Annotated in this window: 105 protein-coding genes and 6 pseudogenes (2 of these 111 running past the window's edge); 44 read left to right on the top strand and 67 right to left on the bottom strand. The window is 58.1% G+C overall.

Annotation, left to right across the window (positions count from 1 at the left end; translation table 11 throughout):
* Positions 1-811: the 3' portion of an IS110 family RNA-guided transposase gene (locus U5A08_RS19870; protein ID WP_321848246.1), read on the top strand. It extends 215 nt beyond the left edge of the window; 811 of the gene's 1,026 nt are visible here — the last part of the coding sequence; the start codon falls outside the window, past its left edge; the stop codon is at positions 809-811.
* A 434-nt stretch (positions 812-1,245) separates the two neighbouring features.
* Positions 1,246-2,772, top strand: coding sequence for an IS66 family transposase (gene tnpC, locus U5A08_RS19865; protein ID WP_321848244.1), 1,527 nt, complete (start codon positions 1,246-1,248; stop codon positions 2,770-2,772).
* A 279-nt stretch (positions 2,773-3,051) separates the two neighbouring features.
* On the opposite strand, the gene U5A08_RS19860 is transcribed toward tnpC, so the two are convergent.
* From U5A08_RS19860 to U5A08_RS19850, 3 genes are read right to left on the bottom strand one after another with little or no spacing between them, the layout of a single operon-like run.
* A complete protein-coding gene (locus U5A08_RS19860) occupies positions 3,052-3,501 on the bottom strand; it encodes a MaoC family dehydratase (protein WP_321848242.1) in 450 nt (149 codons plus the stop codon).
* A 17-nt stretch (positions 3,502-3,518) separates the two neighbouring features.
* Positions 3,519-4,352 carry a 3-methyl-2-oxobutanoate hydroxymethyltransferase gene (gene panB, locus U5A08_RS19855; RefSeq protein WP_040266819.1) on the bottom strand — a complete coding sequence of 278 codons (834 nt, stop codon included), beginning with the start codon at positions 4,350-4,352 and terminating at the stop codon, positions 3,519-3,521.
* A 22-nt stretch (positions 4,353-4,374) separates the two neighbouring features.
* Positions 4,375-4,998, bottom strand: a complete 624-nt coding sequence (locus tag U5A08_RS19850; protein ID WP_425262810.1) for a LysE family translocator — start codon at positions 4,996-4,998, stop codon at positions 4,375-4,377.
* A 133-nt stretch (positions 4,999-5,131) separates the two neighbouring features.
* Between U5A08_RS19850 and U5A08_RS19845 the strand changes: the two genes are divergently transcribed.
* From U5A08_RS19845 to U5A08_RS19835, 3 genes are all read left to right on the top strand, one after another.
* Complete coding sequence (locus tag U5A08_RS19845) at positions 5,132-5,587, top strand: Lrp/AsnC family transcriptional regulator (protein WP_040266815.1); 456 nt, start codon at positions 5,132-5,134, stop codon at positions 5,585-5,587.
* A gap of 198 nt (positions 5,588-5,785) precedes the next feature.
* Entirely contained in the window at positions 5,786-6,910 is a 1,125-nt protein-coding gene (locus tag U5A08_RS19840; protein WP_321848238.1) for a DUF4062 domain-containing protein, read from the top strand.
* A gap of 5 nt (positions 6,911-6,915) precedes the next feature.
* Positions 6,916-8,685, top strand: coding sequence for an alkaline phosphatase D family protein (locus U5A08_RS19835; protein ID WP_321848237.1), 1,770 nt, complete (start codon positions 6,916-6,918; stop codon positions 8,683-8,685).
* A gap of 18 nt (positions 8,686-8,703) precedes the next feature.
* Here the strand turns inward: U5A08_RS19835 and U5A08_RS19830 are convergent.
* A pseudogene (locus tag U5A08_RS19830) lies at positions 8,704-8,880 on the bottom strand (transposase); the annotation flags it as partial.
* A gap of 267 nt (positions 8,881-9,147) precedes the next feature.
* Here U5A08_RS19830 and U5A08_RS19825 point away from each other — a divergent pair.
* Both U5A08_RS19825 and U5A08_RS19820 read left to right on the top strand, forming a co-directional pair.
* On the top strand, positions 9,148-10,404 hold the full coding sequence (locus U5A08_RS19825; protein WP_261753993.1) for an AAA family ATPase: 1,257 nt from the start codon (positions 9,148-9,150) through the stop codon (positions 10,402-10,404).
* Positions 10,401-11,288 (top strand): hypothetical protein, encoded by an 888-nt coding sequence (locus U5A08_RS19820; protein WP_282391318.1) that lies wholly within the window; start codon positions 10,401-10,403, stop codon positions 11,286-11,288. Before U5A08_RS19825 ends, U5A08_RS19820 begins: the two co-directional genes overlap by 4 nt.
* A 587-nt stretch (positions 11,289-11,875) precedes the next feature.
* Here U5A08_RS19820 and U5A08_RS19815 read toward each other — a convergent pair.
* From U5A08_RS19815 to mobH, 4 genes are all read right to left on the bottom strand, one after another.
* On the bottom strand, positions 11,876-13,666 hold the full coding sequence (locus tag U5A08_RS19815; protein ID WP_321848235.1) for a hypothetical protein: 1,791 nt from the start codon (positions 13,664-13,666) through the stop codon (positions 11,876-11,878).
* Positions 13,656-14,141, bottom strand: a complete 486-nt coding sequence (locus tag U5A08_RS19810) for a hypothetical protein (protein WP_261753990.1) — start codon at positions 14,139-14,141, stop codon at positions 13,656-13,658. The genes U5A08_RS19815 and U5A08_RS19810 overlap by 11 nt, the downstream gene beginning before the upstream one ends.
* Entirely contained in the window at positions 14,138-15,298 is a 1,161-nt protein-coding gene (locus U5A08_RS19805) for a dsDNA nuclease domain-containing protein (RefSeq protein WP_261753989.1), read from the bottom strand. Before U5A08_RS19805 ends, U5A08_RS19810 begins: the two co-directional genes overlap by 4 nt.
* A gap of 890 nt (positions 15,299-16,188) precedes the next feature.
* Positions 16,189-17,913: a MobH family relaxase gene (mobH, locus tag U5A08_RS19795; RefSeq protein WP_321848234.1), complete on the bottom strand. Its 1,725-nt coding sequence runs from the start codon at positions 17,911-17,913 to the stop codon at positions 16,189-16,191.
* 222 nt (positions 17,914-18,135) lie between these two features.
* Here mobH and U5A08_RS19790 point away from each other — a divergent pair, with 222 nt between their 5' ends.
* A complete protein-coding gene (locus tag U5A08_RS19790) occupies positions 18,136-18,333 on the top strand; it encodes a DUF7740 domain-containing protein (protein WP_007901093.1) in 198 nt (65 codons plus the stop codon).
* Between the two features lie 133 nt (positions 18,334-18,466).
* Here the strand turns inward: U5A08_RS19790 and U5A08_RS19785 are convergent, their stop codons facing one another.
* Together U5A08_RS19785 and U5A08_RS19780 are read right to left on the bottom strand one after the other, a co-directional pair.
* Positions 18,467-19,426, bottom strand: coding sequence for an ArdC family protein (locus tag U5A08_RS19785; protein ID WP_321848229.1), 960 nt, complete (start codon positions 19,424-19,426; stop codon positions 18,467-18,469).
* A gap of 131 nt (positions 19,427-19,557) precedes the next feature.
* Positions 19,558-19,887, bottom strand: a complete 330-nt coding sequence (locus tag U5A08_RS19780; RefSeq protein WP_321848228.1) for a hypothetical protein — start codon at positions 19,885-19,887, stop codon at positions 19,558-19,560.
* Between the two features lie 453 nt (positions 19,888-20,340).
* On the opposite strand from U5A08_RS19780, the gene U5A08_RS19775 reads away from it, so the two are divergent.
* On the top strand, positions 20,341-20,706 hold the full coding sequence (locus tag U5A08_RS19775; protein ID WP_321848226.1) for a DUF3742 family protein: 366 nt from the start codon (positions 20,341-20,343) through the stop codon (positions 20,704-20,706).
* Positions 20,707-20,714: 8 nt separating this feature from the next.
* Here U5A08_RS19775 and U5A08_RS19770 read toward each other — a convergent pair whose 3' ends face one another.
* The 5 genes from U5A08_RS19770 to U5A08_RS19750 form a co-directional block, all read right to left on the bottom strand.
* A complete protein-coding gene (locus tag U5A08_RS19770) occupies positions 20,715-22,271 on the bottom strand; it encodes a conjugal transfer protein TraG N-terminal domain-containing protein (RefSeq protein ID WP_321848224.1) in 1,557 nt (518 codons plus the stop codon).
* Between the two features lie 10 nt (positions 22,272-22,281).
* Entirely contained in the window at positions 22,282-22,590 is a 309-nt protein-coding gene (locus tag U5A08_RS19765; RefSeq protein WP_321848222.1) for a hypothetical protein, read from the bottom strand.
* Positions 22,591-22,593: 3 nt separating this feature from the next.
* Complete coding sequence (locus U5A08_RS19760; RefSeq protein ID WP_321848221.1) at positions 22,594-23,976, bottom strand: integrating conjugative element protein; 1,383 nt, start codon at positions 23,974-23,976, stop codon at positions 22,594-22,596.
* Positions 23,973-24,929 (bottom strand): TIGR03756 family integrating conjugative element protein, encoded by a 957-nt coding sequence (locus U5A08_RS19755; protein ID WP_321848219.1) that lies wholly within the window; start codon positions 24,927-24,929, stop codon positions 23,973-23,975. The genes U5A08_RS19760 and U5A08_RS19755 overlap by 4 nt, the downstream gene beginning before the upstream one ends.
* A 105-nt stretch (positions 24,930-25,034) precedes the next feature.
* Positions 25,035-25,289, bottom strand: coding sequence for a helix-turn-helix domain-containing protein (locus U5A08_RS19750; protein ID WP_321848217.1), 255 nt, complete (start codon positions 25,287-25,289; stop codon positions 25,035-25,037).
* 169 nt (positions 25,290-25,458) lie between these two features.
* Between U5A08_RS19750 and U5A08_RS19745 the strand changes: the two genes are divergently transcribed.
* Entirely contained in the window at positions 25,459-25,716 is a 258-nt protein-coding gene (locus tag U5A08_RS19745) for a LasR-specific antiactivator QslA (protein WP_321848215.1), read from the top strand.
* Between the two features lie 39 nt (positions 25,717-25,755).
* Here the strand turns inward: U5A08_RS19745 and U5A08_RS19740 are convergent, their stop codons facing one another.
* From U5A08_RS19740 to U5A08_RS19700, 9 genes are read right to left on the bottom strand one after another with little or no spacing between them, the layout of a single operon-like run.
* Positions 25,756-28,509: a conjugative transfer ATPase gene (locus U5A08_RS19740; protein WP_321848213.1), complete on the bottom strand. Its 2,754-nt coding sequence runs from the start codon at positions 28,507-28,509 to the stop codon at positions 25,756-25,758.
* Entirely contained in the window at positions 28,509-28,913 is a 405-nt protein-coding gene (locus U5A08_RS19735) for a TIGR03751 family conjugal transfer lipoprotein (RefSeq protein WP_482221466.1), read from the bottom strand. Before U5A08_RS19735 ends, U5A08_RS19740 begins: the two co-directional genes overlap by 1 nt.
* Entirely contained in the window at positions 28,888-30,405 is a 1,518-nt protein-coding gene (locus U5A08_RS19730; protein ID WP_321848209.1) for a TIGR03752 family integrating conjugative element protein, read from the bottom strand. Before U5A08_RS19730 ends, U5A08_RS19735 begins: the two co-directional genes overlap by 26 nt.
* Complete coding sequence (locus U5A08_RS19725; protein ID WP_321848207.1) at positions 30,395-31,207, bottom strand: TIGR03749 family integrating conjugative element protein; 813 nt, start codon at positions 31,205-31,207, stop codon at positions 30,395-30,397. Before U5A08_RS19725 ends, U5A08_RS19730 begins: the two co-directional genes overlap by 11 nt.
* Positions 31,204-31,845 (bottom strand): PFL_4703 family integrating conjugative element protein, encoded by a 642-nt coding sequence (locus U5A08_RS19720; RefSeq protein WP_321848206.1) that lies wholly within the window; start codon positions 31,843-31,845, stop codon positions 31,204-31,206. Before U5A08_RS19720 ends, U5A08_RS19725 begins: the two co-directional genes overlap by 4 nt.
* Positions 31,842-32,255, bottom strand: coding sequence for a TIGR03750 family conjugal transfer protein (locus U5A08_RS19715; protein WP_321848205.1), 414 nt, complete (start codon positions 32,253-32,255; stop codon positions 31,842-31,844). Before U5A08_RS19715 ends, U5A08_RS19720 begins: the two co-directional genes overlap by 4 nt.
* Before the next feature lie 7 nt (positions 32,256-32,262).
* On the bottom strand, positions 32,263-32,634 hold the full coding sequence (locus tag U5A08_RS19710; RefSeq protein ID WP_060738069.1) for a TIGR03745 family integrating conjugative element membrane protein: 372 nt from the start codon (positions 32,632-32,634) through the stop codon (positions 32,263-32,265).
* 14 nt (positions 32,635-32,648) lie between these two features.
* Positions 32,649-32,888 (bottom strand): TIGR03758 family integrating conjugative element protein, encoded by a 240-nt coding sequence (locus U5A08_RS19705; protein WP_321848202.1) that lies wholly within the window; start codon positions 32,886-32,888, stop codon positions 32,649-32,651.
* Positions 32,885-33,217 carry an integrative conjugative element protein, RAQPRD family gene (locus U5A08_RS19700; protein ID WP_321848201.1) on the bottom strand — a complete coding sequence of 111 codons (333 nt, stop codon included), beginning with the start codon at positions 33,215-33,217 and terminating at the stop codon, positions 32,885-32,887. The genes U5A08_RS19705 and U5A08_RS19700 overlap by 4 nt, the downstream gene beginning before the upstream one ends.
* A 185-nt stretch (positions 33,218-33,402) precedes the next feature.
* Here U5A08_RS19700 and U5A08_RS29960 point away from each other — a divergent pair.
* A pseudogene (locus tag U5A08_RS29960) lies at positions 33,403-33,634 on the top strand (ISL3 family transposase); the annotation flags it as partial.
* Positions 33,623-33,895: pseudogene (locus U5A08_RS19695) on the top strand (tyrosine-type recombinase/integrase); the annotation flags it as partial. The pseudogenes U5A08_RS29960 and U5A08_RS19695, both read left to right, overlap by 12 nt.
* A 92-nt stretch (positions 33,896-33,987) precedes the next feature.
* Here the strand turns inward: U5A08_RS19695 and U5A08_RS19690 are convergent.
* The 3 genes from U5A08_RS19690 to U5A08_RS19680 all read right to left on the bottom strand — a co-directional run bounded on the left by U5A08_RS19690 (position 33,988) and on the right by U5A08_RS19680 (position 37,333).
* Entirely contained in the window at positions 33,988-35,025 is a 1,038-nt protein-coding gene (locus U5A08_RS19690) for an ABC transporter substrate-binding protein (RefSeq protein ID WP_321848199.1), read from the bottom strand.
* A gap of 163 nt (positions 35,026-35,188) precedes the next feature.
* Positions 35,189-36,112 carry a 2-hydroxyacid dehydrogenase gene (locus tag U5A08_RS19685; RefSeq protein WP_321848198.1) on the bottom strand — a complete coding sequence of 308 codons (924 nt, stop codon included), beginning with the start codon at positions 36,110-36,112 and terminating at the stop codon, positions 35,189-35,191.
* A gap of 141 nt (positions 36,113-36,253) precedes the next feature.
* Positions 36,254-37,333 carry a tartrate dehydrogenase gene (locus tag U5A08_RS19680; protein WP_321848196.1) on the bottom strand — a complete coding sequence of 360 codons (1,080 nt, stop codon included), beginning with the start codon at positions 37,331-37,333 and terminating at the stop codon, positions 36,254-36,256.
* A 107-nt stretch (positions 37,334-37,440) separates the two neighbouring features.
* Here U5A08_RS19680 and U5A08_RS19675 point away from each other — a divergent pair, with 107 nt between their 5' ends.
* From U5A08_RS19675 to U5A08_RS19665, 3 genes are all read left to right on the top strand, one after another.
* Positions 37,441-38,352 (top strand): LysR substrate-binding domain-containing protein, encoded by a 912-nt coding sequence (locus tag U5A08_RS19675; protein WP_321848194.1) that lies wholly within the window; start codon positions 37,441-37,443, stop codon positions 38,350-38,352.
* A gap of 206 nt (positions 38,353-38,558) precedes the next feature.
* A complete protein-coding gene (locus tag U5A08_RS19670; RefSeq protein ID WP_268263929.1) occupies positions 38,559-39,596 on the top strand; it encodes an ABC transporter substrate-binding protein in 1,038 nt (345 codons plus the stop codon).
* An 84-nt stretch (positions 39,597-39,680) separates the two neighbouring features.
* Positions 39,681-41,402: a GMC family oxidoreductase gene (locus U5A08_RS19665; protein ID WP_321848187.1), complete on the top strand. Its 1,722-nt coding sequence runs from the start codon at positions 39,681-39,683 to the stop codon at positions 41,400-41,402.
* Positions 41,403-41,431: 29 nt separating this feature from the next.
* On the opposite strand, the gene U5A08_RS19660 is transcribed toward U5A08_RS19665, so the two are convergent.
* Positions 41,432-42,859: an aldehyde dehydrogenase family protein gene (locus U5A08_RS19660; RefSeq protein WP_321848186.1), complete on the bottom strand. Its 1,428-nt coding sequence runs from the start codon at positions 42,857-42,859 to the stop codon at positions 41,432-41,434.
* Positions 42,860-43,008: 149 nt separating this feature from the next.
* Between U5A08_RS19660 and U5A08_RS19655 the strand changes: the two genes are divergently transcribed.
* The 4 genes from U5A08_RS19655 (at position 43,009) to U5A08_RS19640 (ending at position 46,884) form a co-directional block, all read left to right on the top strand.
* Complete coding sequence (locus U5A08_RS19655; RefSeq protein WP_321355965.1) at positions 43,009-43,968, top strand: LysR family transcriptional regulator; 960 nt, start codon at positions 43,009-43,011, stop codon at positions 43,966-43,968.
* A gap of 143 nt (positions 43,969-44,111) precedes the next feature.
* Positions 44,112-44,816 (top strand): HAD-IA family hydrolase, encoded by a 705-nt coding sequence (locus U5A08_RS19650; protein ID WP_321848184.1) that lies wholly within the window; start codon positions 44,112-44,114, stop codon positions 44,814-44,816.
* Between the two features lie 56 nt (positions 44,817-44,872).
* On the top strand, positions 44,873-46,156 hold the full coding sequence (locus U5A08_RS19645; RefSeq protein WP_321848182.1) for an NAD(P)/FAD-dependent oxidoreductase: 1,284 nt from the start codon (positions 44,873-44,875) through the stop codon (positions 46,154-46,156).
* A 17-nt stretch (positions 46,157-46,173) separates the two neighbouring features.
* A complete protein-coding gene (locus U5A08_RS19640; protein WP_321355958.1) occupies positions 46,174-46,884 on the top strand; it encodes a cupin domain-containing protein in 711 nt (236 codons plus the stop codon).
* Between the two features lie 36 nt (positions 46,885-46,920).
* Here the strand turns inward: U5A08_RS19640 and U5A08_RS19635 are convergent, their stop codons facing one another.
* The 7 genes from U5A08_RS19635 to U5A08_RS19605 all read right to left on the bottom strand — a co-directional run bounded on the left by U5A08_RS19635 (position 46,921) and on the right by U5A08_RS19605 (position 54,306).
* Positions 46,921-47,412 (bottom strand): Lrp/AsnC family transcriptional regulator, encoded by a 492-nt coding sequence (locus U5A08_RS19635; RefSeq protein ID WP_093432276.1) that lies wholly within the window; start codon positions 47,410-47,412, stop codon positions 46,921-46,923.
* Between the two features lie 37 nt (positions 47,413-47,449).
* The gene (locus U5A08_RS19630; protein WP_321848178.1) at positions 47,450-48,136 is read right to left on the bottom strand and encodes an HAD family hydrolase; all 687 of its coding nucleotides are present in this window, start codon (positions 48,134-48,136) and stop codon (positions 47,450-47,452) included.
* A gap of 107 nt (positions 48,137-48,243) precedes the next feature.
* Positions 48,244-49,536, bottom strand: coding sequence for a 4-aminobutyrate--2-oxoglutarate transaminase (gene gabT / locus U5A08_RS19625; RefSeq protein ID WP_321355954.1), 1,293 nt, complete (start codon positions 49,534-49,536; stop codon positions 48,244-48,246).
* Between the two features lie 202 nt (positions 49,537-49,738).
* The gene (locus U5A08_RS19620; RefSeq protein WP_321848174.1) at positions 49,739-50,827 is read right to left on the bottom strand and encodes an ABC transporter ATP-binding protein; all 1,089 of its coding nucleotides are present in this window, start codon (positions 50,825-50,827) and stop codon (positions 49,739-49,741) included.
* 128 nt (positions 50,828-50,955) lie between these two features.
* Entirely contained in the window at positions 50,956-52,416 is a 1,461-nt protein-coding gene (locus U5A08_RS19615) for an NAD-dependent succinate-semialdehyde dehydrogenase (protein ID WP_321355950.1), read from the bottom strand.
* 165 nt (positions 52,417-52,581) lie between these two features.
* Complete coding sequence (locus U5A08_RS19610) at positions 52,582-53,379, bottom strand: ABC transporter permease (RefSeq protein WP_321848173.1); 798 nt, start codon at positions 53,377-53,379, stop codon at positions 52,582-52,584.
* On the bottom strand, positions 53,380-54,306 hold the full coding sequence (locus U5A08_RS19605) for an ABC transporter permease (protein ID WP_321355946.1): 927 nt from the start codon (positions 54,304-54,306) through the stop codon (positions 53,380-53,382).
* Between U5A08_RS19605 and U5A08_RS19600 the strand changes: the two genes are divergently transcribed.
* The gene (locus U5A08_RS19600) at positions 54,305-54,517 is read left to right on the top strand and encodes a hypothetical protein (protein WP_321848169.1); all 213 of its coding nucleotides are present in this window, start codon (positions 54,305-54,307) and stop codon (positions 54,515-54,517) included. The two genes, U5A08_RS19605 and U5A08_RS19600, sit on opposite strands and share 2 nt — an antisense overlap.
* 102 nt (positions 54,518-54,619) lie before the next feature.
* Here the strand turns inward: U5A08_RS19600 and U5A08_RS19595 are convergent, their stop codons facing one another.
* The 25 genes and pseudogenes from U5A08_RS19595 to U5A08_RS19475 form a co-directional block, all read right to left on the bottom strand.
* Positions 54,620-55,672: an ABC transporter substrate-binding protein gene (locus U5A08_RS19595; RefSeq protein ID WP_321848167.1), complete on the bottom strand. Its 1,053-nt coding sequence runs from the start codon at positions 55,670-55,672 to the stop codon at positions 54,620-54,622.
* Positions 55,673-56,002: 330 nt separating this feature from the next.
* Positions 56,003-56,761, bottom strand: a pseudogene (locus tag U5A08_RS29955) (alpha/beta hydrolase); the annotation flags it as partial.
* Between the two features lie 226 nt (positions 56,762-56,987).
* Positions 56,988-57,719 carry a TIGR03747 family integrating conjugative element membrane protein gene (locus U5A08_RS19585; RefSeq protein ID WP_321848163.1) on the bottom strand — a complete coding sequence of 244 codons (732 nt, stop codon included), beginning with the start codon at positions 57,717-57,719 and terminating at the stop codon, positions 56,988-56,990.
* 90 nt (positions 57,720-57,809) lie between these two features.
* A complete protein-coding gene (gene traD, locus U5A08_RS19580) occupies positions 57,810-59,915 on the bottom strand; it encodes a type IV conjugative transfer system coupling protein TraD (RefSeq protein WP_321848161.1) in 2,106 nt (701 codons plus the stop codon).
* Positions 59,916-59,924: 9 nt separating this feature from the next.
* On the bottom strand, positions 59,925-60,440 hold the full coding sequence (locus tag U5A08_RS19575) for an integrating conjugative element protein (RefSeq protein ID WP_321848159.1): 516 nt from the start codon (positions 60,438-60,440) through the stop codon (positions 59,925-59,927).
* Positions 60,437-60,985, bottom strand: a complete 549-nt coding sequence (locus U5A08_RS19570; protein WP_321848157.1) for a lysozyme family protein — start codon at positions 60,983-60,985, stop codon at positions 60,437-60,439. Before U5A08_RS19570 ends, U5A08_RS19575 begins: the two co-directional genes overlap by 4 nt.
* Positions 60,967-61,686, bottom strand: a complete 720-nt coding sequence (locus tag U5A08_RS19565; RefSeq protein WP_321848155.1) for a TIGR03759 family integrating conjugative element protein — start codon at positions 61,684-61,686, stop codon at positions 60,967-60,969. The genes U5A08_RS19570 and U5A08_RS19565 overlap by 19 nt, the downstream gene beginning before the upstream one ends.
* 9 nt (positions 61,687-61,695) lie before the next feature.
* Positions 61,696-62,367, bottom strand: a complete 672-nt coding sequence (locus U5A08_RS19560) for a chemotaxis protein (RefSeq protein WP_321848154.1) — start codon at positions 62,365-62,367, stop codon at positions 61,696-61,698.
* Positions 62,364-62,906, bottom strand: a complete 543-nt coding sequence (gene pilL2, locus U5A08_RS19555) for a PFGI-1 class ICE element type IV pilus protein PilL2 (RefSeq protein WP_321848153.1) — start codon at positions 62,904-62,906, stop codon at positions 62,364-62,366. The genes U5A08_RS19560 and pilL2 overlap by 4 nt, the downstream gene beginning before the upstream one ends.
* Before the next feature lie 106 nt (positions 62,907-63,012).
* Positions 63,013-63,750 (bottom strand): DUF5983 family protein, encoded by a 738-nt coding sequence (locus U5A08_RS19550; protein ID WP_275969327.1) that lies wholly within the window; start codon positions 63,748-63,750, stop codon positions 63,013-63,015.
* 52 nt (positions 63,751-63,802) lie between these two features.
* Positions 63,803-64,297: a RadC family protein gene (radC, locus tag U5A08_RS19545; RefSeq protein ID WP_321848150.1), complete on the bottom strand. Its 495-nt coding sequence runs from the start codon at positions 64,295-64,297 to the stop codon at positions 63,803-63,805.
* A 101-nt stretch (positions 64,298-64,398) separates the two neighbouring features.
* Positions 64,399-64,656 (bottom strand): hypothetical protein, encoded by a 258-nt coding sequence (locus U5A08_RS19540; protein WP_275969325.1) that lies wholly within the window; start codon positions 64,654-64,656, stop codon positions 64,399-64,401.
* 71 nt (positions 64,657-64,727) lie between these two features.
* Positions 64,728-65,309 carry an STY4534 family ICE replication protein gene (locus tag U5A08_RS19535; RefSeq protein WP_321848146.1) on the bottom strand — a complete coding sequence of 194 codons (582 nt, stop codon included), beginning with the start codon at positions 65,307-65,309 and terminating at the stop codon, positions 64,728-64,730.
* Positions 65,310-66,204: 895 nt separating this feature from the next.
* Entirely contained in the window at positions 66,205-68,172 is a 1,968-nt protein-coding gene (locus U5A08_RS19530; RefSeq protein ID WP_321848145.1) for a DNA topoisomerase III, read from the bottom strand.
* A gap of 241 nt (positions 68,173-68,413) precedes the next feature.
* The gene (locus U5A08_RS19525) at positions 68,414-68,854 is read right to left on the bottom strand and encodes a single-stranded DNA-binding protein (RefSeq protein ID WP_321848143.1); all 441 of its coding nucleotides are present in this window, start codon (positions 68,852-68,854) and stop codon (positions 68,414-68,416) included.
* A complete protein-coding gene (locus U5A08_RS19520; RefSeq protein WP_321848140.1) occupies positions 68,851-69,369 on the bottom strand; it encodes a DUF3158 family protein in 519 nt (172 codons plus the stop codon). The genes U5A08_RS19525 and U5A08_RS19520 overlap by 4 nt, the downstream gene beginning before the upstream one ends.
* Complete coding sequence (locus tag U5A08_RS19515) at positions 69,366-70,121, bottom strand: PFL_4669 family integrating conjugative element protein (RefSeq protein WP_321848138.1); 756 nt, start codon at positions 70,119-70,121, stop codon at positions 69,366-69,368. Before U5A08_RS19515 ends, U5A08_RS19520 begins: the two co-directional genes overlap by 4 nt.
* A gap of 264 nt (positions 70,122-70,385) precedes the next feature.
* Positions 70,386-71,576, bottom strand: coding sequence for an STY4528 family pathogenicity island replication protein (locus U5A08_RS19510; RefSeq protein WP_321848136.1), 1,191 nt, complete (start codon positions 71,574-71,576; stop codon positions 70,386-70,388).
* Positions 71,573-72,121 (bottom strand): DUF2857 domain-containing protein, encoded by a 549-nt coding sequence (locus U5A08_RS19505; protein ID WP_321848134.1) that lies wholly within the window; start codon positions 72,119-72,121, stop codon positions 71,573-71,575. The genes U5A08_RS19510 and U5A08_RS19505 overlap by 4 nt, the downstream gene beginning before the upstream one ends.
* Positions 72,118-73,704 carry a ParB family protein gene (locus tag U5A08_RS19500; RefSeq protein ID WP_321848132.1) on the bottom strand — a complete coding sequence of 529 codons (1,587 nt, stop codon included), beginning with the start codon at positions 73,702-73,704 and terminating at the stop codon, positions 72,118-72,120. Before U5A08_RS19500 ends, U5A08_RS19505 begins: the two co-directional genes overlap by 4 nt.
* Before the next feature lie 14 nt (positions 73,705-73,718).
* Positions 73,719-73,928 carry a hypothetical protein gene (locus U5A08_RS19495; RefSeq protein ID WP_321848131.1) on the bottom strand — a complete coding sequence of 70 codons (210 nt, stop codon included), beginning with the start codon at positions 73,926-73,928 and terminating at the stop codon, positions 73,719-73,721.
* Positions 73,929-74,016: 88 nt separating this feature from the next.
* Positions 74,017-74,856: a ParA family protein gene (locus tag U5A08_RS19490; protein ID WP_321848129.1), complete on the bottom strand. Its 840-nt coding sequence runs from the start codon at positions 74,854-74,856 to the stop codon at positions 74,017-74,019.
* A 4-nt stretch (positions 74,857-74,860) separates the two neighbouring features.
* Complete coding sequence (locus U5A08_RS19485) at positions 74,861-75,091, bottom strand: AlpA family phage regulatory protein (protein ID WP_275969314.1); 231 nt, start codon at positions 75,089-75,091, stop codon at positions 74,861-74,863.
* A gap of 115 nt (positions 75,092-75,206) precedes the next feature.
* Positions 75,207-75,956 (bottom strand): hypothetical protein, encoded by a 750-nt coding sequence (locus tag U5A08_RS19480; protein WP_275969313.1) that lies wholly within the window; start codon positions 75,954-75,956, stop codon positions 75,207-75,209.
* Between the two features lie 776 nt (positions 75,957-76,732).
* Positions 76,733-78,196 carry an aminotransferase-like domain-containing protein gene (locus U5A08_RS19475; protein ID WP_321848127.1) on the bottom strand — a complete coding sequence of 488 codons (1,464 nt, stop codon included), beginning with the start codon at positions 78,194-78,196 and terminating at the stop codon, positions 76,733-76,735.
* Positions 78,197-78,372: 176 nt separating this feature from the next.
* Here U5A08_RS19475 and U5A08_RS19470 point away from each other — a divergent pair, with 176 nt between their 5' ends.
* Entirely contained in the window at positions 78,373-79,146 is a 774-nt protein-coding gene (locus U5A08_RS19470; RefSeq protein ID WP_321848125.1) for a class II aldolase/adducin family protein, read from the top strand.
* A gap of 151 nt (positions 79,147-79,297) precedes the next feature.
* On the top strand, positions 79,298-80,332 hold the full coding sequence (locus U5A08_RS19465; protein WP_321848123.1) for an ABC transporter substrate-binding protein: 1,035 nt from the start codon (positions 79,298-79,300) through the stop codon (positions 80,330-80,332).
* Between the two features lie 384 nt (positions 80,333-80,716).
* Here U5A08_RS19465 and U5A08_RS19460 read toward each other — a convergent pair whose 3' ends face one another.
* Together U5A08_RS19460 and U5A08_RS19455 are read right to left on the bottom strand one after the other, a co-directional pair.
* On the bottom strand, positions 80,717-81,814 hold the full coding sequence (locus tag U5A08_RS19460) for an IS630 family transposase (RefSeq protein ID WP_321848122.1): 1,098 nt from the start codon (positions 81,812-81,814) through the stop codon (positions 80,717-80,719).
* Positions 81,815-82,043: 229 nt separating this feature from the next.
* Positions 82,044-83,021 carry a LysR family transcriptional regulator gene (locus U5A08_RS19455; protein ID WP_321848120.1) on the bottom strand — a complete coding sequence of 326 codons (978 nt, stop codon included), beginning with the start codon at positions 83,019-83,021 and terminating at the stop codon, positions 82,044-82,046.
* 158 nt (positions 83,022-83,179) lie between these two features.
* Here U5A08_RS19455 and U5A08_RS19450 point away from each other — a divergent pair, with 158 nt between their 5' ends.
* The 6 genes and pseudogenes from U5A08_RS19450 to U5A08_RS19425 form a co-directional block, all read left to right on the top strand.
* Positions 83,180-84,490 (top strand): MFS transporter, encoded by a 1,311-nt coding sequence (locus U5A08_RS19450; protein ID WP_321848119.1) that lies wholly within the window; start codon positions 83,180-83,182, stop codon positions 84,488-84,490.
* On the top strand, positions 84,490-85,245 hold the full coding sequence (locus tag U5A08_RS19445; protein ID WP_321848117.1) for a class II aldolase/adducin family protein: 756 nt from the start codon (positions 84,490-84,492) through the stop codon (positions 85,243-85,245). The genes U5A08_RS19450 and U5A08_RS19445 overlap by 1 nt, the downstream gene beginning before the upstream one ends.
* A gap of 2 nt (positions 85,246-85,247) precedes the next feature.
* Complete coding sequence (locus tag U5A08_RS19440) at positions 85,248-86,180, top strand: 2-hydroxyacid dehydrogenase (RefSeq protein ID WP_321848115.1); 933 nt, start codon at positions 85,248-85,250, stop codon at positions 86,178-86,180.
* An 88-nt stretch (positions 86,181-86,268) separates the two neighbouring features.
* Positions 86,269-87,291, top strand: coding sequence for a histone deacetylase family protein (locus tag U5A08_RS19435; RefSeq protein ID WP_321848114.1), 1,023 nt, complete (start codon positions 86,269-86,271; stop codon positions 87,289-87,291).
* 196 nt (positions 87,292-87,487) lie between these two features.
* Entirely contained in the window at positions 87,488-88,834 is a 1,347-nt protein-coding gene (locus U5A08_RS19430; protein ID WP_321848112.1) for an OprD family porin, read from the top strand.
* A 325-nt stretch (positions 88,835-89,159) separates the two neighbouring features.
* Positions 89,160-89,291, top strand: a pseudogene (locus U5A08_RS19425) (IS5/IS1182 family transposase); the annotation flags it as partial.
* Positions 89,292-89,563: 272 nt separating this feature from the next.
* Here the strand turns inward: U5A08_RS19425 and U5A08_RS19420 are convergent.
* The gene (locus U5A08_RS19420; protein ID WP_321848110.1) at positions 89,564-90,028 is read right to left on the bottom strand and encodes an Lrp/AsnC family transcriptional regulator; all 465 of its coding nucleotides are present in this window, start codon (positions 90,026-90,028) and stop codon (positions 89,564-89,566) included.
* 303 nt (positions 90,029-90,331) lie between these two features.
* Here U5A08_RS19420 and U5A08_RS19415 point away from each other — a divergent pair, with 303 nt between their 5' ends.
* From U5A08_RS19415 to U5A08_RS19400, 4 genes and pseudogenes are all read left to right on the top strand, one after another.
* The gene (locus U5A08_RS19415; RefSeq protein WP_321848108.1) at positions 90,332-91,339 is read left to right on the top strand and encodes a branched-chain amino acid aminotransferase; all 1,008 of its coding nucleotides are present in this window, start codon (positions 90,332-90,334) and stop codon (positions 91,337-91,339) included.
* Positions 91,340-91,353: 14 nt separating this feature from the next.
* A complete protein-coding gene (locus U5A08_RS19410; protein ID WP_321848105.1) occupies positions 91,354-92,289 on the top strand; it encodes an NAD(P)-dependent oxidoreductase in 936 nt (311 codons plus the stop codon).
* Between the two features lie 233 nt (positions 92,290-92,522).
* Positions 92,523-93,326, top strand: a complete 804-nt coding sequence (locus tag U5A08_RS19405; protein ID WP_321848104.1) for an alpha/beta fold hydrolase — start codon at positions 92,523-92,525, stop codon at positions 93,324-93,326.
* Positions 93,327-93,469: 143 nt separating this feature from the next.
* A pseudogene (locus tag U5A08_RS19400) lies at positions 93,470-93,754 on the top strand (transposase); the annotation flags it as partial.
* Between the two features lie 433 nt (positions 93,755-94,187).
* On the opposite strand, the gene U5A08_RS19395 reads toward U5A08_RS19400, so the two are convergent.
* Genes U5A08_RS19395 through U5A08_RS19385 form a run of 3 tightly spaced genes read right to left on the bottom strand, consistent with a single transcriptional unit; the run spans position 94,188 to position 97,601 of the window.
* Positions 94,188-95,462, bottom strand: a complete 1,275-nt coding sequence (locus U5A08_RS19395; protein WP_321848102.1) for an MFS transporter — start codon at positions 95,460-95,462, stop codon at positions 94,188-94,190.
* 57 nt (positions 95,463-95,519) lie between these two features.
* Positions 95,520-96,674, bottom strand: a complete 1,155-nt coding sequence (locus U5A08_RS19390) for an acyl-CoA dehydrogenase family protein (protein ID WP_321848101.1) — start codon at positions 96,672-96,674, stop codon at positions 95,520-95,522.
* Positions 96,675-96,734: 60 nt separating this feature from the next.
* Positions 96,735-97,601: an IclR family transcriptional regulator gene (locus tag U5A08_RS19385; RefSeq protein ID WP_247403980.1), complete on the bottom strand. Its 867-nt coding sequence runs from the start codon at positions 97,599-97,601 to the stop codon at positions 96,735-96,737.
* A 237-nt stretch (positions 97,602-97,838) separates the two neighbouring features.
* Here U5A08_RS19385 and U5A08_RS19380 point away from each other — a divergent pair, with 237 nt between their 5' ends.
* Genes U5A08_RS19380 through U5A08_RS19355 form a run of 6 tightly spaced genes read left to right on the top strand, consistent with a single transcriptional unit; the run spans position 97,839 to position 104,386 of the window.
* A complete protein-coding gene (locus U5A08_RS19380) occupies positions 97,839-98,624 on the top strand; it encodes an enoyl-CoA hydratase (RefSeq protein ID WP_058822689.1) in 786 nt (261 codons plus the stop codon).
* A 3-nt stretch (positions 98,625-98,627) separates the two neighbouring features.
* Entirely contained in the window at positions 98,628-100,160 is a 1,533-nt protein-coding gene (locus U5A08_RS19375; protein ID WP_321848099.1) for a 3-hydroxyacyl-CoA dehydrogenase, read from the top strand.
* Between the two features lie 16 nt (positions 100,161-100,176).
* Positions 100,177-101,379 carry a 3-oxoadipyl-CoA thiolase gene (locus U5A08_RS19370; protein ID WP_321848097.1) on the top strand — a complete coding sequence of 401 codons (1,203 nt, stop codon included), beginning with the start codon at positions 100,177-100,179 and terminating at the stop codon, positions 101,377-101,379.
* A 26-nt stretch (positions 101,380-101,405) separates the two neighbouring features.
* Positions 101,406-102,644 (top strand): CaiB/BaiF CoA transferase family protein, encoded by a 1,239-nt coding sequence (locus U5A08_RS19365; RefSeq protein WP_321848096.1) that lies wholly within the window; start codon positions 101,406-101,408, stop codon positions 102,642-102,644.
* A gap of 60 nt (positions 102,645-102,704) precedes the next feature.
* Positions 102,705-103,454, top strand: coding sequence for an electron transfer flavoprotein subunit beta/FixA family protein (locus U5A08_RS19360; protein WP_321848095.1), 750 nt, complete (start codon positions 102,705-102,707; stop codon positions 103,452-103,454).
* 2 nt (positions 103,455-103,456) lie between these two features.
* A complete protein-coding gene (locus tag U5A08_RS19355) occupies positions 103,457-104,386 on the top strand; it encodes an electron transfer flavoprotein subunit alpha/FixB family protein (RefSeq protein WP_058822694.1) in 930 nt (309 codons plus the stop codon).
* 42 nt (positions 104,387-104,428) lie between these two features.
* Here U5A08_RS19355 and U5A08_RS19350 read toward each other — a convergent pair whose 3' ends face one another.
* Entirely contained in the window at positions 104,429-106,297 is a 1,869-nt protein-coding gene (locus tag U5A08_RS19350; protein WP_321848092.1) for a sigma-54-dependent Fis family transcriptional regulator, read from the bottom strand.
* A 313-nt stretch (positions 106,298-106,610) separates the two neighbouring features.
* On the opposite strand from U5A08_RS19350, the gene U5A08_RS19345 reads away from it, so the two are divergent.
* From U5A08_RS19345 to U5A08_RS19320, 6 genes are all read left to right on the top strand, one after another.
* Positions 106,611-107,411 (top strand): SDR family NAD(P)-dependent oxidoreductase, encoded by an 801-nt coding sequence (locus U5A08_RS19345; RefSeq protein WP_058822696.1) that lies wholly within the window; start codon positions 106,611-106,613, stop codon positions 107,409-107,411.
* Between the two features lie 119 nt (positions 107,412-107,530).
* A complete protein-coding gene (locus tag U5A08_RS19340; protein WP_321848090.1) occupies positions 107,531-109,210 on the top strand; it encodes a flavin-containing monooxygenase in 1,680 nt (559 codons plus the stop codon).
* On the top strand, positions 109,207-110,655 hold the full coding sequence (gene gabD / locus U5A08_RS19335; RefSeq protein ID WP_321848088.1) for an NADP-dependent succinate-semialdehyde dehydrogenase: 1,449 nt from the start codon (positions 109,207-109,209) through the stop codon (positions 110,653-110,655). Before U5A08_RS19340 ends, gabD begins: the two co-directional genes overlap by 4 nt.
* A 105-nt stretch (positions 110,656-110,760) precedes the next feature.
* Entirely contained in the window at positions 110,761-112,092 is a 1,332-nt protein-coding gene (locus U5A08_RS19330) for a carbohydrate porin (RefSeq protein WP_321848086.1), read from the top strand.
* 72 nt (positions 112,093-112,164) lie between these two features.
* The gene (locus U5A08_RS19325; RefSeq protein ID WP_058822700.1) at positions 112,165-112,947 is read left to right on the top strand and encodes a (S)-acetoin forming diacetyl reductase; all 783 of its coding nucleotides are present in this window, start codon (positions 112,165-112,167) and stop codon (positions 112,945-112,947) included.
* Between the two features lie 38 nt (positions 112,948-112,985).
* Positions 112,986-113,965: the 5' portion of a glycerol dehydrogenase gene (locus U5A08_RS19320; RefSeq protein WP_321848084.1), read on the top strand. It continues 145 nt past the right edge of the window; only the first 980 of its 1,125 coding nucleotides appear in the window; the start codon lies at positions 112,986-112,988; the stop codon falls past the right edge of the window.

Below are 113,965 nucleotides of genomic sequence, written 5' to 3'. Positions count from 1 at the left end.
CAAGCTGATTTCCCCCCAGTTTGTTAAACCTTTCGTGAAGGGCAACAAAAACGATTTCGTCGATGCCGAAGCGATCTGTGAAGCCGCGTCGCGACCATCGATGCGCTTTGTTTCGCCTAAGACCGAGGCCCAGCAGACGCTTTCTGTTTTGCACCGTCTGCGTGAATCGCTGGTGGGTGAGCGCACCAAGGCAGTCAACCAGATGCATGGTTTTCTGCTGGAGTTCGGCGTCAGCCTTCCGCAAGGGTTGGCAATGATGAAGCGCTTGGCCTGCGTTCTGGCGGAGCACGAACTGCCCGTGCGGCTGACGGTGCTGTTACAGCGTCTGCACGATCACTTTGTCTACTTGAATGAACAGATCAAGGCGCTGGATAAAGAGCTGGTTTGCCAGCTTGCCGACGATGATCTGGGCAGGCGTTTGCTGGGCATGCCGTGTGTTGGGCCGATCACCGCCAGCCTGCTGGCTGTGGAAATGGGCGATGGCCAGCAGTACGGATGCAGCCGTGACTTTGCGGCGTCTGTCGGCTTGGTACCCAGGCAGTACAGCACCGGCGGCAAAGCCAATTTGATGGGGATCAGCAAGCGTGGTGACAAGAATCTCAGACGGTTGTTGGTTCAGTGTTCCAGGGTTTACATGCAGCGACTGGAACACCAGAAGGGCCCCTTGGCTGACTGGGTGCGCTCGTTGCTGACGCGACGTCACTCCAATGTGGTGGCCTGCGCGCTTGCCAACAAACTGGCGCGCATCGCCTGGGCAATAGCGGCCAACCATACCGAATATGAAGCAGGAGCAAGCACCATGGCTGCCTGACCCTGCGGTTGTTGCAGTACCACGATTCACCTTTCAGGTTTTGCGATAACTGAACAACAGATGAAATGAACGGCCTACCGGCCAGGCGAAGATCCTGACAGTGAAACCGGCTAGCTAGAAAAGCCGAGCAAGTTTTTAAGGTTCGTCGGGCGCGACTCTCATCGTGGCGCGGGGGCATACCCCAATTAGACGCCGGATAGATTTAAGCAAGCCAACCACTTCACCCGTTAATCAGTATTGCAAAAATGGGGGTGACCATAGATTTCACTGGCCTGGTACTCATCGCGGCCTGGAAGTTGAACTCGATGCTGAACAACTGCAAGCGCTGGTGCTCGGTTTACCCTGGCAGCGTGTCGGTGTGAACGGCGTCATTACAGTGATTTAGTCCTGCCTTTGAGCTGTGGCGGATCAGTTGCTTTGGTAAAATCCACGGCATGACTTCCTCGCCCAATCTCGACCAAATGACACCCGACCAACTGCGCGCACTCGCTGTGCAGTTGCTATCGAAGGTCGACACCATGGGCCGAAAGATCCATCGTGACGAGACGATCATCGAACAGCTCTCTCACGAAATCGCCATCCTCAAACGCCACAAGTTCGCCAAGTGCAGCGAGCAGATCAGCCCGGCTCAAGGCAGCTTGCTGGATGACATGCTCAACACCGACATTGAGGCCATCGAGGCAGAACTGGACGCGCTTCGTCCTGCCACAGCGTCGGACGAAACCCGCCAAAAGCCGAAGCGTGCGCCGCTGCCGCCGCAGTTCCCACGCACCGTCATTCGTCACGAGCCAGAGAACACCCAGTGTGCTTGCGGCTGCCAGCTTCAGCGCATCGGCGAAGACGTCAGCGAGAAGCTGGATTACACACCGGGCGTGTTCACCGTTGAGCAGCATGTACGTGGGAAGTGGGCCTGCCGCCAGTGCGAAACGCTGATCCAGGCACCGGTGCCCGCCCAAGTCGTCGACAAGGGCATCCCTACTGCTGGACTGCTTGCTCATGTAATGGTGGCCAAGTTCTCCGATCATCTGCCGCTGTACCGGCAGGAAAAGATCTTTGGTCGAGCAGGCCTGGCGATCCCGCGTTCAACGCTGGCTCAGTGGGTGGGCCAAACCGGCGTACAACTCCAGCCGTTGGCGGATGCCCTTCGCGAGGCGGTGTTGGCTCAGCGAGTCGTGCATGCCGATGAAACTCCCGTACAGATGTTGGCGCCGGGAGAGAAGAAAACGCACCGCGCCTATGTCTGGGCTTACTGCACAACGCCGTTCTCGGCACTGAAAGCCGTGGTCTACGACTTCAGCCCCAGCCGTGCTGGCGAACATGCACGTAACTTCCTTGGCACGTGGAAAGGCAAGCTGGTCTGCGATGACTTCGCGGGCTACAAGGCCAGCTTCGAGCTGGGCATCACCGAAATTGGCTGCATGGCCCACGCACGCCGTAAGTTCTTCGAACTGCATGTGGTAAACAAAAGCCAACTGGCCGAACAGGCACTGCACTCAATCGGCGGTCTGTACGAGATCGAGCGGCAAGCCAAAGGCATGAACGATGAAGACCGCAGGCAATTACGTCAGAAGATAGCGGAGCCCATCGCAAAGAAACTGCATGAGTGGATGTTGGCTCAGCGCGAACTTGTGCCAGAAGGCTCGGCGACGGCCAAGGCTTTGGACTACAGCCTGAAACGCTGGGTAGCGATGATGCGCTACCTGGATGATGGTGCTGTGCCCATCGACAATAACCCGGTCGAAAACACGATCAGGCCATGGGCGCTTGGGCGCTCCAATTGGTTGTTCGCCGGATCTCTGCGCAGTGGCAAACGAGCGGCAGCGATCATGAGCTTGATCCAGTCGGCACGCATGAACGGGCATGATCCGTATGCCTATCTCAAAGATGTGCTGATGCGGCTACCGACGCAGCGAGCCAATGAGATCGGACAATTGCTGCCGCATCAGTGGGTACCGGTCTGACCTATGTTACGTAAGTCAGGCTACAGCTTACAATTTGGTGTCCGCCACGTCAGATGAAGTACTAGAGTGGCGAACAACGCGAAAGGCAGTCCGATTCCCAGGGATATTTTGTGAGCCAACAGTGCTCCTGCACCACCACCCACAATAAAAGCCAGGATCAGGAAGCAGCTGTCAGCCAGTTCAGTTCCAGGCCGGATAATGAGTTTCAATAGATAATGCATGCTGAACTGTCTATTCCAGAGTTCGGTGGGATACGTTGATCACAGCATCGGGCCAAACCTAATCGCCTGGGGTTGCCGCGAGAACCGCCCTTTCAGCCTCGCTAGGAATCACCCCTGTAGTTTCAGCCAGCAGCACAGCTTGGCCGGTGCTGTTCTTCACGATGACTTCGGCTTCCGCTCGATGTCGGTCATCAATCCGGACAATTGTCCATACGCAGGTCAACTCCTCCCCAACATAGACAGGCCGCTTGAACTTGAAGCTCATTGATGTAGCCAGCCAACCCAAGTGCCCGCCAATCTCGGTGATCAAAGTCGCAGTAAGGAGTCCTTGAGCGATGGTGCCGTCAAAACCTTTAGCAACAGCGTATCCGGCATTGGAGTGGACTGGGTTGTGATCATGCGATAGTGCTTCGAACTGAACGATGTCCGCCTCCGAGAAGGTGCGCTTGATCTCGAATGTGTCGCCCTGTTCAAGCCCTTCAATCGCCCTCTGGCGTATCGCGTTCATTGGACTCTCCTGCCGCATCAAAAAGTGTGCTCAGATCCTGGGAATGATCCTGACTCCACATCCTTAGCAAAGGCTTGAGCAGCGTCATTCAACACCTTTCGCACATCAGCGTATTGCTTGACGAATCGAGGCAACTGACCTTGCCGCAGACCTGCCATGTCCTGCCATACCAGTACTTGAGCGTCACAGCCGTTCCCCGCCCCGATTCCAACGGTGGGAATGCCAACTGCCTCGGTGATTCGGCTTGCAACCTCGCCTGGCACCATCTCAATGAGCAGGCCAAACGCTCCTGCGCGCTCAAAAGCCATCCCTAAATCAATCAACCTTTGCGCGTCTGAGCCCTTGCCCTGGATACGGTAACCGCCCAGTTGATGCTCTGCCTGCGGAGTGAATCCAATATGGGCCATCACTGGAATCCCTGCGGCCACCAGCTTCTCGACCTGGGGGAGCATCTCAATTCCACCTTCGAGCTTAACGGCGTGCGCGCCACCTTCTTTCATAAAGCGCACGGCTGTATGGAAGCATTGCTCAGGTGACCCCTGGTACGAACCAAAAGGCAGATCGGCAATGATCAATGCGCGCTTGGTAGCCCGCGAGACCGCGCTGACCAAGGGCAACATTTCGTCAGCGGTTACTGCCAAGGTCGAGTCATAGCCGAAGACGTTGTTACCGGCTGAATCGCCGACCAGAAGCACAGGAATTCCTGCCTCCTCAAATATGGCTGCGGTGTACATGTCATAAGCGGTCAACATGGCCCATTTTTGGCCCCGCGCTTTCATCTGGTGTAGATGAGGAATTCTTACCCGCCCACGATTTTGGCTAGCGTAGGGGGCGGTGGTCTGTTCAGACATTGGTTTACCTTCCATTAAACGGTCAGCCGGTCAGCCGGTCAGCCGCGAGGACGACAGCGATGAGAATCATTGCGGCCCCTGAGATGCGGCTTACATTGAGCGCGGCCCCAGGTCGAGAAGTCAGTACTGCGCGGGCGCCATATCCCACGGCCAGATAAACGACTCCGCAACTGAAAGCATGGATGAGCCCTAGCGCAATGATCTGGACTGCAACCGGCCAAGCGGCAGACGAATCAGTAAACTGAGGCAGCAAAGCCAGGAACAGCAGCAGCACTTTTGGGTTCAGGCCGCTCACACAAAGTCCCTTGAATGCCCAGGTGATCCAGCCTCCATCATCTGCGGCGTACCCTTGAGCGGGAACTGAGGGTTTGAGCAGCATGTTAAAGCCTAACCACAAGAGATAAGCAGCCCCCATCAGCGTAAGCGTCAACAACGCATAAGGGATTTTCACCAGCAGGCCACCCACACCCGCCGCTACGATCAATGTCGCGAGAACATGGCCTGAGAGCATGCCCAATACCGCAGGCACCACGGTATGGCCTCGCAAACCCGCTGAAATGGCGTAAGCCCAATCAGCCCCTGGGGTGATAACAAACAGAAACGAAACGGCCCAGAAGGCCATCATCAAAGAAGCGCTCACGATCAATTTTCCTCTCGCTCATCACCAGTACGGCACCTTCGGCCCTGGTAGAAACTGAGAGAGAAGGATAAAGAAAGTCTGGTGTTATTATCTTGCGTAGTTACTCGCAGAGCCCTGAGGCCGTGGAAGGTTTTACGAAATGGATCGAATTGATAGGAAGATTCTTGCGGAGCTGCAAGGAGATGGTCGCCAGTCACTCACGGACTTGGCCGAGCGCGTGGGGCTGAGCTTGTCCCCTTGCCATCGACGAGTTCGCGCTTTAGAAGAGGCTGGAGTGATCAAGGGATACCGCGCCCACCTCTCTGCCCCCGAGCTAGGGCTCAATTTCTCTTCACTGGTGTTCGTGACGTTACAAGAAGGGCATCAGCAGGCCGTAGCAGACTTCGAAAAAGCCTTACCAAGCATTCCCTACATCGTCCAAGCTCAACGACTGTTTGGTGATCCGGACTATCTGCTAATGGTCGTAACCGCAGACCTTCCGGCGTTTCAGAAGCTCTATGATGAGGAGCTATCGAGGCTGCCAAATGTACAGCGGCTAACCTCGACCTTGGTAATGAAACACGTCATCACAGATCGCCCACTGCCGTTGGAATGAGCGCCACGAATCCGGTTGTGTCAACCTGACTTCACCGGACGCTTACAATTACGTCACCAAATCGGCGCCCAATAACCGGGCAGGTGTTTAGGCGCCGCCAATCGGACGTGTCTGTAGCAGGTAATCGACCACTGGCAACGCCGCGTCTAATCATTGATCAAAGAATTTTGAAGCCTCGGAATTGGGGCAGGAGCAGGGATGGCCCAGTCAAAGAGAATCAAAGTAATGCTGTCCAGTCGTTGTAACGATCGCTTTCCCACGGACAGCGCTCAAACGCTCAGCAATATCCGAGAGCAACTCAAACGTGAGATAGAGGGCACGAAGCTATTTGGCAAACAGGTATTTGAAGTTTGGATTAACGAAGATGCACCTCCTGCGGACGGAATGCAGGACAGCTGGGACGCCTGTTTGCAAGCCGTGAGGGATTGCGATGTGCTACTGGTGCTGTCCAACGGCAATGCCGGCTGGGCTAGTGGTGACGGCGACATTGGTATTTGCCATGCGGAGTACATGGAGGGACTAGCCACTACTCGGGGGAAGGTGCGCTTCATCGCTATGCCAAATATCCCTGCGGGCGATGGCCAGGTAGCTGAGACAGCACGTAATCAGCGCTTCCAGGCCTTTATTGCACAACAGACACCCTTCAGGGGGGGAATGGTTTCAACTGTTGAGCAATTGCGTAGCCGCGTCCAGGAAGCGCTTCTCGATGCGTTGGTCGTTCTGACCCAGCGTGGTGTAACCGCTGCGGCTTCGAGCCGTTTCGATATGGGCCAGGCGCTGGATTGGACACGGATGGACTTCCGTCAGCGCAAACGAGCGATGGAAGCGGTGTTACTGCAGGCGCTCAATGGTGGCAAAGTCCCTGCTAGCGAAGCGTTCGCCATTGTTCCAATTGCTGGAGCGAATGTCGTTGTGTTTGTCCATGCAATCCCGGCTGCGTTCACGGTTGCTGCTGCGCGTGAGCTGGTGGGTAAGCCTTTTCTGCGTGACCATGAGCATGCTGGTCTGTTGAAAGGTGCAGAAGGACCGTTGCATTTAATCGCCTGTCACCGTGGAGCGACAGAGACTCAGGCCACTGCGTTGTTAGGCTTTCCTGATGCTACGGTTGTCAGCGGTTCCTTCGGTATTTTTGTCGCTGATGATGTGCAGAAAGTACAGTTTGCTTTCCTGGGCAACTGTCGCGATGCGTCGCAAACGCGCCACGCGCTCCAGCGTTTTAGGGAATGGTTGGATCAAACAGGCGAAGCGCAAATTCTGGCCAAGAGAGCCGCTTCACGCGCCAAGATTGTCAAAGTTATTGCCGCCGAACTTGAAGGGAGATAACAGGGATGTCAAAAGCACTTTTTACTGTGGGGCCAGTATTGTCCTTCCGAGGCGTCAGCAAAACCGGGCAGTGGCAGGTGACCGCGTTGGTCGGAGTTGTAGCTGGCGCCGCATTTCCTGTTCTTTCTGTTGACGGCCACGTTTGTCCGGCGCCGAAGGTTTTGCTGGAGCGCCCGAAAGAAACCATCCTTCGTTACGACCTGAGCTGTGATCAGCAGGCGCAGGAGCGAACAATAAAGTTTGGTGTAGGGCAGGAAGGGCCGCAATGGCAGTTCTCCATTCCCGGTCGAGACTATGCCCCAAGAATGGCCTACGTCTCTTGCAATGGTTTTTCGGACCCTAGTGGGATGCGCAAGTTGGTGCGCCCTGAAAACGCCGTCTGGACTGATCTGATCAGCAATCATGACAGTGACTTGCGTGCTGCAGGTTACGTGCTGGACAAGGAACAGCTTTGGCATGAAGGACGAATTCATGACAAGGGCTTGAAGCGGTTCCAATTGATGCTGATGGGGGGAGACCAAATTTACTTTGACTCGATTTGGGAGGATGTGAAGTCCCTCAAGAAATGGGTCGGACTGTCGCGCAAGGAGCAATTGGCGTTCAAGGTAAGTGCGGCGCTGGAGAAAGAGATCGAGTCCTACTATTTCGGGCTCTATGCCAATCGTTGGCTGCCAGATACGCGGCGTGACTGGGGGCACCCCAAGCTGAACCTTGATGCCGCTGATGCGATGGCGAGAATTCCTACGGTGATGATGTGGGACGACCATGACATCTTCGACGGTTGGGGGTCCTACAGTCCGGCTATGCAGCACTGCGAGTTGTTCCAGGTGCTGATGCGTCATGCGCGCAAGGCGTTCTGGGTGTTTCAGTTGCAGCATGCCCTTGATGATCTGCCGCCATTGCAATTACTCCAACGTGCAAACGTTTCCCAGCAGGACCCACAGTATGAGCCGGTGCAATGGAGTGCCCGATTAAAGGGAGATCGATTGGCCTTGCCACTCTTGGATGGTCAACCGGGCTTTAGTTTCGGCTATCACTTGGGGCCGGTATCGTTGTTTGTTGCTGATCTGCGCACTGAGCGTTCACGTACCCAGGTACTGGGGGCCGATACCTGGGCTGCTATGCAGACTTGGCTCAACACGCTCCGTGACGGTGAGCCTGCTCATCCGGGAAGCAAATGTCAGCACTTGATCTTCATGTCCTCGGTTCCGGTCGCGCACCCCAAATTGTCGCTGGCTGAAGGGTTGCTCGATACGTTTGGGCAGGATCATGTGCTCGACAGCAATGCTGATGACCTTAAGGATCATTGGTCGCACGGGGATCACGAGGGGGAGCGTAAGCGACTCCTAGAGTCGCTGACTCGTATTGCTGAGAAGAGAATGCTGCGTGTATCCATTGCTTCTGGGGACGTGCATGTCGCGGCGTGGGGCAGTTGCTATCGTCGGGATATTCCACCGACGTCGAACTGGGCGCAGATTCAGCAATTTACTTCGTCAGGTGTGGTGCATCCGTCGCTGATTGGAGTGGCCGAACGGCTGTTTCTTCAGTTGCTGAACCATACAGCCAGCAAGGTCCAATCCATTGATGTGCAGCACTGTGTCGAGATGATGTTGTTCCCGGGTTTTAATCGGTATGTGATGCCGGCCCGGAACTGGTTGGCGTTTGAATTGGACATGGGAGGCGAGACGGGTTGCAAGCTGTGGGCGACCTGGCGTTGTGAAACTGAGGCAGGTTTTTCCAACCATCTGCAAGCGGTGCATCCGGCTCAGAAGTAGAACTCCTCATTTGCATAGCTGATCATCGTCCTGCTGCCGCTCCTCTTGAGGTTTGCTGTAGCGCTTTATCCAGGCATAGAGGCTATGCGTCGACACACCAAGACGTGCCGCTACCTTCACGACAGGCAGCTTCTTTTCGGTCACTTGATTGACCGCTTGGATTTTGAGTTCTTCAGGGTAACGCGGGTTGCTCATGGCACCTCCTAATTGGCCTCAGTTTGGACAAAGAGGTGTCTACGAAACCCGGGGCGATTCAGTCCTCAGAAATCATAGCAAGGGTTCGCGGAGGCGTTTTTACACACTTTGGGCCAGAAGCGGCCGTTGACGGAGGCCTTCTTTCTTACCCTTGATTGGCAATCAGGTTTATTTTGGGAATTGGGGCTAATCGTTAACTTTGGCTTATTTAAGCTGCTACGCTAGCCACTGCTCAAATTTTCCGGTGAGCGGCCGTCAGGGTTTCCTATGTACATCGACAGAATATTTTTGCGGAATTTCCGCAGCTTCCGAAAAACCCAAATAGATTTTGTTCATCCCGATCAGGATTTTGAACAGCTCGGAATGCCGGCTCCCAAGCTGAAAAACGTCAATTTATTATTGGGCAATAATGGCGCAGGCAAGACCACGCTCCTGAAGGCGATATCATTGGCTTGCCTTGGGCCAGCAGTTAGTCAGTCAGGTATTTATCCCTATCGACTGATCCGCCGTGAACCTGAAACATACCAGTCTAAAAAAAATGGAGGAAACTTGGCTAGAGCGTCGATCTCGGCCTTTTTTACTCCGCATCATCAAGACCGAGTGCCTAAAGGCATCTCATCCCTTGAGTCTGAAACTCTCATAAATCTCCGGGGAGATCTCGAGTATATTGAGTGGGCTCATTTAGACGAAAAGGTCTGGCATCCCATTTTTAGCTCAGAGTCGGACGCATTCTTCTTCGTAGGCTACGGCGCAATGCGCCGTGTGGAGCAGAAGGAAAATTTCGACTCAGGAATGCGGCATAGCCGCATATTCGTTCGTGCTCAGCGGATACAAAGCCTCTTCGAAGACACCTATTCTCTAGTGCCTCTCTCTAGTTGGCTACCAGGGTATAAAGCCGAGAATAAAGGGCGTTATACGCAGGTAGTTACCCTCCTTAATAAACTAGTCGGAACAGGGCATTACAAATTTACTGGTGAGATAGAGTCAGGGGAGTACCTTTTTGAGCGGGGGGGGCTTAAGGTACCTTTCCGTGCTCTCTCAGATGGATACCGAGCTTATCTGGGCTGGGTCGGGGATCTGCTTTACCACATTTGCACCACATGCCCGAGCGGGAAGCGACTCGACGAGAACCAAGGGATTGTGATGATTGATGAAATTGACCTTCATCTGCATCCTCAATGGCAGCTATCTGTGTTACCAACACTTGCAGCAGCTCTTCCAAAAATCCAATTCATCGTGACTTCGCATAGCCCTCTGATTGTCGGATCGTTGGAGTGGATGAACATCATTACCATGAAGTCTGGCCCCTATCAGTCCAGTAACCTCAAAAGAATTAGTAGTGCCGTTCATGGCCTGGATGCCGATCAGGTACTTCTCACCGATTTTTTTGGGCTGGGTTCAACTCGAGCATCGGCTGCTAAGCGCACCCTAAAGTCGCTGAGCCTGAAAGCAAGACAGGGTGATACGGATGCTGCGTTTGCACTACTCGCACAAATGAGTCGAGGCATGGAGTCGACCGAATGATAGGTTACCGTATAAGCCTAGCCCAACTCGAAAATCTTATAGATGCCGAAGTCACTGGATGGCGCACTCGTGCGGATGAACGCACAAAGAAGTTTAAGATAGCTGGTAAATATGATGAACCCAGCACGATTTGGAGCGAGATAAAGGTTGTGTACATGCGGCTGCAAGGTGAAGCCAAGTGCGTGTACTGCGAACGAAAGTTAGAAGGAGAGGAGCGTGGCAAGGCTGAACATGATGTCGAGCATTTTCGTCCTAAAAGCAGCGTTCGCACATGGAAAATATCTACCGCACTGAGTAAGCAAGGCGTTTCACTTACTCAACCTGGTAAACCGGCACCTGGTTATCACCTACTCCCCTACCATCTGTTCAACTACAGCGCCGCTTGTAAACCTTGTAATAGTGCTATTAAAAGCGATTGTTTTCCTATTGCGGGTACTTACCAGTTCACCGGGGATGATCCTGTCACTCTTTTGGGGGAGCAACCGCTGCTAGTTTACCCAATTGGAGATTTTGATCATGATCCAGAAGAGTTAATTGGCTTCCACGGTATATCGCCTCAGGCGATTCCTCAACAGGGATACAAGAGGCATAAAGCCCTTACAACCATTGCCTTCTTTGAGCTAGATGATGCTATAGGTCGGAAGAACTTAGTTAGGGGGAGAGCTCACGTAATTACCACGTTGTATCCTCAGCTTTTGACTTTTGCTGGAAATGAACCCGCGAATAAAAAGGCCATAGCCAAGATGCTTATTGATGGCTTTACATCACCGAAATCGGAGCATACTAATTGCGCAAGATCATTCCGAACTTTATTTAATACGGATCCTGATGAGGCCGAGCGGATATTTGAAGCTGCTGCGAGATTCATCGACTCTAGCTCTTAAACGGTTTTCACTCCCTAAAATGCCAAGCTAAGCTCAGAAATTTGATTTTCTATTAATAAAAATTATACCAGGGTGTGAGTTGCGCAAAGCTTCATAGATGCATTCGGATGCATGCTAACGGATGGCCGCCGCCGGGCTATGTGATCGTCTAAACGGTTGCTACTGTCCGAGGCTGTGTAAAAACGTTTTCGAGCGCGACAGGTACTCAAAACCGGACTGGAAATCGCGCATCTGCGCGAAATCCACATCTGCTGACGTGCCGATAAATTTCAGATTTAACGTAGACGCGCGCACTTCAATTTTGACGAAGCGTTTTTACACACTCTGGTCCAGGAGCAGTCAGCGACGATCGGCAGCTTTGGGTGGTTAGTGACCACTATTCTGGCTAGCCATCCTCGTGGACACAGTTGAAAGGAGCGCCGATGTACGTTAGCCATTCCGAGCTCGTAAGCTTACATCTCAGCTACCCGCACCTAGTTCAGCAACTTGATAGGGGCGAGATTAAATTTGTCCCAGCCAGGGGCAGTTGCACCCTGGCCTTGTTCAGTGCTGATGCCGGTTAACTAAAGGCGGCTTTGCCGCTTACGTCAAGGCGCTGCACCAATGGGAGGTTGACCAACTCCGCCGAGGTACATGGGCTGTTCGGAGCCCGCAAATTTCGGCAACCATTCCTTGTCTGTTTTGTCATCGATCGCGTACTGATAACTGGTAGTTGAGAAAATGACTTGGGCATTGTTACGTAGAGCAACAGCTTTGAGTGCTTTGATGTAGGCATCTAAATCTTCCCAGTGAATTTCCTGCTGCCGAGGTGTGTCGAACACCAGTACTCTGAAAGGAGAGAGCGGATCATTGGTGCACAGTTCAAATAGCGCAGCGTGGAACGCCAGCACTGTTCGAGCTTTTGAGCTGCCTTTGATGATCCCAAGCTTTTCAGTGCCCAATATAGGTTTTAGATCTGAATCGATTCGGATGTCCCTCGAAATATTCTTGGAATTGAGGACGTCGAGCCATTCTGCCATTTTTTGTCCCAGTTCGATCCTGAATCGAAGAATGTCTGGAGACTGTTCACGTGACGTCTGTAGCGAATCCTCAAGCGTAAGAGCGATATCTCTTCTTTTTAAAAGATCAAGATGAGTATTTTTTTGTTGCTCTGATTTTTCTAGCTTATTCTTTTCTAATCCGAGTTCAAAAATTTCCGAAGAAATTCTGCTGATAGCCTCAATGAAAATTTCAATCCCGGCTTCCCGTTCTGCCAGACCTCTTTGCTGGGCCAGTTGCGCGATTTGCGATTCAATAAATTTTTTCTCGGTGGATATCGCCTCCGACTTTTGTATATTCGAGGCAGTGGAAATCTCAAGATCCTTGATCTGATCTTTTAGGTAAAGTAAGCTTTTTCCGTACGAGTCTGCGCTCACCATGAATATTCCACACGATGGCGAGGTGCATATGTCAGAGAACGAAATAAAGGCTCGCTTAGCCTCTTCATTTAGGTTGAGTGTCTCAATCTCACTCTGTATTTCTTCACGTATTTGCGTTGCACTGGAAATTTTTGAGTCGAGAGCAGCCTCTTCCGATTGTAGTTCACGATGCCTCCTCCTCAGGTTTCCAATAACATAATCTAAACTTGAAAGTGAATCGCTTTTTATATCCTTCGACTTTTTAAGGTCTTCGAGGCGAGACTTTAATTCAGCGATGAGTCTATCAACATCTTCGATCTTTCGGCGAGGTGATGGAAGATCTTGAATAATGCGCTCCATCAGTTTGCGACTATCAACGATTGTGGTGTCCAAGTAAGCTAGGTCTTTTTTGACCTCAATCGCTTTTTTCTTTTTGTCGTACGAGTTCTGCGGAGGAAAATTAGCAGCTAGTCTTACCATTTCTGAAAACTGGTTTTTTATGAAGCCTGGCCGCGGAGGTGCATAGTATTCGGAGTAGCCTTGATCCTGGTCCAGATAAAAAAGAGGCAGCAACGCCGAAAAATATGGAGTGGTTGGAGTGTTGCCGTTTGTTATGAGTCTATCACTTCTGAGGTTGAGTGATTTTAACATGAACCTCGAAAAATCATCTTCATTGTAAAAGCGATTTTCGGTTTTATCGTCAACCTTCACGGTCAAATCGAAAGAGTCTCCCATCATTCGGTCTAGGGTGAATCGTTTCCCCATGAGGAGCAGTTTTAATCGCGCCATCTTGCAGTTTCGGACGATATCATCCCTAAACTGAACATGCAGTCCAAGACAGAACATCATGGCTTGGATCAATGGGGTCTTGCCACTACCATTTTTTGCGTACAGTTGAGTTATGGCAACACCAAACTCAAGCTCACCTGAGTGCCACCCATCTGGGTTGTTCTGGATAATTTCAAGTGATTCAAATTTCATTTAACTTAACCTCAACGGCACGTTCTTTACAGATGTTACGGTACGCACGCTTTATTATCAGTAATGCAATACAGAGCCTGCTTTCATCTTTGAGAATATTATCAATCAGCTTTTTTCCAGACTCTGTTGCTTCAATCCGGGAAGTGCTTTTGTCGATAATAATGAATCCGGTGTTTTCTAAAAATGTAAAAGCCTTCACGGTACGGATTCTCAGGTTTGCAGACCAGCCCAGTTCTTGGCTCGACCCCTTGAAACCTACAAGGCTTTTCTCAAAACAAACGCCTACTAACATTCCAATCTCGTCTTGCTTAGGCTTGGCTCTGGAACGCGCGAGTAAAATGATGGTCAGCGCAATCAGCGGAGTATGGAATAGACTCTCATTTCCCAGTACGTCATAGCGCCCCCTGGGGCTGCTTTCGGTCAACAATGCCATGGACTCAGTCTTGGCGGTCGAGACGGCCTCGCGGAAGTTCATTGCGCCTCTCCTTTCACCAATTCGGAGAGCACGGCGCCGAAGGCCAGCTCTTCAGTGATATCTGATCGCCCAAGGTCTTTACTGATTTGGATCGTCAAGCTTGAAACTTCTTCGGTGATTGAGTCCATGTCAATCTGGCCAATAGCGATCTTTCTTGCCACTTGTATAATTTTATTCTTTGCTACGGCCAAGCGAAACTCCAAGAGCGCATGCCTATTGGTCCTGTGCCAAGCTTCCCAGCTACACTTGAAACCTGCAAATGTATCCACTGTGTCATCTGAGAAGCCTGAGCGCTTGAGCATTCGCTGTAGGATAGAAACCGACTTTATAGCTCTATCATCTCCGCCTGTCTTAAGAACATAATAGGCGGATCTGGAAATGCAGAGAATGTCTAGGATATCATCCAGATTGACACTCGCCTTTGCATCCAATTCTTTTTCGGTAATACCGCTGGAAAGCGGAACGGCAGATCTATCCTCAATTAAAGATAGAAGCTGGATGATTATTTTTCTAACCTCAAGGGGGTTAAGATTGATTTCGCTGTACTTGAATATCTGGTTTGATGCTTGGGAAACGAAAACATCCTCTTCTTCATTGAGGATCTGCTTTCGAGGTGCCAGCGCCAAGTGTGACAAGAACGCCATTACATCGGCATCGCTTTTCGTGGCGAGAGAAGGTATCAGTTTCTTAGTCTCGCCGATCAGGCTTGCGGTGTTTTTGGTTGGACTTGCTTTGCCTTTAACTTCTTGCCAAATCTGTTCAACCTCATCGTCGAAGTTTACGTTTGTGCAGATCTCAATTGAGCTGCACGCTTCACCAAACTCTTCAACGTGAAGCAGTAACTTCCCTGCGAAGCTGCCCGCCAAGTCATGAGTCGGGCTATTTTTTGGTTTTTTCTTCAGGCCAAAAATTTCAAGTATGGTGTATTGATGATTTAGCTTACTTTTAGTCTTTACTTGAACAAACCGGTATTTGGATTTTGAGTTGACTATGTGCTTGACGACATAGTCCTCGTGTACATCACAGTACACCCTATCCATTTCCCCGTTTTCTAATAGAGCCAGGCTTTCCAAGCTGGCTGCTTTGAACTGTGCTCGGAAGCGGTCGATCGTATCCCGTCCGCTTTGTTCTCTAGGGCTGACTTCATGAAGTTTCATATGGATTAGTTTCGCATATGCTGAATTAAGAGCGCCCTAGAGTATGCTGGGCTTTTAGGTGTAATGCAGAAGCAATCATTGCGGTCGAATGGTGGCGAAGTGTTGAGCGATACGTTGTGGATAACGTAAATGCAACTTCTTGGTTGTAGATTGAATGCATGTTCATTGGCAGTTTCCCTTCCGGGATCACGCTCACGAACTACGCAACGTATCGCGGAGGGTTTGCAATAGTTGCGTGCGGGTGGCGGGCACGATCTGAGCAGTGCGCCTTGATTGTTTCGGGTAATGCTGTCCATGCCACCTTCCATTGATGTCTCTCGCCCGTGAGAGAATTCCTTTCTGGATTCACTGAATGGTGGCGTGAGGCCATCCACAATGCAAGTCAGATTTGAAGCATTTTCCCTCCTCAAGCTCTGAGGCAAGTGCGGAGTTTTCTACTTCTCGACCTTGGCGATGTGAATCGCCCCTGGTTAATAGACACCATCGAGCGGCAGCTTCTGGTACAGGCTGTGTGAAAACGTTTTGGAGTGAGTTTGACACTCAGAACCGCAACGGAAATCGCATTCCTACGCAACTTTTAGGTCTGCTGACCAGCCAAACGCGGCCAGATTTTACGTAGCAACGCAGATTTCAAAACGGGGCATGCGTTTTCACACAGCCAGGGTCGATTCCTGCCCTTCGTGAAGGGCAGCTTTGGGTCGGATAGCGACGGTCTAGTATCGACCGTCGCTATAGATGCTCAGACTTCCGTCTGTTCCGCCATTTCCAGGGCATCATCGACCTCGATTCCCAGGTATCTGACGGTGCTTTCAAGCTTCGTATAACCAAGCAGGAGTTGGACAGAGTCAACTCTGCATTTCGATCCCTCACCAATGGAGTGCCAGTGAAATTTAATCTTTTTCGATTTCAAGAAACGGATTATCGAGTGGCATCAATTCAAAAAAAAGCTTCGGATCCTCAATCAAGTATCCCTTCAGGGTGGTTTTCTTCCTAGGGCCTTGCACTTGGCATGCCCAGATATTCAGACCGTTGTCTCGCTTCCTGTGGACCTTCAGTTTCTCGAACTGCTTCTGCACCCAACGCCATTCTTCAATCCCTTGATCGGCACCCTGTGAGATACCAGGAAACTCCTGTACATAACGTTGGAAGAGACCAGGCGTGACCAGAAATATGCTGCCACTCACCGTGTGGATTTTGGCCTTGCTGTCATTGATGATCAGCTTGTGGCTCAGAATGCCTTCCTTGACCCAATTCAGGAATGCCTGGCCTGGGTTATCCAATTGAAACGTTGAAGTTTTGACGGCTCTTTCTGACAGCGCGTCATTGGCCTTTGGCTCTTCCAACTCGAACATATCCAGCAGCGTACCGAGGTAATCGGCATCCTCTAGCGCCATGGGATCCGGCTGCGGTTGACTTTGACCTGATCTTGTACTGGCTGTCTCGGGCGTTGGTGTTGGTACCGGCGTGTCAGTTGAGTGGTCATGGGTCGCAATGCTCACCGTTCCGCTGAAAGCCTCAGGCCGAATTTCGCTCCCCCAAATCAACGCCGGTTGAAGGCGCAGAAAGGTAAAGCTTTGCTGCCAGTTTCCCTGTGCCACGAGCGCAGTCCAGATGGCTTTGCCTTCTGGAGTCGACTCGACCAGCCCATGCGACTGCAGTTCGTCGAATACAGCAATGTTGGATGAGGGAATGCCCTCAATCGATTGCGACAGCAGATAAGCTCGCAGCTTGTCCGTGACCGTCTTGCTGACCAGCCACAGGGCGTCTTCAGTCAACCAACCCGCGGCACTTGGCTGGTTGAGTTTCAGCTCGTGTTGAACCAGATGACGCAGTCCGCTGAGCAAGTGATGTTGCAGCGAATGAATCGGCGCTTGCAGTGCCTTGCTCGGATTTCCACCGATGTTCTGCGCGGTAGAGACGCGGTCGGCCTGAATGACCAACTCGCCCAGCACACCAGCACGCTCGTACTGACCTGCCAGGACATACAGCAAGCTGGCCCACAGCGACGGAAATCCACTGAGCCAATCGAGGATGGGACGGTCGAGAATCTGGGTGTAGAGCAAGCCTGCGGCAGCGCCGTGCAGGTGGTAGTCACGACCCTTGATGTAACGAAAACGGTAGGGCTGATCCAGGGAGCCCTGCCAAGGATGCCAAACACGGCCATCCTGGCGTTCGACCAGCAGGTCCACGGCGATCTTGCCGATGTCATGCAGCAGGGCGCCATAGGCGATGCCAGCCGACCAGGCATCGGTCTGGGCGGCTTGGTCTTCGGGTGCAGCGCCGGTGGGCAGCAGATACGACTGACGCAGTTTCAAACTGCAAGCGACCAGTTCCAGTCCATGGTCGAGCATGCCACCGAGATACGCATGGTGGTGCGTCTCGCTGGCGGGGAGTTGCTGGACCTGTTCGGCGTAGCGATGGATCGGATTTAAGTAGAGCTGGAGGAACTGCGTGTGGGAGAGGGCGGTGTACTGCCAGATGCGATCAAGCAACTGGCGGCGGTGCTCCACTGCTAAGAGCGTATGGGCTGACTCGATGGACAGGTAACCTTCGGCGACGTTGACGGTCGGTGGCGGAGGGGGCTTCTGCCTTTTGTGGCGAAACAGACTGAGCATCGTGACCTCCGGGAAGTGGCTGGGTCAGTGGCCTTTTAGCCTTTTCGGATAGCGCTCTTACCCTTGAGTGCCCATTCCCTTCCAACCCTTACCCGTCCTTTTGGCTCGTGTCCCTTTGTGCGGCAATCGGAATATGGATACTCCTAGGCATCATTTTTTTTGGGGCTAGTACGGAAAAGAAAAGAGCCGGTACACTGCAGTGCATATTTTTTGGGTCTTGCCATGAACCTCACTGACGCCACGCTCGTGCTGCTGCTTGCGGCACGTATCCATGGGACCGACGAAGCCGTCAGGGCCTCGGCGAAGAGCGTGGTTAAGAAGTTGCCGCGCAGTAAACGCGATCTGATTTACAAGGTGATCGACAGCCGAAGTCCACTTGAGTTGGTGGATTTTCTGGCGCAGAACCTGGATGCGGAATGACAGGCTGCGGGTGTGTGCCCCTCTCTGATTCTTTGCGTCAGAGCCCCACGGCATGGGGCTTTTTCTGGGCGCAGAAAAAAAGGGCTCAACTCGCGTTGGGCCCTATGAAGCGATTGCAGCGGTGAGTTAACGATCAAACTCCATCTTTCATGTATCGTGAGTCATCCATTACCATCTGCTTCAGTTGCTGCTCCAGGTTGAGTACATACTCCGAGGCGCTTCGGGCCTGACCACTGGCGCGAAAGATCGCGCGTTTGTCAGCCTTGAGCAGGCCGAGCCAGGAGTCGATGTAACCCTCGTGCCGCAGCTCCCCCTGTATACCGGCGTAGGCACATAAAAAAGCAGCGCCCATCTCGGCGATCAACTCCTCAAACGCGTAGCCTGGCGAGCCGAACGGACAGGCTGACGTCATGCCTTCGCGCTGCAACCGAGAGTGATGCCCGGTCCAGTGCGTCAGCTCATGAAGTGCCGTGGCGTAGTACCCGCTTTCATCGTGAAATTGTGCCTTTGTCGGGAGTTGGATGAGATCCCTGATCGGGTGGTAAAAGGCTTCGTCGGCAGGCCGATGAACGATGCTTGCACCTGAACTTAACAGCAGATTTTCCGCGGCGCTGTTGGGCTGGAAGGGATCGCTCTGTTCCGTCTCGAGCAGGGTGTCATTGAGCATTTCGAGCCCCTCCGTTTGCTCGATGTTGAACAGAAAATGTGTCCTGAGAATGCCGAAGTGAGCGACCTTGGGTTGACCGCTTTCATCGAGTACGGGTTGGCCTGACTCGGTTTGTTCCTCGCGCTCCATCGGCTTGTAGAGCACCGCTAGAGTGCTGTGCTCACCCTTACGAATGTGCCCGCCAGCTTTTTTGGCTTGATTGAACGTCAGCCACCGATCTTGAGTGAACCCCTGCAACCTGGCCTCGGCCCAGAGCAGCGGTAAATTGATGCCCGAATACGGACGTCGCGTGATGGCGTTGACCGGGTAGGGTTGATGACCGATGTGAGCGGAGCCACTTGAGGACCAGGGTTTGATCCAGGGTGCAACGCCTTGGTCTAACGCAGTAACGATCTTATCAGTTACGTCTTGGTAGATATCGCGCATGGCAATTTCCTCGAGAGAAAAACCGAGGAACGCCGTGCCCGTCGGGGAGGGTTCCCCGGTTGGGTGATGTGCTGGATTGATGCAGGTCTTGCATGCCGTTCGAATGTGGAGTTGAACACCGCCAATTGCGCTTAGCGCTGGTGTTCTCCTGCAAGCGCTATCAGCAAGGCGCTAGGCTGACCCGGTTCTTGGAGTAAGCTCAGACTCAATTGCAGCAACGGGTCGTGGTCTAAGTGATCGGTTGGTTCAACCCGGACAACCTCGAACATCACATAGGGCTCGTGTGGAGAGGCCACGTGGGCTTCGAAGGCTGCGCGCAGTACGTGGCTCAACCGATCGACCTGCAGCTTCTCAGCGTGATCGGATTGCTCGAGCAGTACTGCGCGTTGCCACGCGCCAGGGGTGAACACGATGGGCAACCGAAGGGTGTTCTGTGTTTCCGGTGTAAGTGAGTCGGGCATGGTATGTCTCCGTTGAAAACGCGAAGAAACCTGTCCTGTGCGGGGAAAGATTTCCCCGCAGTGGGTTGAAGAAAATCAAGAGGGCTTATCTCACGAGCAGCGCTCGAAAGGCGCAGGAGAGCAGTAGGCGTTCATCACCGTAGCAACGGTCACCGTGCGAGCCTCCGAACGCTAATCGCACTTGGGGAGAGCCATCACCGAAATGACGTAGCCTTGAAGGTTCTGGCTACCTGGGAAAGTGCTGTCGATAACAGCGATCCGTACCTTGTATTTAGCTGGACGACTTATATGGGTCAATCCCCGTAGATAGGCTCTTTCACGGGACTTGTCTTCTGTCTTCCAGTAAAGATTTTTCGGCTGATCAAACTGATAAACGGTCAGGCACGGGCCGTTTTCAGTAGTAGGCTGTTACTCTTGTCTCAACCATGAAAACGCTCAGAGGAGGGCGAGACCATGCCGATTCAGCAACCTGTTCAGAGTTCACGTGCCCACCGCTGGGCGTACGTCTGTGGTATGTCGGTGAAGCGTGGTTACCGTAGGTTGAAAACGTTTGAATCCCGCGTGGTTGAGCGTGCGGAGACGGTAGGTATGCCCGCAGGTAAACTTCTTGTTCGCGGGAGTTTTCTGACTGCCAAGTTGGCTCTCCTCGGAGCATTTCTTTTTGTTAGTTTCTGGTTGTTTGTGCTGATGTGCACAATCGTCGTATTTGCATCTATCCCAATTCAAGATTCAGACACTCCATGTATTGACGATCTCGATGATCCAATGCATAGAACGTCTTGGCCTGAGCGGTACGATAAATGGGGTTCTCTGAAGTAGCCTCTTGGTTATTTTGAGCTCGATTTACCCGAAACAATTCTTGCCCCGCTCATCAACTGAGCGGTTCCATTAGAGCTCGCTGTCTGTGCTGCGTGGGTTCCCCTGCTGAGCATTCCTTCTACGCCTGAACCTACGCTATATCCGGCCCAACTCATGGTGGCTAGAAAAACCATCGGCAGCACGATGAACATCGCCCCCATCACATACTCGATCACCTGTGCCGTGACGGTTCCATCCATGAAGCCGGATGTGGGCAACGACAACAGCACTTGATTGGAAGCCGAAACCTGGTTGTACAGGGTATCGAGCATGCTGGAGTCGACCCAGCGCGCCAGTTCCCACCAGAAGGTCAGCATGTGTAAGGTGAACAGCGCGAACGTCACCGTCATGACGGTCTTCCACTGGTAGGTACTGACTAACAGAATCAGCGGCAAGCTGATGATGACGCCCATGATCAGAAAGGCCTGCACCATCGGCAGGGCGGCGCGTAGTGCATTCATTGCCGGGAAGTTGCTGAAGGACCCGAGGGCCAACCCGGTGTTGGTAGCCAGGTTATTGAGTCCCTGATTGATCGAACCGCCACGGGCGCTGGAGCCATAGTCCTGGTACACCTGTCCGGGCGACATGGACATTGCTTGCTGGCGCGGGCTGACCAACTGACGCAAGGTGGCATCCTCGAGCTCGTTGCTCGAACGGCCAGTCAACCAACCTTTCAGCTGAGTCAGCAACGAGGGATCGACCTGTTCGATCAAGCGCTCGCGCAACCCGATACCGCTATCGCTCCACCACTGCTTGCAGGTGGGGTAGCCCGCACCATTCTCCAGTCGCGGCAAGGAAACATCGCGGCTGTCGTCATACGGCCAGCTGACTCGCGGTGTGCGTGAGCGATCCGTATCGTAGTAGCCAGGGGTATCGAGAAAATAGCTTGAACCGATCCACGCTGCGTCGTGACTTTGTGCTTTGTCCAACTGCGGACGGTTAGTGAACAGCCGGGAGCGAGAATAGCCATAACAGTCGCGAGTGAAGTCGGCGACTTCCTGCAGCAGTACCTGGCTGTCGATGCGCGAGCTGTCGATCTCCATGCGCATCTGCCGGATATCCGGTGCACAGGGGATAGAGGCGGTGGCCGCCGCAGTTACCCCTTTGCTCAAGGCATGCACCAGAAACCACCAGATCGGTACGTTGGCGGAGCGTTCGCCGATAGTATTGAAGGTCGTCCCCCAGGCGGTTTCTGCTGGCTTAGCCACACTCACGCCGCAGCGCTGACTCGCCGCATCATCGAACGTCATTGACGAGAGGCTCAACGGAAACACAGGCGCGCAACCGAACAACACGACGATGTAGGCCAGCCACAACCGGTTCTCGATCCGCGGCACCGAGAGCAGGCCCTTGTTGCCCTCATCCGCACCTTGCTGACGAGCAGACAACCATTCCTGCAAGATGATTGCACCGAAGGGCGCGGCAAACAGCCCAGTGTCGGACAGGACGCTCCAGAGGCCGTTGTTGATGATCCAGGCCAGCAGGGAGAGGTAAAACTCCAGGTAGCTGTTGGTGCTCATGAGCATGGTGGTGACCTCACAGTCGGGTGAGTTCGACGCAGGTAAAGAGCACGAGCCCTAATGCTCCGATGCGTTTCACGCACAGTCGATCCTGTGGTCGATGTCGGTAGCGCCGAAGCAGGTCCCACCAGAGCGCAAAGAGGGCGCCGTAGAGCAGGGCGCGCCACCACCGCAGATAGGGCCGTACGGATTCGAATGCCTGCTGCCAGGCCTCGAAGCTACCCAGCGCAGTGCGGCCAAGCCAGGTGACCAGTGCGGCGGTCAGGATCATCACCGCGGCAACTCCCAGACTCGCAAGTAAAATGAATAGCGGTGAGCGTTTCATGGCTCACTTGTGCCTGGCGTCAGCATCATTGAGTCGACCGGGCTCGGGGTCGCCTTGCTCGACGGTACGCGAAGCATCGGCACCACCGGCATGCCGATCGAGAACCAGGCTGGCGGTATTGGTGGCGAGCGTCTGCCGGACCTGCAGCTCGGTTTGTAGAAGACGTATTTCGCGCTCCAAGGCGTCGATGTTTTTCGTCAAGGCGGTCTGAGCCGGCTCGGCTGAAGCGATGTTCGGTTCGTGGCTGCCCGCCAGCAGCGTGCGCAGTAGCAGGAGCGCTTTGTCGAGCACGCTGGACAAGGCTGTCTCGCTGGCCAGGCGTCGCGCCAGCAGATCCTGGTCGGGATCGTCGCGCAGGGCTTCAATCACGCCACGGGTCACCGGCAGCATCGAGCTCGAGGCTTTAGCCAGGTTGTCAGGGGTAGGCGGCAGTGAGCCAGACAGCAACCCCTGCAGGGCCTTGAGACGTTCGCTGTAGGCCTCCTGGATCAGCGGCGTCAATCCGCTGCCAGCGGTAGCACGCAGGGTTTCGCAGGTGTCGCAGGTCGCGACTTCGCTCTCGCCCAACACGCGAACGGCCCATTCGGATTCCTCTTGGGGCGAGATCCAGGTCTGGCAAATAGCCCCACCCAGGCAATCGCTGCTACTGATCGAGGCACTGTTATCCACCGTACGGTTATGCAGCAAGTTGTAGCCCACGCGCACCACGTCGGCGGTCACCCGAATGGGTGTCTGCCCATTCCCACCAGCCTTCGAACCGCCGACCCAGGACACCCCATTGTTGCCGTTATGGGCCTCGGTGTTTTTCACCGCGGCCACGGCATCACCGCCGGTTTGCTCCAGGTTGCCTTGCATTTCTTGGTTCTTGGCCAGCGCGCCCCAGCCGGCTTGACCGACCTTGTCGGCCATTTTCTCGGCCATGGCCTGGCAGGTCAGCTTGGAGCGGTCGAAGTCGATGCGCCCCTGCATCACCCCGTTACTGAGCAACTCATAGAGACCGGGGTTGGCGCGCTGGATGATCAACGCCGGCAGCGACATCACCGCTTGGGTCGCGTTCTGCACGATGCTGCCCATGATCTGCTGGAAACCTTCGGTGACGCCGTTCAACTGGTTTTGCAGGGTGTTGGTGAGGCTCATGTTTCCGCACATCATGTTCGCTCGCCATGACCCGCCGACACCGAGACCACTGGGTCGGTAGAGCGAACTCGGTGAGCCGACTGCCGAGCCGCCACCAATGGTGTACATCACTCGGTCGTCGAGTACTTCGCCTTGAGTGCCCAGGCGGTAATCGCCCTCGGCAGCGAGGGCATGCGTGGCCATGGCGAGCAGTCCGTAGAGCACCAGACTCATCGTGCCCAACCTGGGTCGCGCGCGAAGCCGGCTCATGAAGCACCGCCGTCGAAGTCGATGCTGAACAGAAAGGTCTGCCCCTCACGTTTGCAGCAGCTATAGGGACGCCACAGCGACCAGGCGTAGCCGCCATCCGTGCTCTGTACCGGATCGCTGGGGAAGATGGCGCACGTGGGCTGAACCTGAGGGTAGAGCAATTGCCATTTGTGGGTCGAAGCGTCGTTTTCAACGATCGGGCCAGGCGGCCAGTAGCCGTCGCGTGGGGTGGGTGTGAGTGGTAAGTACACATGCGGCTGCCAGTTGCGGGTCATCACATCGCCGGCCCGTTGCGCCATGACTGCGGCTGCTTTGAAGTCGTCGGGCTGTACTAGAAAGCCCTGCCGGGGATAGACGTTGCCCCACATATTTCCCAAAGCCTGACGACCAATTTCACGGATCCCCGGCATGAGCGACTCGGGGTAAAGACTTTCCGGTATGCCATGGCGCCAGGCCAGTGAGTCCAGGGTGCTCAGGTAGTAGGGCATGAACGCAGTGGCACCGCTGGCGCAGGCATAGCCGGATTGCGAAGCCAGTTGCGTGGCGGCCCAGCCACCGGGGTGGCCGATACCGTCGACGTTCTTGAAGCGGGGCAGGTTGTCGCGCTGGGTGTTCGGCGTGATCAGGTTGCCGCCACCTTCCGCGCCGCTGATGGGAGAGGAGAGGGCGGCCATCTCTGTCCAGGGGTTGTTGCCGGTGGTGGCATAGCTCGAGACCACCAACTCAGGAATGAAATGACGAACCTTGGTCGAGGTTTTGACCTTGCAGCCGAAGGGCGTGCAGAGGAGCCAGAAACAAATGCCGACGACCCTGTATTCGAGACAGTTTAGAGAAAGCACGGAGGACGTGATGCTGGCGGTGTCCAGCGCCATGCTTGGGCCGCACATCAGAAGGACGCTCAGCGCCAAGGGCCTTAGCTTTGTGGGTGGGATTGACGAGCAGGCGACAGGCATGATCCAGGCTCTTGGTGTATGGCCTGGGCAGGTTCGGTTAGGGACGGAAGACTGTCAGTGGAAATTATGAAGGCGGATCTATCGGGTTTGTGAAACGTGAGACTATTATTTGACGTGAAGGGCGCTGCGCAGGATGTCCGGCTCTGTAAGCAGTTGATCTGCGGTAATTTCGAAAATATTGGCGAGCTTGCACAGGACCAATAGCGACGGGTTGCCCGTGCATCGTTCGATTTGACTGACGTAGGTGCGATCCACCTCGGCCATGAGCGCCAGCTGCTCTTGGGTTAGGTTTTTCACGCGTCGCATCAAGCGGATGTTTTCCGCCAGATGAAGACGAAGCTGTTCGTAGTCTTGAGTCATGCGCGCAAATTGCGCCTTGAGGGACTCTCAATCCACGGGATATAGTCTACATTGACATTCAACTAGGCCATTTGGTGTTCATGGCTGTTATCGAGCGTTCATTTGGTGTCGTTACGCTTTTCGAAGCTGCGCCCAGCATCTAACAATAAATCAGAAATTTAGGGTGTGTATGGACCAAAACTACATTTCAATTCCTGCGGCGGATGGTTGCCCAAGTCTTCTGACACCTTGGGGCAACGAATTTGCCCCGATGATCGAACGTGGCGTGCAATGCGCTCAGGCTTGGCTTGATACGCCCAGCGAGGTTCCACTGTGGTGGGAGATGGCGCAAACGCGCAAGACGCTTCCTGTCGGTGACTGCCAAGATGCTTTTGAAGCCGGATTTCTGTTAAGGATTCAGCAGCGGCTCCGAGGAGCATCGAAATAACCTGTCGCTCGCTCTAGAGCGCGACCGGAATAGATTTCCCTATGCGGGTTCTATTCCTCGCGCTCTATCGATCCGTTTAGCTACCCGGTAAGCCGCTTCCAACTCCGAGCAGCCGTTGTCCTGCATCAGTGTCCAGCGCTCGGCTTTTTCCTCGGGTTCAGTCATGGCCAGGGCGAGGTAAAGGCTGGGTGGCACGGCTCGAAACAGTGTCTCGAGCTTCTTCGACAGCACGACCCCTTCGGTATATTTACCTGGCTCCTTGCTTGCGGAGAGCAACAGGGCTTTTTGCGCCGGAGTGAGCTTCTTGAAGCGAGCGATTTCTTCGATTTCCGCGGGCGGCATGTTCAAACAAATCCACCATTCGATCATGTTGAGCATGGTCTGCGCAGCAGTGGGGAAGTCGGCAAGGTTTTGCGTCGCCAGCCAGAACCAAGCGCCGAGCTTGCGCCACATCTTCGTGCCCTTGACCACGAATGGCGCCAGCAGCGGGTTTTTGGTGATGATATGGCCCTCGTCGGTGACCATGATGATCGGCCGCCCCAAATACTGGTCGCGCTCGGCAAGGTTGTTCACGGTGTTCATCAGGCTGATGTAGCTAATGGACATCTGTGCCTCGTAACCTTCGCGAGCGTAAGTGGCCAGGTCGACAATGGTCACATCGCTCTCGGGCCAAGGCGTGCCCTCGCGATTGAACAGTTCGCCCTCGAAACCCTGGCAAAACAGGTCGATGGACTCGCCCATTTCCTGGGCACGCTCACGACGCTTCTCCGGTAAGTGCGTGTTGGCGGCGACGCGCAGTAAAGCGTCGCGCACGTCGCGGGTCAGTACCTGACGGCCCGCGGCGACACACATCTGCGCCGCATCGAGGATACACTCGCGAATCAGACTCCGATCGGCCCGGCTCAGGCGGGCTTCTTCCTTGACCTCACCGCCAGTGATCATTAGCCGGGCGGTGATTTCCAGTTCGCCAAGAACATCGCGCTGGTCTTCGCGACTGGTTACCACCTCATCGTCCAGCTCATCGATCGACAGACTCGCCACCTGATCCGGCTGCTCGACCAGGCGCCAGGCATCGGCAAAGGGGGCGAGACTGACCGAAGCGCCAGGTTTCAATTGGACCTTATTGACCGACAGGCCCTGTGTCGCGAAGTAGTCGCCCTGCAAGCCGAATGAGTTGCCAGCCTCGACGATAAATAAGCGTGGGCGGTACACCGCCATGATCTGCATCAGCAGGGTGACTAGGGTGGCCGACTTGCCGGCACCGGTGGGGCCGAACAACAGCAGATGGCCGTTCATGGCCCGGTCCAGCCGTGACAGAGGGTCGAAGCTCAGTGGCGAACCGCCGCGGTTGAACAGGGTGATGCCCGGGTGGCTGGTGCCGGTGCTGCGACCCCACACCGGAACCAGGTTCGCCAGGTGCTGGGCGAACATCAGCCGCGTGTACCAGTTGCGTGTGTCGCGGGCCGGGTTGTAAGCCATCGGTAGCCAACGCAGGTAACTGTTGCAGGCGGCGACTTCATCGCCTTCGCGTACCGGTTGCAGCCCCGCACCCAGCAGCGCGTTGGCCAGGCTGACCGAGCGCTGGTGCAATTGCTGCTCATCGTGACCGCGCACGTAGAACGCCAGCGTGCCGCGGTACAGCTTGTGCTGGCGGCCGATGATCGAGCGGGCTTCTTCGACATCCTGACGGGTCTGGGTCGAGGCCAGGTTTTCACCGATGGCTTTGCGCGCCAGGCGATTCAACTGATCCTCGAGCACATCTTGGGGTTTGACCACCAAGGTCAGACTCATCACCGTCCCTTCGGGTAACTGGTCGAACAGGGCATTCACCGCGTCGCCCTTGCGGATTTCGCCAGTGAGTTGGCCAATCGACGGTGCGCGCCGCAGCTTGTCCACCACCATCACCCGATGGGGCTGACCATCGAAAAACCAGAGTCCGCGCTGCACATCCGAACGCGGTTCGTTGAAGAACAGCCGCTCGGCGAAGTCATGATCAAAGGGCAGTTCCAGCGATTCACCGTCGCCTGACTCCGGATAGGCCACGCGGCGGTAGAACTTCTCGGGCGCTTCATCGGTGAGCCTGGGGGCCGGATTGAACCAGGGCACTAACCAGGCATAAAGACCGCGGCCATCGACTCGTACCGATTGTACGCCGCAGGCCTGCAACGAAGCCGCGATACGTTCGCAAGCCTCATGCAGGGATTGCACCGGGGTGAGTTCTGTCTCCTCGTCGTCAGACTCAAGCCAGCGATAAACCACCAAGCGCACCCGGCGGTTGTTTCCGCGCCACGGCAGGCGCGTGACTGCCTTGTCCTCGAACAGTCCTCCTGGCTTGGCGATGGCCTTCAGGTGTCGACGAGTAAGTTCCAAGTACGTGTCGGTGAAAACCGTGCCTCGCGCGCGGTCCTGAATATAGCCCGTGAGCCGGGTCAGGTAGGGAGTGAAGTCGTTGTCGTCCTGGCAGAAAAACTGCGCCACCCAAGGCGCTTGATCCAGCTCGTCAAAGCTATCCTGCAGGGCATCCTCAAGGGCATCGCGGGCCGCCATCAACCAATCGGGTTCGCGCCCTTCGGTGCCGATAGGTAGCAACTCGAACACCGCACCCACCGAACGATTGTCATCGAGCAGAAAACACTGCTCGGTATCGAGGTACTCGACCCACGGCAGGTGATCGGTGAAGCTGGGGTTGTGCGCATACAGTGCGGATTCATCGGCCAAGGTCGCGCGAGGGCGTAATGGGTTGCGCCAGGCTTTCCATGCGGGAGGGCGGTTGCCCGAATCGTCGCTACGCACTACAAGTCTTCCTGACGTTCACCCGGCAATGCGTACTGCACCTGTTGGTAAAACGGAAAGACCGTTGAGTAACCCGGGACCGGTGCCTGTTCGGTACCACTCAAATGCGGATACACGTACAGCACCAGATCGGGATTGGGCAGGCGAGGGAACAGGTTGCGGATCTCGTTCGCCGCTGTACGCGTGTACGGTTCCTGGAGCGCCGCGGAGAAATCTGTCTGGGCCAGCGGACGGCGTAACTGTTGACGAGCATCCAGCAGTTGCTGCTGAGTGCCTTGTGAGCCGGCGCCGTTCCAGATGTCCAGCATGGTTTGCTCGCCATGGGGCAGCAGCGTGTCCTTGTCGGTGGAACACCCCGCCAGGACTAAGCAAAGCACGCTAATCCAGATCAGGCAGGGAGGCATGGTCTTTTTCATGGCGAACGCTCCGGCCCTTGGGCTCGTAGTCGATGGTGATCTCATGGTCGAGGTGCAGTGCGACCTGTGCGGCCGGTGGCACGTACACGGCAGCAAAGGCCTCGCCATACAGCTTGTTGACCCACTCGCGGATGTCGCTGACCCCATCACTGAGAATTGAATTCAGTGCGCTATTGCCCGTGTTGCTGGTGACCCCGAGCGTACTGCCGCCCGAACTGATCACACTGCTGTTGTTCCGCTCATCCCCGAGCAAGGCGGCAACACCGGCGCCGGCGGCCGTGATCAGGCTCTGGCTGCCGAGGTACTGCTGGGCGTTCGAGCGGCGCTCGCCGGCAATGCACGGAATGCCATACGGATCGGACAAGTAACCGAGTCCACCGCGGATCTTGTCGGTGTTCGTGCTCTGGGTGGTGGAGGCATTGCGGCTGGCTACCGCCTTCGGCTGAGGCACCGTGCGGATGGTGCCATCGGTAAACACAAAGGTGATTGACTCGACCTGTCCGCGTACGCAAGACAGGGTCCAGTCACCGGACGCCGTGCCGCTCATCACGGCACCCGCGACGTCCGGCAGGTCGATGCCGTTGGCCGTCAGGTTCTCCGGGCCGACCAGCACCTTGAAGGGATAGGGATCATTCACGGTGCCGTCCACCGGAACTCGGCCGATCAGCGCGCTCATGGCGACCGAGCCCATCATTGTGGCGTTTTCAGGAATGGTGTAGACCGGTTTCGCGCCTTCGGTACGATCAACGGATCGCGTCAGGTCACGCTCAGACTGGGTGACCGCAATTAACTGTTTCTGGCTGCGATCAATCGCGTTATCTTTCAAGCCCTCCGGTGAGTTGAAGGCGGTAGGCAGACTCAGTGCGGAGGAGGTCTTGGTTTTGCCTCCGGCGTCGGTGGACGAAGCATCCGAGGGTTCAATCCACTGCAGCGCATCATTGGTTGAGTGCCGCCCTTCAAACTGAGCCCCGTCGTCGGGCTCAAGCCCCAATCCGATTGGCATGTCCTTGCCTTTGCCGGTCAGCCCCGACAACTTGTCTTGCAATTGCGTCAGTAGACCGCGGGCCTGGCGACTGTCTTGTTCCGCTTTGAGTCGGGCCTCGTTGGCTTGTCGGCGGCCTTCGTCGACCTGCTGGGTCACACTGCCAAGCGCCGTCTGGATTCGCGAATCAACACTGTTTTCCCGCTCGCGCAGACGGTTATTTTCCGCCAGCAGTGAGTCATTGTGTTTCTTCAAACCGAGCATGTCGCTGCGCATGGCCTTCACCTGGCCGACCAGGGTGGCGACTGTATCGCGTGGGGTATCGCCCGCAATGCCGAGTGACTTGGCTTGCTCGGCGGATAACTGAAGGTTGCCCTGATCAACTGGGTTTTCTGGAGAGGAACTGCTGCCACCCGCGACCCAGGTTTTCAGGATGATCAGCACCACGGCCAGCAGCGCAGCCGGTACCAGCCATTTGAGCAAGGCGTTAGCCTTCATCGTCAGCACCTCGCGCAACGGGCGGGAGCAGCACGGCGTGTTCGAGGCCGGCACCGCGGGTGACGAGGTAGGCGATCGTGGTGTCTTCAGCACTGCCGACAGACCCGAGGAAAGCATGTTGGAAGGCCGCAGCGAACAGCTTGGCCTGAAGCCGGCGCGGATCGAGTTGCACCGTCTCTGAACCACGATTGCGCAACTTCACCGCCGTTACCCAGTAATCACCGAGTCGCCAGGCGGCGATGGGTGTGCTGGATACGTTTTCCGTCGGCAGCAGGGTCGGCAGTTCGGTGTGCCGCTTGAGCGGGACGCGGCGTACACCGGGCAGGGACTCCACGGTGCGCAGCGGCGCGTACAGGCTCTGTGCGGCGTAGCGCGTCAAAGCGACCGGGATCGGTGTACGTTCGGGAACCGGGGCGGTGCTGGATTCAGCCTCGGTAGCTCGCACCTGGGCATTCTTGAGAATACGTAAGGGCTCCAGCGGTTGATCGCCGGGAGTTGCCGCGATATCCAGCAGGATGATTTCGCCCGTCGCGACCGATTGCAGTTGCAGTCGGGTCGGTGCAATGGCTTCCGACGCGCGCAGGTACAGCGTGCCACCGGTTGATTGCACGCGCAGCTTGCCCGTCAGGGTTGAGGGCACACCGACGCGAACAGCCTCATCGATAAAGACCACTCGTTCCTGATTGATCACCAGAGGGACCGCGAGGGGGAGGCGTTCCCAGTGCATCAGCTCGACGGCATGCGCTGCAGCTCCCCATAGCATCAGTGCGCCGGTGAGTCTTAGGGTCGAAACCCGCTTCATGGCTCACCTCCAGGCAGGGAGATCTTTTGCGGAGTGCCCTGATAACAATCCAGTGCCAGCCCCCACTTATTGCGTTCGGGGTCCAGATCAAAACGCACCACGCGTAATGGATAACGCACCACCACCCGCTTCACCGGTTCGGCGGCGTAATACTCATCGGCATTGAGGTCGAGTTTGACCAGCCAGCTGTCGCGGTCGAGTTGCTTGACCCTGAGTTCCGGATCCTCGCTGTAACCTCGTCCCAGGATTTCGTAGACGCCACGCACCCGCTGGCGGAGTTCGCCAGCGGCCTTGCGGTACTCGTAGTCGCCGTCGAGGAAGGCCTTGCAGGCGGGGGTCAGGTAGGACTGCAAGCCATAGATGGCGCGGCGATAATCCTGCTCGCCATCCGAGGGCCAGCGGTTGAGTTGGCCAAAGATGTACAGGGCAAAGGCATAGACATTCTCTGAGGGAATATCCCACCACTTACGCGTGCTGCCCGAGCGCAGATCTGGCGGTACATGCACGGTCAGATCGGTTGGTGTCGAGCGCCAGCCATACCAGAGTCCGGCACAGACCAGGGCGAGGATCACTACCGCCAGGCGCAGGCTGAAGATGTGGGCCTGCTGAGCATCCACCTTGTTCCGAAAACGACTCATGGCTGCCACCGGGACAGGGCAGGGCGCAGTCGACGCGAACGACGAACCGTCCAGGCGCTGGAGTGAAGGATCAAACGTCCGCGACCCAGGCGCCAGCGGCTAGCCAGTACCCATTCGAGCTTGCGGTACAACCAGGTCTCGGGGCGAGCCCGTTTGGCCCGACGCAGTAGTGTGCCACCGGCAAATAACCCCACCGCCATGCCTGCGATCATGCTGGTCGGCGCCACGGCAATGGAGGCGGTGGCGATCGCCAGAGGAACGCCCAGCAGCAGGCCAATGACAGCGCCGGTGCCGAGCGCTACCCACATCTCATCATTGGTTAAACCGCGCAATATGGCGGGATCACGATTGAGTCGCTCTGGCAGAAAGACCAAGGTGCCGTCGACAAGGTGTTCGATAGCGTCGTTCATGCCAACCTCACAGAATCGCGGCAGCCTTGGTCAGGAACCAGATGATGATCACCACCAGCAGGGCCCCGATACCGACCACCGCGCCAAGGTCTTTCCAAGTCTTGCGCTGATTTTGCACGTCGGCGTACACGGTCAGCGAGTGCCAGGCCACCCCCAAGAAAGCGAGCAGGGCGATCAGCAGGCCGAGGAGGATGCCGCCGTCGTAGGCGTAGTTTTTGATCGTCTCGATCAACCCGGAGCCTTCTCCGCGCGAAGGCGCTTCCATGGTCGGGAGTTCGGCAAAAGCCAGACTTGGACCGAGTACCAACAGCAGACCGATCAAGCGCTGGCTCGCACGATCACGCAGGTTGTTTTTCAGGGGGGCAAGGCACTTGAGCATGACTATCTCCTGGTTTAGGAAAGGGTGAAGAACATCAGAACCAACAACGCGAGCAAGACGCGTGCTGCACTACCGCCAAACGCGCCGAAGCGCACACTACCTGTCGCCCATCCCCGGTAAGCCGTCCACATCACCCATGCACACCACAGCAGGGTCAAGACGAGAACCAGGGAAAGCCAGAGCGTCGAACTGCTCTGTGCCGAGAAGCCGGAGGCGTTTTGGAACGCTGAGGTTTGGGCGTCAGTCATGCTCATGGCGAGGGCTCCGCAGTCGGAGCGTCGAGGCGGTAATCACCGACCAGTTCAGCGGAATCTCGGGGTTGAGCGCGGGAGGGGGAGAGATAGCCCTGAACGCTTTGACGAATGCGCTGGATGTCCCGGATTAAGCGGGTGTAGTCGAATCGATATCGGTCGTCGGGTTCAGTCGTGCTGGCTGTCTTAGCTCGCGTTGCAAGGCGCTCTATAGTGTCGAGTTGCTGCTGGACTAGGCTGAGTTGTTCGCGCTCATGACCAGATGCGGCATAGCTGCTGCCATCGACGATAGCCAGCGAGAGTAGTAAGCAGCGAAAGACGGTAGTTGGCATGATGCTGGCCCATATGGATCTGGGAGCAGAATCAAGTTAGAGGTCGAATTATTCCGTAAGAAATCTGAGGTCTGATGAATCGCTTTTTTTGTTCTTCATTGAGCTCCAGGAAACACAGAAACAAGAACGCCGATTTGATTGATGATGTTTATACGAGCTAGCACATCCAACAAACCGGCGTTCTTATGCGCGATGTTAATACTTATCTTCCTTTTTGGGAGGGCTTTTCTGTTGTCACGATCAAGCCTGATGGTGACGTGCTACAGATCGATCTGACTCCCCATTCCACCTGATTCCCGTTCTGTGGTGGGTACCGAAAGCCTTGGTCAAACCACCCATGAGTATTGCGAGCGAGTCGTTCGTGATTTGCCCATTCTCGGTCGTGCGGTGCGCCTCAGCATATTGCTCAGGCGTATTGATTTCGAACTATGGACTGGGGGGCGTTTGATATTCAGCCCCCTGCATCATCTTGCGACGCCCCCATCCGTGGCGTTCAACTCCGGTGTCAATCCTCGTGTCATTGACGATTCAAGCTCGCTAAAGCTTATTTGGGTGAGTCTGCACCTAGAGCGCAAGGATTTACTGTCGGAGATTCACTACCTACTGACGATGGTTCAGGTAATCGCCGTTGTGAGGATGCATACAGGATTGCGTAGTAACGAGATTATGCGACTTGCGTGAGGCGACATTATTCGGTGGTTGTGGCATGCCTGAGGCGGGCACTGAGGATAGGGCCATCCTCAGTGCCCGCCCGCTTCTATTGCCGGAAGTTACTTGCTCGACCAAGCGATAAAACGTTGCTCCAGGCTCTCGCCGTGCTCGGTCCAGAAGTCCACGTCCATCTGCAAGGCGTTCTGCATGTTCTGCGGCGCAGTCGGCAGGTCGGCGGCCAGTTCCGGGCTCAGCAGGCTGATGGTGCCTTTGTTCGACGGGCCGTACGCCATGTGCTCGGTGTAGATTTTCTGCTGCGCCGGCTGCATGGCGAATTTGATGAACTTGTAGGCCTCGTCCAGGTTCGGCGTGCCCTTGGGAATGGCCCACTCATCGAACTGGTAGAGGTTGCCGTCCCAGACGATTTTCAGCGGTGCGCCGGATAGCTTGGCGGCATAGATCCGGCCGTTGTAGGCCGAGCTCATGATCACGTCGCCGGAGATCAGGTATTGCGGCGGCTGGGCGCCGGCTTCCCACCACTGGATGTAGGGCTTGAGTTCGTCGAGCTTGGCGAAGGCGCGGCTCACGCCGGCGTCGGTGGACAGTTCCTTGTACACGTCCTTGGGCGCCACGCCGTCGGCCATCAGGGCGAATTCCAGGGCGCCGCGGGCGGATTTGCGCAGGCTGCGCTTGCCGGGGAATTTCTTCACGTCCCAGAAATCTTTCCAGCCCTGGGGCGCGGTCTTGAGCTTCTCGGTGTTGTAGGCCAGGACGTTGGACCAGACGAAAATCCCCACGCCGCAGGTCTGTACGGTGCCGTCGATAAAGTCTTCCACCAGCCCGATGCGGCTCATGTCGATCTTCTCGAACAGGCCATCGTCGCAACCACGGCTGAGGTCGTTGTCTTCGATGTCGAGCACGTCCCAGTTGACGCTCTTGGTGTCGACCATGGCCTTGACCTTGGCCATCTCGCCGTTCCATTCGCCGGCGATGATCTTGGTCCCGGTGGCTTTTTCGTAGGGTTTGTAGAAGCCCGCCACTTGGGCGTCCTTGCTCGCGCCGCCGTAGGAAATCACGGTCAGGTCCTTGGCCATGGCCTGGCCCACGGCCAGGCTCAGGCAACCGCTGAGCAGCACAAACTTCAGTGTTTTCGACATGGTGAAACTCCCAAAAAAAGTAGTACCGCAACGGAGTGCTAAGGGCAGTGTCAGCTCGGCGGGGCGGGAACGAATCAGCACCGCGCCGGTTGCTTTACCGGACATTCGAAGTTCCGGGCTGATTTGTTGTTATGCAGAGCGTCAGGGTCGGGATGGTCCCTCTTCAGTATCCTTGGTGTTTTTCGATGACGCCGGACATGGCCTGGCCCCGTTGGTGGCGGCGCAGGTTGTCCAGCAATGGAGCGAACGCAGATTCGGGCAGGGTCACTGCGCCGATGTGCGGGGTCAGCCAGATGTTCGGGTGTTGCCAGAATGGGTGCTGCTCATGGGCCGGTTCTTCTTGCACCACATCGACAATCGCGTGGCTCAGTTGCCCGCTGTCCAGGGCCTGCAACAGATCCTGCTCCACCAGGTGCGCGCCACGCCCCAGGTTGATCAGGCTCGCGCCCCGGGACAGCGCGCCCAGGGTGCGGGCGTTGAGCAGGCCACGGGTGTGTTCGGTCAGGGGCAGCAGGCAGAGCAGGGTGTCGCACTGGCTGAGGAAGGCCGGCAACTGCTCGGCACCGGCAAAACACTCGACGCCGTCCAGTTGTTGCGGCGAACGCGACCAGCCCCGCAGGTTGAAGCCGAACGGCCGCAGGTGTAGTAGCACCGCCTTGCCCAGCATACCCAGGCCCATCACCCCCACGCGGCGTTGTCGGGCCGGCACCCAGGGCTGTTCCTGCCACTGCCCCTGGCGCTGCTGGTGCAGGTACAACGGCAGTTGCCGATGCAGGCTGAGCACCGCCATGCAGGCGTATTCGACAATCCCCTGAACAATGCCCGGGTCTTGCATGCGCACCACCGGCACCTGCTCGGGCAACTGCCGCAGGTCGAACTGATCGACCCCCGCCGAGGTGGCGAACACCACTTCGAGGTTGGGGAAGTCCCGCAGGTTTTCCGGCGGCTGCCAGGCCATCAAGTAACGGATGTCCGCGGGGTTGCCGACGTCCGGCCAGAGCCTGACTTCGATGTCCGGGGCGTGCTCGGCGAACAACGCCTGCCACTGCTGGCCACGCTCGGAATCGGCTTTGTAGAGAAGGGCCATGGAAGGCTCCGCCTGAAGAACTGTGCTCAGCCTATCCCAGCGCCGACAGTAGATTCTTTTGAATCGCTGCGCCGCGACGGCAGCTTTTGAATTTTATTCTACCGGCCGCAGCAGCCGCCCGAATGGGCGGCCACTCGGGGCTCAGCAGAGGGCGGCGATGGCCTTGCCCAAGGCTTCGGTGGTGCCTTTGCCGCCGATGTCGGCAGTCAGCGGTGCCACCTCCGGTCCTTGTTCGAGTACGGCTTCAATGGCCTTGACCACGGCGGCACCCGCTTCGGGGTGGCCCAGGTGCTCAAGCATCATCGCCCCGCACCATATCTGCCCGATGGGGTTGGCGATGCCTTTGCCGGCGATGTCCGGAGCCGAACCGTGCACCGGTTCGAACAGGCTGGGGAAGTTGCGCTCCGGGTTGATGTTGGCCGAAGGGGCGATGCCGATGGTGCCGGTGCAGGCTGGGCCGAGGTCGGAGAGGATGTCGCCGAACAGGTTGCTGGCCACCACCACGTCGAACCAGTCCGGGTGCAGGACGAAGTTCGCGGTGAGGATATCGATGTGGTACTTGTCCACCTTGACCTCGGGGTAGCGCTTGCCCATCTCCACCACGCGTTCATCCCAGTAGGGCATGGTGATCGCGATACCGTTGGACTTGGTGGCCGAGGTCAGGTGTTTCTTTGGCCGGCTCTGGGCCAGCTCGTAGGCAAACTTGAGGATGCGGTCGACGCCCACTCGGGTCATCACGGTTTCCTGCAGCACAATCTCGCGCTCGGTACCGGGGAACATCCTGCCTCCGACGCTGGAATACTCGCCCTCGGTGTTCTCGCGCACCACCCAAAAATTGATGTCGCCGGGCTTGCGGTTGGCCAGTGGCGCCTTGACCCCGGGCATCAGCCGGCAGGGGCGCAGGTTGACGTACTGGTCGAATTCGCGACGGAACTGCAACAGCGAATCCCACAGCGAGATGTGGTCCGGCACAACGTCGGGCCAGCCCACCGCGCCGAAGTAGATGGCGTCGTAACCCTTGAGAACCTCGAACCAGTTGTCGGGCATCATCTTGCCGTGGGCCAGGTAGTAATCGGCACTGGCGAAGTCGAACCAGTCCCACTGCAGTTCCAGGTCGTGGCGGCGGGCCACGGCATCGAGTACGCGCACACCTTCGGGCATCACTTCCTTGCCGATGCCGTCACCAGGGATCACGGCGATTTTGTAGCTGGACTTGCTCATGGTTCGACTCCAGGGATTGTTGGGTAGCGGCACTGAGTGTATGTATGACCGCGAAATAAATAATTAGCCTGAAACGAAAGCCATTCTTAGATTTTTGGAAAGAATCCATGAGCACCATCGACGACTTGAGTTTCTTTCAGCAGGTGGCCAGCCGCGCCAGCCTCACCGAAGTGGCGCGCCACCTGGGCCTGTCGCTGCCGGCGGTGAGCAAGCGCCTGAGCCAGCTGGAGCAGCGCCTGGGGGTGCAGTTGCTGCAACGCACCACGCGCAAGCTGGCCCTGACCCCGGAGGGCGCGTTGTACCTGGAAGGCGGTCGGCCGATCCTGCGGCAACTGGAAGAATTGGAGAGCGCCCTGAACCAGCGCCAGCCGACCTTGCACGGGCGGCTGCGGATCAATGGCACCCTGGGTTTTGGTCGCCGCCACCTGGCGCCCATCGTTTCCAGCTTCGCCCGCTTGCACCCGCAACTGGAGATTTCCCTGGAGCTGAGCAGCCAGCCCCTGGCCCTGCTGGACGATCAGTTCGACATTGCGGTGTGCATGGGCGAGCCGCCGGATTCGCGTTTGATCAGCGTGCGCCTGCTGGAAAATCCGCGGCTACTATGTGCAGCGCCTGGATACCTTGAAAACATGCCTGAGCCGAACGTGGTGGCGGACCTGGCCCAGCACAATTGCATCGTGCTGCGGCAGTTTGCCGGGGATTACGCGATCTGGCGCTTCCACAAGGACGGCCGCGAGTACGCCCATAAAGTCAGCGGCACCCTGTCCAGCAACGACGGTGAAGTGGCCCTGAGCCTGGCCCTGGAGGGGCATGGATTGATCCTGCGATCCCGCTGGGATGTCCAGCAATACTTGGAGGATGGGCGTCTGCGTGGGTTGTTGCTGGATCACCAGGCACCGCGGGCGGACATCTTCGCGGTGTACCAGCATCGCCGTCATATTCCCCAGCGCATCTCGGTGTTCAGCCAGTACCTGGCTCAGCAGCTGGCCAAACGCATGCCTTATGCGGTGCATCCATGACCGGTCAGGGTTGTGAGGGTTTTGCATAACTTGAAGCTATGGTGATCCTGACTATTGGTGAGTTGTCCGGCACGGCACACTCTTGTAACGTCGGTGGGGCCCGCTCGGTAAAAACAAAAAACAGACCGAAGCCGCCACAAGGTTCCAAGGTGTTCAGTCGCATTTTTTGAGTCTGCCGAATCAAATGACTTAATAGGATGATTGCCATGAAAGTCTTGTCGCTCGGTTCAGTTTTCTCCGTGATGTGCCTGACTGCCGGGGCCGCATTGCCGGCGCTGGCGGCGCAGATCACCTTTGTTTCCCAGGGCGGCACTTACCAGGAGGCGCAGACCAAGGCCATCCTCGACCCTGCCGCCAAACGCCTCAATATCACCATCAAACAAGACAGCGTTCCCGATGCCTGGCCCATGGTAAAAGCCCAGGGCGAGGCTGGCAAACCGCTGTGGGACGTGATCGACACCCCGCCTTCGAACTGCCTGCGCGGCGGTCGCGAAGGGCTGATCGAACCCCTGGACCTGAGCAAGCTGCCGAACGTGCAGAGCATGCCCGAGGCCTATCGCACCCCGTATTCGGTGGCCTACGAGTTCTACTCCTCGGTGCTGGCCTACAACACCAAGGCCCTGAAAAAAGTGCCCCAGAGCTGGGCCGACTTCTGGAACGTCAAAGACTTCCCCGGCGTGCGCGCGTTGCGCAACGACCCCATGGGTACCCTGGAAGCCGCGCTGCTGTCCGACGGCGTGCCCCGGGACAAGCTTTACCCCCTGGACGTGGACCGGGCCTACAAGCGCCTGGAACAGATCAAGCCGGACATTGCCGTGTGGTGGAGTTCCGGCGGGCAGTCGGCGCAGCTGCTCAGCGACGGCGAAGTGGACATGCTGATGATCTGGAACGGCCGCGCCAGCGCGGTGCGCAAGGACAAGCCGGAGGTGGAGTTCACCTACAACGACGGGCTGTTGCAGAACACCCAGTTGTGCGTGCTGAAAAACGCCCCGAACTACGCCACCGCCCTGCAGTTCATTAACGAGGCCATGTCCCCGGACCTGCAGGCCAACCTGCCGTTGCACATCGATTACGGCCCGGGCAACCCGGCGGCGTTCAGCACCGGCAAGATCACCGCGGAACGCGCCAAGGAACTCCCTAGCGCCCCGGATAACGCCGCCAAGCAAGCGTTGCTGTCCGAAGAGTGGTGGGCATCGCCGGCCGGTATCGCCGCCAAGGACCGCTGGCTGAAGTTCGTTCAGTAACGCCATGCCGTACCCGGCGGCGAGCTGCCGTGTGGCGGTGCCGGCCGGGGTTGCTGATTCGATGGGTCGTCCACAGGGAATGCCATGAGCACGATGATCGACTACCTCATCCTCGGGGGCGGTTCTGCCGGTTGCGTACTGGCGGCCCGGCTCTCCGAGGACCCGGACAAACAGGTGTGCCTGGTGGAGGCCGGGCGCGATATTTCGGCGTCGAGCATGCCGCCGGAGATTCGCAGTCGCTACCCAGGCCGGGCCTACCTGGACCTGGGCAATATCTGGCAGCGCCTCAACGTCTTGATGGGCACCGGCACGCGCCAGCAGCGGCGTTACGAGCAGGCGCGAATCCTTGGCGGCGGCTCGGCGATCAATGCCCTGATGACCAATCGCGGTGCTCCCGCCGACTATGACGAATGGCAGCAACTGGGCGCCGAAGGCTGGGGCTGGGACAACTGCCTGCCGTACTTTCGCAAGCTGGAAAACGACACGGATTTCAACGGCCCGCTGCATGGCCAGGACGGTCCGCTGCGCATTCGTCGGACCCCGGACGCGGCCCTCTCGCCCTTTGTCAAAGGGGTGATTGGCGCCTTGGGCGAGCAGGGCCTGCCACGCAAACCGGACCAGAACGGCCCCTGGGAAGACGGGGTGTACGTCGGTGCGATTGGCGTCAGCGAGGCGGGCGAACGCATTCCCACCTCGGTGTGCTACCTGACCGATGAGGTGCGCCGGCGCAGTAACCTGAGCATCCGCACCGATTGCCTGGTGGAACGCGTGCTGTTCAAGCACAAGCGTGCGGTGGGCGCATGCCTGCGCCTGGCCGATGGGCAAACCCTGGAGCTGGAGGCCCGTGAGGTGATCATTTGCGCTGGGGCGATCCACAGCCCGGCGTTGCTGATGCGCAGCGGCGTCGGCCCGTTGAACGAGCTGCTCGATCTGGGCATCGAGCTGGTGGCGGACCGCCCTGGTGTGGGTGGCAACCTGATGGAGCACCCGTCGATTGCGGTGTCGGCACTCTTGACCCGCGAGGGCCGCACGCCCTTTGCCAACGAACACCACGAGCAGGCGATCGTGCGCTTCTCTTCCGGCCTGGCACAGACGCCCAGTGGCGATATGCACGGCGCCATCCTGTCCCGTTCGGGCTGGCACTCCATCGGCTATCGCCTGGGGTCGATGTTTTTCTGGGTCAACAAATCTTATTCCCGTGGGCGGGTGCGGCTGGTCTCAGCGGACCCGTTGCAAGAGCCCGATGTGCAGTTCGACATGCTCTCCGACCCGCGGGATTTTCAACGCCTGAAAGACGCCTTGCGCTTTGGCGCTCGCACCCTGGGGGCCGCCTCCCTGGATGCGCAACGCAGCGTGGTGTTCCCTTCCAGCTATTCGCCGCGGGTGGCCAAGGTGGCGCGCCCGGGAGGGATCAACGGGCTGTTGCGTGGCACCTTGAGCGGCTTGCTGGACCTGGCCGGGCCGCTGCGTGGCTGGCTGATCCGGCGCCTGGTGACCCAGGGCGTGACCCTGCAAGGGTTGCTCGCCGACGACGCGGCGCTAGGGGCTTTTGTGCGCAGCCAGGTCGGTGGCACCTGGCACCCGTCCGGTACCTGCCGCATGGGCCGCGCCGATGATCCGCAGGCGGTGACCTTGAGCGATGGCCGGGTGATCGGCGTCAGTCAGTTACGGGTGTGTGACGCATCGCTGATGCCATCGATCCCCTGTGCCAACACCAATGTGCCGACCATCATGCTGGCCGAACGTATCGCTGACCTGATCAAGGCCGAGGCGGCACAGGAGGCCCGGAAGGCCGCGACCGCCTAAGGGGCGGTCGCGGTTTTAACGCCGCAAGGTCAGTGGCCGTAGCCGACGATGCCCTTGGTTTCCAGAAAAGCCTCCAGCCCCCACTCGGCGTATTCGCGGCCGTTGCCCGACTGCTTGTAGCCACCGAAGGGGGCTGCGCTGTCCCAGTCCGGGTAGTTGATGTAGACGCTGCCAGCGCGCAATTGCAGGGCCACCTTGCGTGCCCGTGGCAGGTCCGCCGACTGCACGTAGGCGGCCAGGCCGAACACGCTGTCGTTGGCCATGGCAATGGCTTGCGCTTCATCGCGGTAGGGCAGGATCACCAGTACCGGGCCGAAGATTTCCTCGCGGGTGATGGTCATCTGCGGGGTGACCCCGGCAAAAATGGTCGGCTGCACGTAGTAGCCGCGCTCCAGGCCCGCTGGTCGCCCCAGGCCGCCGGCGATGAGCTGCGCGCCTTGTTCCAGGCCGATACCGATCATGCGCTGGATGGCCAGGTACTGACGTTCGCTGATCACTGGACCCAGGGTTGTGTCGTCGGCGTCCGGCGGCCCCGGGCGATGCGCCTGGGCGGCGCGTGCGGCGATGGTCACGACCTGTTCGTGCAAGGCCTCGGGGACCAGCATGCGTGTGGGCGCGTTGCAGGATTGGCCACTGTTGTTGAAGCAGGCATTCACGCCCTGTGTCACTGCGGCTTCCAAGGCCACATCGTCAAGCAGGATGTTGGCTGACTTGCCGCCCAGTTCCTGATGCACACGCTTGACCGTGGGCGCGGCCAACCGGGCGATGTCCACCCCGGCCCGGGTCGAACCGGTGAACGAGACCATGTCGACATCCGGGTGGGCAGCGAGGGCGGCGCCCACCGTGGGGCCGTCGCCGTTGATCAGGTTGAAGACCCCGGGCGGCACCCCGGCGCTGTGCAGCACCTCGGCGAAAATCAGCGCATTGAGAGGGGCGATCTCGCTGGGTTTGAGGACCATGGTGCAGCCGGCCGCCAGGGCGGGGGCGACTTTGCAGACGATCTGGTTGATCGGCCAGTTCCAGGGGGTGATCAGCGCGACCACGCCCACGGCTTCCTGATTGATCAGGGTGGTGCCACGCTGGCGTTGAAAGTCGAAGTCCTCAAGGGTGCGGATCAACTGTTCCAGATGCATGCGGCCAATGCCGGCCTGCCAGGCATGGGACAGGGCGCGCGGCGCGCCGACCTCGCGGGTGATGACCGCGGCGATCTCGTCATAGCGCGCCAGATAGGCTCGTAACACCTCCTGCAACAGGGCCTGGCGTTCAGCGGGGGCGGTCGCGGAAAACCCCGGAAAGGCTTTTTTTGCCGCCTGCACGGCCACCTCGACATCGGTGTGGTTGCCCAGGGCAATTTCGCTGAAGGCGGTTTCAGTGGCCGGATCGATCACCGCCAGGCGTTCGCGACCGTGGGGCTCGACCCAACGACCGTCTATGTAGAACTGCAGAGCGTGTTCCATGAAGTTGGCGCCTCTTGCTGGTCTGTAAAAGATGTGCGGCGGACCTGATGCCGGAGTGGGGCGCACGGGTCGTCTGGCGTCGCAAGATTAGTCGTGGCTTTTGTGTTACGGCAATTTACTAATAGTTGGGCCAGGCATAATATCAAGTCATGTCAAATCTACGTCGTAAACTCCCCAGCTCCAGTTCCCTGTTCGTTTTCGAAGCGGCCGCTCGCTGTGGCAGCTTCACCCGGGCGGCGGAAGAACTCTGTGTTAGCCAGCCGGCCGTCAGTCGCATGCTCGGGCGCCTTGAAGAACACCTTGGCGTGCAATTGTTCGAGCGTGTGCGCGGGGGGGCCCGGTTGACCGAGAGCGGCAGTATTCTCTATCGCAAGGTCCAGGAAGGCTTCAGCACCATCGAGGCGGCGATCAGCGAAATCGAGTCCCGCGCCACCGGCATGGAGACCATCACGCTGTCGGTGTCCACGGCTTTTACCACCCATTGGCTGATGCCGCGCATGAGTCGTTTCAGCGAGGCATTTCCCAGCGTCGACCTGCGCTTCCAACTGATGTCAGGGAAGATCGGCGGACCGTTGGTGGATGTCGATCTGGGGATGCGCTACCTCGAGGCTGGTAGCCTGAAAGCCACGGATACCCTGGTTCTCCCGGAGATTACCATCCCGGTTTGCAACCGCCAGTACCACGCCGATCTGCTCCAGGGACGCTCGCGAAAACAGCCTAGAACCTTGATCAGCATGGACAGCCAGGAGCGCGGCTGGGTCGAGCATTTCGACACCCTTGGCCAGCGTTCCGCAGTGGCCGACAACAGCCAGGTGTTCTCCGATTACGCGGTGGTGGTGCAAGCCGCTCTACTAGGCCAGGGCATGGCTCTGGGCTGGTTGAATGTGGTCTCGCATTGCCTGGTCAAGGGCGAATTGCTGCCCGCTGCCGAGCAGGTGCGGGTGAGCGCGCGGCGCTGTTGCCTGGTGCCGGCGGGCAACCGACCGATGCGGCCGTTGGTGGCGGCGGTAAGGGATTGGATTGTTACCGAAATGCACAATGACTTGGTGCAGATCGACGCCGCCTACCCACATTTGCACCTGGCTGAAGCTCTGCATTGCGCGTCATAAGAGTGCCCGTGCTGCCGCGAGTAAAAAAACAGTAGGTTATGCCTCAGGGGTGGGTGAAAACGAAATATTGCGTGCCGCAGCGAGGTCGATAATCCCAGCAGACGGATTTTCCAATCCCCCTGACCTACCTTGCGGAGCGCTTTATGTCATTCAAGCAGTTCAAAGCCCTGACGTTTGATGTCGTCGGCACCCTGATCGATTTCGAAGCCGGCATCCTGGCGCACGTCCGTGAAGTGGCGGGGGAGGCCGGTAAGGCCCGCACCGATGACGAAATTCTCAAGGCCTACCGCGAAGCCCGGGCTTTGCCGGATTCCGGCTGGTGGCCTGATGATCTGGAACGTTGTTATCACGTGATCGCTGGCAAGCTCGGATTGCCGGACAACGCCGAGTACGCCCGTGGCCTTGCCCTAGCGGTGCAGCATTTTCCCGCCTTCCCGGACTCGGTGGCGGCCCTCAAGCGCCTGCGCAAGCACTTCAAACTGGTGGCTACCACAAACTCGCAGATCTGGGCTCTGGACTGCATGGCCAAGACCCTGGATGAGCCCTTCGACGTGAAGGTCACGGTGGACGACGTGCGCTTCGAGAAGCCCGATCCGCAATTCTTTGCCTACACCCGCGGCGTACTGGCGACCCAGGGCATTGTCTTCGAGCAAATCCTGCACGTGGCGCAGAGCCAATACCACGACATCGGCGTGGCCGTGCGCCTGGGCTATCAGGTGTGCTGGATCGAACGTCGGCACGCGCAGAAGGGCAGCGGCGGCACCCTGGAATCCGAGCACACCAAGCCTCATTACCACTACCACACCCTGGCTCAATTGGCCGACGCGGTAGAGCAGGAACTGGGTTGAGCCCCCCGGGCGCCGCCGCCATCGTGCCGGTGCCCCCTTTTTCTCGGAAGCCGGCAATGACTCTTCAGACCTTATGGGCGGCCACCGCCGAACCCGGCCCTGCGCTGCAATTGCTCGAAGGTGAGCGTCAGTGCGACGTGGCGATTATCGGCGCCGGCTACACAGGCTTGAGCGCCGCCAGGCATGTCGCCTTGAGCGGCCGCGAGCCGTTGCTGATCGACGCCAACACCCTGGCCTGGGGCGCCAGCGGGCGCAACGGCGGGGTGGTGTCGCCGAAGTTTCGCGTGGGCTTTGCTGCGCTCATGGCCCGTTTTGGCCGTGACACCGCCTTGCGCATGTACCGAACCGGCTACGACGCCGTGGACAGCCTGGTGGAAACCGTCGAGGCCCTGGGCCTCGATGAGGCTCGGCTGCACCTGGGCGGGCATATTGCGGCAGCGCACAATTCCCATGCCCTGTCAGGGCTGCAAGCCACCGCCGAGTGGATCAAGCGCGAGACCGGCGGTGCCTCGTCCTACCTGCTCAGCGCCGCAAAAGTCGCTGAATGCACCGGTTCCAACCTGTTCCACGGCGGCCTGCTGACCCCCAAGGCGGGCGGTATCCACCCGCTGAACTACGCCCGTGGCATGGCCCGCAGCCTCACCGGCAATGGTGTCAAGATCTACATCAACAGCCCGGCGCAACAGGTTCGCCGCGAGGGCCGGCGGGTGATCATCGACACGCCCCAAGGACGGGTCAGCGCCCAGCAGGTGATCTACGCCACCAACGGCTATTCGGATCTGACCCCGGTCACCGCCACCTTGCACCGCCGGCTGATTCCCTTTCGCAGCGCGATCATCGCCACCGAGCCCCTGGCCCCGGCGGTACTGGCCGCGCTGATGCCCGGCGGCCAAGTGTGCGGCGATACCAAACGCATGCTGCGCTGGTTCCGGGTGGTGGGCGATCGCCTGATCTTCGGCGGGCGCGGAGCCTTCGGGAAAAACGATTCCGAGACGGCGTTTCGCGCGTTGCAACGCAGCATGGGCGAGGTGTTTCCGATCCTGCGCGAGCAGCCCATCGCCTTTCGCTGGTCGGGCCTGGTGGCGATGACGCTGGATTACCTGCCCCATGCGGGCCAGTTGGATGAACAGAGCTTCTATGCCATTGGCTACAACGGTGGCGGGGTGGCGATGTCCACTTACATGGGCCAGCAACTGGCGCGCATGACTGCGGGCGAGAAGGTCGATCTCGGCCTGTTGGCGGGCGAGAAATTCCAACCCATTCCCCTGCATGCCTTTCGCGCCCCGGGCGTTCGCCTGGCGGCGGGCTGGCAGCAGTTCCTCGATCTGATCGGTCGCTAAGCCGAGAGTCTGAATCCATGCCTGCGATGCTGCATTACTGCCACCCGGTCAGCGCCCGGCGCGTGCCCCGCGCCTACCAGACCTGGGTCGACGACCCCTTGGCCAGTGGCCGTTCCCTGCATAGGTATGACGCGGCCCAAGGTTACGCGATGGGCGTCTATCAGGGTTCGGGCACGCAACGGGTGATTGAAGACTTTCCCTGGGTCGAGTTGGGTATCGTCGAGTCCGGCACTCTGCTCCTGCAGGGCGAAGGTTTCAGGATCGCGCTGCACCCCGGCGACTGCTTCGTGATTCCACGGGGCATAACCGTGGATTGGCAGCAGCCCGGCGACCTGCGTTACCTGTGCATGGTCTTTCCAGGCCTGTCGCGTGCCGCGCCGATGCCGCGTCAGCCGCTGAAGATCGATCCGAGTATTGAGTTGCAACCCTGCGATCCGCCGGCCGCCGCCGTGCTGCTCAGCCCCACGCCCCGGGCCTGGAGCCAGATCCTGTTCAGTGTCGCCAACCTGCGCATCGGTGTCTGGGAGTGCGAAGCCTACGAGCGCCAGCGCGTGGAGCCCAGCTATTGCGAGTTGATGCACATCCTCAAGGGCGCGATCACCCTCAGCCCCGAGGGGGCGGCGCCGTGTACCGTGCAGGCTGGGGAAACCATCGTGGTGCCGGCGGGGGCGAGCAATGCCTGGGCCAGTGCGCAGACGGTTCGCAAGATCTTCTGCATCCTCTCCTGAGGCGTTCCTGGGGGGCGTTTGCCCCCACTCTCCCGGTCAGGCTGAACGCAGCAGGCTGCGCAAAGGCACGGTGCTCTTGACCACCGGCGACTTGATGACGATGTAGCTGAAGTACTTCTCGATGCCAATGTTCTTGTCCAGGATCGACTCCATCAATTCCTGGTAGTGCTGGATGCTGCTGGTGAGAAAGCGCACAAGGTAGTCATACCCACCGCTGATCAAGTGACACTCCAGCACTTCGTCGATATTGCGGATGCTCGACTCGAACTTGGCAAAGTCGGACCGCTTGTGGTCGGACAGAGTGACCTCGGTGAACACCGTCACCGAGTTGGCGAACTTGGCCAGGTTGACATGGGCTTCATAACCGCTGATGTAGCCCGCCGTTTCCAGGCGCTTGACCCGTTGCAGGCAAGGACTGGGGGAGAGTCCGACGGCTTCGGCGAGGCTGACGTTGGTCATGCGTCCGTCTTTTTGCAGCTGGACCAGGATGTTGATGTCGATACGATCGAGTTTGGTTACCGCTTCCATCGTTGACTCCTCGTAATGTCAGTCTTGAATACTGGGGTCAGACACGCAGCGCCTTCTGATGCGCATGGACCAGGTCGGCGAGGCTGGCGTACTCACAGCGCTTGCCATCCAAGGCTTGCTCCGAGTGGTTCCACGGCGGGCGCTGGTCGCGGCGCAAGGTGCACACCGGGAAGTCCACCCGCAGGTTCCACGGATCGTCCGCTTCTGTGCTGCGTACCGGCAACATCTCGCTGCGTTGCAGGCCCAGCCGGCCCAGGGCTTGCTCCAGGCTGGCGTGCCAGTCGTCGACCTGGGGTTCGATGATGGCGTCGAACGCGATGGGCAAACGAAGGGTCAGTGCGTCGATGTCCATACCATGGGGCGGTGCGATCAGCACCAGCCGATAAAACTTGCTGAGGTACTGCAGGGCGCCAGGCGCGTCTTCAAAAATCGGCCATTGGCCGGACGCGGTACCAAACGCAACACTTTCATCCCAGCCCGGAACTACATGCAATTGATGCGCCAGACGCTGGTAGAGCTGGCCATGGAAGGCCATGGCACTGCCGGCATGACCCTGGGTGGCCAGTTCGTGGGCGGTGCGCCGATAGGCGCTGAGCATCTGCTCGTCGCTGTGCAGGTCGGTGGTTCGCACCGACAACGGCCGCAGGCCTTCGAGGATGCCCCGTTCGCGGTCGACCAGGGTGCCGAAGGACAGGCCCAACGCTTTGTACTGGGTGACTTTCATGTGCCGCTCCTGGGTAGTCCTGATGGGCTTCCTGAGTCATCAGGCAAAAGCCCGACCCATGTCAGAGGGGCGGGCCGGGCCTTTAACGTCGGTGCTGCGGGCGTGGGTCAAGCACCGGCGGCGGCCAGGGCCCGGTCGAGCATCTGCAAGGCTTCTGCCAGTTGTTCCCGGGTGGTCACCAGCGGCGCAAGGAAGCGCACCACGTTGCGGTATACACCGCACTTGATCACCAACAGGCCAGCGTTACGCGCTTCGTCGATGACTTTCTGCGCCAGGGCCGGATCCGGGCTCTGGGCGGCATCGGCAGCGACGATTTCGATGGCCTGCATAAACCCCAGGCCGCGCACGTCGCCGATTCGCGGGTAGCGTTTTTGCAGGGCCAGCAGGCCTTCGCGCAGTTGCGCCGCCAGTTGTTCACCCTGGCCGAGCAGATCCTGTTCTTCAAACAGGTCCATCACCGCCAGCGCCGCCGCGCAGGCCACGGCATTACCGCCATAGGTACCGCCCAGGCCGCCGGGTGCCGGCGTGTCCATGATTTCGGCGCGGCCGACCACGGCTGACAGCGGCATGCCACCGGCCAGGCTCTTGGCCACGGTCACCAGGTCCGGCTGGATGTCGGCATGCTGGAAGCCGAACAGGGTGCCCGTGCGGCCGAAACCGGCCTGGATTTCATCGAGGATCAGCACGATGCCATGTTCGGTGCAGCGCTGGCGCAGGGCCTGGAGGAAGGCGATGGGCGCGGCGAGGAAACCACCGTCGCCCTGTACCGGCTCGATGATGATCGCCGCCACCCGATCCGGCGCCACGTCGGTGGCGAACAGGGTATCGAGTTCGGCAAGAGCGTCTTCGCCGCTGATGCCCCGGTACGCGTTGGGGTAGGTTGCGTGGTAGATCTCGGCCGGGAACGGTCCGAAGTTCTGCTTGTAGGGCTGGCTCATGCCGGTCAGCGTCACGCCGAGCAGGGTGCGGCCGTGGAAGCCGCCACGGAAGGAAATCACCGCCGGACGGTTGGTGTGGCCACGGGCGATCTTGATGGCGTTTTCCACGGCTTCGGCGCCGGAGGTGAAGAGCACACTTTTATAGTGCTGGTCGCCGCCGATCAATTTGTTCAGACGCGCCGCCACCTGGATATAGGACTCATAGGCCACGACCTGGAAACTGGCATGGGATATTTCCCCGACCTGGCGGCGCACCGCTTCCACCACTTTCGGGTGGTTGTGGCCAACGTTGAGCACCCCGATGCCGCCGACGAAATCCAGGTAGCGCTTGCCATCCACATCCCACACTTCGGTACCCAGGGCGTGGCTGAGCACCACGGGGTGGGCGGTGGCGATGCCCCGTGGAACGTGCTGCTCGCGCAGTGCAAGAAAACGTTGATTTTCAGTCAGTGCAGAGTTCATCTCGATCTCCATAAACGCCGTGCTTGGCGGGTGGTCTGTGATCAGGATAAGGATTGGCAGGGCACGGCATGCGCTGAATTTGCCTGGCCCTGCGCTGTGATCGACTGTTTTTCAGGGGGCTGGCGAAACAATTGACTGTGGGCTTGATGGGCATCGGAAGTAGGGCATCGGGCCGCAGCCCGGTTGCCCCACAACACTGGCCTCACGCGCCGGCCCGGGGCACGACGATCGTGTCTTCGGGGTGCAGGCGCATCAGCATCGGCGCGCCGATCGGCGGCAGGTTGAGGTTGCCTTCGTGGTGGCTGGGCTGGCGCAGGCTGACGGTGGGACCGCCATCCAGGTCGACGAATACCTTGAGGCTTTCGCCCTGGAACACGATGTCGGAAACCCGTCCGCGCAGGCGATTCCATTCCGGGCCGGCACTGTCGTTGTCCAGCAGCAATTTTTCTGATTGCAGGGCCAGGAACAGATCGCCCGAGGCCGGGATCGGCCGGGTGGTGCGTAGCGGCGTGGCGCCGAGATTCAGGTCGTTACCGCTGCCGCGCTGCAATGGAATCAGGGTGCTCTCGCCAATGAAACTGGCGACGAAATCATCCGCCGGGTGATCGTGCAAGCGCCGTGGCGTGTCCACTTGTACCAACTGCCCGCCGCGCATGATGGCGATGCGGTCGCTCATGGTCAGGGCTTCGCGCTGGTCGTGGGTGACGTAGATCATGGTCGCGCCGAGGCGCTTGTGCAGCGCCCGCAGTTCGATCTGCATGGTCTCGCGCAGTTGCTTGTCGAGGGCCGATAGCGGCTCGTCCATGAGGATCAGCTTGGGCTCGAACACAATCGCCCGGGCCAGGGCCACGCGTTGGCGCTGGCCACCGGAGAGCGCGGCGATCGAGCGGTTTTCATAGCCGCCCAGTTCCACCGTGGCCAGGGCCTGCTTGACCCGGTCGCGGCTCTTGGCCGCGTTTTCACCGCGGGCACGCAAGGGGAAGGCGACGTTCTCGCCCACGGTCATGTGCGGGAACAGCGCGTAGTTCTGGAACACCACGCCGATCTCGCGCTTGTGCGGCGGCATCAGGGTCACGTCGCGCTCGCCGAACAAAATGCTTCCGGAACTGACACGGATAAACCCGCCGAGGATGCTCAGCAAGGTGGTCTTGCCTGAACCGGAAGGCCCCAGCAGCGACATGAACTCGCCGGCTTCGACCTTGAGATTGACGTTGTCCAGGGCCTTCAGGGAACCGTAGTGCTTGCAGACTTGATTGACGCTGACCGACTCGAAACCTTCAGTGAACTTCATGCAGGGTTCTCCTAATGCGCAGCGCGGGGAGTGCCCGCGGTGTCTGTCATCTGAACACAGGCGTCGGCCTGGTTCGTGCCGTTTTCCCCAGTCCAGGCAACACAATCTGCCGCCCGGTGTTGCTGTGTTCAGTCGAGTCCGCCGATGTGCCAGGCCTTGATTTCGAGGAACTCGTCGAGGCCGTATTTCGAGCCTTCGCGGCCGGTTCCCGATTGCTTCATGCCGCCAAAGGGCGCCACTTCCATGGACACCACGCCGGTGTTGAGGCCGACCATGCCGAACTCCAGGCGCTCGCCGACACGAAAGGCCCGGCGCATGTCCTGGGTGAAGTAATAGGCCGCCAGGCCATAGGGTGTGTCGTTGGCCAGCGCCAGGGCTTGGGCTTCGTCCTTGAAGCGAAACAATGGCGCCACCGGGCCGAAGGTTTCTTCGCGGGCCAGGAGCATGTCCGGCGTGACGTCCAGCAGTACCGTGGGCTGGACGAACAAACCCTGGTTGCGGGGCGCGCCGCCGATGGCGATGGCGGCGCCTTTTTCCAGGGCATCGCCGATGTGCAGGGCCACTTTGTCCACCGCTGCCGCATTGATCAGTGGACCGATGGTCACGCCGTCGCTGAGGCCGTCGCCGACTTTCAGCTGGGCAACCGCAGCGGTCAGGCGCTCGGCGAAGCGTGCATAGATACCGTCCTGTACCAGGATTCGATTGGCGCAGACGCAGGTCTGCCCGGCGTTACGGAATTTGCTCTGCATGACCCCGGCGATCGCCAGGTCGAGGTCGGCGTCGTCGAACACGATAAAGGGCGCGTTACCTCCCAATTCCAGGCTCAGGCGCTTGATGCTGCTTGCGCACTGGCTCATCAGCAGTTGGCCGACCCGGGTCGAACCGGTGAACGACAGTTTGCGCACAGCGGGGTTGCCGGTCATCTCGCCGCCTACACCGGCCGGCAGACCGGTGAGTACGTTGAACACCCCGGCTGGAATGCCGGCGCGTTCGGCCAGCACCGCCAGGGCCAGGGCCGACAGCGGGGTCAGTTCCGAAGGCTTGACCAGCACCGTGCAACCGGCGGCCAGGGCCGGTGCACATTTGCGCGTGATCATGGCGTTGGGGAAGTTCCACGGCGTGATCGCCGCGACGACGCCTACCGGCTGCTTGATCACCAGAATCCGCCGATCAGCAGTGGGGGCCGGGATGGTGTCGCCATAGATGCGCCGGGCTTCCTCGGCGAACCATTTGACGAAAGTCGCGCCATAGCCAATCTCGCCACGGGATTCGCTCAGGGGTTTGCCTTGCTCGGCGGTCATGATCAAGGCCAGGTCTTCCTGGTTCTCCAGGATCAGCCGGTGCCAGGTTTCCAGATACCGCGCGCGTTCCGCCGCCGGCACCTCGCGCCAGCTCTGGAAGCGTTGTTCGGCGGCTTCGATGGCGCGCCGGGTTTCGGCGGCTTGAAGGGCCGGAACGTGGGCGATCAGGCTGCCATCGGCGGGGTTGGTCACGGCGAGGGTGGCGCCATCGTCGGCCTCGATCCAGGCGCCATTGATGTAGGCGCGTTCGACGAGCAGGGAAGGGTCACGCAAGGTGCTTTTCAACATGTGAGGTGCCTTTGAAGGTCCGGAGGATAGGACCGATTGTAAAAAAGGCTGGCTGGCTGCCGATGCCGAGCTGGCCTGTTGAACAGGGGGTTGCTGCTCAATTACGTCGTTTGCCGGCAGGATCTGCCGTCACCGCGAGCGGCACTCGCGGCAGCGGCCAACGACTCAGGAAGACTTGTTGCGGCCGGCGATCACCACCAGCAGCAACGACGCCAGAATCAGCAGGGAGCTGATGGCGGCGATGGTCGGGTCGATCTCATCGCGCAAGGCGGTGAACATGCGTTTGGTCAGGGTCTGGTTGTCGCCGCCGGAGATAAACAGCGCTACCACGGTTTCATCCAGCGAGGTGATAAAGGCGAACAGAGTGGCCGACACCAGGCTCGGCTTGATCTGCGGCAGTGTCACCGCCATAAACGCGCGGAAACTGTTCATGCCCAGGCTGCGGGCGACCATTTCCTGGGACATGTCGAAGTTCCGCAAGCCCGCCAGCAGGGCGATGATCACGTAGGGTAGGGCTAGCATGATGTGCGCCAGCACCAGCCCGCTGAGGGTGCTGATCAGGCCGATCCGGGCATAGACAAAAAACACCCCGGCGGCGATCAGGATGATCGGCACCATCATCGGCAGCAGCAGGATGATTTGCAGGGTACGCACCACCCGCAGGCTCGATGTGTTGATGGCGTAGGCCGCCGCCATGCCGATCGGCAGGCTGACCAGGGTGGTGACCAGTGCGGTGATCAGGCTGACCCGCGTCGCCGACATCCACTCGGCACTGTTGAAGAACGCCTCGTACCAGCGCAGCGACCATTCCTTGGGCGGGAACTGCAAAAAGCGCGCTTCGGAGAACGACATCGGTACCACGATCAGTACCGGCAGGATCAGGTACAGCAGGATCAACCCCACCAGCAGCGTAAAAGCCAGGTGGGACAGGCGCACGCGCCGCAGATTGGCTAGCCGGTTCATTCAGCGTGCTCCCAGAATGCGTTCGATGGGAATAAAGCGGTTGATGCCCCAAAAGATCAGGAACACGACCAACAGCAACACCAGGCCCACGGCACTCGCCGCGCCCCAGGCGTGATACAGCTCGACGTTACGCTGCACCAGCATCGACACCAGGATGGTGCGTCCGCCGCCCAACAGTTCCGGCGTGATGAAGAAGCCCAGGCAGATCACAAACACCAGGATCGAACCGGCCATGACCCCCGGTGCCGCCATCGGCAGAAACACTCGGCGAAAGGTATAGAACGGCTTGGCGCCGAGGCTCTCCGAGGCTTGCAGCAAGTCTTGGGGAATCTTGCGCATCACCGAATACAGCGGTAGCACCATGAACGGCAACATTACGTGCAAGGTGCCGATGATCGTGCCGGTGGTGTTGTGCATCAGGTTCAGCGGTTGGTCGATGATCCCCAGGTCGAGCAGGGTCTGGTTGACCAGCCCGCGACGTTGCAACAGCACCAGCCAGGCGTAGGAGCGCACCAGCACGCTGGTCCAGAACGGAATGATCACGCATATCAGGATCAGGTTGGCCCAGAAACCGTGGAGCCGGGAGGCGGCGTAGGCGATGGGGAAACCGAGGAAAATAGAGAGCACGGTGACGATGAAACTGATTTTGAAGGTCAGGGCGAAGGTGTCCCAGTAGATGCGCTCCTGGAAGATCCGCGCATAGTTGGCCAGGGAGAAACCGGCTTCGGTCTGCACCGACTGCAGGGCCAGCCAGCACAGTGGCAGGATCAGCAACACCACTACCATCAACAATGCCGGGAGCAGCAGGAGCAGCATCGACGTGTTTTCCTTGCGCTCCTCACGGGCGATGGCTTGCAGGCTGCTGGGCGATGGCCGTGGGCCGTCGCTGGCGTCGGGCATGGATTTGGCCAGGTAGGCGTTAGACATGCTGGCCTCCCTTGCGGGCTGGGCCGCACCGGTACGCTTGAACGATTTCGGCGGGCTGCCGCGTGCAGTACTGGAATCGGGTCATGCGAGGACTCCCAAAGAGGGGCAGGTGCAAAAAATCATGCAGCCGGTTGTTATTGTTAGGGGCGCACCCGGGCCGGCGACGTTTCTAATGTACGGCCAGGGCGGCGGCGCAAGCGGCTATAAATAGGCCGCGGCAAAGTGCTTTATTGCGTATTTGCCAGGGCCGGCGGCATGTCCTGCGCCCGGTGAGTGGGCCTCTGATGAGGCCCGGCCGGGCGCGACAGCGTCGTCACTTCTTCTGGACGAAGGCCAGCCAGCGCTCTTCGGCTTTCACGCCTTCGGCGGAGGCCCACCATTTGGACGACAACAGGGCCTGGCGGCTGATGTTTTCCGGTGACGACGGCAACTTGGCTCCGCGTTCGGCGGGGATCACCCCAACCTTGAAGGCTTCAGGGTTGAGCGGGCCGTAATCGATGATCAGCGGCAGGGCGGCTTGCAGCTTGGCATCAATCGCCTCGTTGACGAATTTCATCGCCGCGACCCTGTGCGCCGAGCTCTTGAGCACGCACAGCGAGTTGGTTTCCAGCACCCCCTGGTTGTAGTCGAAGGCCACGGGCGCGCCGTCGGCCTGGACCGCGCTGATGCGGCCGTTCCAGGCCTGGATCAGGTCCACTTCACCATCGCTGATCAACTGTGCGGACTGGCCACCGGAGGTCCACCAGGTGGCGATATGCGGCTTGATCTGTTCGAGTTTCTTGAAGGCACGCTCGACGTCCAGCGGGTACAGTTGGTCTGGTGGCACGCCATCGGCCATCAGGGCGATTTCCAGGGTCGGGCGCGGCAGGTTGCGCAGGGAGCGCTGGCCGGGAAATTGGTCGGTGTTCCAGAAGTCGGCCCAGGTTTTCGGCACCTTGTCGCCCTTGAAGGCGTCGGTGCGATAGGCCATGACCGTAGAGTAGCTGATGTAGCCGACGCTGTAGTCGTCCTTGAGTTCGGGGGGCAACTGGGCGGCGTTGGGAATCAGCGTCAGGTCGAGTTTTTCGAACAGGCCTTCCTGCTCGCCACGGATGCAATCACCGGTGGGCAAATCGACCACGTCCCAGCTGACTTTGCCGCTTTCCACCTGGGTCTTGATGATCGGGTAAGCCTTGGGCGAACTGTCCTGTTTTAAGGTCACGCCGAGCTTTTTCGCGGCCGGTTCGAGGATCGCTTTGCTCTGGGCTTCCTGATAGGCGCCGCCTTGGGAGACAAAGGTAATGTCTTCGGCCTGGGCGCTAGAGGCGCTCAGGCCCAGCAAGACGAAGCCAGCCAATTGCAGGGTACGGATAGGCGCTTGGGTCATAGAAAAACTCCTGATGGTTGGCAGAGGGACAGGGCAACCAGGGTCGTGTGATACCGGTCATTCTGCGGGACCTGAGGCTTTCCAATGTACCGTTGCGCCGACAAAGCAAGGGCGCACAAATGCATCGTGGAAAAGCGCATTGTTTCGTATTGGCCGGAGGCGACGGCATCTAATGCGCCCCTTGGGAGGGCGGAGTGGGCGGGGTTGGTGCGAAGTGCGGGGGAATCGATCCAGGGCGGTTGGCGGCGGCGCTTGGTCGTTGAACCCAGCCGTCATCCATCCTTGGCTCGGGCGCACCAGGGAAGGCCTGCGGCTTGCAGAGGCGGGGCAGACGGTCTTGCCGCCCAGGACTTCGGCCACCCAGTCCGCGACGTAATGGCCAGCGTTGATGCTGTTGTCCAAGCTGCAGCGCTGCACGTCGCCTTAACGCTCGGTGAAAATTTGCTGCTCTCGCTATGGACGATTAACTAGTTGTTCGTAGGTGCGATGGACCGACTTCAGCGGGATCTGCGAATCCTGCTCACCGTGGGTCACCCGGAATGGTATGCGGATGCGATCCAGTACGCCGTCCAGGTGCACCTGTTCTGCCAGGGCCATGAACTCGTCGATGTCTGTGGTGCCCCTGCACGCGAGGGATCAGTAACGGGGTACCGGGAAGCTGCCTTCCTTTTCCAGTCGGCGCTTCCGCACATCACACCAGTCGTGGTTGGTGCCTCAGACCACGTCGCAGTCGAAACACGGTTCGAAGGCCACCGCCTGCGGGCAGCAGAAGTCGCCCAGGGGCACGCCCTCCATGGCGATGCGCCGGGCAACGATGTCGCTGCGGGTTCCGCCCGCTGGCAGTTTTTCCCGGACAGATCGACGCCTCAGGTGAAGGTCTGCAACGGCACTGGTAAAGCGCTTAGCGCCCGGCGGCACTGCGTGGGCCTGCAGGTGCTCGCAAGTCAGGTAGTAGGTGGTGGCGAGGTTGTATTTCTCGCTGGCGGAGAACAGCCGGCCAGCGCTTTCGTCCTCTTCGGCGAGGCTGCAGAGCTTGTTCGCCATCTTCACCCAGGTTTCACGGAAGGCTTTTCGCGTCCGCGAAGTAGGTGACTACAACCAGGAAACAAAAATGCCTCATTAAGAAGCGGAGTTCTCGGCCCCGCACCACGAAGTGAAGTGGTAGGTTGTTATTGAAAGTGAGCTGATGGGTTCTGACGATAACTGTTCATGGATCTGGAAATGCCAGAGCAAGCCAAGTTGGTCCGTGTTTTTTGATTCTCAAGAAAAATGGCGTCATCCAGAGATCAGTTCAAGGCAATGCTTAACTAAGCAGCTAGAGGTACTTTTTGAAAGTTGCTGTTGTGATCGCCATCGCGATCCCGAGCATCGCGGCGCTAGGCAAAAAAACGGCCATGGGATTGAGCGAAAAGGGCAAGGACAGGTAAATGGCCCAAGGCACGATCAGCAGAGGTATCACTGCTCGTTTAGCGCGGTGATAAACAAAACTGCTTTCTCGCCCAGCTCCAAATTTGCGCAGGTCGCGGCGCATCAATCCATCCACAAAACCAGTGAACATGGCTAACAGAAACAGCGGAGCGGCCAGGGTTAAAATGGTCAGCCTCACCACGAAGGTAAAGGTCACATACACCGCCGCCAGTACAAAATCCTCAATGCTCACGTAGAACTGATTGGTCCAGCTCCAGAAGCCGTTGCCTTGGCTCGACACCCGCGCCTGCTGGGCAAAATCCGCAAAGCCAGTCCTGACCAGCAGCCACTGATTGAGAAAATCCAGCCACTGGACAATCGTCTGTCCGGGTTGTTGGATAATGAGTGAAGCTTTGAAGTGCTCGCTGAGCCAACCCAATTCGCTACTCAGCATGGCCTGGCTGTGTCGCCAACCCTGATCGCTCCAGAACAGCAGCAAACCAGCGAATTCGATCAGGATCGAGAACAGTAACGAGGCGATCAGCAAACCGATGATGCGCAGGATCAGGCTGATCGCCGAGATGATCAATCCCGGGCGCTGGATCGGTTGTGTCGGAGTATTTTGTGCGGAAGTCGCCATTGATCACTCCATTGTGCACCGCAGAGTTGATGCCGCTCACGGCGCCTTCTGGATCGTTTCTGCTGAATCGAAATCTGCGGAGGGGGTGGACTACCCCACCTGATCCAGATCGAAGTTTATTGTTGGGCCGCCCCCACTGGCAGTCCACCATTGGCCCGCCTGCTCGTTATAGGTGACCCGCATTCGCTGGGTGAGTTCCTGCAGGTCCTTGGGCATGGCGTCGTCGTTGGAGGGTTTTGGCAACGGGATGCGGACTTTCCAGAGTTGACCACCGGCCTGGAAGGAGAACATTTGCCCTTTGGGCAAACTGACGATGTGAGCGGGCTCGATCAACGGCACGCTGGTGCTGCTGACGCGATCCTGGGAGGACGAAGTGAAGTCTGTATTGGCTTCAGGATCGGAGGTGTCAGTCGCCCCCGACACCAGGGTCTTGGTCAGTACATTGACCTTGGGTAACTGCTGGGTGAGCTGTTCAGCGGTGGCGGTCTCGCGCACCCGCAGCATCTGCAGGGTGTTGAAGTTGCCGATCACCTGGCCAGCTTTGGCACGGTTACCAATGCGCGCTTCGATATCACTGAGGGTCTGGGTGTAGGCCGTCACCTGGATGCCGGCGCCACCGCCCTTGTTGATCAGTGGGATGAATTCATCACCCATCAACTCGTTGAACTCGTCAGCGTGCAGGTTGATCGGCAACTTGTCACTGTTGTTACCCGATTGGGGCAGGCCATGGTCGATGCCGTGTTTGTAGATGTGTCCGGCGACCGAGACCAAGTCGGCGAACATGGAGTTGCCTACAGCGGCGGCCACCTCGGCGTCGGTCAGCGCATCCAGACCGACGTAGACGATGCCGCGTTTTCGGATGATCTGCATCCAGTCGAAGATTGGTCGCGGGTCATCTAAATCGGTGTAGTTGGGGGCCAGTAACTGGGCGGTCTTGCCGGTGGTGAGTTTCTCCAGCAGCGGCAGTAGCGAGGCAACGATCTTGTCGAAGTAAGTACGGTCGTAGCGTACCGCCGAACGTAATCCATCCAGCACTGGATCAAATACCCGCTTCACCGCCAGGTACTGCTCGATGGCCACCACGCGCTTTTCGCGCCCAATCATGTGCCGAGGAATGTTCTTCTCGGTGAGCTTGCCTTCAAGCTGGACGATCACTTCCCACGCCTTTGGGTCGGTCTTGGCGAAAAACTGCTGGGCGTATTCGATGAACAGGGCGTCGATGTTGACCACATGCCGTTGGATCTGCAGGTAGTCCGGACGTCGGCCCAGCTCGATCAGGGCGCGGGCGATGATGTTGACGAAACGCCAGGCAAACTCGCGAAAGGCCGCGGAGTTACCTTCGCCGCTGAGCTGTCCGGCGATGCGTGACGCCACTTCCGAGATACGCCCGAAGCGTCCCACCGCATTGTATCGAGCGGAGATCTCCGGCCAGCCTAGGTGGAAAACATAAAACTCCTTATCCCGACCGGCCCGCTTGGCTTCGACGTACATCCGTTTGAGCAAGTCGGCGTCGCCCTTCGGATCGAAAACGATGACCACCTCATGTTCGACGCGGTGAATGTCCTGGGTGATGTACACCTCGGCGAGTCGCGTCTTGCCGACACGAGTAGTGCCGAGCACCAAGGTGTGTCCGACCCGTTCGCCCAGCGGCAGACTGACTTCCGTTTCATCGGGCTCGACCCCATGCAATAGTGGCGAGCCACCGACTGGGGGCAAAGGCCGCAGCGGATTGAAGGCATTGTCCCAGGCCGTGACACGGGCCAGTATCGAGAGTGGAAACGGTGCATGTTCCAGGCGTCGTTCGAGTTCACGGGCCAGGCGATAGCGGGTCGGTTGGTCGACATAGTGGGCGACCGCCGGATCCTGGGCCTCGACCAAGCGCTGGGTGTGCAGGCGGGTCCAGCGAAAGCCGCGCCCCATAAACAAACGCTTACGGCTGACCGGAATCTGCCGACTGGTCAGTTCGTAGCGGGGCAGCCGGCGGATATTGCGCCGATAGCGCAGCACCTCCCAGGCTTGTCGCAATCGGATCAGGCCGAACAGGGCATAGGTCAGTGCTGCAACCAGACCGATCTCGGGTGACAGGGCCACAGCCCAGGGCGAGTACACGCACAACACCGCGGCCGCGATGCAGATCGCTACGGTATACAGCTCCACCGCTGGCCGGAGCTTGGATTCCATTGCATGCTCGGCCATGACCTGGACTCACTGTTCCAGTGAGGTGGCGGTGATCAAGATGGGGTAGTGCTCAATCAGCAGGCGGGTGGCGATGTCGTTGCCGTTGACCGGCAGGATGGTGATGCCCGGAGCGGCTGCTCGAATTCGGGCCAAAGCTTCGGTATCAGTTACTTCAACCGCTAGACCGGCCGCGCCCATTTCCTGCAGTTCAGTCGCGCGTTGACGCAGCCAAGTCAGCGACTGGGGATCGTCGCCGACCAGGAAAAATGGCCGTAAGCCCGGCATGTTCAGGGCGCGAGACGTGATTTGGCCGGGGCTCAAGTGAGAGCTGCGGATGGGTAGTATCCAGGCTTCATCGGCAAACGTGGACAGGTCCGCATGCATGGCACGATCAGGCTGGGTCTTGTTGTTTATTGGCGGCCTGGAGATTTGATAATGGGGGGGGGTGAAGTCGCTAGACTGATCCCCGGCTACGGTCAGTTCCGGCTGGGCGAAAGGTGCCAAGAGCAGGGTGAAATAACAGGCAATGGCGATTTGCTTCATGGTTGTGTCTCTTGTTCGAAGGAAACCAGCAACCGTTCGAGTTGCCGGGAAAAGCCGGCGCGGTAACGCGCTGCCGGCGTTCCTCCTGCCGGGCGGTGATAGCGTCCGGCCGCCGACACCCAATCACCGGTGACGGCGTGATGCTCCCGCAACAGCGCGGCGGTCACCGCGAGATTTCGGTACGGGTCGAGGGCTTCACAGGGACTGGAAAAACGTTGTCCGTGATAACCCAGGTTGGTTTGGCCGAGACCGACATCGACCCGCTTGGCGTCATGTCGGGCGAGCGCCTGAAGCAAGGCGTGACAGGCAGCCTGGTGAGTGGCGAAGTGGTAGGGTGTTCCGGCGATGTTCAGTGTCCAAGGCCAGGGCAGCAGCCGACCACGAACGCGGATACCACTCTCCTGCAGGGCAATCGCGAACAGCACCGTAGAAGGGATGTCGGCGTCATGCGCCGCCAGTTGGTAGGCAGGAGGCGGCAGTTCGTCAGCCTGGATGGCGAGCATCGTCAGCAGGAGCGCAATACCACTCAGTCGAGGCGTTGCCATTGTCCATTCACCTGTTGAAATGTGGCAGGCAATGGCCCTGAGGCACCCAGGCTGAACCAGCGACCACGGTCATGGTTTAGGGTGATCTGCCGGCGTTGAACCTTGGCCGGATCGATGTCCGCTTGCCGAGCCCAGCGACGGACGCGTTCATCCTCGCCTTGGCTGCCCACCAGGTAGATATCGAACGCCGTGTCGCTACCTTGCAGACGCTGTGCTTCGGCGGTGCACGCTGGGCAGTGGTCCTCGACAAACAGAGCCTGGCGCGGCACGACCGATGAGCTGGCAGGAGACGGGGATGCCATGCCCTGGATCGGCAGCAGCCCGGGAAACAGCTTGGCCCAGGCCGCGGTGTAAGCGTTTTGGTAGGCCAACTCGCGCTCGGCGCGTTTGGCTTCCAGCGCAACTTGTAATTCGGCATAGCGCTGGCGCTCTTGGTCGGTCTGGGCCTCAACCCCGAGTGCGGTCAGCGGATCGAGGTTCGGGCTCCAGAAACCGCGCGGGCCGGTTTGGATCTGTTCGAAGCGCGTCCACTCCTGCTCTGTCAGACCCCAGCTCGCCGCCTGTTCAGAGTCAGAGCGCCCCAGTGGAGCAGACTGCGTGTCCTGGTTCTGTGACTGTGTCGTGACGGGGTTGCCCATCGCAGTTGCCGTGCTAAGCAGTGAAACGAGACAGACGACGGCGGGCAGTAGCACTCTGTTCATGATCGTTGCTCAAGGAAGTTGCACGGCCTGGTCTGGCTGAGCGGCCACCGCGAAGATGGCCGAGTTCGACTCCAGCACTTTCAGGTGCCAAGTTCCGATCTGCTCGCCGCTATGCAGCAGCCGAACATCCATGAGCGAGCGACTGTCATGAGGAGCGACCGCCAGAAAGCGCTCACCCCCGCGGGACTCGACCCCCAACACTGAGAATGGTGGCGAGAGCGGGGCGGGTTTGGGGCGAGCGGTCTTTTTCGGTTTGGTCGCAGAAGGCGTCGGTGGTGGAGGGAATGGCTTGGTCCTGAGGTCCAGGAGTTGCTGCTCGACCTGTTCAAGGCGTGCGCGCAGCGCGGTCAGGTCTGCCTGGGTGGCGCGGGCTGCGAGACCATCGCGCAGTTCCTGTATCTCTTGCGCCCACTGATCCAACATCGGATCGAGGGTATTGGCCTGTTGCTCACCAGTATCGACCATCTGCTTCAGGTCTTTCAGCGCGTATTGCAGCTTCTCCTGGGCGTCCTTAAGGGCGCTTGAATCATGTTGCAGGGTGTCCAGAGTTTGTAGGCGTTGGGTGTTCGCGCTCTGTAGTTCGGCCACGCGCTGATATTGGTTATACAAACCACCGCAGAGACCGGCGACCGCCAGGCAAAGTAAGCCGACAATGAGGGTTTGAAACGTTGAGGCTTTCATGGCCGCGCCTCCAATTGATGGGGCCAGACGGTTGCGATCAGCGCGACACCGGCCTCCGTTTTCTGCTGTTCGAAGCAGACCGAACGGCTGACTTCGTCGGTCGTAAGTTGCCAGGCGGGGCCAGCCAGCACTTGTAGGGCGTTGCGCAAAGAGATTGGCCCAAGCCGGTAATGGGCCGCAGGCAGGGGGCGAGTAAAAAGCACCTTCACCGCTGCGGTATTGGGACAGAGCGAATAGCCCGAGCGCTGCAATATGTACTGCAAGGCATCCTGCACCGAAGGGTTCAGGCTGGACGGGATGCTCACGTCAATGATTTGGGCAAGAAGATCGCGTTGTTCCGTGGTGGGCTCGGTGCTGACCAGCGTATAGCGGCCATAGCGGAGTTCTGCCGGATGGCTTCCTTCGGCTGTGCCCCTCGAGTGCTGGGCCTGATTGGAACCACTGTCGATCTTCGGAGTGGTCGGCATTGTGTTGGGAATTGGCGCGGTGCAGGCGCTCAACAAGCCCAGCAGGCAGACAGGCGTGAAAAAACGCTCCATGGAAGAGACCTCATGTCAGATTCAGTGCAGAACCTGACATGAGGTGAAGGAGCGATTCAGTGAGAAAGTCGATTCATGGTGGGTCGTGTTAATGCCGAATACGTTGCTATTCATCAAAAATGGCGAGTCCATCCAAGGCGGTAGCGTCAGGGTCGAAGATCAACAATCGCACATCCGCCAATGCGGCCAGATACAGTACGTTGACCAAGGTTGCCGGCGTACCAGTATCGAGTTGCTCTTGCCTCAGCGATGAGTAAGGACAGCCCTCGATTTTCTCCAGGTTATCGTCGGTCCAAGGCGTGCCGATCAGCTTACACCCGACGCCATTGCAGTCCGTCAGGGTAAAGGGTTCGAACAGCAGACCAGTTGGTCTGAAGTCGAAATTGCTAGCCCGGCGTTCCAAGTAGCGCAATGCTTCTTCAGTGAGGTGTGCGGTACTGATCTCCCAGGTTCGACTGTAGTGTCCCGTCTCGAAGCTCAAGCGATGGATCATGGCTTGGGCATCTTCCAGGGAGTACAGATCGCCGACGTGATGCCGCTCGTTGAGCATTTCGCCCATCACGGCGTAGATCACTTGGCGCACCAGTCCGGTGGATTGGCAGCGTTCATCCAACTCCTCCGGAATGGATTGGCCTTCGCTGATCAAGGCGAAATCGTTATTGAACAGGCAGGGGAACAGTTGCAGCTCATTGTCGGGCAGATGGGCTTGTGAGTCGTGTAGGGGTCGAAAGCAGGGAGGGCAGTCGTCTTCGTAGGTGATCAGTAGTAGCCGTTCGATATGCAGGTTGTCGTAACCGCGAGCAAATGGGTTTGAGGCTTGCAGCAGGGCTGGGGTTTGGTTCATGAGGGGTCTCCAGAATGGAAATGAACAAGGTGCCCGTAGGCGCCTGTGAGGGTTAAAGCCAGCCGTATTCGGCAAGGGAGAGAGGACGACCTTCTCCCACGATGAAGTGATCCAGTACGCGCACTTCGATTAAGGCCAAGGCCTCCTTCAGCCGTGCCGTCAGCACGCGATCCGCCTGGCTGGGTTCCGTACACCCTGAGGGGTGGTTGTGAACAAAAATGGCGGCCGCAGCGTTATGCGCCAATGAGCGTTTAACGACCTGTCTGGGGTAAACACTGGCCCCATCAATGCTGCCGTGAAACAGGACTTCGAACGCCAACACGCGGTGCTTGGCGTCGAGAAAAATCACACCGAAGACTTCATGCTCTTGTTGCGCAAGGTGCAGTTTTAGGTATGAGGCCACAGTGTCAGGCGACGTCAGGATAGGGCTGCGGGCGAACAGCCGACGATCCAGAATATGCAGCGCTTCGTCGATCACCTGGTTTTCTTGGACGATACGATCAGCCTCGACATCCGAGGTTTCAATCAGCGTGAGTTGGGTGCTCATGGTGGTACCTCCGAAGGGAACAATCAGGGGTACACGCCCTTGGGGAGTGGTGTGCCCCGAGGTGGATAAAGAGTCGCGGGTATTAGCCGATGACGCGCTGTTTACAGCCGAGTGAATCGGTGGCGTTGTCCGTGCAGGTGTGAGTTACAACCGTCGCAGGGCAATGGGGAGAAGGCTTTTATTCCCCGACCGGTTTCGGGATCGAAGTCGGCACTGATGGGCATTAACCGAACCAGTTCACGATGGATGCCGGCGATGCGTTTCTCAATTTCATCCGTCGTGTAGTAGAGCGATAACGTGCTGTAGTCCTCGTAAGCCGCAGCGAATAGGCAGTCGTCGCAAAGCCAGAAGGATTCCATGTCGGTTCTCCTGTGCTGATTGAAGAAAAGGCGCTCGATTGAGCGCCTTGATGTAAAACATTGTGGATTGTTCAGGCGGACTGAACAGTACGCGTGGCGAAACGGCGGGCCGTGCGGGGAGTGGGTGGAGATTCAGGTTCAATCCTGGACTCTGTTGGGTTGTCGGTCTCCTCAGCGTCGGCATCAGCCGATGGTGGGGATAGTTCAATGTTTGGCGCTTGCTCAGCAGGTGCTGTTGCTTCCTGCCTGGCGGGCGCTTTGTACTCGAATGTGCCGTTGACCTTGATCCAGTCGATGAACAACAAACGACCTTTCAGGCTGGCGCCCGGTTGGCCTTGTTTATCGCCTTTCTCGTAGAGAAACGGATCGATCCACAGATCGCCGATACGGAACGACAGCAAGACCTTTTTCTCGGCTTTGACGGCGTCCATGTAGAGACGAATCAAACGTTCAGCTTCGCCTCCAGCGACCTTGCAGTCGAAGCGGGTGTACTCCACCGCATCGGTGGCACCGTGCAGGGCGGCGATATCGCAGGCCATGAATGGCTGGCCCCGGCGGACTTGTACTTCACGAACACGGTTGAGGTAGCCGATACCGACGGTGTGCAGGTTGAAGTAAGTGGTCGCTTCTTGGGAGTGGTTGGTGTGGGCCATGGTGGTTCTCCTGTTTCAAGGGAAAACGGCGACGCACCGTCCCTGACGGGGAAGTGAGCCCCCGTCAGGGTGGGTAAGGTAAAGGCGAGTAATGAACGACTCGCCACCGGCAAGCCGATGACGATCAGAACGATGCGCCTTGAGGGAATAGCGGTGCAGCAGAGGAGCGTCTGCGGTGGTGATCCGCAGGCATGGGGTAGTGGGCATTCATCACCGCTGAAGCGGTAACCGCGCGAGCTTCCGAACGCTGATCGCACTTGGGTAAACCACCACGAACGTGGCGTAGCCTTGAAGGTTCAAGCTACCTGGGCTGGGCTGTCGACGACAGCGAACCACGCCCTTTGTATAAGCCTGTCACAGGGGAGCGTCAAGACGCTGCAACCCGATTTTTTATGGCCGGAATACGGTGGCAGTCACTGGAATGAGAAAAAGAAGAGCTGGCCTGGTGGGTCACCAGGCGAAGAACAGAAAAGCCACCTTTGACGGTCATACGCAGTCGAAAAGCTCCTCGCAAAGCTTGGTAACTGCGCCTTGATTCGTCAACCGACCCTTGTCGTGGCCTGGGTCGGAACCTGCTGGCACGCATCCGCGCACAAAGGGTGCCCCGTGTTTCCCCGGTGGGCTCCGGGACTGAATACGATCGCCGAAGCGGATGACCGCTGTTGCCGGGCAGAGGCAACAGTGGTCATCCGCCACCGTGATCAGGTCGAGCACAAGTGAGGAATGAAATTCCGCAGAAGAGAAGGCTCCGAACTCAAGGAGTCCGACCGAGCCACCCGGAGCAAATCGGTCTTGGGTCGCCGTTGGCGATGATCCTGAGGCACTACAGCAGAGAGGGTGGGACGACGTCAAGGCAGAGAACTCACCGTTCTTATGATGATCGTCTCATGGCACATCATGAGCGACGCGTATCTTTACTGATTGACACAGTGCCCTTGCAATCCGGATAGCGGGAGCATGACCAGAACGGTCCTGATTTTCCCTTTCGCCTGAGCATTGAGGCATTGCACATGGGGCAGCCTGGGCCAGTTTCGACCGCTATCTCCAAAGTGAGCGAGCGGTAGTGTGCGACCAACTGCACAATCCAGTTCGCCTGCTTGGCAACGAACTCATCCAGGGTCAGGCGTCCCGCTTCGATTTCGTCCAGCGCCTGTTCCCAGATTGCGGTCATACCCGGATCTGCGACTGCTGCCGGTACCGCCTCGATCAGGGTATGGGCCGCGGCGGAGGCCATCAATGCGCGTTTTTTCTTCAGCAAATAACCGCGATCAATCAACCCTTTGATAATGCCGGCTCGCGTGGCTTCGGTACCGATACCGGTGGTGTCCCGAAGTTTCTGTTTCAGGCGTGGATCGTTGACCAGCTTGGCCACATTTTTCATCGCCTTGATCAGATCGCCCTCAGTGAGAGGTTTGGGAGCGGCAGTGCGCATCGATTTGAGTTCGACATCGTCCACTGCGCACTGAGTACCCTGTTGCAAGACGGGTAAGACTTGGGACTTGTGACTGGGCTCATCCTCTTCGGTATTTTCGCAGAGTAAGCCTTTCCAGCCCTGGATCAGGATATGTTTGCCAACAGCGGTCAATCGTTCTTCGCCACACTCCAGTTCGACCTGGGTCCGATCAAACTCATGCTGCGGAAGAAATTGCGCGACGTAGTGGCTACGAATTAGTTCGTAGACTTGACGCTCTGGTTCAGACATCCGCGCCAGGTTTGCCGGCTCGGTGGTGGGGATGATGCCGTGGTGCGCGGTGACCTTGTCATCGTTCCATACCCGTGAGCGCAGTGATCGATCGAGGCTTCCGAGTGCGTGCCGCAGTGCGGGATCCGTTTTGAGCAGGGCATCGAATACAGCGGGTACCTCATTGAACATACTCGCTGGCAAATAGCGGCAATCGCTGCGCGGGTAGGTGGTGGCTTTGTGGGTTTCATACAGGGCTTGGGCGATGTTTAGGGTTTCCTGAACGCCGAGCCCCAGCTTGCGCGAGCAGATTTCTTGCAGGGTACTCAGGTCGAAGGGCAGGGGCGGTGGTTCTCGGGAATGCTCAGTCTGCAGCGAGAGGACTGTGGCGGTCTTACTGCAAGAGATCGCTTGGACCGTTTGACTGGCAAACGCCTGCTTCAGGCAACGACCGGCCTCATCTCGTCCTGAGCTGGGTGGTTGCCACGACGCGATGAATGGTTGCCCCATTGAGGACAGGTGCACATCCACTTCCCAGTAGGGCACCGACACGAAGCTGGCAATCGCACGATCCCGATCGACCACCAGACGTAGAGTAGGTGTCTGGACGCGTCCCACTGACAACACGCCATCGTAGCCCGCTCGTCGACCAAGAAGGGTAAACAAACGACTGAGGTTCATGCCGATCAGCCAGTCGGCGCGGCTGCGGGCGAGGGCTGAGTGGTAGAGCGGGAAAGTCTCCTGACCAGACTTCAGCGAGGACAGGGCTTTGCGAATCGACGCCTCGTTGAGGGCGGACAACCAGAGGCGCTGAACGGGGCCTCGATACTTGCAGAGCTCCAACAACTCGCGGGCAATCATCTCACCTTCGCGGTCGGCGTCGGTTGCGATGACGACGGTGGTAGCGTCACTGAGCAGGCGCTTGATGACTTTTAATTGTGTCGCGGTCTTGGATTTGACCTCGACCTGCCACTGCGCGGGAATGATCGGTAGATGATCCAACGACCAATTCTTGTACTGAATGCCATAGGCTTCAGGCGGAGCCGTCTCCAGCAGATGGCCGATACACCAGGTGACGGTTGAGTCGGTGCCGATCAGGCAGCCATCACCACGTCTAGTGGCCCCGAGCACTTTGGCGATGTCACGACCCTGGGACGGTTTCTCGCAGAGGAAGAGACGCATAGAACTGCTCCGGATTGAGTTCGGAGCAGCGTTGTTGGAAACAGCGGTGGCGAGATATGAGAAACCTGAATGGCAGGTTCCTCATATTAGTCGGTGAGGGCAGGCTTGAATGGGCCGAAGCTGCTACCTTGTTGTAGCGTGGATGACAGGGTGGGGCTTCACGAGCAACGAGTAATAACTGACCGGCGACTTCGCGCAAATGCGCAATTCTTATGCCTGAAGTCTGTCAGGCCCTAGGTGTTTACCCTCTGCGTTTATTGGGTTTTGACGCCGGTGTGCTGGCCTGCTCTGTATTTTGAGAGGGCGCCGGTTCACTGGAGCGCTCGCGCATGACCACGCCGTGTAATCGGTGAGGCAGGATACCGACTCGACGGGCCTCGATCTTGAAGGTCACCCGCGCATTGTCTTCGCTGTCCTCCCACTCGTCGCGCACGGTGCGGCCTTCGACCAGCACGCGCATGCCTTTCTGGTACAGCGTGCTCCAGTGTTCAGCCTCGCGGTGCCAAAGCTCCACCGGTGCCCAATAGCCACCTCGATCTTCATAGCTGCCCTCGCGTGGCACGGGATTGTCGAAGTACACATTCAGCCGCAGCAAGCGCCGTGGTTCATCATTGCCAGAGGCGAACTCTTGGAACTCTGGCGCACTGCCGATATTGCCTTCGCCGACGAAAAAAGTACTCATCGTGATACCTCCACTGCGGTTGTGAGTTGGCGCAGCAGCCGTTCGGCACTGGCCATTTTGATCGCGCAGGTCGATGCCTGGCGGTAGAGCGAATGCACCACGCTCATCTGCAGGTTCAGTGCAATGCGCGAGCATTCGAAACGGTGCAATCCCTCGCGTACGGCTTGCGGTAGGTTTTGCTTGCGGACTTGGCGTTCCCAGACCGCAACCCCCATACGGGCAAAATCACGGGTGCGCCAACGCAAAAAGGTGCTGCCCGCGCTGGTGTTCTGCAGCACCAATCGGATATCCAGCAGTGAGTAAGGAGGCTGTCCGGCCTGCTGCACCACAGCCTCCATCAGGTGACATAACTGCGCCTCGATTTCCCTCGCTACCTGCGCCAGGTGCTCCAACTCCCCCTTACCCTTAAAAGGTTTTAAAAGGCCTTTTAGGGAGGCTGCGTGTTCGAGTTGTCGATAGGCATCCGGTGTCGATGCGTCGAATGGGATTGGTTGAGCCGAATTCATGAGGTTCATGCTTGGTCCTCCGGCTCATCTACTGTCGCAGAGGGCTCTTCCGCGTCTTCTACCAACGCATCGGCGGCGTTTACCGCCACCGCACCACGGCGAACGATTGGCGGCGCGAACTGGGAGCGGCGATGCCCCTCAAGGATGTCCATCGGGGGCAAACCCAATTTATCGATGACCGCCAGAGCACGAGCATTGTTCGCTGCCATGTCATCACGAGTGACGCCAGAATGCCGGTAACGCTGCGCCTGGCCGAATAGGCTGCGAAGTAGATGGGCGCCGTCGTCGATCCAGGCTTCCATGTCGATGCGGCCGATCAAGGCGGTGTGATGGGCCAATAGAGTCCGACGCACCAGTGTGTCGTAGTCGGTCAGTAGGTAGACCGCGAGAAAACCCAACTGGCTGCCGATGTATAACGGCAAGGTGACGGGGTGGATATTGAGGTTGTCGCCCATGTCGATCTGGGTCGGCAGGTCCTGTCTGATCCGATCCAGCTGTTGGGTCAGTTCCAGCATCCCAGCCTTGGCCTGCATCAGTTTTTCTTCGAGTTGCACCATGGCCCAGTCAGCATAGGGGTCGTCTTGGGCCGCGGTTTGTTTGATCAGGTTGGTGACACTGATGTAGCCGGCCATGCCCATGATCGAGTGGACGCCTTCACGTGCGGCCCGACCTTGCCAGATACGGGCGGCGTGGTGGGTGTGCAGGGTCAGGGTGATGCTGCTGCGCAATGAACCCAGATTGAGTTGATAGTGATCGGCCACGGTGTTGTCCTCGCATTCGCTTGGACAGGAACGTTGCGACAGATAAGGGGCAAGGACAGCCAAAAAGCTGAATGCGGTCTGTTCGGTTTGGTTTAAGAGGGCTAACTATGGAGACGTCATTGGATTTGATGCCAGTGGCATCAAATCCATTGACGTCTACGTTCATGGGAGGAGATGTCCCGGCTTTTCCCTAAAAGTTTCATAGTTCGGTCCGATGTGTTCGTAGAGTGGAACCCCATGGATTTGATGCCACTGGCATCAAATCTACTGACGTCCACCGCGTTTGCCGCGCAGTTGGCGCAGCTCATTCAGGCACGCTTGGGCAAGGGCGGATGCGGGTTCGCCCTGTTGTCGAGATGGCCGCGAGGGGGCGGGTGGGGGCGGTTCTGCAATGGGTGACGGTTCGGCCTGACCTGCCCAAGGACGAAATTCGCCGTTCAGCGCACGTTGGATCAATCCCATCAGATAGGCCGCTGGCTTGCGGATTCCACCGGCCGCACAACGTGCCCCCGCTTCGTTGAGCACCGCCTGCCGATCCACTGGTTTGAGCTTGTTCAGCGCCACGGCGACGGCTTGACGCTCGCTTGGGCTCAGGTGCAGCGTAGCGGGCCAGTGCAGGTTATCCACCGCTGGGGTCGCGCGCTGTACTGTACAAATACTTTCTTTTAATACAGTACAGGCGGCGTTCGGATTCCGAACGGTGCCGGAAACATTGACGTTCAGGCCCAGTTCGGATTCCGAACGAGGGGCCGCACGATTCCGAACGTGGGGATCTTCCCCCCGTTCGGAATCGTGCATGCTGGTGTCGATTGCCTGATCCAATCCTTGCTGCGTCCAGTGTTCTCCCCAGCTGTCGAGCCGCGTCGGTAACCGATCCCGATCGATATTCGTGTCCTGGCGGATTTCTTCCACAATGTGCTGAGCGACAATGCGCACCGCCTTCGTCGCATGACCGAGGGCATGTCCGACCAGCTCCAGGTAATCCTGATCCAGCTCCATGGCTTCGGCAGGAGTTAACGGCTCATCGTGCAGAACATACAGCGAACCTTGAAGGCGTCCACTGAGCGGGTCGCGCCCGCGACTTACTAAGCTAAGCCAGCGAGTTAATCTGAGCATCGTCAACACGCGGGCGATGGTTTCACGGGAGGCTAATGCACCATAGGGCACGCTCGATAGGTAAGGCTGCAAATCCTCATAGCGCGGCGTGACCACGCCCTGGCCTTGCAGCATGAGCCGAAACACTTGCCAGGCATTACGCTCCAACGGCGTCAACCGACAATCCAACAGCAGTCGACGTGGCACGACTTCGTGAGCTTGGCCACTGAACAGAAAGCCCGCCTGCAGGGCTTGATTGAAGGGGGGCTCAGTGCTGGGGTGTGCCGGCCAGCGTTCACTCAATTGTTGGGTGCATTGCTGCAGGACACGCTGCCAGCGATTGAACGGGGCAGCGTTCATGTGCCGTTGCTGTACTGGTCAATCTGCTGCCAGACGATGGTTAGGCTGATCTGCTGCTCTTCGGCAAGCATCATCATCGCGTCGAGCTGATCCCCGGTACTGTCTTGAGCGCGCAGCAGACACCATCGCTGCCAGAGTGCATGTTCCTGGGCTTCGCTCAAATGCTGAGGACGGCCCTTACGGGTTTCTATTTTGAGCAGACGTCGACGAAGGGCGGTTTCCGAATGTGCCAAGCCGAAGTTTTGATACATGATGGTGCTGCTGGCGCCCAGCTTGAGCGCTCGATTGATCAATCGCTCGTTCTGCTCGTCACGTTCGGCTTGTTCGATCAACCGGTGCAGCACCGGTGAGTCGATCTTGATCTCTACCCAGGGTACGGTGGCATGGGCCAGGTGTGACAGGATGGTGGGCGGTAAGGATTGCAACAAGTAGATGTCGTCTTCACCCAGCCCGAGTGCCTTGCAGCGCTGCAGGTTACCTTGGCGCAGTTCATGCAGCACCTGGGCCAGCATGGCCTGGTTGAGCACATTGAAGGACAGGCTCATGGCAATTTCTCCGGTGAGTCGTCTTCAGGGGTTAGCGTTAAGTCGATCAGGCGACGGGCCAGGCGGATCAGCCGATACAGTTTGATGAGCAGACTGTCGGGCAATCGCTCCAGTCCCACATCAACGGCGGGACGATCTGTCAGCGGAAGTTGATAGATCCCCAACAACAACTGGCCGAACAGCGCTGACGGCAGTTGCTTACGATCTTCCCAGTTGACCTCGTCTTGAGCGCGCAGCAGGGCCAGGAGCAGTAGGTGAACGCCGGTCGCGCGAGGCACTGCAAGATCAACTCGCTCGATGTTCAGGGCGAAGCCCAAGCCATGCGGCTGGTCGATGATGCTCTCGGGATGTCCGGCATAGGCCGCCATTTCCCGCGCCAGTGTGGCAATGGTGGATCGCAGTTGTTCGGGGCTATCCAGTGCTGGTGCGATGGTCCAGATGTCGTCGATCGCATAGGTGTCGACCGAATATGCTGAGTCGGTGGCGGTCTCGCGATCGATCTGTTCACGAATCTGTTGAACGCGAGACGGAGGGCTGACTGCTGATACGGCATTCGTTTCTGGCGGTGTGAGCAATTCCTCTCGCGTTGGTTCGGTCTGGGGCCTAGTCTCAGTTGATTTGGGATGGGGCTCGGAGGAGGGAGCTCCTGCTGCGGCGACATCAACGCTTGGCGGATGGCTGTTCTCTGAGGACGCACTGGCGACAATACCAGGCGTAGAGATGACCCGTTGGGTGTCGCTCAGCTCTAGGGCCAACATACGGTAGGACTGTCTGAGTAAGTGGCTCATGCGTTCGAGCAGTTCATCCTGGAGCTGCTCAAGATCGAATAACTCGGGTTCTGCATCGAAATATCCCAGGGTCTCGAGCCAGAAATCGACGAACGCAACGGGGGCGGTTGGATATCGGTTCCAGGTTCGCTCTGCCTGACTACGCAGTGCGATCAGGCGTTCAACTTGGGGTTTACCCAACCCGGCATACAGGGTTTGTGGAATGGCGGGCAATAAGTACTCGAGGGTGTCGAGCATTCGGCTGATGTGTGACTGCGAAATCGGATAGCCTCCAGCGGCAAGACGTCGAACCAGCTCACGTTGTGAGAGCACCGCTCCCTCTGCTTCGAGCATGGTTTTGAGCTTGGCTACCGCCAGAGCCCGTTCGATGAAAGTGAGTTGGCCGTGCAGATCGCTTTCGGCCAGATGGCCGAGTAGCGCGTTGATTTCATTGCTCCAAGGTCGGAACAGGCAATGAATGCGAAAGAAATGCTCGTCGCGGGTTTCCTGCCACAGCTCGCCGAGAATTGCCAAACGCGTATTACCGCCGTTGCGGATGATGAAATAGGTTTCACCTGGGCGGCGGGTAATCGGTGGCGGTTGATCCAGCCCGCGTTCACGGATCGAAGCCTTGATATCGTCGTATAGCGGATTACGGATGAAGCGCGGGTTGTGTTCGTAGGGCCGCAACTGCTCCAGCGTGACCAACATAGGCGTGTCAGTAAGTGGATCGGACAGCCGCTCCAGTTCTGGACCTCGAGGGAAGTGGTCCTGGTGCAGCTTGTCGGTGATCTGTCCCTGACTGAGCTTCTTCATCGGAACAACCTCAGTTAACGCCGGTTACACAAATGGTCACCGACCTCGAACTTGACGATCTCGGCAGTACCCGAACCTTCGAAGTGTCGGGAGAGTTCTGCGAGGAACCAACCCATGGCCGAGCGCCCACCCTGCACGCGAAAGACCACGGTGCAGTACTCCTCGCAATGTGGGTGGTGTGGTTGAATGGAGGGTGGAACGATGATGGGCAGTTGATCCAACATCAGAAGACTCCTAGCCAAACATGGTTGGCCTCAAGGTCGATCAAACACAATGACTGGGTGAGAAATGCGGGCTTGGTGATTTGTCTCATTAAACCTCCTCGTATCTGCTCATCGTAGAGATCGCCTCGCGCCATTCCGGAAACAGTTCAATGGCCAGCGCTTGCATGGTTTTCAGCGCTGATGGCGAGCGCCGTTGGCGTGACTGGCGAGTCTCGATTCGGTGGACCGGTAGGCCAAGGGAGGCGGCATTGAGATAAGCCACTCGGTCTGGAACTATGGTGTCTAGAACCGAGATATTGATAGCCTCGGCGAAGGTCTCGCGCAGGCCTCGGATGATCATCCGGGTGTCCACTCGAATGCCATTTACCTGGTTCAGTAGTAGTCTCAAGGGTGGTGGTGTAATGCCTAGGTGGCGGAATGGTTCGAGTTCGCTGAGTAGCTTCAAGGTGCCACGACGCAGTTCGCGGGCAGCGAGCATTTCGGGTGTGATGGGAGATAGGGCGAGATCGGAGGCCAGTATGGCCATTTCCAGCAGTACGCTGCGCGCGCCTTGGGTGTCGATCAGCAGCAGGTCGTAACTGGGGCGGAAGGCGTCCAGCAGATTGCGCAGACGCAGTCGCCCATCAGGGGCATGCAGCAACAAGGTGCTCAGTCGGCCTTGATCATCGTTGGAGAGGATCAGGTCGAGACCAACAACCGCAGTTGTGGAAATTATCTGTGCAGGATCTGTCAGGTTGAGCGCAATGAACTCGTACACACCGGCGATAGCCTCGTGGCTCAATGCGTAATAGCTGGAGAGAGTCGGTTGGCTATCCAAGTCCAGCAGCAGGACTCGCAGACCAGCATCTGCCAGAAGACCACCAAGGTTGGCGGCCACTGTTGTTTTGCCCACGCCACCCTTGGTGGAAACCACCGATACCACACGCATGACATCAGGCCTGCTGACCCAAGCGTTCAACGACCCACCGCTCGATCTCCAGCGAGTCCCAGCCGACGGCGCGCAGTCCAATGCGTTTGGCTTGGGGGAATTTGCCTTCCTTCATCAGGTTATAGATGTGCGCGCGCTTGAAACCGGTTTTTCGCTCCACTTCGTCGCGACGCATGATGTGGCGTTCCGTCTGTCGTTGAGGTTCTTCAGCGATGGTTGAGGTTTGGCTGAACATGATGGTCACTCCTGGCGTCGATTGGCGCGTGATGGGAAGTGACCTGAATTGAATAGAAGAAAAGCCTGAGAGTCATTGCACTGCAAGTCAGGACATTGCAGTGCAATGCGATGGGTCAGGTGGTTTTTTTAAGGCTGCGGTTGGCTGCAGCAAACTTCGCGTCCAGCGTCCGTTTACTGAGGCCGGGAATGTCATTGTGGCGTGCGGTCACAGCATCGACGATTGCGGATTGGCTCCTGAACACGGAGAGAGGCTTGCCCGCAGGTGACGAGCTCAAGAAGGTGTTGAGCAAGGCGCCGATGATCTGCAGGTAGGTTTGTTCGCTTCGCTCGCTGAGCTGCCCCTGAGTAGTTACCAACGATTTAAGGCTTTCCTGCTCAAGTCCCAGCGTCCGAAGGTCAGCTACGACATCTTGGAGCTGACGTTGCAGAGTATCCCGCTCTCGCAGGAGTACATCCCGTTCCGCCTGGAGTGCAAAGTAAACACCCAGGCTGATTTTATCTCGAGTGTCGTCGTCAGACTCGAATAGAAAATCGGGCCTCTGACCAGGGTAGTAGATCTGCATCCAATGACGCAGATCCGAATGTCGAACCGTCAACAGAGTGAGGTCCACGGGGGTACCCCGGGGAACCGAGATACCGAAACATCCGTACGGTAATTCGCCATTGCGGATGGCGTCATAAATTATTTCGGTATTGATTTGTAGGCATGGCCACTGGGGAAACAGGAGTCTGAGTTCTTCTGGGCAGGACCAAGCTGCCTGTACTATTTGCGTTTCAAAACGAATGAGATTGCACCAACGCAATGCTGCGTCGATGGGCCGATAGAACGTTTTTGCCTGCGGATTAAAGTAGGTCGAAGACATGTGCGAACGGACCTCCATTTCTGGTGGATAGGCCTCTCGCGAAACATCTCTACTTCGCCTACCTGCCGGGAAGCAGTGGCAGTGGCTGTTTTATTCGGATTTTTTGTTCGATGAGGTCATTCCATCTATCAGTTCCTAAAGTGGTGCTTATGTTTTTGTTTAAAGCTTCGTCCCAGGCAGGCGGGGCGGGATCTCATCTCAGATTGATTTATCAGCTCAGGGCGAAAGTGGATCCTTTGAAGCAGACCATCATTTTCGTAATGCGTTCACACCACCAACTCGAGATAGCGAGCGTGGCAACACGCTCTTGTTTCGCTCAAGGTAGTTGTCTAGTTGGTGGTGTGGTCAAAATTGACCCGCGAAGCCGCGCTAGATGCGAGAGGGAATAGGGGGGGGATAGGAGTATTTCTATGTCAAACCTAAAATGTATAAAAGTGTTTCAGCATAGGAAGGAGCAGTGATTGCAAAGGACTTTGTCAGCGACTAATGGGTATGCCGATGAGTTGTCTCGGGCGGCCTAGCGCATGGCCGCACGCCGTATTGGCTAATACCCGTCCCCAGTTTGTCTTCGTGCCCAGGGGAAGCGCCCAGACCCGAGCATTACGGCCTAATCTGTCTGGAGGCCGGTACCGACTGTGACGCTAGGACTCCGTCACCATCGCCATCGCGCAGGAGTGCCAACACTAACTGGTATGCTTCTTGGCGTCGCAGATAATGTGCTCGGCGGCGGGACAGTAGCATGGAGTTCAAGGAAGGGCGGCGATGGATCGATCGGCTCACTGGCAGGAAAAGTTGTTTATTGCTCTCTGTGACCCTTTGCGTTGGGAAGATACGCAGGGAGTTGCTTGCGTCAGAAATGCATGAATTCGCTCGTCTATCGAATGGGCCACATTGAAGCGTATCCAGGGCACCACGCGAGCATTCGGCATGAACAGCTGTCCAGGTGCGAGCAGAATTTTTTCATCCTTGGCCTTTATGGCGAGCTGGGTAGAGTCCTCAATCAGCGGATGGCGTGCCCACAGAAACAGCCCCGCATAAGGCTTGGCAAACACTTCCATGCCCACCGCTTCCAATTGATGAACGACGGTTTCGTGGGCCCGGATCAGGTTGCTTTGCAACTGTTTGACATGTTTTCGATGCCGTCCTTGCAATAACACATCGAGTACCAGTTCTTCGGCGATGGCCGAGGTGGTCAGGCCGCTGACCATCTTCAGGGGGACCAACTCATCGATCAACTCATGATGCGCGGCGATAAAGCCGACGCGCAATGCTGGGGCGATCGTCTTGGAAAAACTACCGATGTAGATAACTCGCGCCAACTGATCCATGCCGGCCAGCGTTTGCTGGCCGGAAGGATCCAGGTCCGCATAAATATCATTCTCGACAATCAGGAAGTCGTACTTTTCCGCCAGTTGCAGGAGTCGATGGACGATAGCCAGCGACAGGCTGGTGCCGGTGGGGCATTGCAGACGAGTATTGGTGAAGAACACCTTGGGGCGGTTAAGACGGATAAGATCTTCCAGCACTTCGAGGTCAATGCCGTCGCGTGTTCGTGGAACGCCGAGCAGCCTGGCGCCTTGTAGGTGCAGGTTGAGGAACAAGTTATGATAACCCGGTTCGTCGACCAGCACGGCGTCGCCGGGTTGCACCAGGTAGCGCACCATTAGATCCAGCGCGTGGCTGCCACCGCTGGTCAACATGATCTGCTCGGGGTGTGCATCAATGCGTGTATCCACCAATTTTTCAGCCAGCTTGGCTCTTAATCTTGCACAGCCCTTGGCGTGCCCGTAGCTGGAAAACTCCTCTGATTCCCTCCGACTCAGCGCACGCAGACTGCGCCGCAGTCCATCGTGATCGGTCCATTGCTCGGGTAGCAGACCTATCCCTGGTCGTAACTCCATGCCTATTGGCTGGAAGACTTTCTGCAGCAGCAGATAAGCATCGAAATCAAATTCATTGTCCTGTTCACTCGTAGTCAGGGCTGGTTCTGTCAATGCGCCTTCAGACACGTTGCGCACGTAGAAGCCGGAGTTGCGCACCGGCGTCAGATAGCCGAGCGCGACCAGCCGATCGTAAGCCTCGACAGCGGTGAAGTGGCTGACTTTGTGAGTCTGGGCGAATTTGCGAATCGACGGCAATTTGCTGCCCGGCCGCAACCGCTTCTCTTTTATCGCCAGACTGATCCCCGTAACGATCTGGCTGACCAGAGAAATATGCGAGCTGGAATCCAATAACATCATAAAAACAACCGTCCAAACGTGGTGTTCTTCAGTGACTGTACCGGCAAAAAGACCAGAACAGCGATGGAGTCTCGGTGCATGTTTTGTTCATGGTGGGCAGGGGGAAGAGAAGGCAAGATCACCTCATTGCCGGCGCGCTTTTGCACCCAAAAACATACCATGAACAAGGATGCGTAATGCACGATATCAGCTATCCAATCGACCCAGATGGGGTCTCTAGCGAGGAATGGCGAACCCGATGCGATCTGGCTGCCCTTTATCGGCTGCTAGCACACTTTCGCATGACGGATCTCATCGATACCCACATCTCTGCGCGAGTGCCAGGCGAAGAGGGGCACTTTCTGATTAACCGTTACGGAGTGTTGTTTCATGAAATGCGTGCTTCCGATCTGATCAAGATCGATCACAAGGGCAATGCCGTGGACGAGCATTTCAGCCCCGAGAGTATCAATCGTGCGGGTTTCAATATCCATTCGGCCATTCACGCCGCACGCCCGGATGTAGCTTGTGTCGTGCATACCCATACGTCGGCGGGAATTGCCGTATCAGCACAGGAGCAGGGGTTGCTTCCGGTCAGCCAGCACGCACTGAAGTTTTACCAACGGCTCGGTTATCACGACTACGAGGGCATCGCGTTGAATCCAGAGGAGGGCGCCCGACTGGTTCGCGACCTCGGGCCGCACATGGCGATGATCCTGCGAAATCATGGTCTGCTCGCCGCCGGCCGCTCTATCGCCGAGGCGTTTAATCAGATCTATTTTCTGGAGCGTGCCTGTCAGGCTCAGATTCAGGCGTTGTCCGGCAACCGACCATTGAGAATTCCATCGGAGGCCGTCTGCAATTTGACCGCACAGCAGTCTGACGACGAGATTGACCAACAATTCCATCAGTTGGCCTGGACTTCCGCATTGCGGTTGATTGCCGGTGATCCACTGGACTACCGGAGCTGAAGGACAACTGCCGTTCAGGCCGTTGCCAATAACAAGTGTCAATGACCCAGGTTTCTCCCGTGTGAGGCTTGGGTCTGCAGTCAGTGATCGTCCCGAACACTGATTGGCGTGTATTTCAAATCTGCCAAAACCAATAATCCCAGAGGTAGACATGAAAATTAAAGCAATTGCGGTCTCGTTGCTCAGCGCTCTTGCATCGAGTGCGATGGCGGGCGAAATGACCGTTATATCCTTTGGTGGCGTGAGTAAGGACGTACAGTCGGAGGCCTTCTACAAGCCCTTCGTAAAGGCCACTGGCAGCAAGGTGGTGGCAGGTGAGTACAATGGTGAAATGGGCCGTATCAAAGTCATGGTCGACACCAACAGTGTCAATTGGGATGCCGTGCAAGTTGAAGGGCCGGAGCTGATTCGTGGCTGTGACGAGGGATTGTTTGAACATCTAGACGCCTCCCGGTTTGGCAGTCCTTCAGACTTCGTGCCGGGAACCTTCTCGGAATGCGGTGCCGGTCTGTTGGTGTGGTCGATGGCTCTGGCTTACAACACCGACAAATTCAAGGTCGCCCCCACCGGTTGGAACGATTTCTGGGATGTACAGAAATTTCCTGGCAAGCGCAGCCTGAGGAAAGGGGCCAAGTACACGCTGGAAGCGGCATTGATGGCCGATGGAGTGTCCTATGAGGACATCTATAAAGTGTTGGCTACTAAAGAGGGGGTTGAGCGAGCGTTCCATAAGCTGGACCAGATTAAACCAGACATTCAATGGTGGGAGGCCGGTGCGCAGCCAATGCAGTTCCTTGCCAGTGGCGATGTGGTCATGAGCACCGCGTTCAATGGCAGGGTATTCGCGGCACAGGAATCGGGCGCCCATGTTCAGGTCGTGTGGAAGGGGAGCATCTATGCCATCGACTCATGGGCGATTCCGAAGGGAAGTAAAAATAAAAGTCTGGCCGAGCAGTTCATCGCGTTTTCCCTGCGCCCGGAAAACCAGAAGATTCACACTGAAAAGCTCGGTTACGGTTCAACCAACGAGCGAACAGCAGCCTTGCTTGACCCTGCCTTGGCCGCTCGGCTTAACACTGCCCCGGACAACCTAGCGCAGGCGATGCCGATCGACAGTGAATTCTGGGTTAACCACGGTGAAGAGCTTGAGCAGCGCTTCAACGCCTGGGTGGCTAAAGCGAACTGACACGATGAGTTGTTTGGTGGTGCATCAAGCTATCTGTCACTTGTCGCTCACCCCGTATGCCTAAAAGCCGCAACGTGACGTAGGCAGCCTTTCTGTCTGATGGAGGCTTCAGGCCCGTGCCAATAGGGTCCTCGACGTTGAATAATGAGCCCACTTGCTGCTCACTCTCATCCGTCTTAGAGAAGAAAGCCTACGCCAATGCTTACTTCGATATGGAGTGGCTAGAGTCAGCTGACGGATCTTAGGTGAGTATCAGGTTGAGCGCAGGATGGACTTTATTACCAAGTGTTTTATCGCGGCCTTTCCAGTAGGTATAGGCCGCATCATAATCATAATTCACGTGGACGATTTCTGTTCCACAGAAGCATTTCCATGTCTGTCCAGCTAGTGTTCAGTCTCAGATAAAACGTTCTCTTTCATAGTGCCGTCCATGGCTTCTCGGGCGCGTTGGATCTTGCGCAAGATATCTTCACCTTTCGCGCTCCAGACGTACCGGTAGGGCTGAGCGTTATGCAGCGCTAAAAACGTGGTAATTGAGCTGGCCAGTTCACGTGTGGAGCTGAAGCTGCCGTCGCGTAAGTAAACGGTGATATCCCGGAAAAAGCGTTCAACCATATTCATCCAGGAGCTTGAGGTCTGGGTGAAGTGCAGATGGAATCGAGGATGCCGCTTGAGCCATTCCTTGACCACGGGATGCTTGTGGGTGGCGTAGTTATCCACGATCAAATGCAGCTGCAGGCCTTTGGGTGTTTCCCGGTTGATCTTTTTCAAGAAGGCCAACCACTCCTGATGCCGATGCTGTGTCTCGATGCTGCTGATCAGTCGACCTTGCAGATAGTCCATGGCGGCGAACAGCGTTAGCGTGCCGTGGCGGACATAGTCATGGGTTTGCGTGCGGATATGGCCGATGCCCAATGGCAAGCCTGGCTGCGTGCGTTGCAGAGCTTGAACCTGGCTCTTTTCATCGCAGCAAAGCACCAGCGCTTTATCAGGTGGCGCCAGGTACAGCCCGATAACGTCCCAGAATTTTTCTTCGAAGTGAGGGTCATTGGACAGCTTGAAAGTGCGGGTCAGGTGCGGCTTGATGTCGTTGGCAGCCCAGATCCGCTGAACGCTGGCCGGCGAAATACCGGCGACACGCGCCATGCTACGACAGCTCCAGCGAGGCTGACCGATACGCGGTTGAGTGACCTGCTCAAGCGTTCGCTTCAAGGCTTCGGCAGGCAATGATGGCTTGCGACCTCGCCCCGGCAGATCCATCAAACCTTGAAGGCGCAGTGCTTGAAAACGCTTGCACCAACGAGTGACAGAAACCACGGAGAGGCCAGTCAACACAGCGATTTCGTTACGTGAGTGACCTTGAGCGGCTAGCAAGATTACGCGTGCTCGACGACCGTCGCGTTGGCTGATGGTGGCAGACCGAACTCGTCGGTTCAGCTCAACCTGCTCGTTGTCACTGAGCACGATGTCTTGAGAATTCATAGCAGCACTCCACGTCACGGCTGACCATGGAAGAGTAGCTCAAGTGGGATATTTATTTTTGAGACGGAACACTAGGCACGGATGCACATGCCCTCGCCGCGAAGGAAATCAATAACTCCTGTAGTTCTAGCGACATTGGCAACCTTAGCGTTTGATGTGGCTATATTTGAGGACAGGATGGACTGAGAAAGAACAGGCCTTAGTGAAGCTATTGATAAATGGAAAAGCCTTAAAATCTGTCAGTCAAGTCAGTAGTTGCAAGCATTTGTTGGAAACTCTCCAGGAAGATCGCTTCCGCTTGGGTTTGTTTCTGTTCTCGGTTCCATAACAGATAGACATTTACGTCAATGACACCGTCCCACGGTGGTAGACGCCAGAATTTTCCTGCTTGCACGTCAGTAGCGAGAATATGTTCTGGAAGACAGCCAATGCCGTAACCAGAGTCAACTAGGCGGAGGATTTCGTCCAGGCTTGTGGAGGAGGCGACGATGCGTCCGGTGAAGTCCTGCTGATCACGGAACACGGTGAGAGGGGACAGGTTCCCACCTAACTGGTCACTGGTGAAACTGACGAAGTTCTCGCTCCGCAAGTCTGCTAGAGCGAGGTTGTCTCGACCGAACAATCGGTGTCGCCTGCCACAGAAAAAGGCGTATCGCTGCTGTAGGATAACTCGTTGCTCAAGCCGGGGTTGTGGGGTGCGACATAGGCTCAAGCCGAACGATGCGGTTTTTTGCAACAGTGCGCTGATTACGTCGGAACTTCGCAAAACATCAACTTCGAGCTCCACCTGCGGGTACTCATCGTGAAATCGTGCCAGAAATTCGTCGTAGCAACGCGATTGTATTCGGCTGATGGTCAGAATGCGTACTTTGCCTATTATCGTTTCGACGGGCGTATCGAGGGCTGGTCCCAAACGTGACACGGTTCCGTAAAGCTCGGCAGCGATATGCATGACTTCTTCACCTGTTTTGGACAGGCTGATGCGTGGTCCCTTGCGTACCACCAATGAAACCTCCAACTGTTCCTCAAGCCTTCTCAAGGCTTGACTGATGGCCGGCTGACTCAAATGAAGGCGTGCGGCTGCCCGGCTGATACTGCCTTCCTGGCCGATTACCAAGAATGTGCGCAGCAGATTCCAGTCCAGGCGGTCGTTGAGAAAACGCTTGGCTTCAGGGTTTCTAACTGGTGTGACCACTCGAGTTGTCATTATTTCCTGTGCTTATACTGGAGTATTTAGATTAGAAGCTTTTTGTAACATAGGTGTTGACGCATGATCTAGCCACGCACCGCTAGAGTGCGATCGGTTTCAGTGCAGAACACTACCTTACTCCTGCCAAAAATTTCACAATCTCCCAGGAGCCCCCGATGACGAGCAATACTTCAACGCCACGACGTGCGGCGGCGGCGGCCTTTATCGGCACCACCATTGAATTCTATGACTTCTATATCTACGCCTTCGCAGCGGCTCTAGTGCTGGGGCAGTTGTTCTTCCCCAGTGATAATCCAACACTGAGCACGATGGCCGCCTTCGGTAGCTTTGCGGTCGGTTTCATAGCGCGTCCTTTCGCAGGTATGGTTTTCGGGCATCTTGGTGATCGGCTCGGGCGCAAGAAGATGCTCCTTGTCACCATGGCTCTGATGGGGATCGCGACTAGTTGTATAGGTCTACTACCCACCTACGCTCAAGCGGGCATTTGGGGACCTGCTGGGCTGATCTTTTTGCGTTTATTGCAGGGTATTTCAGTCGGTGGTGAGTGGGGCGGTGCTGTACTCATGGCCAGTGAACACGCACCCAAGGGACGGAAGGTGTTCTTCGCTTCATTCGCACAGTGGGGTAGTCCTGCTGGGTTACTGCTGGCATTGATTGCGTTCCGCTGTATCAGTGAGATGGAGCACGATGTTTTGATGAGCTGGGGGTGGCGCATTCCATTCCTGATGAGCGGCGTGCTGATGATTGTCGGGCTGGCCATTCGTTTTGGTGTGCCGGAGTCACCGGAGTTCGCCGAGGTCAAGGAAAGCGATCAAACCTCAAAACGCCCAGTGTCGGAGGTCATTCGCAATAGTTGGAGAAACATTCTTTTCGCTGCGTTGGCGGTAACGATTGGTTCGGCCGGTTTCTTTTTCACCAACACTTTCATGATTACGTATGTCACACAGTATCTGAGCATTTCCAAGACCACGATCTTGGACTGCTTGTTCGTAGTCACTGTTTTGCAATTCCTCTCCCAACCCTGTTCTGCCCTTCTAGCTGAGCGCGTAGGTGAGGGGCGTTTTCTGAAGTGGGTGGCTTCGCTTTGTATTTTGGTGCCGTACCCTATGTTTATGCTGGTGCAGACAGGCAATCTTTTCTACATGACTGCCGGTATTGCCTTGGCCGTAGTGCTGCTAGCAGCCTTGTATGCAGTTATTGCTGGTTATATGGCTGAAGCATTCCCCGCTCGTGTGCGTTACTCCGGCATCTCGATTTCTTATCAATTGGGTAGTGCTGTGACCGGTGGCACCACGCCTATGTTGGGTACTTTCCTAGCGGGCCACTTTGCAGGTCAGTGGTGGCCGTTAGCGATGTTCTTCAGCTTCCTCGCCTTGATGTCGTTGATCGGTGTCACGGGGCTTGCTCATCTACGTGAGACAGCTTCAAAGACTGTCGCACTATCTTCTTCAGAAGGAGTCGCTTAATGACTAACTCAGTAGCTATGTCGGATAGCGAATGGCAATCGCGTTGTGACCTTGCAGCGTTGTATCGATTGGTAGCCTATTACCGTATGACTGACCTGATTGACACGCACATTACCTTACGCGTACCAGGGCCGGACCGTCATTTTTTGATCAATCGTTATGGTGTGGCCTTTGAAAAGATGCGTGCCAGTGATCTGGTGCTGATCGATCTGGACGGCAAGGTGGTCGACAGCAGTTACAACGGCGGGGATGTGAACGTTGCCGGGTTCGTTATTCATTCGGCGATTCACAAAGCACGCCCGGACCTGCATTGCATTATTCACACCCATACTGCAGCAGGTATGGCGGTGGCGGCTCAACGCGATGGTTTACTGCCGCTGACCCAGCATGCGCTGAAGTTCTATGGGAACTTGGCTTATCACGCCTACGAAGGTATTGCGCTGTCGTTGCAAGAGCGCGAGCGCTTGGTCGCTGACCTAGGTTCGCACAAGGCGATGATCTTGCGTAACCATGGTTTGCTAGCGGCCGGTGGTAGCGTGGCGGCGGCGTTCCACGAAATTTACTTTCTGGAGCGTGCCTGCCAAGCGCAGATTCAGGCGATGTCGGCGGGTGTGGCTTTGAATATTCCCAGTGAAGAGGTATGCCGACATACCGCCGCGCAATTTGGCCGCGACGGTATCGACGGCATCATTGGCATGGCCTGGAAGGCGGCGCTCAGTCTGATTGACGAGCAACGCGCTGACTGGTGCCGTTGACCATGACCAATCTCGTATTGCTGTGTCAGGATCCTGCGCTGACCGATTGGCTAGCTGCGCTGTTTACCCAGCATGCGCCACATTTGCGAGTGCTACGCCCGGATGATGAAGGTGCGCAGCAGGCGCAGGTGGCGGTGTGTTGGTTCCCTCCGGCGGGTAGCCTTGGCGCTTTGCCGCAGTTACGTCTGGTGCATTCAATTGGTTCGGGCGTCGATCATCTGGCCCAGGACACGTCGCGTGATGCGTTGGTGCCGGTGTGTCGGGTGGTCGATCCCGATCACATCCAAGGCATGAGTGAGTACGTGCACTGGGGCGTGCTGCACTTTCACCGTGGTTTCGATCAGGTCATCACCGGCAACATCACACAACGCTGGAGGCGGCCGGAACAGCGGCGGGCGCAGGACTTCAAAGTTGGCGTGATGGGCTTGGGGGCAATTGGTGCTCCCGTGGCTGTGCGTCTGGCCGAGGCAGGTTATGACGTGCGCGGTTGGGCGCGTACACCACGGGGAATCAATGGCGTGACGACGTTCGGGGGGCAGACTTCGCTGCACGTATTTCTGGAAGACCTAGACGTGTTGGTCAACCTGCTACCGCTGACCGCCGCCACCCAGGGTTTGCTGGGACACGAAGTGTTCCAACGTATGGCCAAAGGCGCTGCGCTGATCAATTGCGGCCGTGGCCAGCACGTCAACCAGCAGGATTTACGAGAGGCGCTAGCGGGTGGACACCTGCGGGGCGCGTTGCTGGATGTATTCGAGCAGGAGCCTCTGCCCGCTGATTCGCCATTGTGGGAAACGCTTGGTGTCTGGGTAACACCGCACATGGCATCTGTTGCGTCAGACGCCTGCATCGCCCAACAGGTCGCCGACAACGTCGCACGTCTGGAAACGGGGTTGGCATTGAACAACCCGATCGATCCCACCCTGGGTTATTGACGGGGCAGATTATTAATCGCTGTGAGCACATGACATCGCCAACTGGCGAGACACGCTCCGTATGAGTTGCCTTTGCAAGAGGTCATCAATGAAAACGTTTTTCCATCCAGCTCAACGCCTACACCATCCACGTTCGTACCTGTCACGCGGGCAAATGCGCGAGCCACAGGAACTGCCGGCCCGCGTAGATCCGTTGCTTGCGGTTGTCCAGCAGTTGGGCTACCCGCTGATTGAACCAGACGATTACGGCCAGAAACCGCTGGCGGCAGTGCACAGCCTTGCTTACCTGGACTATCTGAGCACTGCTTACCAGCAATGGCATGAAGTGCCGGACGATTGGGGCGATGAAGTGATGTCCAATATCTACATTCGCGAAGGCAACCCGTTGCGCGGCATCCTCGGTAAGACCGCCCGCTATCTGGCTGATGGCAGTTGCCCGATTGGCGCACACACTTGGCAGGCGGCCTACTGGTCGGCGCAAAGTGCGGTTGCCGCCGCCCGGGCGGTGATTGATGGCGAGCCTGCTGCCTATGCTTTGTGTCGCCCGCCTGGGCACCACGCTCGTGAAGAAGGCGCGGGTGGTTTCTGCTTCCTGAATAACGCCGCTATTGCAGCTCAGGAGTTGAGAAGCAGGTTCGGCAAGGTCGCGATCTTGGACACCGACATGCATCACGGTCAGGGCATCCAGGAGATTTTCTACGAGCGCGACGACGTACTGTATGTCTCGATTCATGGCGACCCCACCAACTTCTACCCGGTGGTGGCCGGATTCGACGACGAGACCGGTACGGGGCGCGGTGAAGGTTTCAACCTGAATCTGCCGATGGCGCATGGTTCCAGTGAGGCGGATTTCTTCGCCTGTATGGACCAGGCCGAAGTCGCACTGCGTGCGTTCGCTCCTGACGTATTGGTGCTTTCGTTGGGCTTCGATATCTATGAAAACGACCCGCAATCCAAGGTTTCGGTGACCCACGAAGGCTTTAGGTTGCTGGGGCAACGTATCAAGGATTTGGGGCTGCCGTGCGTGGTAGTGCAGGAGGGTGGCTACGACATTGCGACTCTCGATGAAAACGCTTCAAGGTTCTTCAATGGCATAAGCGGTTCTCGATAAACGTAATTTGTTCAGGCAGTGACCCGCTGTCATTGCCTGGGCGTGCTGCTAAGTAAATAAACATGAAAAGGGTGCGACTTGTGCTGTGGCATAAGTTAGCGACCAGGTAGAACTATGCCTGATCCACAAGATACCCGGTTAATAACAATAAATCTTCATTCTGCCGCTCTAATCATAGGCAATAAGGGAGTGCGTCATGTTATTCAGAACTTTTACATTGGGCGTCGCGAGTGTCGGTGTCTACTTGGGAAGTGCAATGGTTCATGCGGCAGAGCCGAGTAACGGTTTTATTGATGGCAGCACCACGTCGGTAAATTTTAGAAATTTTTACTGGAATGCAGATAACCGCAGCGGCAGTTACAGTAACCCTGCGGGTGAGCGGCAAAGTTATCGCCAGGAATGGGCGCAAGGGGTGCTGGCCAAGTTCAATTCTGGGTTTACTCAAGGTCTGGTTGGTTTCGGGCTGGACCTGCATTACATGGGCGCGCTCAAACTCGACGGTGGCAAGGGGCGGGTGGGTGATGGTATCGGCAATGGCGGCATCGTCTCGCGCGACAATCAGGGCGACCCGAAAAGCGAATACTCCAAGGCCGGAGGTGCCTTGAAAATGCGTATCGCCAACACTGAGTTGGCTTACGGCGACCTATTCCCGGATTCGCCGGTGCTCAAGTACGGCGACATTCGTCTGTTGCCTCAAACCCTCAGGGGCTGGAACGTAACGGACCGCTCGTTCGCAGGTCTGACCCTCAATGCCGGGCGTTTTGTTTCCAGCAGCGATCGTGCAGCGACCAATCATGGCGGACAACTGGGTACGGCTTATGGCGGTCGGCAAGGCGGGAGTGACTTTGTCAGCTATTACGGTGGTATTTACACCGGAATCAAGGATGTAAAGATTAAACTGTTTGGTTCTGAACTGGACAATATCTGGAATCAACAGTTTGCATCGATTGAATATCGTGTGCCGTTAAAAATGGGCGGCATATTCAATACCGGCATCAACTATTACCGTACGCGTGAAACTGGTGCTGCATTGCTGGGTAATATTCGTAATGATTCATGGAGTACGCGAGCGGGTTATTCGGCGGGAGGTCAAAAATTTGAACTGGCGTATACGCAGATCGATGGCGATCAACCTTTCGATTATGTCTGGAACAGTTTTGATATTGAACTGGACGCCGCTTCTCAAGGCAGTGACTTCAACAGCCCCAACGAAAAAGCCTGGAGCGCTCGCTACGATCTGGACGCCGCCGTGTTCGGTGTGTCGGGCCTGACGTTCACGGCTCGCTACATTAAGGGGACCGATATCGACGGTCGTAACGCTGGCGGCGCTTACTCGCGGTTCCAAGCAGTACGCGATGGTTCGCAGTGGGAGCGCGATCTATGGGTCAAGTATGTGGTGCAGTCCGGGCCAGCGAAGAATCTATCGTTGCGCTTGATGTATGCAACGATGCGCACCAGTGGAGATTATGGCGCTGTTGCCAACGACCTTGATCAAACTCGGATTATCCTGGACTACCCGCTGGATCTGAGCTTCCTGAAGTAGCTTCAGCCTGGTTAGGCCTGGCAAATCTCTACCGAGCGCTCTTGCCGTCCCTACGTTCATGACTGACCCACAGACTATCGCGTATCTAATGGCCATAGCGCGATGGTCAAAAAGTTGGGCTACAGAACAGACCCTAGTTCAGATTGCATCTGAGCTAAGGCCTGTTCCCATTTCAACACAACTCGAAGGGGGGGGCGTTTGCTGGGATGCTGCGTTTCTCTCCGGTCCATCTGGCCAGTCAAACATCACGGCTTTTGCCTTACGGAAAAACTGGCCTCAGCGTGGTGGTGCTGAAACGGGAACAGGCCCTAGTGGACTGAGCGGTTATCTGGTCGAAAACGTTTTTTTATATATCAAACAATGACGCGGCATTGCCACGCGCTATACCGGGAACCTGTCTTCATTCCTCGCTGCCGCACAGATACGCTGCCTAGCACTTTGGCTATGCCTCTCGTGACGACACGCTCTAGGGTTTGCCGAAAGAAAAACGATTGCGTGTTGCCGCTGACCGAAAACTGGCCCCTTTGACCTTTGACCTTTGACCTTTGGCTGCGCTTAGCTGTGCGCTCCTGACCATCGCTGGTCATGGCTGTGTGTAATGGGATGCCCTGAGCCTCAGCCAAGTACTACTGAGATCGAGAGGTCTTGCACCCAGGACATTGCGGCCGATACTGCCGGACCTTAACTGACACTTGGACAACCATCGTAAAGCTCAGATCGTAACTGGTCTCAAAGCAGAATTTTGGAAGTCTGCTTCACCTTCTGCATTGGTATCTCGGTCTTGAAACTTTGCACTTCTTTGAGCTTTCCCAACTGCGAGATTTGGAACAGGCGGTAGGCGTCAAGGTTCGCGACAGCCACTCGCAGAAGGAAATCACAGTCCCCGGCCATCAGATGGCATTCGGTCACCTGCGGCATACCGATAATTGCCTCAATGAAGCTGTTGACAGTTTTCTCGTCCTGCCCTTTGAGCCATACGCGGGTGAAGATCGTCAATCCCGCGCCGACCTTGGTGGCATTGAGGATTGCGACATATCGTTCGATGATGCCCGCTTCTTCCAGCAGGCGCACTCTGCGTAGGCAAGGTGAAGCCGAGAGGCCGACCTTTTTCGCCAATTCCACGTTCTGAAGGCGGCCATCTTCCTGAAGGGCATTCAGGATGCGGCGGTCGATTTTGTCCAACTGAACTGTCATGAATAACTCCTTTATTTGGCGCGTGGCGGCTCGCAGTCACCGAAAAGGCATGTGGTTCTACAAAAATAAGGAAATGTGGCTTTAGATGCCAATTATCCAGTTTTGATGAGTCAATACGCAACAAAATTTCTCGGAAGTTGGATCAAAATGTCTCTATCGATATAGCAGGTTTTCACCATCACACAGCACCTTTTGGATCTCTGACATGAGCCACACCAGACAAGACGGCCTGACCTTTCTGCTTGAGCGAAATCCTCATCCAGTCCCGGCGAGCGAACGCACGCGGCTGGTGCAAAATCCCGGATGCGGACGCCTATTCACCGACCACATGGTCACGATTCAATATTCCAAGGAGCGTGGCTGGTACGACGGAAAAATCGAGCCGCACAAGGTGTTGGGCCCGACCCCGCCGCGATGGTCTTGCACTACGGGTTGGAAATTTTCGAGGGCATGAAGGCGTATCGCCTACCCGACGGCGGAGCCGCGCTGTTCCGACCCGACGCCAATGCTCATCGCTTCCACAACTCTGCCGCACGGTTGGCTATGGCAACGTTGCCGCAGGATGTGTTCGTCGAGTCAGTAAGGGAGTTGGTTCGCATCGAGCGGGATTGGATTCCGTCCTCATCAGACGGCGCTTCGCTTTACTTGCGGCCTTTCACGATTGGAACGGAAATCGCGCTCAGCACCAAACCCTCCATTGAATACACCTACTGCGTAATCGCCTCTCCGGTAGCGTCCTACTTCAAGGGCGGTGCTGCAGCCGTGACGCTGTGGGTATCGGAGAACTTCACGCGAGCTGCCCCTGGTGGCACGGGCGCAGTGAAATGCGGCGGCAACTATGCGGCCTCGCTGGCTGCACAGGCAGAAGGGATTCAAGAAGGTTGCGATCAGGTGGTGTTCCTGGATGCGGTCGAGCGCCGTTGGATTGAGGAGTTGGGCGGCATGAACATCTTCTTCGTGTTCGATGACGGCTCTTTCCAAACGCCGCCGCTGTCGGGCATCATCCTGCCGGGCATTACCCGCGATTCCCTCATCACGCTGGCCCGCGACCTTGGGTATACCGTGCGCGAGGAACCCTATTCCATCGGTCAATGGCAAAGTGATGCGCAAAGCGCGCGTCTGCGTGAAACCTTCGCTTGCGGACCCGCCGCAGTTGTCACGCCAATCGGAAAGGTCAAGGGGCGGCGTCACAGTTTCACCGTCGGCAACGGCAGCGCCGGCCCAGTGACTGAACGCTTGAAAGTGGCGCTGACAGATATTCAATTCGGCTGTGCACCTGACCCGCATGGCTGGCTTGATCGTCTGTTTTAAGGGGAAGCAAAACGATGATTGATAGTGTCAAATGCTCTGAATCCCCTTTGAGTAATCCCATCGGTTTCATCGGGCTGGGTGTCATGGGGCAACCTATGGCGCTCAACTTGGCTCGCGCAGGCACGCAGCTCATTGTCTGGAACCGATCGCTAGCTGCGACCGAATCACTGCGCGTTGCGGGCGCAAGCGTGGCCGCCAGTGTCAAAGATGTTTTTGAGCATGCGCGCATCGTGATCCTCATGCTGGTCAACGAGGCTGCGCTTGATGCTGTGTTGCGGCGTGGTACGCCCGAGTTTGCGGCGTTGGTCACTGGGCGCACCGTCGTTTCGATGGGATCGAATTCGCCGGAATATTCGCGCGAACTAGCGGCAGCCATCAACGAGGCGGGCGGGCGGTATGTTGAAGCGCCAGTGTCGGGTTCGCGCAAACCGGCCGAAGCGGGTCAACTGGTTTCAATGCTCGGTGGCGAGCCGGACACCATCATGGAAGTCCGGCCGCTGCTCGCGCCAATGTGCTGCGAAACCGTACTTTGCGGCCCCGTGGGTAGCGCGCTGCTGATGAAGCTGACCGTAAATCTGTTCTTGAACACGATGCTGGCCGGCTTGGCCGAGGCCGTGCATTTCGCTGATCAGCATGGGTTGGATCTTTCCAAGCTGAAGCAGACAATTGATGCTGGTCCGATGGACTGTGATTTCACTCGGGTCAAACTCCCGAAGTTCATTACCCGCGACTTCGCTGTTCAAGCAGCAACATCCGATGCCTACAACAGTACCAGCTTGATCGCTGCCGCGGCCCGAGAGGCAGGTATTGCCTCGCCTTTGCTTGATCTCAGTCGTGCTCTGTACGGCGAAAGTGTCGCGCAGGGACATGGACGCTTGGATATGGTGTCAGTGATTACAGCTATTGAAGCCCGCACCCTGGCCCTGGGCGCAAAAGCGCCAAGACCATAGCGGGAGGGCAAAACATTGGTCGATACACTGCTACCTAGTGGGACAGCTTCGTTCATGCAGGCCAATTACTACAGGCGAGAGGCAAGGATTTCATCGGAAGTTATCCTTGTTTCAACGCTTTTGTCGGTTGTTAGCATCTCACCGGTGCTTGGCATATCAAGGTATTCACTGGTTTAGCCGGCCATGATCTACTGGAAAAAATTGGAAGTAAGAGACTCATGGGAGACTAAATCATGACAAAAAAAACTAACCAATCTTGCATGGAAATGTGGGTAAAGACAAATCGTGGAAATCTCTATGCTAAGTCTTGGCCTGGCCCACAGATAACGCAAAATCAGCCACCAATCGTGTTGCTACACGACTCGCTGGGAAGCACCCAGCAATGGCGGGATTTCCCCATGAGGTTGGCTGATGCCACAGGGCATCCGGTTATTGCCTATGATCGCCTGGGTTTTGGAAAGTCCGACCCGCACCCTGGGTTATTAGGTGCCAGCTTCATATCAGATGAAGCCAAAGAGAGCTTTTCTGCGGTTATTGAGCAGCTCTCCATAGGTCGATTCATCGTATTTGGACATAGTGTTGGTGGTGGCATGGCCGTGTCAATAGCACGAGCATACCCTGACCAATGCCAGGCCATAATAACCGAATCCGCACAGTCGTTTGTTGAAGACCGAACGCTGGATGGAATCCTTGTTGCTAGGGATTCGTTTTCAGATCCCAGTCAAATGAAGCGTCTTGAGAAGCACCACGGCAGCAAGGCGAAATGGGTTCTAGATGCCTGGGTTAATACATGGCATTTGCCCGAATTTTCTCAATGGTGTCTTGATGAAGATTTGCCGCTAGTTCGCTGCCCAATTCTCGCTATCCACGGGGAAAATGACGAATACGGAAGTAGTAGGCATCCAAAAAGAATTGTTGCGTTAGCCGAAGTTCCGGTGCGTTTCGAGTGCCTGTCTAAATGCGGGCATGTCCCTCATCGAGAACAGGAAAAAGAAGTGTTGGATGCCATTCGATCATTTATCGAAGATATGCATTAAAAGCCGACAGCCTAAATAGTCCGGCCTGAAGAACTCCCAAGTCCTTGATGCACCTTTAGATTTCTCGATTTCGCTGGTGCGCAATTTGCAGGGCAATACGGCGTAGAACGCCGTTTCCCTGCAATTTCTGACGAGGTTTGTCCATGAGACCCAAGCCAGTTGTGCCCGAGAGTGAGGATCTGTTCCGCTCGCGCCTGGATCAGCAGATCAACATGCGTCACGCGTTGGTACGTTTGGCGGGCCTGATCGACTGGTTAGAGATCGAGCGCACCTTCACTGAACCCTTCACTTCCCGCCGTGGGCGTCCGGCCCTGGCGTCTCGACTGGTTGCCGGCTAGCTCTACCTGCAGCACACCTTCAACGCCTCCGACGAAGCCGTCGTCAACACCTGGGTCGAGAACCCGTATTGGCAGTACTTCTGCGGCGAGGTGTGCCTTCTTTTGCAAGGCTCTTATTTGGCTCCTGGCCCAAAATGCTGCGCTCCCGCAAAGCCGTCCTAAATGCAGCTAAACCAGCGTCTCATATAGACTTCCGGTTATCGGGTCGGTTGTGTCAGGGCTTGACATGGGCCATTTTTTGGGTTTCATTTCTGTCGAATGTTATCGGCGGTATTGGCTGATAGCTGTCGGTCGCGACAGGCTTCTTCAAGGCGTTTTTTTCACCCTAGTCAAAACGAGTAGGAAGGATAAGTTTTCGAAAATGTCGGAAATATCCGGGCCAAATGGTCGAAGTTTGTTGCGGGGAATATGGCGGTTCAAACAGACTTGAAAAAAAATGACGTCTCTTGAACATCTTCAATAGCAGCGGTCAGTCGGATAAGGAGCTCCGACAGACTGCTGCTGAACTGTTGAGTTACCGGTTCTATTGCTTTTGTGGATCGAATTGCTTGTCGCGGATAAACAGCGCCGGAATCACGCCGCAAATGAAGTACGCCGCACCCATCACGAGAAAGCCCACGCCGATCGAGCCATGGGACGCCAGGAAGCCAATCGTGGCAGGCGCCACTGCGGCCCCCAGACGACCGATGTTGTAAGCACCACCCACCGCGGAGCCGCGTAGCTTGGCCTCGAAACTTTCGGTCATGTAGGTCGCATTGACGCCATACGGAATCCCATACAGAAAGCCGAACACGACCAGCATCCACAGGATGTTGTCCTGGCTTTGGAACGACACGATCACCGGCAGAAACACCGCCGTCCCCAGTGCGCCAAAGGCGAACACGGTACGGCGGCCGATACGGTCGGCCGCCATCCCCGCGAGAATCTTGCCGAGGATCATGGCGGTATAAGTGCCGACCATGTAGCCGGTCATGGACTTGAGGTTCATGCCCAGTTCGCTTTCCAGGTAGGTCGGCATCCAGTTGTTCACCCCGTAGTAGCCGAACTGCAGAAAACCGGCGGTCAGCGCCCAGCAGATGAACATCCGCTGCGCCTGCGGATCGCCGAAAATCTGTTTGTACATACTGTCGCGCCTCTCAGTCGAGCCGCTGCGCAGGCCAGCGAGTTTTTGCTTGGCGCGCTCGGCCTGGGCGTTGATCCACGCTTGGGGTTCGGGCACGAAACGCTGCATCACTAACGCCAGAATTACCGGGATAATTGCGATGTAGAACAGCCAGCGCCAGCCATGAATCGGCAATATCCAACCGGCCAGCAGGGTCGCGACGATGTAGCCCACCGACCAGCCGGCCTGCAGGGTGCCGAGTACCGTGGTGCGGTAGCGGATGGGCACGTATTCGGACATCAGCGTGTTGCACGCCACGTACAGCGCGCCGATGCCCAGCGAGGCCAGGAACCGGATCAGCGCGAACTGCCAGTAACTGTGGGTCAGGCCTAAGGCGGCAGTGCCGACCGAGAACAGCAAAATACTCCAGACCACGGTTTTCACCCGGCCAAAGCGGTCGCAGGTCCAGCCGCCGTAGATGCCGCCGATCGCCATTCCCGCCAGGGTGAAACTACCCAGGCTGCCGGCTTCGACGTTAGTCAGACCGAATTCAGTCTTCAGGCTATTGAGGCTGTAGGACAGCAGCATCAAGTCGGCGCCGTCGATCAATAATCCGAGAAAGCAAAAAATGAACACCAGCACCCAAGTGCTGGATTTGGCGTGGGCAGTCGCACTTGCCTGAGCAGCAGCGTCCATGGAGTTACCTTTATTGTATTTATGGGGTGGGACTAGAGTTGAGTGTTGCGCGCTGATCTAGCGTTGAGCGTCGCGGATCATGTTTCGCGCAATGACGATCTGCTGGATCTGGGTGGTGCCCTCGTAGATGCGGAACAGGCGCACATCCCGGTAGAAACGCTCGATCGCGTATTCGCTGACATAGCCGGCGCCACCGTGGATCTGCACGCAACGGTCGGCGACGCGGCCGCACATTTCGGTCGAGAACATTTTCGCGCAGGAGGCTTCGGTGTTGACGTTAAGGCCGTCGTCGCGCTTGCGTGCAGCATCGAGCACCATGCAGCGGCTGGCGTAGATTTCCGCCTTGCTGTCGGCCAGCATCGCCTGGATCAATTGAAATTCGGCGATGGGCTGGCCGAACTGTTTACGTTCCAGTGCGTAGCGCAGGGCATCATCGAGCATCCGCTCAGCCGCACCGACACTCAATGCCGCGATATGCAGGCGACCCTTGTCGAGGACTTTCATCGCGGTCTTGAAGCCCACGCCTTCGACACCGCCAATCAGTTGGCTGGCAGGTACTCGGGCATTTTCGAAGATCACGTCGCAGGTATGCGCGCCTTTGTGGCCCATTTTGTGGTCGGGCTTGCCCAAGGACACTCCCGGTGTGCCGCGCTCGACAATGAATGCGCTGATACCGCCTGCGCCTTTGATGTCAGTGCTGGTGCGCGCCATCACCGTATAGATGCCAGCGTGCGGTGCGTTGGTGATGAAGCGCTTGGTGCCGTTGATGATGTAACTGTCACCGTCGCGCACGGCGGTGGTTTTGAGCGAGGCGGCATCCGATCCTGCATCGGGCTCGGTCAGGCAGAAGGAACTGAGCAGCTCACCGCTGGCGAGCTTGGGCAGGTAGTGTTGTTTCTGCTCTTCAGTGCCGTCGAGCAGAATGCCGATGGAACCGATCCCGTTGTTGGTGCCGATGTAGGAACGAAACGCCGGGGAGGTGCGCCCCAGCTCGAAGGCGATATTCACCTCTTCCTCCATCGTGACGCCCAGCCCGCCAAACGCTTCCGGCAGTGTCAGGCCAAACAGGCCCATGGCCTGCATCTGCTCGACGATGTCCTGGGGAATCGCGTCGGTCTCAGCCACTTCGTTTTCACGGGGGATCAGCACTTCGCCGACAAACTGACGAAGGGAATCCAACAGCATCTGCAGGGTTTCGGTATCACGGATCATGTGCGCTCCTAACGCTCGCAGGCGAGCGGTTCTTTATTGGGGCGCCGTTACTCCGTTGCGTCAGCGAGCAGCGGCGCCAATGTTATTCACCATGTTGATCAGGCGAGGCCCGATATCGTCCATGAGCTGTTCGCGGGGCAGTTGGAAGCTCGGCCCGCCGCAGTTGAAGGTCAACAACCCGTACTGCGGGTGCAGCAACGGCACGGCCACGGAGTTAACGTCGCGATGCCACTCACCGATCGACAGGCAGAAGCCGTAGTCAGCGTAATCCCTGAACGCCCGATCCAACCCTTTGCGGATGGTTGGCCATTGTTCCGATTCGCGCTGGCGAATGTGATCGAGCAAAAACTCCCGCTCGGTCTCCGGCATCGCCGCCAGGCACGCACGGCCTACCGAACTTTGTGCCAGCGGCAAGTAACTGCCGATCTGACGGCGCATGGTCATGTTGCCCTGGCCCTGAACCACATCCAGGTACACCATCTGCAGGCGATCACGGGATGCCATGGCGACGGCCGCCTGTGCATGATTGGCCAGGTCCTCCATCAACGGATGAGCCACCGTGCGAATCGCCAGGTTCGACAGCATGGCGTAGCCAAAACCCAACACCCCGACATCCAACTGGTACTTGCCCGAATGCACTTCGCGTTTAAGGCAGCCCAGGCGCATCAGCGTATTGGTCAGCCGCGTCACGGTCGGTTTGGGCAGGCCGGTCATGCGCGCCAGGTCCTGATTGCCCAGCACGTTGTCGCGCGGGGTGAAACACCTCATCAGTTCCAGCCCGCGCGCCAATGCCGTTACAAACTGGCCACTGTTTTCGTCGTCGCTCAATGCGCTGGCGGGATCGAGCATGCCCATCTTCAGTAACCCGATTTCATCCGCTCCCTTTGCCGTGTCAGCGGCCTGCCGATCTGCCTTGATGCGAGCCATGGTAGAACCTCACTTTGAAAAAATGCAAGAAAATAAAATTCAATTTCGCCTGACGAAATTATATTCGTTGTTTCTTTAAAAACAAACGGGTTTGTTTTGTTGACTTAAAACCAAGCAATTATTGGGGTTAAACAGATTTTTTGCTTTTTATGTTTACAGGATTTTGTAAGCGTCCTTATGATTAAGCGTAATTACGGTATTCAGTTTCGCCTGTCGAAACAATAATAAGAGGTCGCTATGAACTCCCATCCAGAACCGGTCGTGCATGTCCAGATAAGAGAGGATGCCGTCGCGGTCGTCCGCATCGAGCGGCCCGAGGTCAAGAACGCGCTGAACAGCGCCGTGCGCGAACAACTGGCTGACAGCTTTCGCCTGTTGTCTGCCGATGAGCGCGTGCGCTCGATCGTGCTCACCGGCGGCGAGCACTGCTTCGTCGCGGGGGCCGACATCCGCGAGTTCGCCCAGGCCAGCCCGATCGAGATGTATCGCCGTCACACGGAATACCTGTGGGACGCCATCGCGCGTTGCCCCAAACCGGTGATCGCCGCAGTGAACGGTTTTGCCCTGGGCGGCGGCTGCGAGCTAGCGATGCACTGCGACATCATCGTCGCGGGGCAATCGGCGCGCTTCGGCCAGCCGGAGGTCAAGCTGGGCCTGATGCCGGGCGCCGGGGGCACGCAGCGCCTGATCCGCGCCGTCGGTAAGTTCCAGGCCATGCGCATTGCCCTGACCGGCTGCCTGGTGCCGGCGCCCGAGGCGCTGGCCATGGGCATGGTCAGCGAGGTGGTGAGTGATGAACGCACGCTGCCTCGGGCGCTTGAACTGGCCGCGCAAATCGCTGCGTTGCCACCGCTGGCGGTCGCGCAGATCAAGGAAGTGATGCTGCTCGGTGCCGACTTACCCCTGGACAGTGCGCTGGCATTGGAGCGCAAGGCGTTTCAGTTGCTGTTCGACTCCCGGGATCAGAAAGAGGGCGCCAGTGCCTTTCTTGAAAAACGCAAAGCCAGCTTCTTGGGGGAATGACCCATGACACGTGAAATCAAGCGCATGGCGGTGGTGGGCGCCGGCATCATGGGCACCGGCATCGCCCAGATTGCTGCCCAGGCCGGCATCGAGGTCGTGCTGTTCGACAACCGCGAAGGCGCCGCCGAGGCGGCCCGCGAAAACCTGCGCCAAACCCTGGACAAGCTGGTGAGCAAGGGCAAGATCGCCGACGGCGATGCCCAGGCAACACTTGAGCGTCTGCGGGTCGCGACGGCGCTGACTGACCTCAGTGACGTTGACCTGGTAGTGGAAGCGATTATCGAGCGCCTGGATGCCAAGCAGGCGTTGCTTGCACAACTTGAAGCCGTCGTGCGCGACGACTGCATCCTGGCGACCAACACCTCATCGCTGTCGGTGACCAGCATCGCCCGTGAATGTCGGCACCCTGAGCGGGTGGCGGGGTTCCACTTCTTCAACCCGGTGCCGCTGATGAAAGTGGTGGAGGTCATCGATGGTCTGGCCAGCGATCCGCGTGTCGGCGATACCTTGCAGGCATTGGCCGCGCGCATGGGGCATCGTGGGATTCGGGCCAAGGACACCCCCGGTTTCATCATCAACCATGCCGGGCGCGCCTACAGCACCGAAGCGTTGCAGATCCTCAAGGAGGGCGTCACGGACGCGGCGGAAGTGGATCGCATCTTGCGCGAAGGCCTGGGGTTTCGCATGGGACCGCTGGAGTTGTTCGACCTCACGGCGCTGGACGTTTCCCACCCGGTGATCGAATCCATCTACAACCAGTTCTACCAGGAACCGCGTTACCGACCGGCCGCGCTGACCCGCCAGATGCTGGAAGCCGGTTACGTCGGACGCAAGGTCGGGCGCGGCTTCTATCACTATGCCAACGGCCAGATGATTGATGCCCCCCAAGCCCAGGCGGTACCGGTGGTTGAAGCGTTGCCGCCGGTGTGGCTGGGCACCGAGAGCGATGCTGACCGCGCCAGCCTTAGCGCGATGCTGGAACGACTGGGCGCGCAAGTGGAGCAGGGCGCTGCACCCTCGGATGCAGCCTTGTGCCTGCTGGCGCCCTATGGGTTGGACGCGACCAGCGCAGCGCAACGGTTCGCCACCGACCCGACGCGCACGGTCTGCATCGACCCGCTGCTCGACTGCACACGCTACCGCACGCTGATGCTGACACCGGCAACCCGCGTCGACATGTGCAATGCCGCACACGCGCTGCTGGCCCGCGATGGCGTGGGCGTCAGCGTGATCAACGACAGCGTCGGCTTTGTCGCCCAGCGGGTGTTGGCGATGATCGTCAACCTGGCGGGCGATATCGTGCAACAGCGCATTGCCAGTGTCGACGACCTGGACGAAGGCGTGCGCCGCGGGCTGGGCTACCCGCAGGGGCCATTGGCCTGGGGGGACAGCGTCGGCGCCCAACGCTTGCTGACCATCCTGGAACGCATGACGGCACTGACCGGGGACCCGCGCTACCGGCCCGGGCCTTGGCTGCGCCGTCGCGCGACGCTGGGCCTGTCGTTGTGCCACCCCGAACCAACCCTGAAACCTTGACACTTAGGAAACTGCCATGCTCGATGCTTATATTTTTGCGGGGTTGCGCACACCCTTCGGCCGCCACGGCGGCGCACTGGCGCCTGTGCGGCCTGACGATCTTGCAGCCCATGTGATCCGCGAACTGCTGGCCCGCTATGCGATCCCCGGCGACGCCATCGAAGACGTGATCCTCGGCAATACCAACCAGGCCGGCGAAGACAGCCGCAACATCGCGCGCCATGCCGCACTGCTCGCCGGTTTGCCGGTGACGGTGCCGGGGCAGACGGTCAATCGGTTGTGTGCCAGTGGACTGGCCGCCGTGATCGATGCCGCCCGCGCCGTCACCTGTAACGAAGGCGAACTGTTCGTGGCCGGCGGGGTGGAGAGCATGTCGCGGGCGCCGTTCGTCATGGCCAAGGCCGAGAGCGCCTACAGCCGCGATTTTACGATGTACGACAGCACCATCGGCGCACGCTTTCCCAACCCCAGGATCGTCGCCGAATTCGGTAACGACAGCATGCCGCAGACCGGTGACAACGTGGCCCAGGAGTACGGCATCGAGCGCACCCAGGCCGATGGGTTCGCCGCACGCTCCCAGGCCCTTTACGAAGCCGCACGCCAGCGCGGTTTCTTCAACGACGAAATCCTCGCGGTCAGTGTGCCCACCGGCCGCAAGACGCCGCCCAACCTCGTGGCGCAGGACGAACACCCGCGCCCGCAATCCGACCTGGCCGCGCTGACGCGCCTGCGTCCCTTGCACGAAGGCGGTATCGTCACCGCCGGTAATGCCTCCGGGGTCAACGACGGCGCCGCCGCGCTGCTGATCGGCACCGTCGCCGCCGGTGAGCGTCACGGGTTGGTGCCCATGGCACGCATCCTGTCGAGTGCCGCAGCGGGTGTCGCGCCGCGCATCATGGGCATCGGCCCGGTGGAGGCGATCAACAAAGCCCTGGCCCGTGCCGGGCTGACGCTGGCCGACATGGATATCATCGAAATCAACGAAGCGTTCGCCAGCCAGGTACTGGGCTGCCTCAAGGGGCTGGGCCTGGCGTTGGACGACCCACGGGTCAACCCCAACGGCGGCGCGATTGCGCTCGGTCATCCCTTGGGCGCCTCGGGTGCGCGCTTGGCGCTGAGCACCGCACGGGCGTTGCAGGAGAGTGGCAAACGCTATGCGGTGGTCAGTCTGTGCATCGGTGTCGGCCAAGGGCTGGCGATGGTTATCGAGCGTGTGTAAACGCGCTCCAGCAGAGGTGAAATGACATGGGTGCTTTGACTGGATACCGCGTGCTCGACTTGAGCCGTGTGCTTGCCGGCCCCTGGTGCGGGCAAACCCTGGCCGACCTGGGCGCCGAAGTGATCAAGGTCGAACGGCCGGGCGTGGGCGACGACACCCGTGGCTGGGGCCCGCCGTGGATGAAAGGCCAGAACGATGAGCGCACCTCGGAAGCCTCTTATTATCAGTCGACCAATCGCGGCAAGTTATCGGTGGCCCTGAACCTGGCCAGCCCGCAAGGGCAGGAGCTGGTGCGGGCGTTGGCGACCGATTGCGATGTGCTGATCGAAAACTACAAGGCCGGTTCCCTGGCCAAGTACGGCTTGGATTACGCCTCGCTGGTGCAACTGAATCCGCGCCTGGTGTACTGCTCGGTCACCGGCTTCGGGCAGACCGGGCCGCGTGCGGCGGAACCGGGCTACGACTTTATCGTGCAGGGCATCGGCGGGCTGATGAGCATCACCGGCGAGCGCGATGACCTGCCCGGCGGCGGGCCGCAAAAGGTCGGCGTGGCGTTTTCCGATTTGATGACTGGGCTTTATTCGACGGTCGCGATCCAGGCGGCATTGCTCAGTCGCGAAAAAACCGGCCTGGGCCAGCACATCGACATGGCGCTGCTGGATGTGCAGGTTGCCACCTTGTGCAACCAGAGCCAGAACTACCTGGCCTCGGGCAAGGCCCCTGGCCGTTACGGCAACGCCCACGCCAACATCGTGCCGTACCAGGTGTTCCGCGCCAGCGACCAGGACTTCATTATCGCCTGCGGCAACGACTCGCAATTCGTCGCACTGTGCGAGGCCATCGGCCTGGCGCACCTGCCCGAAGACCCGCGCTTCACGCGTAACGCCGAGCGCGTGGCCAATCGCGAGGCGATTATCGAGATTCTGTCGGCGCACTTCCTTCAGGGGCGTGCCGAGGAGTGGATTGATCGCGTGCATCCCCGGGGTGTGCCGATCGGCGCGATCAACAGCATCGCCCAGGCCCTGGATGAACCCCAGGTCAAGGCGCGCAATATGCTGGTGACGATTCCCCATCCGCTGAAGCCGGACTTTGTCACCGTCGGCAGCCCGATCAAACTGTCCGGCACGCCGGTGGAATACCTGCGCCCGGCGCCGATGCTCGGTGAGCATACGGATGAAGTGCTCAAGCGTCGCTTGGGGTTGGATGACGAGCGTCTGGCGCAGTTGAAGGCCAGCGGTGTCATTGAGCAACTGGGCGAGCGCTGATCTGCTTTTCCCGGCACTTCGCTGTTGGGTTGAGTCATTTTTTTTGTAATGGAGTGCTCCATGAAAGTCCTCGTAGCCATCAAGCGGGTGGTCGACTACAACGTCAAGGTTCGGGTCAAAGCGGACCAGTCCGGCGTCGACCTCGCTAACGTCAAGATGTCGATGAATCCCTTCTGCGAAATCGCCGTGGAAGAGGCTGTTCGTTTAAAAGAAACAGGTCTGGCGACTGAAATCGTCGTGGTTTCCATCGGCCCGACCACTGCTCAAGAGCAGTTGCGTACCGCCCTGGCACTGGGCGCTGATCGCGCCATCCTGGTTGAGTCGGCTGAAGAGCTGACCTCCCTGGCCGTTGCCAAGTTGCTCAAAGCCGTTGTCGACAAGGAACAGCCATCGCTGGTGATCCTCGGCAAACAGGCCATCGACAGCGACAACAACCAGACTGGCCAGATGCTGGCTGCGCTGACCGGTTACGGCCAGGGCACCTTCGCCTCGAAAGTCGAAGTGAGCGGCGACAGCGTTGCCGTGACCCGCGAAATCGACGGCGGCGCGCAAACAGTTTCGCTGAAACTGCCGGCCATCATCACCACCGACCTGCGTTTGAACGAGCCGCGCTACGCGTCTCTGCCAAACATCATGAAAGCCAAGAAGAAGCCTCTCGAAGTAGTGACTGCGGACGCTTTGGGCGTTTCCACCGCCTCTACCAACAAGACCGTCAAAGTCGAAGCGCCGGCTGCACGCAGCGCGGGCATCAAGGTCAAGTCGGTGGCTGAACTGGTCGAGAAACTGAAAAACGAAGCGAAGGTAATCTAATCATGACTATCTTGGTAATCGCAGAACACGACAACAAGGTACTGGCTCCGGCCACCCTGAACACCGTGGCTGCCGCTGCGAAAATCGGTGGCGACATCCACGTGCTGGTTGCCGGTCAGGGCGCTGGCGCCGTGGCTGAAGCCGCAGCGAAAATCGCCGGCGTGAGCAAAGTACTGCTGGCCGACAACGCCGCTTACGCTCACCAACTGCCGGAAAACGTCGCGCCGCTGGTAGCAGAGCTGGGTGCTGGCTACAGCCACATCCTGGCCGCCGCTACCTCCAACGGCAAAAACATCCTGCCGCGCGTTGCCGCGCAACTGGACGTTGACCAGATCTCCGAGATCATCTCGGTCGAAAGCGCTGACACTTTCAAGCGCCCGATCTACGCCGGTAACGCCATTGCCACCGTGCAATCGAGCGCTGCGGTCAAGGTCATCACCGTGCGTGCCACCGGTTTCGACCCGGTTGCCGCCGAAGGTGGTTCGGCTGCCGTTGAAGCCGTCTCCGCTGCCCACGACGCTGGTCTTTCCAGCTTTGTTGGCGAAGAGCTGGCCAAGTCGGATCGTCCTGAGCTGACCGCTGCCAAGATCGTCGTTTCGGGCGGGCGTGGCATGCAGAACGGTGACAACTTCAAGCACCTGTACGCCCTGGCCGACAAGCTGGGCGCTGCGGTCGGCGCTTCCCGCGCGGCCGTCGACGCAGGTTTCGTGCCCAACGACATGCAGGTCGGCCAGACCGGCAAGATCGTTGCGCCACAGCTGTACATCGCGGTCGGTATCTCCGGCGCGATCCAGCATTTGGCCGGCATGAAAGACTCCAAGGTGATCGTGGCGATCAACAAGGACGAAGAAGCACCGATCTTCCAGGTGGCTGATTACGGCCTGGTGGCGGACTTGTTCGAAGCCGTACCGGCGCTGCAACAGGCGCTGTAATAACCAGTCGGCAGGCGGGCGAAGAGCGCGCCTGCCGCAGGTTCAGTTGTACGAACCCTTGCCTGGCATTTTGATGCCGTGCAAGTTGACCTTGCGGTACAGCGTTGCACGGGAGATCCCCAGTTCTTGGGCGGCCAAAAGGGGTTTCCATCGATTGCGCACAAGCGTGTCGATCAAAGCCTGGCGCTCCGGGCTGCCGCTGACGGTCTCCTGGCCCTTTACCGGCGCGCTCGCGCCGAGCGTCACCGGCAGATCATCCACCCCGATCACCTGGCCTTTACACACGGCGCACGCGTAACGCAGTACGTGGTGCAGTTGCCGCATGTTGCCGGGCCAGCTGTAATTCAAGAGCATTTCCAGTGCAGCTTCGCTCAGTTCAAGGCGTTCGCCTGAGCGCTGGCATTCGTCGCCCAACAGTTTGTTGATCAACGCCAGTTTGTCTTTGCGTTCGCGTAGCGGCGGTATATCAAAGCGTGCGCCGCTCAGGCGGAAAAACAGGTCTTCACGAAAGCTGCCGGTTTCAACCAGCGTGGCGATATCGCGGTGGCTGGCGCAAATCACCTGAATATCGATGGACTGGGTGCGCGCTCCGCCCAAGGGGGCCACTTCACCCTCGCTGAGCACCCGCAATAGGCGGGTTTGCAGGGGCAGGGGCATATCGCCGATCTCATCGAGAAACAAGGTGCCGCCATCGGCTTGTTGCAACAAGCCACGCATGCCTTTGGTTGAGGCGCCGGTAAAGGCACCTGCGGCATAACCGAACAGTTCACTCTCGATCAGACTCTCGGGAATCGCCGCGCAGTTCACTGCAACAAAGGGTTTGTCACGGCGCTTGCTGGCAGCATGTAGTTGCAATGCAAAGTGTTCCTTGCCTGCACCGGTTTCACCATGGATCAACACTGGCAGGCCACGATCCTTGACCCGTACCGCCAGCTCCAACGCCTGCGCAACCTTGGGGTCGAGCGCTGACTCCGGATGGCTGACCACGGGGGCGCTGATGGGCCGGCGAGGCATCTTGAGGCGCACATGCAGCCCCATCGACGGCAAATAGTGGAGGCTGTCATCCCCGGCGGCGGGCAGTTGCGCTGAGGCGAAGGCTTCGTCGATATGCGCGGGGATCCGGCCACAGCGCTGCAACAGCAGGCGCCGCGCGGCAGGGTTGAGCGCTTCAATCCGACCATCACGGTCCCAGGCGAACAGGCATTGAGGCTGGCTGTCGACATAACCTGGCAGGGGGTGAGCACGTAACACCCACAGGTCTTGGGTGCTGTACATGAAGTAGGCATTTTCGAGGTCCGTGGCGCTTTGAATGACCATTTGCCGAATCAAATACTGGCTGCGCCGGTCATCCGGAGCACGAACCGAAGAGACGTCCAATACCGCCAGGATCTCTCCGCGGGGTGAAAATATCGGCGCCGCAGAGCAGGTGTTGCCGATGAACGCCGCACGGAAGTGATCCAGCTTGTGCACGGTGACCGGCAGTTTGTCGATCAACACCGCGCTGACAGCGGTCGTACCTTCTTCCTTTTCCGACCAGCAAGTGCCGACGTCCATGCCGGAACGGCGGTACTCGCCGCGCAGGGCTGACTCGATCCTGTAGTCGACGGTACAGCCCAGAGTATCGGTGAGCATCACACAGTAATCGGCGTCTCTTACGCGGCTGTGCAACCGTGACATTTCGTCACCTGCCAGGTGCAGGAAGTCGTCGACACGCTGGCGGTGTTCATGGATTTGGTGGGCCTCAAGAACCCTCGGGCCCTGTAATGAACCCGGGTCGAGCTTGTAGTGCTGTACCGAGCGTCGCCAGGAATCGAGGATGGCATTGGGCACCGGCAGGGTCGGTGCATGTTGGGCAGTGCGCAATACGCGACTCACGTGTTCCACATGAGTCTTCGAAAAACCAGAGGACATGGTACCTCCGAAGGTTGGATCTTATTTTTCTGTTGATGGCCATTAAAGGCGGCTTGGCCGATCCCTTCAAGCTGAATCCGTCAGCCGGTGCCGGTGAGACATAACCGCTCAGTATTCGCAGCGTCCCACGCAAGGTACGAGCGGTTATGTCTTGCGCAGGCATTGACGCGGTGTACGTTAATTAAGCTGACGATCCCTCTATTCCGGCCTTTACAGCCAAGTATTACGGTATTGGCATTCGACTTGCTCTGTCAGTCTCAGCAGGCCGCGTCGAACGGTCGCAACTCAACAAAAATAATGACAGAGGCAGTACATGAGCGAATTCAATGCTGTGAATTTCTCCCTGAACGGCAAGGTTGCCCTGGTGACGGGTGCCGGTCGTGGTATTGGCCAGGGCATTGCGCTGAGCCTGGCCCAGGCAGGCGCAGACCTGGTGCTTGCTGATTATGACTTGGGCATCGCCGAAGAGGCCGCCGCCCTGGTACGGGCCTTGGGTCGTCGGGCGGTAGCCCTGCAAGTTGACGTCAGCAAGCCCGAGAGCGTCGTCAGCCTGATCGAGCAAGTTCGGGCAGAATTTGGCCGCCTGGATGTGGCTGTCAACAACGCAGGTGTAGTCAGCCTTGGCCGCGTTGACGAGCTGGCGGTCAGCGAGTGGGACCGCATCATGAACATCAACGCCCGTGGCGTATTCCTCTGCTGCCAGGCCGAGCTCAAGTTGATGCGCGAGCACAACTTCGGCCGCATCATCAACCTGGCGTCGATTGCCGGAAAAGTCGGCTTCCCGGACCTGTCCCACTACAGCGCCTCCAAGTTTGCAGTGATTGGATTTACCAACGCCTTCGCCAAAGAGGTCGCCCGCGAGGGCATCACTGTCAACGCCCTTTGTCCGGGAGTGGTCGGCACCGGCATGTGGCGCGGTGACGAAGGGCTTTCCGCACGCTGGGCCCAGCCTGGCGAAACCGAAGTGCAGTCCTGGGAACGGCACCAGTCCAGCCTGCTGCCCCAAGGCGAAGCGCAAACCGTGGAAGACATGGGCCAACTTGCGGTTTACCTCGCCTGCGCGCCCCACGTGACCGGGCAGGCGATCGCCGTTGATGGCGGCTTCTCGCTTTAGTTGAACCCCGCTTACTTATTGAGTTTACGTCCCCTGAAACCTTGATTCGGGGGAACGGATACGGCTTGCCTGCAGCTTTGTTCAAGCCGCAGGCGCACTGATCGAAACAGGAGAACATAATGACAACTACAGTTCTGGCCAAACGTTCGGTTGGCACCGACATCATCCACTACGACGCCATTGTGATTGGTGCAGGCTTCGGCGGCATTTACATGCTCAAGAAGTTGCGCGATGAACTGGGCCTGAAGGTGCGCGCCTTCGACAAGGCCGGCGGTATCGGCGGCACCTGGTTCTGGAACCGCTACCCTGGCGCGTTATCCGACAGTGAATCGTTTGTGTACTGCTTCTCCTGGGATCGCGAGCTGTGCCAGGAGTGGGATATCACCACGCGCTACCTGACCCAGCCGCAGATTCTGTCCTACCTCAATCACGCGGTTGATCGCCATGACCTGCGTCGTGATATCCAACTGGAAACCGGCATCACCGCTGCGGTGTTCGATGAGCACAGCAGCCGCTGGCTGGTCACCGCTGACGACGGCCATCAATACAGCGCCAAGTACCTGGTGACGGCACTGGGCCTGCTGTCGGCGACGAACGTGCCGAAGATCAACGGCCTGGACCAATTCAAGGGGCACATGTACCACACCGCCAACTGGCCGGCCGATGCCGTGCTCGAAGGCAAGCGGGTGGGCGTGATCGGTACTGGGTCCACGGGCTGCCAAGTCATTACCGCGATCGCGCCGACTGTCGGTCACCTCACGGTGTTCCAGCGTTCCGCGCAATACACCGTGCCGGTAGGCAACGGCCCGGTCAGCCGTGAATACGTCGACGACATCAAGCGCAACTACGATGCGATCTGGAAGGAAGTGCGTTCCTCGCGGCTGGCGTTCGGCTTCCCGGAGAGCGACATCCCCACCATGAGCGTGGGCGCCGCCGAACGCAAAGCCATCTTCCAGCGCGCCTGGGAGGGTGGCGGCGGTTTCCGCTACATGTTCCAGACCTTCAACGACATTGCCACCAGCGAAGAAGCCAACATCGAAGCCCAGAACTTCGTGCGCGAGAAAATCGCTGAAATCGTCCAGGACCCTGAAACTGCCCGCAAGTTGATGCCGCGCGATCTCTACGCCAAGCGTCCGCTGTGCGACAGCGGCTACTACGCCACCTTCAATCGCCCCAATGTGTCGCTGGTGGACGTCAAGGCCAACCCGATTGAAGAAATCACCGCCAAGGGCATTCGCACGGCGGACGGGGTCGAGCACGAGTTGGATGTACTGGTGTTCGCCACCGGTTTCGATGCCGTGGACGGCAATTACAAGCGCATCGACATTCGCGGGCGCGACAACGTCTCGATGAAGGATCACTGGGCTGACGGCCCGTCGAGCTACCTGTCGGTCGCCACCGCCAAGTTCCCCAATATGTTCATGATCCTGGGCCCCAACGGTCCGTTTACCAACCTTCCACCGACCATTGAAACCGAAGTGGAGTGGGTGTCCGACCTGATTGGTTTCATGGAGCAGAACGAGTTGGCCTGCGTGGAGCCCTCTGCGCAAAGCGAGCAGGAATGGGGCGTGATCTGCCAGGACATCGCCGACCAGACGCTGTTCGCCAAGACCGACTCGTGGATCTTCGGCGCGAACATCCCGGGCAAAAGCAACAAGGTGTACTTCTACATGGGTGGCCTGGGCGCGTTCAGCGAACAGTTGGCGGCGGTCAAGCACGACGACTACCGGGGCTTCAAGTTCAAGGCCGTGAGTGTCGAAGGCGCGCAACCGCGTCGTGTAACGGAGAACCAGCAATGACGTTGAACAACCCCCAGCTCTTGCGCCATCAGGCCTTTATCGACGGCGTGTGGCTGGCTGCCGACAACGAGGCCACGATCACCGTGGTCAACCCGTCGACCGGTGTGACCATCGGCCAAGTCCCGCGCATGGGCCAGGCGGAAACCCGCCGGGCCATCGAGGCCGCCGAGCGTGCGTTGCCGGCCTGGCGCGAACTCTCGGCCAAGGCCCGTGCCAATGCCTTGCGCCGCTGGTACGACCTGATCATCGAACACCAGCACGACCTGGCCCATATCATGACCCTGGAGCAGGGCAAGCCGTTGCCGGAAGCCTTGGGCGAAATCGTGTTTGGTGCGTCGTACATTGAGTGGTACGCGGAGGAGGCCAAGCGCGTCTATGGCGACCTGATCCCCGGCGCGACCGACAAACGCCTGTTGGTGATCAAACAACCGGTGGGCGTGTGCGCCGCCATTACGCCGTGGAACTTCCCCAGCGCGATGATTACCCGCAAAGCCGGGCCGGCCCTGGCCGCCGGCTGCACGATGGTGATCAAGCCGGCCTCGCAGACGCCGTTCTCGGCCTTGGCCTTGGTCTACCTGGCCGAGTTGGCGGGCATTCCCAAGGGCGTGCTGTCGGTGGTTACCGGCGCCGCAGCGGAGATCGCCGAAGAGCTGACCAGCAACCCGGTGGTGCGCAAAATTTCCTTTACCGGCTCCACCGAGATCGGCCGCCAGATCATGGAGAAATGCGCCCACGACATCAAAAAGGTCTCCTTGGAGCTGGGCGGCAACGCGCCGTTTATCGTGTTCGAGGATGCCGATCTCGATGCCGCCGTGGACGGTGCGCTGGCCTCCAAATTCCGCAACGCCGGGCAGACCTGCGTGTGTGCCAACCGCCTGTACGTGCATGACAAGGTGTACGACGCCTTCGTCGATAAACTCGCGTCGGCAGTCGCGGCCCTGAAGGTCGGTGATGGTTTTACCGACGGCGTGACCCTCGGGCCGCTGATCGACGGTAAGGCCGTGGCCAAGGTGCGCGAGCATATCGAGGATGCGCTGGCCAAGGGCGCCAAGGTTGTCCAGGGCGGCGGCGCGCACGCCCAGGGTGAAAACTTCTTCGAGCCCACCATCCTGGTAAACGTGCCCGACAACGCCCGGGTCGCCAAGGAAGAAACCTTCGGCCCGCTGGCGCCGGTGTTCCGCTTTTTTGATGACGCCGAAGTCATCAAAAAAGCCAACGACACCGAGTTCGGCCTGGCGGCGTATTTCTATACCGCCAACCTGAGTCGCGTGTTTCGGGTGGGCGAGGCGCTGGAGTACGGCATCGTCGGGGTCAACACCGGAATCATCAGCTCTGAGGCCGCGCCGTTCGGTGGGGTCAAGGCCTCGGGCGTCGGTCGTGAGGGTTCCAAGTACGGCCTTGAGGATTACCTGGAGATCAAATACCTGTGCCTGGCCGGCATTTGAGCTGATCCATCGCTGTCCGTTTTTTGCTTGAAGGCCGTGCGGGCCTTGCCCCGCGGCCCGCTTCACGCTGTGTCGTAAAACATAAAAACAATAGGAAATATCGACATGAACATCGCTTGGAAACTGCCGCTGGGGCTTGGGCTCCTGTCGTGCATTGCTGTACCCGCATCCGCCGCTGACCCTTCCTCGCAATGGGGCACGGGTGATTGGGGCGGGTTACGCAGTGAGCTGCTGGATCAGGGCGTTGACGTGATCGTTGGCTACGTCGGTGAAGGGGCCACCAACGTTCACGGCGGCTACAACCATGACCGCACCGCACGCTACACCGCGCAATGGGCACTTGGCACTCACCTGGACCTGCAAAAGTTGCTGGGCTGGAACGACGCCGAGTTCCAACTGCTGGTGACGGAGCGCAATGGCAATAACCTCTCCAACGAACGCGTCTCCGACCCGCGCGCCCCGCAGCTCAGCTCGGTGCAGGAAGTGTGGGGCAGGGGACAGACCTGGCGCCTGACTCAGATGTGGTATCGCCAGAAGTTTTTCGACAGCGCCCTGGATCTCAAGCTGGGCCGTTTGGGAGTCAATGAAGACTTTGCCAGCTTCCCGTGCGACTTCCAGAGTTTGTCGTTCTGCAGTGCGCCCATCGGTAACGTGGCCGGAGATGTCTGGTACAGCGGCCCCGTCAGCCAATGGGGGGCGCGCGTTCGCTACAACCTGAATGAACAGTGGGCGGTGCAGGTCGGGGCGTATGAGCAGAACCCGTCGTACCTGAGCACCGGCAACGGTTTCAAGCTCAGCGGCAGTGGCACAAAAGGCGCCTTGGTGCCGGTCGAAGTGATCTGGAAGCCAACGGTGGGCCAGCAAGCGTTGCCCGGTGAATACCGCTTGGGCTACTACCACAGCAGCGCCGCCGCCAATGACGTGTACGAGGATATCAACGGCGCACCGCAGGCGTTGACCGGCCAGGCGCCCAAATCCCGTAGCAGCAAACACGGTGCGTGGATCATGGGCCAGCAGCAACTCACCGCCCATCATGGCGATGCATCACGGGGGTTGAGTGTGTTTGCCAGCCTGACCGTGCATGACAAGGCCACCAGCAGCATCGAAAGTTTCCAGAACATCGGTGCGGTCTACAAAGGCCCGTTCGATGCGCGTCCCAAGGATGACATCGGCCTGGGGGTTGCCCGCCTGAAGGTCAACGACGACGTCACCAAGCGCCAGCGCCTGATCAATGACAGCACGGGCATCACCGACTACGACGACCCGCTCTACGTCCCGGTGCAGCACAGCGAATACAACATTGAGCTCAACTATGGCGTGCATGTCACCGACTGGCTGACCGTGCGCCCGAACGTGCAGTACGTGCGCAATCCTGGCGGTGTGTATGAAGTGGATAACGCCTGGGTCGCCGGCCTGAAACTGCAAGCGAGCTTTTAAGCCGTTGTCTGCACCTGAACCGTCAGTCATCGCTAGCCAATATCCCCATCACCATTGAGAAGGCATATAAAAATGAGCAAGTCCTTGGGAAAAGTTGCGTTTGTTACCGGCGCCGGTCAAGGGATCGGTGAGGCCATTGCCGTGCGGTTGGCGGCAGATGGGTTTGCCGTGGCCTGCGCGGACATGAATATTGAAACCGCTCGTCAGGTCGCCGAACGCATCAACAAAGCCGGCGGCAAAGCCCTGGCCATCAGCGTGGATGTGGCTGATCGAGATAATGTCTTCAAGGCTGTAAAGGAAGCGGTGGATGGCCTTGGCGACCTGCATGTGGTCATCAACAACGCCGGCATCGCGCCAATCGCCCCGATTGAAGCGATTACGCCCGAGATGTACCGCAGAACCTTCGATATCAACGTTGGTGGCGTTCTATGGGGCATTCAGGCTGCAGTGGACGCATTCAAAACCCTGGGCCACGGCGGGAAAATCATCAGTGCTTCGTCCCAGGCCGGTCATATCGGCAATCCGGACCTGGCGGTGTATGGCGGGACAAAGTTTGCCGTGCGTGGCATCACCCAGACTGCGGCCCGAGAGTTGGCCCACCTGGGCATTACCGTGAACGCCTACTGCCCAGGCATCGTCAACACGCCGATGATGCGCAAAGTTGCCCAGGATGTCGCGGACAATGCCAATCAAAGCGTGGAGTGGGGGATGGAGCAGTTTGCCCAGCACATTACGTTGAAGCGACTTTCGCAGCCGGAAGATGTAGCGGCCTGTGTGTCATTCCTGTCCGGTCCGGATTCGGACTACATGACCGGTCAGGCCGTGATTATCGATGGTGGGATGGTATTCAACTAAGCGCTTAAGGCGCCAAGTACAACGTGAGGGTAGATGAGATGAATATTACCAAGGGCATTGCATCGCCAGCTAAATTCCTGCTGCAGGCCGACGCATTAATGGATTTATCCCTGCATGGCAAACCGTATGGGGCCAATGCGTATTTGATTTGTGATCAGTTCATTGTTAACCGCGTTCATGAGAAAGCCTTGCCGGGATTCACGAATGAACAGGCGGCTGAACTGGTCGTGTTTGGCGGGCAATGTTCGGACAGTGAAATCGATAAGCACGTTCAGGCTGCTCGTAACTTTGACTACATTGTCGGTATCGGCGGCGGCAAGACCCTGGATACGGCCAAGGCGGCCGCGCATTTCTTGGGAAAACCGGTATTGATCGTGCCGACGCTCGCCTCTACGGATGCGCCATGCACGGCGATTTCAGTGATTTACAATGACGACGATACGTTCAATCGCTACTTGTTCTTATCCAAGAATCCTGACGTGGTGTTGGCGGACACGCGGGTTCTGGCAGAACAGCCAGCGCGATTTTTTGCGGCTGGCGTGGGGGATGGCCTGGCCACCTACTTTGAGGCCAGAGCCTGTTTTGCCGCGCAACGCGACAACCTGATACTGGGCAATGACGGGAACATGTTGAAGCCGACATTGATTGGTTTTGCGATTGCCCAAACCTGCTATGAAACCATCAAGAAATACTCGGCGCAGGCGGCTTATGCCGTTGAGAATAAAGTCATTACGTCTGCGCTGGAAAATACCATTGAGGCGACCATTTACATGTCTGCGGTGGGGGCCGAGTCGGGCGGCTGCGCGGCGGCGCATGCGATTCATAACGGGATGACCACCGTGCATGATCTCCATGGCGCACAGCATGGTGAAAAGGTGGTATTTGGCCTGTTCACGCAACTGGTGATGGAAGCTGCCTCCATGGAGGAGATCGAGGAGGTCGTGGATATCGCGATTGCAGTCGGCTTGCCGTTGACACTGGAGGACCTGGGCCTGAAGACCTTCAAAGAAGAGGAGTG

Source organism: Pseudomonas paraveronii (assembly GCF_963681955.1).
Classification (GTDB): Bacteria; Pseudomonadota; Gammaproteobacteria; order Pseudomonadales; family Pseudomonadaceae; genus Aquipseudomonas; species Aquipseudomonas paraveronii.
The sequence above is the reverse complement of the archived record's forward strand: the minus strand, read 5'-3'. Positions and strand labels throughout refer to the sequence as shown.

Coding starts and splice junctions, on each gene's coding strand:
- tnpC (WP_321848244.1), top strand. CDS start 1,246: ATGACTTCCTCGCCCAATCTCGACCAAATGACACCCGACCAACTGCGC.
- U5A08_RS19860 (WP_321848242.1), bottom strand. CDS start 3,501: ATGAACGCGATACGCCAGAGGGCGATTGAAGGGCTTGAACAGGGCGAC.
- panB (WP_040266819.1), bottom strand. CDS start 4,352: ATGTCTGAACAGACCACCGCCCCCTACGCTAGCCAAAATCGTGGGCGG.
- U5A08_RS19845 (WP_040266815.1), top strand. CDS start 5,132: ATGGATCGAATTGATAGGAAGATTCTTGCGGAGCTGCAAGGAGATGGT.
- U5A08_RS19840 (WP_321848238.1), top strand. CDS start 5,786: ATGGCCCAGTCAAAGAGAATCAAAGTAATGCTGTCCAGTCGTTGTAAC.
- U5A08_RS19835 (WP_321848237.1), top strand. CDS start 6,916: ATGTCAAAAGCACTTTTTACTGTGGGGCCAGTATTGTCCTTCCGAGGC.
- U5A08_RS19825 (WP_261753993.1), top strand. CDS start 9,148: ATGTACATCGACAGAATATTTTTGCGGAATTTCCGCAGCTTCCGAAAA.
- U5A08_RS19820 (WP_282391318.1), top strand. CDS start 10,401: ATGATAGGTTACCGTATAAGCCTAGCCCAACTCGAAAATCTTATAGAT.
- U5A08_RS19815 (WP_321848235.1), bottom strand. CDS start 13,666: ATGAAATTTGAATCACTTGAAATTATCCAGAACAACCCAGATGGGTGG.
- U5A08_RS19810 (WP_261753990.1), bottom strand. CDS start 14,141: ATGAACTTCCGCGAGGCCGTCTCGACCGCCAAGACTGAGTCCATGGCA.
- U5A08_RS19805 (WP_261753989.1), bottom strand. CDS start 15,298: ATGAAACTTCATGAAGTCAGCCCTAGAGAACAAAGCGGACGGGATACG.
- mobH (WP_321848234.1), bottom strand. CDS start 17,913: ATGCTCAGTCTGTTTCGCCACAAAAGGCAGAAGCCCCCTCCGCCACCG.
- U5A08_RS19790 (WP_007901093.1), top strand. CDS start 18,136: ATGAACCTCACTGACGCCACGCTCGTGCTGCTGCTTGCGGCACGTATC.
- U5A08_RS19785 (WP_321848229.1), bottom strand. CDS start 19,426: ATGCGCGATATCTACCAAGACGTAACTGATAAGATCGTTACTGCGTTA.
- U5A08_RS19780 (WP_321848228.1), bottom strand. CDS start 19,887: ATGCCCGACTCACTTACACCGGAAACACAGAACACCCTTCGGTTGCCC.
- U5A08_RS19775 (WP_321848226.1), top strand. CDS start 20,341: ATGCCGATTCAGCAACCTGTTCAGAGTTCACGTGCCCACCGCTGGGCG.
- U5A08_RS19770 (WP_321848224.1), bottom strand. CDS start 22,271: ATGCTCATGAGCACCAACAGCTACCTGGAGTTTTACCTCTCCCTGCTG.
- U5A08_RS19765 (WP_321848222.1), bottom strand. CDS start 22,590: ATGAAACGCTCACCGCTATTCATTTTACTTGCGAGTCTGGGAGTTGCC.
- U5A08_RS19760 (WP_321848221.1), bottom strand. CDS start 23,976: ATGAGCCGGCTTCGCGCGCGACCCAGGTTGGGCACGATGAGTCTGGTG.
- U5A08_RS19755 (WP_321848219.1), bottom strand. CDS start 24,929: ATGCCTGTCGCCTGCTCGTCAATCCCACCCACAAAGCTAAGGCCCTTG.
- U5A08_RS19750 (WP_321848217.1), bottom strand. CDS start 25,289: ATGACTCAAGACTACGAACAGCTTCGTCTTCATCTGGCGGAAAACATC.
- U5A08_RS19745 (WP_321848215.1), top strand. CDS start 25,459: ATGGACCAAAACTACATTTCAATTCCTGCGGCGGATGGTTGCCCAAGT.
- U5A08_RS19735 (WP_482221466.1), bottom strand. CDS start 28,913: ATGCCTCCCTGCCTGATCTGGATTAGCGTGCTTTGCTTAGTCCTGGCG.
- U5A08_RS19730 (WP_321848209.1), bottom strand. CDS start 30,405: ATGAAGGCTAACGCCTTGCTCAAATGGCTGGTACCGGCTGCGCTGCTG.
- U5A08_RS19725 (WP_321848207.1), bottom strand. CDS start 31,207: ATGAAGCGGGTTTCGACCCTAAGACTCACCGGCGCACTGATGCTATGG.
- U5A08_RS19720 (WP_321848206.1), bottom strand. CDS start 31,845: ATGAGTCGTTTTCGGAACAAGGTGGATGCTCAGCAGGCCCACATCTTC.
- U5A08_RS19715 (WP_321848205.1), bottom strand. CDS start 32,255: ATGAACGACGCTATCGAACACCTTGTCGACGGCACCTTGGTCTTTCTG.
- U5A08_RS19710 (WP_060738069.1), bottom strand. CDS start 32,634: ATGCTCAAGTGCCTTGCCCCCCTGAAAAACAACCTGCGTGATCGTGCG.
- U5A08_RS19705 (WP_321848202.1), bottom strand. CDS start 32,888: ATGAGCATGACTGACGCCCAAACCTCAGCGTTCCAAAACGCCTCCGGC.
- U5A08_RS19700 (WP_321848201.1), bottom strand. CDS start 33,217: ATGCCAACTACCGTCTTTCGCTGCTTACTACTCTCGCTGGCTATCGTC.
- U5A08_RS19690 (WP_321848199.1), bottom strand. CDS start 35,025: ATGTCGAAAACACTGAAGTTTGTGCTGCTCAGCGGTTGCCTGAGCCTG.
- U5A08_RS19685 (WP_321848198.1), bottom strand. CDS start 36,112: ATGGCCCTTCTCTACAAAGCCGATTCCGAGCGTGGCCAGCAGTGGCAG.
- U5A08_RS19680 (WP_321848196.1), bottom strand. CDS start 37,333: ATGAGCAAGTCCAGCTACAAAATCGCCGTGATCCCTGGTGACGGCATC.
- U5A08_RS19675 (WP_321848194.1), top strand. CDS start 37,441: ATGAGCACCATCGACGACTTGAGTTTCTTTCAGCAGGTGGCCAGCCGC.
- U5A08_RS19670 (WP_268263929.1), top strand. CDS start 38,559: ATGAAAGTCTTGTCGCTCGGTTCAGTTTTCTCCGTGATGTGCCTGACT.
- U5A08_RS19665 (WP_321848187.1), top strand. CDS start 39,681: ATGAGCACGATGATCGACTACCTCATCCTCGGGGGCGGTTCTGCCGGT.
- U5A08_RS19660 (WP_321848186.1), bottom strand. CDS start 42,859: ATGGAACACGCTCTGCAGTTCTACATAGACGGTCGTTGGGTCGAGCCC.
- U5A08_RS19655 (WP_321355965.1), top strand. CDS start 43,009: ATGTCAAATCTACGTCGTAAACTCCCCAGCTCCAGTTCCCTGTTCGTT.
- U5A08_RS19650 (WP_321848184.1), top strand. CDS start 44,112: ATGTCATTCAAGCAGTTCAAAGCCCTGACGTTTGATGTCGTCGGCACC.
- U5A08_RS19645 (WP_321848182.1), top strand. CDS start 44,873: ATGACTCTTCAGACCTTATGGGCGGCCACCGCCGAACCCGGCCCTGCG.
- U5A08_RS19640 (WP_321355958.1), top strand. CDS start 46,174: ATGCCTGCGATGCTGCATTACTGCCACCCGGTCAGCGCCCGGCGCGTG.
- U5A08_RS19635 (WP_093432276.1), bottom strand. CDS start 47,412: ATGGAAGCGGTAACCAAACTCGATCGTATCGACATCAACATCCTGGTC.
- U5A08_RS19630 (WP_321848178.1), bottom strand. CDS start 48,136: ATGAAAGTCACCCAGTACAAAGCGTTGGGCCTGTCCTTCGGCACCCTG.
- gabT (WP_321355954.1), bottom strand. CDS start 49,536: ATGAACTCTGCACTGACTGAAAATCAACGTTTTCTTGCACTGCGCGAG.
- U5A08_RS19620 (WP_321848174.1), bottom strand. CDS start 50,827: ATGAAGTTCACTGAAGGTTTCGAGTCGGTCAGCGTCAATCAAGTCTGC.
- U5A08_RS19615 (WP_321355950.1), bottom strand. CDS start 52,416: ATGTTGAAAAGCACCTTGCGTGACCCTTCCCTGCTCGTCGAACGCGCC.
- U5A08_RS19610 (WP_321848173.1), bottom strand. CDS start 53,379: ATGAACCGGCTAGCCAATCTGCGGCGCGTGCGCCTGTCCCACCTGGCT.
- U5A08_RS19600 (WP_321848169.1), top strand. CDS start 54,305: ATGCTGGCCTCCCTTGCGGGCTGGGCCGCACCGGTACGCTTGAACGAT.
- U5A08_RS19605 (WP_321355946.1), bottom strand. CDS start 54,306: ATGTCTAACGCCTACCTGGCCAAATCCATGCCCGACGCCAGCGACGGC.
- U5A08_RS19595 (WP_321848167.1), bottom strand. CDS start 55,672: ATGACCCAAGCGCCTATCCGTACCCTGCAATTGGCTGGCTTCGTCTTG.
- U5A08_RS19585 (WP_321848163.1), bottom strand. CDS start 57,719: ATGGCGACTTCCGCACAAAATACTCCGACACAACCGATCCAGCGCCCG.
- traD (WP_321848161.1), bottom strand. CDS start 59,915: ATGGCCGAGCATGCAATGGAATCCAAGCTCCGGCCAGCGGTGGAGCTG.
- U5A08_RS19575 (WP_321848159.1), bottom strand. CDS start 60,440: ATGAAGCAAATCGCCATTGCCTGTTATTTCACCCTGCTCTTGGCACCT.
- U5A08_RS19570 (WP_321848157.1), bottom strand. CDS start 60,985: ATGGCAACGCCTCGACTGAGTGGTATTGCGCTCCTGCTGACGATGCTC.
- U5A08_RS19565 (WP_321848155.1), bottom strand. CDS start 61,686: ATGAACAGAGTGCTACTGCCCGCCGTCGTCTGTCTCGTTTCACTGCTT.
- U5A08_RS19560 (WP_321848154.1), bottom strand. CDS start 62,367: ATGAAAGCCTCAACGTTTCAAACCCTCATTGTCGGCTTACTTTGCCTG.
- pilL2 (WP_321848153.1), bottom strand. CDS start 62,906: ATGGAGCGTTTTTTCACGCCTGTCTGCCTGCTGGGCTTGTTGAGCGCC.
- U5A08_RS19550 (WP_275969327.1), bottom strand. CDS start 63,750: ATGAACCAAACCCCAGCCCTGCTGCAAGCCTCAAACCCATTTGCTCGC.
- radC (WP_321848150.1), bottom strand. CDS start 64,297: ATGAGCACCCAACTCACGCTGATTGAAACCTCGGATGTCGAGGCTGAT.
- U5A08_RS19540 (WP_275969325.1), bottom strand. CDS start 64,656: ATGGAATCCTTCTGGCTTTGCGACGACTGCCTATTCGCTGCGGCTTAC.
- U5A08_RS19535 (WP_321848146.1), bottom strand. CDS start 65,309: ATGGCCCACACCAACCACTCCCAAGAAGCGACCACTTACTTCAACCTG.
- U5A08_RS19530 (WP_321848145.1), bottom strand. CDS start 68,172: ATGCGTCTCTTCCTCTGCGAGAAACCGTCCCAGGGTCGTGACATCGCC.
- U5A08_RS19525 (WP_321848143.1), bottom strand. CDS start 68,854: ATGAGTACTTTTTTCGTCGGCGAAGGCAATATCGGCAGTGCGCCAGAG.
- U5A08_RS19520 (WP_321848140.1), bottom strand. CDS start 69,369: ATGAACCTCATGAATTCGGCTCAACCAATCCCATTCGACGCATCGACA.
- U5A08_RS19510 (WP_321848136.1), bottom strand. CDS start 71,576: ATGAACGCTGCCCCGTTCAATCGCTGGCAGCGTGTCCTGCAGCAATGC.
- U5A08_RS19505 (WP_321848134.1), bottom strand. CDS start 72,121: ATGAGCCTGTCCTTCAATGTGCTCAACCAGGCCATGCTGGCCCAGGTG.
- U5A08_RS19500 (WP_321848132.1), bottom strand. CDS start 73,704: ATGAAGAAGCTCAGTCAGGGACAGATCACCGACAAGCTGCACCAGGAC.
- U5A08_RS19495 (WP_321848131.1), bottom strand. CDS start 73,928: ATGTTGGATCAACTGCCCATCATCGTTCCACCCTCCATTCAACCACAC.
- U5A08_RS19490 (WP_321848129.1), bottom strand. CDS start 74,856: ATGCGTGTGGTATCGGTGGTTTCCACCAAGGGTGGCGTGGGCAAAACA.
- U5A08_RS19485 (WP_275969314.1), bottom strand. CDS start 75,091: ATGTTCAGCCAAACCTCAACCATCGCTGAAGAACCTCAACGACAGACG.
- U5A08_RS19480 (WP_275969313.1), bottom strand. CDS start 75,956: ATGTCTTCGACCTACTTTAATCCGCAGGCAAAAACGTTCTATCGGCCC.
- U5A08_RS19475 (WP_321848127.1), bottom strand. CDS start 78,196: ATGATGTTATTGGATTCCAGCTCGCATATTTCTCTGGTCAGCCAGATC.
- U5A08_RS19470 (WP_321848125.1), top strand. CDS start 78,373: ATGCACGATATCAGCTATCCAATCGACCCAGATGGGGTCTCTAGCGAG.
- U5A08_RS19465 (WP_321848123.1), top strand. CDS start 79,298: ATGAAAATTAAAGCAATTGCGGTCTCGTTGCTCAGCGCTCTTGCATCG.
- U5A08_RS19460 (WP_321848122.1), bottom strand. CDS start 81,814: ATGAATTCTCAAGACATCGTGCTCAGTGACAACGAGCAGGTTGAGCTG.
- U5A08_RS19455 (WP_321848120.1), bottom strand. CDS start 83,021: ATGACAACTCGAGTGGTCACACCAGTTAGAAACCCTGAAGCCAAGCGT.
- U5A08_RS19450 (WP_321848119.1), top strand. CDS start 83,180: ATGACGAGCAATACTTCAACGCCACGACGTGCGGCGGCGGCGGCCTTT.
- U5A08_RS19445 (WP_321848117.1), top strand. CDS start 84,490: ATGACTAACTCAGTAGCTATGTCGGATAGCGAATGGCAATCGCGTTGT.
- U5A08_RS19440 (WP_321848115.1), top strand. CDS start 85,248: ATGACCAATCTCGTATTGCTGTGTCAGGATCCTGCGCTGACCGATTGG.
- U5A08_RS19435 (WP_321848114.1), top strand. CDS start 86,269: ATGAAAACGTTTTTCCATCCAGCTCAACGCCTACACCATCCACGTTCG.
- U5A08_RS19430 (WP_321848112.1), top strand. CDS start 87,488: ATGTTATTCAGAACTTTTACATTGGGCGTCGCGAGTGTCGGTGTCTAC.
- U5A08_RS19420 (WP_321848110.1), bottom strand. CDS start 90,028: ATGACAGTTCAGTTGGACAAAATCGACCGCCGCATCCTGAATGCCCTT.
- U5A08_RS19415 (WP_321848108.1), top strand. CDS start 90,332: ATGCGGACGCCTATTCACCGACCACATGGTCACGATTCAATATTCCAA.
- U5A08_RS19410 (WP_321848105.1), top strand. CDS start 91,354: ATGATTGATAGTGTCAAATGCTCTGAATCCCCTTTGAGTAATCCCATC.
- U5A08_RS19405 (WP_321848104.1), top strand. CDS start 92,523: ATGACAAAAAAAACTAACCAATCTTGCATGGAAATGTGGGTAAAGACA.
- U5A08_RS19395 (WP_321848102.1), bottom strand. CDS start 95,462: ATGGACGCTGCTGCTCAGGCAAGTGCGACTGCCCACGCCAAATCCAGC.
- U5A08_RS19390 (WP_321848101.1), bottom strand. CDS start 96,674: ATGATCCGTGATACCGAAACCCTGCAGATGCTGTTGGATTCCCTTCGT.
- U5A08_RS19385 (WP_247403980.1), bottom strand. CDS start 97,601: ATGGCTCGCATCAAGGCAGATCGGCAGGCCGCTGACACGGCAAAGGGA.
- U5A08_RS19380 (WP_058822689.1), top strand. CDS start 97,839: ATGAACTCCCATCCAGAACCGGTCGTGCATGTCCAGATAAGAGAGGAT.
- U5A08_RS19375 (WP_321848099.1), top strand. CDS start 98,628: ATGACACGTGAAATCAAGCGCATGGCGGTGGTGGGCGCCGGCATCATG.
- U5A08_RS19370 (WP_321848097.1), top strand. CDS start 100,177: ATGCTCGATGCTTATATTTTTGCGGGGTTGCGCACACCCTTCGGCCGC.
- U5A08_RS19365 (WP_321848096.1), top strand. CDS start 101,406: ATGGGTGCTTTGACTGGATACCGCGTGCTCGACTTGAGCCGTGTGCTT.
- U5A08_RS19360 (WP_321848095.1), top strand. CDS start 102,705: ATGAAAGTCCTCGTAGCCATCAAGCGGGTGGTCGACTACAACGTCAAG.
- U5A08_RS19355 (WP_058822694.1), top strand. CDS start 103,457: ATGACTATCTTGGTAATCGCAGAACACGACAACAAGGTACTGGCTCCG.
- U5A08_RS19350 (WP_321848092.1), bottom strand. CDS start 106,297: ATGTCCTCTGGTTTTTCGAAGACTCATGTGGAACACGTGAGTCGCGTA.
- U5A08_RS19345 (WP_058822696.1), top strand. CDS start 106,611: ATGAGCGAATTCAATGCTGTGAATTTCTCCCTGAACGGCAAGGTTGCC.
- U5A08_RS19340 (WP_321848090.1), top strand. CDS start 107,531: ATGACAACTACAGTTCTGGCCAAACGTTCGGTTGGCACCGACATCATC.
- gabD (WP_321848088.1), top strand. CDS start 109,207: ATGACGTTGAACAACCCCCAGCTCTTGCGCCATCAGGCCTTTATCGAC.
- U5A08_RS19330 (WP_321848086.1), top strand. CDS start 110,761: ATGAACATCGCTTGGAAACTGCCGCTGGGGCTTGGGCTCCTGTCGTGC.
- U5A08_RS19325 (WP_058822700.1), top strand. CDS start 112,165: ATGAGCAAGTCCTTGGGAAAAGTTGCGTTTGTTACCGGCGCCGGTCAA.